This is a genomic window from Nonomuraea jiangxiensis (assembly GCF_900099965.1).
GTDB classification, from domain to species: domain Bacteria; phylum Actinomycetota; class Actinomycetes; order Streptosporangiales; family Streptosporangiaceae; genus Nonomuraea; species Nonomuraea jiangxiensis.
The window spans coordinates 205320-319123 of sequence record NZ_FNDJ01000006.1; the positions used below are offsets into that span (position 1 = coordinate 205320).

At 69.9% G+C, this 113804-nt stretch carries 109 protein-coding genes; 46 read left to right on the forward strand and 63 right to left on the reverse strand.

Going from position 1 to position 113804, the window contains the following annotated elements; all coding sequences use genetic code 11:
• Positions 1–52 precede the first annotated feature (52 nt).
• Positions 53–790: an SDR family NAD(P)-dependent oxidoreductase gene (locus tag BLS95_RS15340; protein WP_090931647.1), complete on the reverse strand. Its 738-nt coding sequence runs from the start codon at positions 788–790 to the stop codon at positions 53–55.
• A 136-nt stretch (positions 791–926) separates the two neighbouring features.
• Here BLS95_RS15340 and BLS95_RS15345 point away from each other — a divergent pair, with 136 nt between their 5' ends.
• Entirely contained in the window at positions 927–1574 is a 648-nt protein-coding gene (locus BLS95_RS15345; protein WP_090931648.1) for a TetR/AcrR family transcriptional regulator, read from the forward strand.
• A 54-nt stretch (positions 1575–1628) separates the two neighbouring features.
• Positions 1629–2036 carry a PPOX class F420-dependent oxidoreductase gene (locus BLS95_RS15350; RefSeq protein ID WP_090932042.1) on the forward strand — a complete coding sequence of 136 codons (408 nt, stop codon included), beginning with the start codon at positions 1629–1631 and terminating at the stop codon, positions 2034–2036.
• 28 nt (positions 2037–2064) lie between these two features.
• Here BLS95_RS15350 and BLS95_RS15355 read toward each other — a convergent pair whose 3' ends face one another.
• The 4 genes from BLS95_RS15355 to BLS95_RS15370 form a co-directional block, all read right to left on the reverse strand.
• A complete protein-coding gene (locus BLS95_RS15355) occupies positions 2065–3279 on the reverse strand; it encodes an endonuclease/exonuclease/phosphatase family protein (RefSeq protein WP_342742711.1) in 1215 nt (404 codons plus the stop codon).
• A complete protein-coding gene (locus BLS95_RS15360; protein WP_090931650.1) occupies positions 3206–4240 on the reverse strand; it encodes a TerC family protein in 1035 nt (344 codons plus the stop codon). The genes BLS95_RS15355 and BLS95_RS15360 overlap by 74 nt, the downstream gene beginning before the upstream one ends.
• 239 nt (positions 4241–4479) lie before the next feature.
• Entirely contained in the window at positions 4480–5142 is a 663-nt protein-coding gene (locus BLS95_RS15365) for a response regulator (RefSeq protein ID WP_090931651.1), read from the reverse strand.
• Entirely contained in the window at positions 5139–6266 is a 1128-nt protein-coding gene (locus tag BLS95_RS15370; RefSeq protein ID WP_090931652.1) for a sensor histidine kinase, read from the reverse strand. Before BLS95_RS15370 ends, BLS95_RS15365 begins: the two co-directional genes overlap by 4 nt.
• A 125-nt stretch (positions 6267–6391) precedes the next feature.
• Here BLS95_RS15370 and BLS95_RS57875 point away from each other — a divergent pair, with 125 nt between their 5' ends.
• Together BLS95_RS57875 and BLS95_RS15380 are read left to right on the forward strand one after the other, a co-directional pair.
• Complete coding sequence (locus tag BLS95_RS57875; RefSeq protein WP_281250004.1) at positions 6392–6502, forward strand: DUF6223 family protein; 111 nt, start codon at positions 6392–6394, stop codon at positions 6500–6502.
• A gap of 81 nt (positions 6503–6583) precedes the next feature.
• Positions 6584–6904 carry an Rv3488 family transcriptional regulator gene (locus tag BLS95_RS15380; protein ID WP_090931653.1) on the forward strand — a complete coding sequence of 107 codons (321 nt, stop codon included), beginning with the start codon at positions 6584–6586 and terminating at the stop codon, positions 6902–6904.
• Positions 6905–7045: 141 nt separating this feature from the next.
• On the opposite strand, the gene BLS95_RS15385 is transcribed toward BLS95_RS15380, so the two are convergent.
• The 8 genes from BLS95_RS15385 to BLS95_RS56830 all read right to left on the reverse strand — a co-directional run bounded on the left by BLS95_RS15385 (position 7046) and on the right by BLS95_RS56830 (position 13267).
• On the reverse strand, positions 7046–8311 hold the full coding sequence (locus BLS95_RS15385) for an APC family permease (protein WP_090931654.1): 1266 nt from the start codon (positions 8309–8311) through the stop codon (positions 7046–7048).
• Positions 8312–8557: 246 nt separating this feature from the next.
• A complete protein-coding gene (locus BLS95_RS15390; RefSeq protein WP_090931655.1) occupies positions 8558–8956 on the reverse strand; it encodes a VOC family protein in 399 nt (132 codons plus the stop codon).
• Positions 8953–9738, reverse strand: a complete 786-nt coding sequence (locus tag BLS95_RS15395) for a metalloregulator ArsR/SmtB family transcription factor (protein ID WP_090932043.1) — start codon at positions 9736–9738, stop codon at positions 8953–8955. The genes BLS95_RS15390 and BLS95_RS15395 overlap by 4 nt, the downstream gene beginning before the upstream one ends.
• A gap of 93 nt (positions 9739–9831) precedes the next feature.
• Entirely contained in the window at positions 9832–10203 is a 372-nt protein-coding gene (locus BLS95_RS15400) for a DoxX family protein (protein WP_090931656.1), read from the reverse strand.
• Position 10204: 1 nt separating this feature from the next.
• A complete protein-coding gene (locus BLS95_RS15405) occupies positions 10205–10648 on the reverse strand; it encodes an ester cyclase (protein WP_090931657.1) in 444 nt (147 codons plus the stop codon).
• Between the two features lie 112 nt (positions 10649–10760).
• Complete coding sequence (locus BLS95_RS15410; RefSeq protein WP_176993203.1) at positions 10761–11918, reverse strand: RNA polymerase sigma factor; 1158 nt, start codon at positions 11916–11918, stop codon at positions 10761–10763.
• 2 nt (positions 11919–11920) lie between these two features.
• Positions 11921–12259: a YciI family protein gene (locus BLS95_RS15415; protein WP_090931658.1), complete on the reverse strand. Its 339-nt coding sequence runs from the start codon at positions 12257–12259 to the stop codon at positions 11921–11923.
• Between the two features lie 147 nt (positions 12260–12406).
• Positions 12407–13267, reverse strand: coding sequence for a helix-turn-helix domain-containing protein (locus BLS95_RS56830; RefSeq protein ID WP_281249997.1), 861 nt, complete (start codon positions 13265–13267; stop codon positions 12407–12409).
• 313 nt (positions 13268–13580) lie between these two features.
• On the opposite strand from BLS95_RS56830, the gene BLS95_RS15425 reads away from it, so the two are divergent.
• Entirely contained in the window at positions 13581–13943 is a 363-nt protein-coding gene (locus BLS95_RS15425) for a metalloregulator ArsR/SmtB family transcription factor (RefSeq protein WP_090931659.1), read from the forward strand.
• A complete protein-coding gene (locus tag BLS95_RS15430) occupies positions 13940–14440 on the forward strand; it encodes an SRPBCC family protein (RefSeq protein WP_090931660.1) in 501 nt (166 codons plus the stop codon). Before BLS95_RS15425 ends, BLS95_RS15430 begins: the two co-directional genes overlap by 4 nt.
• Before the next feature lie 55 nt (positions 14441–14495).
• Here BLS95_RS15430 and BLS95_RS15435 read toward each other — a convergent pair whose 3' ends face one another.
• From BLS95_RS15435 to BLS95_RS15465, 7 genes are read right to left on the reverse strand one after another with little or no spacing between them, the layout of a single operon-like run.
• Complete coding sequence (locus tag BLS95_RS15435) at positions 14496–15407, reverse strand: succinylglutamate desuccinylase/aspartoacylase family protein (RefSeq protein WP_090931661.1); 912 nt, start codon at positions 15405–15407, stop codon at positions 14496–14498.
• A complete protein-coding gene (locus tag BLS95_RS15440) occupies positions 15404–16261 on the reverse strand; it encodes an alpha/beta fold hydrolase (protein WP_090932048.1) in 858 nt (285 codons plus the stop codon). Before BLS95_RS15440 ends, BLS95_RS15435 begins: the two co-directional genes overlap by 4 nt.
• 22 nt (positions 16262–16283) lie before the next feature.
• Positions 16284–18059 (reverse strand): DUF885 domain-containing protein, encoded by a 1776-nt coding sequence (locus BLS95_RS15445; RefSeq protein WP_176993204.1) that lies wholly within the window; start codon positions 18057–18059, stop codon positions 16284–16286.
• A 24-nt stretch (positions 18060–18083) separates the two neighbouring features.
• Entirely contained in the window at positions 18084–19274 is a 1191-nt protein-coding gene (locus BLS95_RS15450) for a dipeptidase (RefSeq protein WP_090931663.1), read from the reverse strand.
• Entirely contained in the window at positions 19274–20662 is a 1389-nt protein-coding gene (locus tag BLS95_RS15455) for a dipeptidase (RefSeq protein ID WP_090931664.1), read from the reverse strand. Before BLS95_RS15455 ends, BLS95_RS15450 begins: the two co-directional genes overlap by 1 nt.
• Complete coding sequence (locus BLS95_RS15460) at positions 20649–21407, reverse strand: SDR family NAD(P)-dependent oxidoreductase (RefSeq protein ID WP_218135778.1); 759 nt, start codon at positions 21405–21407, stop codon at positions 20649–20651. Before BLS95_RS15460 ends, BLS95_RS15455 begins: the two co-directional genes overlap by 14 nt.
• An 11-nt stretch (positions 21408–21418) precedes the next feature.
• Positions 21419–22132 (reverse strand): creatininase family protein, encoded by a 714-nt coding sequence (locus BLS95_RS15465; protein WP_090931666.1) that lies wholly within the window; start codon positions 22130–22132, stop codon positions 21419–21421.
• 234 nt (positions 22133–22366) lie between these two features.
• On the opposite strand from BLS95_RS15465, the gene BLS95_RS15470 reads away from it, so the two are divergent.
• Positions 22367–22936: an Lrp/AsnC family transcriptional regulator gene (locus BLS95_RS15470; RefSeq protein WP_176993205.1), complete on the forward strand. Its 570-nt coding sequence runs from the start codon at positions 22367–22369 to the stop codon at positions 22934–22936.
• Between the two features lie 21 nt (positions 22937–22957).
• Here the strand turns inward: BLS95_RS15470 and BLS95_RS15475 are convergent, their stop codons facing one another.
• From BLS95_RS15475 to BLS95_RS15520, 10 genes are read right to left on the reverse strand one after another with little or no spacing between them, the layout of a single operon-like run.
• Positions 22958–23455 (reverse strand): MaoC family dehydratase, encoded by a 498-nt coding sequence (locus BLS95_RS15475; protein ID WP_090931668.1) that lies wholly within the window; start codon positions 23453–23455, stop codon positions 22958–22960.
• The gene (locus tag BLS95_RS15480) at positions 23452–24681 is read right to left on the reverse strand and encodes a CaiB/BaiF CoA transferase family protein (protein WP_090931669.1); all 1230 of its coding nucleotides are present in this window, start codon (positions 24679–24681) and stop codon (positions 23452–23454) included. The genes BLS95_RS15475 and BLS95_RS15480 overlap by 4 nt, the downstream gene beginning before the upstream one ends.
• A complete protein-coding gene (locus tag BLS95_RS15485; protein WP_090931670.1) occupies positions 24678–25958 on the reverse strand; it encodes a methylaspartate ammonia-lyase in 1281 nt (426 codons plus the stop codon). The genes BLS95_RS15480 and BLS95_RS15485 overlap by 4 nt, the downstream gene beginning before the upstream one ends.
• The gene (locus BLS95_RS15490) at positions 25955–26779 is read right to left on the reverse strand and encodes a M55 family metallopeptidase (RefSeq protein WP_090931671.1); all 825 of its coding nucleotides are present in this window, start codon (positions 26777–26779) and stop codon (positions 25955–25957) included. Before BLS95_RS15490 ends, BLS95_RS15485 begins: the two co-directional genes overlap by 4 nt.
• Complete coding sequence (locus tag BLS95_RS15495; RefSeq protein ID WP_090931672.1) at positions 26776–27723, reverse strand: glycosylasparaginase; 948 nt, start codon at positions 27721–27723, stop codon at positions 26776–26778. The genes BLS95_RS15490 and BLS95_RS15495 overlap by 4 nt, the downstream gene beginning before the upstream one ends.
• Positions 27720–28766: an ATP-binding cassette domain-containing protein gene (locus BLS95_RS15500; RefSeq protein WP_090931673.1), complete on the reverse strand. Its 1047-nt coding sequence runs from the start codon at positions 28764–28766 to the stop codon at positions 27720–27722. The genes BLS95_RS15495 and BLS95_RS15500 overlap by 4 nt, the downstream gene beginning before the upstream one ends.
• Positions 28763–29791, reverse strand: a complete 1029-nt coding sequence (locus BLS95_RS15505; RefSeq protein ID WP_090931674.1) for an ABC transporter ATP-binding protein — start codon at positions 29789–29791, stop codon at positions 28763–28765. Before BLS95_RS15505 ends, BLS95_RS15500 begins: the two co-directional genes overlap by 4 nt.
• Positions 29788–30654, reverse strand: coding sequence for an ABC transporter permease (locus BLS95_RS15510; RefSeq protein WP_090931675.1), 867 nt, complete (start codon positions 30652–30654; stop codon positions 29788–29790). Before BLS95_RS15510 ends, BLS95_RS15505 begins: the two co-directional genes overlap by 4 nt.
• Positions 30651–31592 carry an ABC transporter permease gene (locus BLS95_RS15515; protein WP_090931676.1) on the reverse strand — a complete coding sequence of 314 codons (942 nt, stop codon included), beginning with the start codon at positions 31590–31592 and terminating at the stop codon, positions 30651–30653. The genes BLS95_RS15510 and BLS95_RS15515 overlap by 4 nt, the downstream gene beginning before the upstream one ends.
• Before the next feature lie 39 nt (positions 31593–31631).
• Positions 31632–33242: an ABC transporter substrate-binding protein gene (locus BLS95_RS15520; RefSeq protein ID WP_090931677.1), complete on the reverse strand. Its 1611-nt coding sequence runs from the start codon at positions 33240–33242 to the stop codon at positions 31632–31634.
• A gap of 268 nt (positions 33243–33510) precedes the next feature.
• Here BLS95_RS15520 and BLS95_RS15525 point away from each other — a divergent pair, with 268 nt between their 5' ends.
• The 6 genes from BLS95_RS15525 (at position 33511) to BLS95_RS15550 (ending at position 41934) form a co-directional block, all read left to right on the forward strand.
• Positions 33511–35655: an amidase family protein gene (locus tag BLS95_RS15525; protein WP_090931678.1), complete on the forward strand. Its 2145-nt coding sequence runs from the start codon at positions 33511–33513 to the stop codon at positions 35653–35655.
• Between the two features lie 40 nt (positions 35656–35695).
• Positions 35696–36748 carry a zinc-binding dehydrogenase gene (locus BLS95_RS15530; RefSeq protein WP_090931679.1) on the forward strand — a complete coding sequence of 351 codons (1053 nt, stop codon included), beginning with the start codon at positions 35696–35698 and terminating at the stop codon, positions 36746–36748.
• A 149-nt stretch (positions 36749–36897) separates the two neighbouring features.
• Positions 36898–37368: a formate dehydrogenase subunit gamma gene (locus BLS95_RS15535; RefSeq protein ID WP_090931680.1), complete on the forward strand. Its 471-nt coding sequence runs from the start codon at positions 36898–36900 to the stop codon at positions 37366–37368.
• Positions 37365–38912 carry a formate dehydrogenase beta subunit gene (locus BLS95_RS15540; RefSeq protein WP_090931681.1) on the forward strand — a complete coding sequence of 516 codons (1548 nt, stop codon included), beginning with the start codon at positions 37365–37367 and terminating at the stop codon, positions 38910–38912. Before BLS95_RS15535 ends, BLS95_RS15540 begins: the two co-directional genes overlap by 4 nt.
• On the forward strand, positions 38909–41695 hold the full coding sequence (fdhF, locus tag BLS95_RS15545) for a formate dehydrogenase subunit alpha (RefSeq protein WP_090931682.1): 2787 nt from the start codon (positions 38909–38911) through the stop codon (positions 41693–41695). Before BLS95_RS15540 ends, fdhF begins: the two co-directional genes overlap by 4 nt.
• Positions 41696–41700: 5 nt before the next feature.
• Positions 41701–41934 carry a formate dehydrogenase subunit delta gene (locus BLS95_RS15550; protein WP_218135779.1) on the forward strand — a complete coding sequence of 78 codons (234 nt, stop codon included), beginning with the start codon at positions 41701–41703 and terminating at the stop codon, positions 41932–41934.
• Between the two features lie 26 nt (positions 41935–41960).
• Here BLS95_RS15550 and BLS95_RS15555 read toward each other — a convergent pair whose 3' ends face one another.
• Positions 41961–42368, reverse strand: coding sequence for a MerR family transcriptional regulator (locus BLS95_RS15555; protein WP_218135780.1), 408 nt, complete (start codon positions 42366–42368; stop codon positions 41961–41963).
• A gap of 27 nt (positions 42369–42395) precedes the next feature.
• Between BLS95_RS15555 and BLS95_RS15560 the strand changes: the two genes are divergently transcribed.
• Positions 42396–43151: an MBL fold metallo-hydrolase gene (locus tag BLS95_RS15560; protein ID WP_090931684.1), complete on the forward strand. Its 756-nt coding sequence runs from the start codon at positions 42396–42398 to the stop codon at positions 43149–43151.
• Here the strand turns inward: BLS95_RS15560 and BLS95_RS15565 are convergent.
• The 7 genes from BLS95_RS15565 to BLS95_RS15595 form a co-directional block, all read right to left on the reverse strand.
• Positions 43140–43526 (reverse strand): luciferase domain-containing protein, encoded by a 387-nt coding sequence (locus tag BLS95_RS15565; RefSeq protein WP_218135781.1) that lies wholly within the window; start codon positions 43524–43526, stop codon positions 43140–43142. The two genes, BLS95_RS15560 and BLS95_RS15565, sit on opposite strands and share 12 nt — an antisense overlap.
• A 108-nt stretch (positions 43527–43634) precedes the next feature.
• Entirely contained in the window at positions 43635–45155 is a 1521-nt protein-coding gene (qcrB, locus tag BLS95_RS15570; protein ID WP_090931686.1) for a cytochrome bc1 complex cytochrome b subunit, read from the reverse strand.
• A gap of 101 nt (positions 45156–45256) precedes the next feature.
• A complete protein-coding gene (locus BLS95_RS15575) occupies positions 45257–46975 on the reverse strand; it encodes an HAD-IIB family hydrolase (protein ID WP_090931687.1) in 1719 nt (572 codons plus the stop codon).
• A gap of 88 nt (positions 46976–47063) precedes the next feature.
• Positions 47064–48356 (reverse strand): metallopeptidase domain-containing protein, encoded by a 1293-nt coding sequence (locus tag BLS95_RS15580; RefSeq protein ID WP_143043713.1) that lies wholly within the window; start codon positions 48354–48356, stop codon positions 47064–47066.
• Between the two features lie 25 nt (positions 48357–48381).
• Positions 48382–49674, reverse strand: a complete 1293-nt coding sequence (locus tag BLS95_RS15585) for a M6 family metalloprotease domain-containing protein (RefSeq protein WP_143043714.1) — start codon at positions 49672–49674, stop codon at positions 48382–48384.
• Between the two features lie 5 nt (positions 49675–49679).
• On the reverse strand, positions 49680–51803 hold the full coding sequence (locus BLS95_RS15590) for a Xaa-Pro dipeptidyl-peptidase (RefSeq protein ID WP_090931690.1): 2124 nt from the start codon (positions 51801–51803) through the stop codon (positions 49680–49682).
• Positions 51804–52082: 279 nt separating this feature from the next.
• The gene (locus BLS95_RS15595; RefSeq protein ID WP_090931691.1) at positions 52083–52640 is read right to left on the reverse strand and encodes a winged helix-turn-helix transcriptional regulator; all 558 of its coding nucleotides are present in this window, start codon (positions 52638–52640) and stop codon (positions 52083–52085) included.
• A gap of 109 nt (positions 52641–52749) precedes the next feature.
• Between BLS95_RS15595 and BLS95_RS15600 the strand changes: the two genes are divergently transcribed.
• The 6 genes from BLS95_RS15600 (at position 52750) to BLS95_RS15625 (ending at position 57420) form a co-directional block, all read left to right on the forward strand.
• Positions 52750–53058, forward strand: a complete 309-nt coding sequence (locus BLS95_RS15600) for a putative quinol monooxygenase (protein WP_245765066.1) — start codon at positions 52750–52752, stop codon at positions 53056–53058.
• A complete protein-coding gene (locus BLS95_RS15605) occupies positions 53055–54083 on the forward strand; it encodes an NADP-dependent oxidoreductase (RefSeq protein WP_090931693.1) in 1029 nt (342 codons plus the stop codon). Before BLS95_RS15600 ends, BLS95_RS15605 begins: the two co-directional genes overlap by 4 nt.
• A gap of 49 nt (positions 54084–54132) precedes the next feature.
• Complete coding sequence (locus BLS95_RS15610) at positions 54133–54891, forward strand: SDR family oxidoreductase (protein WP_218135782.1); 759 nt, start codon at positions 54133–54135, stop codon at positions 54889–54891.
• Positions 54892–54905: 14 nt separating this feature from the next.
• On the forward strand, positions 54906–55625 hold the full coding sequence (locus BLS95_RS15615; RefSeq protein ID WP_090931695.1) for a GNAT family N-acetyltransferase: 720 nt from the start codon (positions 54906–54908) through the stop codon (positions 55623–55625).
• A gap of 108 nt (positions 55626–55733) precedes the next feature.
• Complete coding sequence (locus tag BLS95_RS15620) at positions 55734–56684, forward strand: NmrA family NAD(P)-binding protein (RefSeq protein WP_090931696.1); 951 nt, start codon at positions 55734–55736, stop codon at positions 56682–56684.
• 88 nt (positions 56685–56772) lie between these two features.
• Positions 56773–57420, forward strand: coding sequence for a winged helix-turn-helix transcriptional regulator (locus tag BLS95_RS15625; protein ID WP_090931697.1), 648 nt, complete (start codon positions 56773–56775; stop codon positions 57418–57420).
• A gap of 24 nt (positions 57421–57444) precedes the next feature.
• Here the strand turns inward: BLS95_RS15625 and BLS95_RS15630 are convergent, their stop codons facing one another.
• From BLS95_RS15630 to BLS95_RS15640, 3 genes are read right to left on the reverse strand one after another with little or no spacing between them, the layout of a single operon-like run.
• Positions 57445–59013, reverse strand: coding sequence for an ABC transporter permease (locus BLS95_RS15630; protein ID WP_090931698.1), 1569 nt, complete (start codon positions 59011–59013; stop codon positions 57445–57447).
• Positions 59010–59900, reverse strand: a complete 891-nt coding sequence (locus BLS95_RS15635; protein ID WP_090931699.1) for an ABC transporter ATP-binding protein — start codon at positions 59898–59900, stop codon at positions 59010–59012. Before BLS95_RS15635 ends, BLS95_RS15630 begins: the two co-directional genes overlap by 4 nt.
• Positions 59897–60523 carry a TetR/AcrR family transcriptional regulator gene (locus BLS95_RS15640; RefSeq protein WP_143043715.1) on the reverse strand — a complete coding sequence of 209 codons (627 nt, stop codon included), beginning with the start codon at positions 60521–60523 and terminating at the stop codon, positions 59897–59899. The genes BLS95_RS15635 and BLS95_RS15640 overlap by 4 nt, the downstream gene beginning before the upstream one ends.
• A 293-nt stretch (positions 60524–60816) precedes the next feature.
• On the opposite strand from BLS95_RS15640, the gene BLS95_RS15645 reads away from it, so the two are divergent.
• The gene (locus BLS95_RS15645) at positions 60817–62217 is read left to right on the forward strand and encodes a HAMP domain-containing sensor histidine kinase (protein WP_176993206.1); all 1401 of its coding nucleotides are present in this window, start codon (positions 60817–60819) and stop codon (positions 62215–62217) included.
• A gap of 56 nt (positions 62218–62273) precedes the next feature.
• On the opposite strand, the gene BLS95_RS15650 is transcribed toward BLS95_RS15645, so the two are convergent.
• Both BLS95_RS15650 and BLS95_RS15655 read right to left on the reverse strand, forming a co-directional pair.
• Complete coding sequence (locus tag BLS95_RS15650) at positions 62274–63197, reverse strand: hypothetical protein (protein ID WP_143043717.1); 924 nt, start codon at positions 63195–63197, stop codon at positions 62274–62276.
• Between the two features lie 2 nt (positions 63198–63199).
• Complete coding sequence (locus tag BLS95_RS15655; RefSeq protein ID WP_090931705.1) at positions 63200–63655, reverse strand: sigma-70 family RNA polymerase sigma factor; 456 nt, start codon at positions 63653–63655, stop codon at positions 63200–63202.
• Between the two features lie 331 nt (positions 63656–63986).
• On the opposite strand from BLS95_RS15655, the gene BLS95_RS15660 reads away from it, so the two are divergent.
• On the forward strand, positions 63987–64757 hold the full coding sequence (locus BLS95_RS15660) for a DUF4097 family beta strand repeat-containing protein (protein ID WP_090931706.1): 771 nt from the start codon (positions 63987–63989) through the stop codon (positions 64755–64757).
• Positions 64758–64830: 73 nt separating this feature from the next.
• Here the strand turns inward: BLS95_RS15660 and BLS95_RS15665 are convergent, their stop codons facing one another.
• Both BLS95_RS15665 and BLS95_RS15670 read right to left on the reverse strand, forming a co-directional pair.
• Entirely contained in the window at positions 64831–67986 is a 3156-nt protein-coding gene (locus BLS95_RS15665) for an AfsR/SARP family transcriptional regulator (RefSeq protein ID WP_090931708.1), read from the reverse strand.
• Positions 67987–68176: 190 nt separating this feature from the next.
• Positions 68177–70453, reverse strand: a complete 2277-nt coding sequence (locus BLS95_RS15670) for a hypothetical protein (protein WP_090931710.1) — start codon at positions 70451–70453, stop codon at positions 68177–68179.
• Between BLS95_RS15670 and BLS95_RS54135 the strand changes: the two genes are divergently transcribed.
• The gene (locus BLS95_RS54135) at positions 70443–70757 is read left to right on the forward strand and encodes a hypothetical protein (RefSeq protein ID WP_143043718.1); all 315 of its coding nucleotides are present in this window, start codon (positions 70443–70445) and stop codon (positions 70755–70757) included. The genes BLS95_RS15670 and BLS95_RS54135 overlap by 11 nt on opposite strands.
• A 14-nt stretch (positions 70758–70771) precedes the next feature.
• On the opposite strand, the gene BLS95_RS15675 is transcribed toward BLS95_RS54135, so the two are convergent.
• Positions 70772–71197, reverse strand: a complete 426-nt coding sequence (locus tag BLS95_RS15675; protein WP_176993208.1) for a MerR family transcriptional regulator — start codon at positions 71195–71197, stop codon at positions 70772–70774.
• Positions 71198–71234: 37 nt separating this feature from the next.
• On the opposite strand from BLS95_RS15675, the gene BLS95_RS15680 reads away from it, so the two are divergent.
• The 3 genes from BLS95_RS15680 to BLS95_RS15690 are packed head-to-tail and all read left to right on the forward strand — an operon-like array spanning position 71235 to position 73430.
• The gene (locus tag BLS95_RS15680; protein WP_176993209.1) at positions 71235–72062 is read left to right on the forward strand and encodes an SDR family NAD(P)-dependent oxidoreductase; all 828 of its coding nucleotides are present in this window, start codon (positions 71235–71237) and stop codon (positions 72060–72062) included.
• A gap of 49 nt (positions 72063–72111) precedes the next feature.
• On the forward strand, positions 72112–72453 hold the full coding sequence (locus BLS95_RS15685; RefSeq protein WP_245765067.1) for a PadR family transcriptional regulator: 342 nt from the start codon (positions 72112–72114) through the stop codon (positions 72451–72453).
• Complete coding sequence (locus BLS95_RS15690) at positions 72450–73430, forward strand: hypothetical protein (RefSeq protein WP_090931716.1); 981 nt, start codon at positions 72450–72452, stop codon at positions 73428–73430. Before BLS95_RS15685 ends, BLS95_RS15690 begins: the two co-directional genes overlap by 4 nt.
• Before the next feature lie 176 nt (positions 73431–73606).
• Here BLS95_RS15690 and BLS95_RS15695 read toward each other — a convergent pair whose 3' ends face one another.
• The 3 genes from BLS95_RS15695 to BLS95_RS15705 form a co-directional block, all read right to left on the reverse strand.
• The gene (locus BLS95_RS15695; RefSeq protein WP_218135783.1) at positions 73607–74980 is read right to left on the reverse strand and encodes an MFS transporter; all 1374 of its coding nucleotides are present in this window, start codon (positions 74978–74980) and stop codon (positions 73607–73609) included.
• A 195-nt stretch (positions 74981–75175) separates the two neighbouring features.
• Complete coding sequence (locus tag BLS95_RS15700; protein ID WP_090931718.1) at positions 75176–75553, reverse strand: ArsR/SmtB family transcription factor; 378 nt, start codon at positions 75551–75553, stop codon at positions 75176–75178.
• Positions 75550–76017: an SRPBCC domain-containing protein gene (locus tag BLS95_RS15705; RefSeq protein ID WP_090931720.1), complete on the reverse strand. Its 468-nt coding sequence runs from the start codon at positions 76015–76017 to the stop codon at positions 75550–75552. The genes BLS95_RS15700 and BLS95_RS15705 overlap by 4 nt, the downstream gene beginning before the upstream one ends.
• A 256-nt stretch (positions 76018–76273) precedes the next feature.
• On the opposite strand from BLS95_RS15705, the gene BLS95_RS15710 reads away from it, so the two are divergent.
• Both BLS95_RS15710 and BLS95_RS15715 read left to right on the forward strand, forming a co-directional pair.
• A complete protein-coding gene (locus BLS95_RS15710; protein ID WP_090931722.1) occupies positions 76274–77236 on the forward strand; it encodes a sigma-70 family RNA polymerase sigma factor in 963 nt (320 codons plus the stop codon).
• A gap of 118 nt (positions 77237–77354) precedes the next feature.
• Positions 77355–78071: an SDR family NAD(P)-dependent oxidoreductase gene (locus tag BLS95_RS15715; protein WP_090931723.1), complete on the forward strand. Its 717-nt coding sequence runs from the start codon at positions 77355–77357 to the stop codon at positions 78069–78071.
• Positions 78072–78111: 40 nt separating this feature from the next.
• Here the strand turns inward: BLS95_RS15715 and BLS95_RS15720 are convergent, their stop codons facing one another.
• From BLS95_RS15720 to BLS95_RS59015, 4 genes are all read right to left on the reverse strand, one after another.
• Positions 78112–78903 (reverse strand): MBL fold metallo-hydrolase, encoded by a 792-nt coding sequence (locus tag BLS95_RS15720; protein WP_090932056.1) that lies wholly within the window; start codon positions 78901–78903, stop codon positions 78112–78114.
• Positions 78904–79076: 173 nt separating this feature from the next.
• Positions 79077–79871: an alpha/beta hydrolase gene (locus BLS95_RS15725; RefSeq protein WP_090931725.1), complete on the reverse strand. Its 795-nt coding sequence runs from the start codon at positions 79869–79871 to the stop codon at positions 79077–79079.
• An 11-nt stretch (positions 79872–79882) separates the two neighbouring features.
• The gene (locus BLS95_RS15730) at positions 79883–80713 is read right to left on the reverse strand and encodes an alpha/beta fold hydrolase (protein WP_090931727.1); all 831 of its coding nucleotides are present in this window, start codon (positions 80711–80713) and stop codon (positions 79883–79885) included.
• Between the two features lie 76 nt (positions 80714–80789).
• Positions 80790–83426 carry an AAA family ATPase gene (locus BLS95_RS59015; RefSeq protein ID WP_090931729.1) on the reverse strand — a complete coding sequence of 879 codons (2637 nt, stop codon included), beginning with the start codon at positions 83424–83426 and terminating at the stop codon, positions 80790–80792.
• 95 nt (positions 83427–83521) lie between these two features.
• On the opposite strand from BLS95_RS59015, the gene BLS95_RS15740 reads away from it, so the two are divergent.
• Positions 83522–84271 (forward strand): alpha/beta fold hydrolase, encoded by a 750-nt coding sequence (locus BLS95_RS15740; protein ID WP_218135784.1) that lies wholly within the window; start codon positions 83522–83524, stop codon positions 84269–84271.
• Positions 84272–84312: 41 nt separating this feature from the next.
• On the opposite strand, the gene BLS95_RS15745 is transcribed toward BLS95_RS15740, so the two are convergent.
• On the reverse strand, positions 84313–87039 hold the full coding sequence (locus BLS95_RS15745; RefSeq protein WP_090931733.1) for an ATP-binding protein: 2727 nt from the start codon (positions 87037–87039) through the stop codon (positions 84313–84315).
• Positions 87040–87201: 162 nt separating this feature from the next.
• On the opposite strand from BLS95_RS15745, the gene BLS95_RS15750 reads away from it, so the two are divergent.
• The 4 genes from BLS95_RS15750 (at position 87202) to BLS95_RS15765 (ending at position 92529) form a co-directional block, all read left to right on the forward strand.
• Complete coding sequence (locus tag BLS95_RS15750) at positions 87202–89499, forward strand: ATP-binding protein (protein ID WP_143043719.1); 2298 nt, start codon at positions 87202–87204, stop codon at positions 89497–89499.
• A 114-nt stretch (positions 89500–89613) separates the two neighbouring features.
• A complete protein-coding gene (locus BLS95_RS15755) occupies positions 89614–90189 on the forward strand; it encodes an alpha/beta fold hydrolase (protein WP_090931739.1) in 576 nt (191 codons plus the stop codon).
• 168 nt (positions 90190–90357) lie between these two features.
• Positions 90358–91641, forward strand: coding sequence for an MFS transporter (locus BLS95_RS15760; RefSeq protein ID WP_218135785.1), 1284 nt, complete (start codon positions 90358–90360; stop codon positions 91639–91641).
• A 66-nt stretch (positions 91642–91707) separates the two neighbouring features.
• Positions 91708–92529 carry an alpha/beta fold hydrolase gene (locus tag BLS95_RS15765; protein WP_090931743.1) on the forward strand — a complete coding sequence of 274 codons (822 nt, stop codon included), beginning with the start codon at positions 91708–91710 and terminating at the stop codon, positions 92527–92529.
• A 196-nt stretch (positions 92530–92725) separates the two neighbouring features.
• Here BLS95_RS15765 and BLS95_RS15770 read toward each other — a convergent pair whose 3' ends face one another.
• The 3 genes from BLS95_RS15770 to BLS95_RS15780 all read right to left on the reverse strand — a co-directional run bounded on the left by BLS95_RS15770 (position 92726) and on the right by BLS95_RS15780 (position 96128).
• Entirely contained in the window at positions 92726–93307 is a 582-nt protein-coding gene (locus BLS95_RS15770) for a dihydrofolate reductase family protein (protein WP_090931745.1), read from the reverse strand.
• A 1161-nt stretch (positions 93308–94468) separates the two neighbouring features.
• Positions 94469–95131, reverse strand: a complete 663-nt coding sequence (locus BLS95_RS15775; protein WP_090932058.1) for a DUF4097 family beta strand repeat-containing protein — start codon at positions 95129–95131, stop codon at positions 94469–94471.
• A gap of 499 nt (positions 95132–95630) precedes the next feature.
• On the reverse strand, positions 95631–96128 hold the full coding sequence (locus BLS95_RS15780; protein WP_176993210.1) for an Imm21 family immunity protein: 498 nt from the start codon (positions 96126–96128) through the stop codon (positions 95631–95633).
• Positions 96129–96277: 149 nt separating this feature from the next.
• Here BLS95_RS15780 and BLS95_RS15785 point away from each other — a divergent pair, with 149 nt between their 5' ends.
• Together BLS95_RS15785 and BLS95_RS15790 are read left to right on the forward strand one after the other, a co-directional pair.
• Complete coding sequence (locus BLS95_RS15785) at positions 96278–96637, forward strand: hypothetical protein (protein WP_218135786.1); 360 nt, start codon at positions 96278–96280, stop codon at positions 96635–96637.
• Positions 96638–96878: 241 nt separating this feature from the next.
• On the forward strand, positions 96879–97085 hold the full coding sequence (locus tag BLS95_RS15790; protein ID WP_090931749.1) for a hypothetical protein: 207 nt from the start codon (positions 96879–96881) through the stop codon (positions 97083–97085).
• Positions 97086–97267: 182 nt separating this feature from the next.
• On the opposite strand, the gene BLS95_RS15795 is transcribed toward BLS95_RS15790, so the two are convergent.
• Positions 97268–97822: a hypothetical protein gene (locus BLS95_RS15795; protein ID WP_090931751.1), complete on the reverse strand. Its 555-nt coding sequence runs from the start codon at positions 97820–97822 to the stop codon at positions 97268–97270.
• A 197-nt stretch (positions 97823–98019) separates the two neighbouring features.
• Here BLS95_RS15795 and BLS95_RS54145 point away from each other — a divergent pair, with 197 nt between their 5' ends.
• The 5 genes from BLS95_RS54145 (at position 98020) to BLS95_RS15815 (ending at position 101925) form a co-directional block, all read left to right on the forward strand.
• A complete protein-coding gene (locus tag BLS95_RS54145) occupies positions 98020–98547 on the forward strand; it encodes a hypothetical protein (protein WP_143043720.1) in 528 nt (175 codons plus the stop codon).
• A gap of 293 nt (positions 98548–98840) precedes the next feature.
• A complete protein-coding gene (locus tag BLS95_RS15800) occupies positions 98841–99404 on the forward strand; it encodes an integrase core domain-containing protein (RefSeq protein ID WP_090931753.1) in 564 nt (187 codons plus the stop codon).
• 20 nt (positions 99405–99424) lie between these two features.
• Positions 99425–99658, forward strand: coding sequence for a hypothetical protein (locus tag BLS95_RS15805; RefSeq protein ID WP_090931755.1), 234 nt, complete (start codon positions 99425–99427; stop codon positions 99656–99658).
• A 1071-nt stretch (positions 99659–100729) separates the two neighbouring features.
• Positions 100730–101386: a hypothetical protein gene (locus BLS95_RS15810; protein WP_143043721.1), complete on the forward strand. Its 657-nt coding sequence runs from the start codon at positions 100730–100732 to the stop codon at positions 101384–101386.
• A gap of 197 nt (positions 101387–101583) precedes the next feature.
• Entirely contained in the window at positions 101584–101925 is a 342-nt protein-coding gene (locus BLS95_RS15815) for a hypothetical protein (protein ID WP_143043722.1), read from the forward strand.
• A 673-nt stretch (positions 101926–102598) separates the two neighbouring features.
• On the opposite strand, the gene BLS95_RS15825 is transcribed toward BLS95_RS15815, so the two are convergent.
• The gene (locus tag BLS95_RS15825; protein WP_090931761.1) at positions 102599–103141 is read right to left on the reverse strand and encodes a hypothetical protein; all 543 of its coding nucleotides are present in this window, start codon (positions 103139–103141) and stop codon (positions 102599–102601) included.
• Between the two features lie 452 nt (positions 103142–103593).
• On the opposite strand from BLS95_RS15825, the gene BLS95_RS15830 reads away from it, so the two are divergent.
• The 6 genes from BLS95_RS15830 (at position 103594) to BLS95_RS15855 (ending at position 110761) form a co-directional block, all read left to right on the forward strand.
• Positions 103594–104136: a MaoC family dehydratase gene (locus tag BLS95_RS15830; RefSeq protein ID WP_090932063.1), complete on the forward strand. Its 543-nt coding sequence runs from the start codon at positions 103594–103596 to the stop codon at positions 104134–104136.
• On the forward strand, positions 104133–104918 hold the full coding sequence (locus BLS95_RS15835; protein ID WP_090931763.1) for an HpcH/HpaI aldolase/citrate lyase family protein: 786 nt from the start codon (positions 104133–104135) through the stop codon (positions 104916–104918). The genes BLS95_RS15830 and BLS95_RS15835 overlap by 4 nt, the downstream gene beginning before the upstream one ends.
• Positions 104919–104943: 25 nt before the next feature.
• Complete coding sequence (locus tag BLS95_RS15840; protein WP_090931765.1) at positions 104944–106203, forward strand: acetyl-CoA hydrolase/transferase family protein; 1260 nt, start codon at positions 104944–104946, stop codon at positions 106201–106203.
• A gap of 16 nt (positions 106204–106219) precedes the next feature.
• Positions 106220–107407, forward strand: a complete 1188-nt coding sequence (locus BLS95_RS15845; RefSeq protein WP_090931767.1) for an acyl-CoA dehydrogenase family protein — start codon at positions 106220–106222, stop codon at positions 107405–107407.
• A gap of 64 nt (positions 107408–107471) precedes the next feature.
• Positions 107472–109214 carry a pyruvate dehydrogenase gene (locus BLS95_RS15850; RefSeq protein ID WP_090931769.1) on the forward strand — a complete coding sequence of 581 codons (1743 nt, stop codon included), beginning with the start codon at positions 107472–107474 and terminating at the stop codon, positions 109212–109214.
• A gap of 713 nt (positions 109215–109927) precedes the next feature.
• A complete protein-coding gene (locus BLS95_RS15855; protein ID WP_218135787.1) occupies positions 109928–110761 on the forward strand; it encodes an alpha/beta hydrolase in 834 nt (277 codons plus the stop codon).
• Between the two features lie 315 nt (positions 110762–111076).
• Here BLS95_RS15855 and BLS95_RS55685 read toward each other — a convergent pair whose 3' ends face one another.
• The 4 genes from BLS95_RS55685 to BLS95_RS59815 all read right to left on the reverse strand — a co-directional run bounded on the left by BLS95_RS55685 (position 111077) and on the right by BLS95_RS59815 (position 112802).
• Entirely contained in the window at positions 111077–111214 is a 138-nt protein-coding gene (locus BLS95_RS55685) for a hypothetical protein (RefSeq protein WP_176993211.1), read from the reverse strand.
• Between the two features lie 370 nt (positions 111215–111584).
• The gene (locus tag BLS95_RS15860; protein ID WP_090931773.1) at positions 111585–111797 is read right to left on the reverse strand and encodes a hypothetical protein; all 213 of its coding nucleotides are present in this window, start codon (positions 111795–111797) and stop codon (positions 111585–111587) included.
• 144 nt (positions 111798–111941) lie between these two features.
• Positions 111942–112259 (reverse strand): hypothetical protein, encoded by a 318-nt coding sequence (locus tag BLS95_RS15865; protein WP_090931775.1) that lies wholly within the window; start codon positions 112257–112259, stop codon positions 111942–111944.
• Between the two features lie 108 nt (positions 112260–112367).
• Positions 112368–112802 carry a helix-turn-helix domain-containing protein gene (locus BLS95_RS59815; protein ID WP_090931777.1) on the reverse strand — a complete coding sequence of 145 codons (435 nt, stop codon included), beginning with the start codon at positions 112800–112802 and terminating at the stop codon, positions 112368–112370.
• Positions 112803–113804: the final 1002 nt, after the last annotated feature.

A 113804-nucleotide genomic window follows, 5' to 3' on the forward strand; every position in this document is an offset into this window, starting at 1 on the left:
CCTGGGCGACTGCGGGTCCGACCCGCGCGTTTGGATGGGGGGTGTGGGTGGGTTAGGGGGTTTGGTCGGTGGGGCGGATGAGGATTTCGTTGACCGCGACGTGCTGGGGCTGGGTCACCGCGTACACGACGGCGTTGGCGATGTCCTCGGGCTGCAACGTGCGCATGGAGGCGGCCATCTCCTGTGCGGCGGCCCGGGTCGGGGGGTCCGTGATGTGGTCGGCCAGTTCGGTGGCGACGAAGCCGGGCTCGATGACCACGACGCGTACGCCCTGGGCGGTGACCTCCTGCCGCAGCGACTCGGAGAAGGCGGTCACGCCGAACTTCGTCGCCGCGTAGACGCCGCCGTAGGCCGAGGCGAACCGGCCCGAGGTCGAGGAGACCTGGAGGACGGTGCCCTTGCGCTCCAGCAGGTACGGCAGTGCCGCGTGGACCGTGTACATCGAGCCGAGCAGGTTGGTCTCGACCATGCGCGTCCATTCCGTGGTGTCCGCGCCCGCGATCGGGCCGGTGAGCATCACGCCGGCGTTGTTCACCAGGATGTCCAGGGCGCCGAAGCGCTCGACGGTCTTCGCCACCGCGGCCCGGACCGAGTCCTGGTCGGTCACGTCCAGGTCGAGGGCCAGCAGTTCGCCGGGCGCCTTGTGCACCAGGGACTCCAACCGGTCGACTCGCCGGGCCCCGGCCGCGACCAGGGCTCCCTCCGCCGAGAGGGCCAGCGCGGTGGCCTCGCCGATGCCCGACGACGCTCCGGTGACGAGGACGACCTTTCCCTCCAACGTGTTGCCCATCTGACTTTTCCCTTCGTACCGCTCACAACTTCCGGCCCGCACAGCTAAGCGGACCAGCTGGTCACCTTCAGCATAAACCCGAAACGGACCGGTCGGTCACGTTGGGGAGTAGACTGATGGCCGGAAGGGAGACGGCATGACTGGAGCGACGTCCGGCGCCCCGTCGCGCAGTGACGCGGTGCGCAACCGCCGGCTGTTGCTGGACGCCGCGGCCAAGACGTTCGCCGAACGCGGGGTCGAGGTTTCCATCGCGGAGATCGCGCAATGTGCCGGGGTGGGAAAGGGCACGGTCTTCCGCCACTTCTCCTCAAAGGAGGAGCTGCTGGCGGCCATCATGCTCGGCATGCTCGACGAGCTCATGGACACCGCCACCGAGCTGCTCACGGCTGACGATCCCGGCCTGGCGCTGCGCGAGTTCATGGCCGCCGGCGTGCAGCTCCTCGTCAGGGATCGGGCGTTCTGCGAGGTCGTCGGGCGCCCGTCCCTGCAGAACCCGCAGGTGCGTGCCGCGATCGACCGCCTTTGCGACGCTGGGGAAGCGCTCACCGCCCGCGCCCGCGAGCGGGGCGTCGTCCGCCCGGATCTCACCGGCACCGATGTCGTCCTGCTGCTGGCGGGCATCCAGCACACGGCGGCGCCGCTGCTGAGCACCGAGCCGCAGGCGTGGCGCCGCTACCTGGAGCTGGCCCTTGACGGCATCACCGCGCGCACCGGGCGGGAGCTTCCCCATCCGCCGCCACGCCGTCTGCCGCTGGCCTCCCCGCACCCCGACAGCGGATGCTGATTTCGTGCCGGGAGCGCTGGGCGGGTGGTGGGTGGGCACTCTATGCTGCCGATCATGAGCGCCATCCTCAGCGACTCCGCCCGGAAGATCCTCAACGCTCCCAACATCGGCGTCCTCGCCACCCTCAACCCCGACGGCAGTCCGCAGACCTCGGTCGTCTGGGTCGGCATCGACGGCGATGACGTGGTCATCTCCTCCCAGGCCGGCCGGCGCAAGGTCCTGAACCTGGAACGGGACCCGCGGGCCAGCCTCAGCGTGTTCGACCTCTCCGACCCCGAGCAGTACGTCGAGGTCCGAGGGGTGGCGACGGTCACCGAGGACGCGGGGAGGCGGCTGGCGGTGCTGCTGGCAGAAAAGTACGACGGAGAGGGAGCCGGCGAGGAGTACCTCCGGCTCCCCCCGAGCGCGGTACGGGTCGTGATCCGGATCTCCCCGCAGCGGGTGGTGGGCAACGCGGCGTGACCTCACCACCCGCAATACGGGCGAAGGGTCAGGACACCGTGAAGACCCTGGAATCGGCCACCGACACCAGCCCGTCGTCCGGCAGCAGGCGCACCACGTACCTGCCGGGCGGCAGCGGCCAGGAGTCCGCCGCGCCGATCGAGCGCGGCCCGATCGTGCCGTGGCCCTCGATCCGCGAGCCGGTGTAGGTGTAGACGAGGTAGCCGGAGGTGGGCTCGCACCCGTCCTTCGGGCAGGCGAAGACCGAGATCCAGTCCAGTCCCATGCCGGGGGCGTTCGACCAGGAGACGTCGATCGGCTCGCCCACCCGGTACCGGTTCCTGCCCACCGACACCCGGGCCGGCTCGCCCTTGGGATAGAGCCACACCGGGGCCTTCGACAGCGTCCTGCCACCGGAGGTGGAGAGGACGACGTCGTACGCGCCCTCGCGCATCCCCTTCGTCGGCAACGTGACCGTGCCGTCCACGGCCTTGCCCGTCGGCTGCTCCGCCACGGTCCGGCCCCGCCGGTCCAGCAGCGCCACGCGCTCACCCCGCTCGCCGGAGCCGTGGAAGGTGACCGGGAGCGCCCTGCCGACCGTGACCGCGCGGGTGGCGGGGGCGGCCAGGACCGGCGGCACCGCCGGTTCGACGTCCAGCGTGGACACCACTCCCCGGTGGTCGGTCGGGTAGGGGGACAAACCCACCCCGACGTTCGCGCCGCCGGTCTCGCCGACGACGGTGCTGTCGATCGTGCGGGAGGGCCCGGCACGCAGCACCCAGTCGATCCGGTCGTACACCTCGTGCGCGTCGGTCTCCGGGCCGCCCGGCGTCCAGGTGAAGCCGGCGACGGCGACCGGGTCGGAGTGCGCCTCGCGGTAGGTGTCGTGCAGCCCGGCCTTCGCCAGTGCGGCGCTGACCGGCCAGTTCACCGCGAAGGGCACGTCCTCCCGCGCGTCCGCGACGGCCCGGGTCCAGTCGAGGTGCGACGGGCTGTTGAAGTCGCCGGTCAGTACGACCGGGATGCCCTCGCGGGCGAGCTCGGGCAGCACGTCGATCTGGTCCCGCACGGCGGGAAGCCGCCGTCTCCCCCTCCCTCTGTACGTCAAGCGAATCGATCCTGAACCGCAAGGACCGCAAGGGCTCGCCGCCGGGCGCGCAGCGGCCACGGCGGCGAGCCTGCCCCCACGGTCAGTTGCGCGCCGGGTCGGCGGGCTCGGTTTCGGGCTCGGGCTCGGGCGGCTGGACGCCCTGGCGCTCGTCACGCCTGGACTTGAGCAGGCTGAGCACTGTCGTGATGCCGAGCACGGTCACGATGACGCCCAGCGAGACCCAGTTGTTGATCTCGGGGACCCAGGTGACGTGCTCGCCGCCGTTGATGAACGGCAGTTCGTTCTCGTGCAGGGCGTGCAGGACGAGTTTCACGCCGATGAAGCCGAGGATGACCGCCAGGCCGTAGGCGAGGTAGACGAGTTTCTCCACCAGCCCGCCGAGCAGGAAGTACAGCTGTCTCAGCCCCATCAGCGCGAACGCGTTGGCCGCGAAGACCAGGTAGGCGTCCTGGGTGATGCCGAAGATGGCGGGGATCGAGTCGACCGCGAAGACCAGGTCCGCGCCGCCGATGGCGATCATGACGATGAACATCGGGGTCAGCCAGCGGCGGCCGTCCCGCTTGATGGTCAGCCGCGAGCCGTGGTACTCGTCGGTGACCGGGAACAGCTTGCGCACCAGCCGTACGACGCCGCCGTTGGGGTCGTACTCCTCTTCCTCTTTGTTGTTGAACGCGAACTTCCACGCGGTGTAGATGAGGATGCCGCCGAAGAGCCAGAAGATCCAACTGAAACGTTGTACGGCCTGCGCGCCCACGCCGATGAAGATGCCCCGCATGACCAGCGCCATCATGATCCCGATGAGGAGCACGCGGTGCTGGTGGATGGCGGGCACGGCGAAGCTCCCCATGATCATCATGAAGATGAACAGGTTGTCGACGCTCAGCGAGTACTCGGTGATGTAGCCGGTCAGGTACGAGGCCGCCTGTTCGTCGCCACCGAAGATCCACACTCCTGCGCCGAAAACGACGGCACAGCCGATGTAGAAGGCGATCCAGCGCGTCGCCTCGGAGATTGTGACCTTGTGGGGCCGCCGGTTGACGATGATCAGGTCGACCAGGATGAGTCCGAGTAACGTGGCGATGGTGGCCACCCACAGCCAGGCGGGCACGGACATAGGTGGGGGCATAAGCGCTCCTCCGACTTGGCGTTGACACGTCCGTCGGAGGTCTTCTCCGCCCGCATCGTCGCGGACCGACCGCGCCGGGCCCCGAAGGCGGGTCCGTGATGACGACGCGGCCGCGAAGGAGTACTCCCCTCCACTTTGCTGCGATTTTACATACGGAATGCAGTATCCGAAATACCCTCATACCGATGTACGGCTCGCGGCACACCCGATGCTATTAGGCGCATACATCAGATGTTTCGCGGGGACACCAGGCCCGACTCGTAGGCGAGGACCACGAGCTGGGCGCGATCCCGCGCGCGGAGCTTGGCCATGGCCCGGTTGACGTGGGTCTTCGCGGTCACCGCGCTGATCCCCATGCGGCCGGCGATCTCGTCGTTGGACAGGCCCTGCGCGACCAGGGCGACGGCCTCGCGTTCGCGGTTGGTCAGCTCCTCCAGCCCCGCGCCGGTACCGGTGCGGAGCGGCTGGGCGACGTACCGGTTGATCAGTTTGCGGGTGATGGACGGGGCGAGCAGGGCGTCGCCACGCGCGGCGACGCGTACGGCGTGCAGGAAGTCCTCCGGCACGATGTCCTTGACGAGGAACCCGGCCGCCCCGGCGCGCAGCGCGTCGAAGACGTACTCGTCCAGGCCGTAGTTGGTCAGGATGACGACGTGCACCCCGGCCAGGGCCGGGTCCGCCGCGATGCGCCGGGTCGCCTCGATGCCGTCGACGACCGGCATCTGGATGTCGATGAGCGCGACGTCGGGCAGGTGCTTCTTGACCAGGGCGAGGCCCTCCTGTCCGTCGGCGGCCTCGGCCACCACCTCGATGTCGTCCTCAAGGTCGAGCAGCGCGCGGAACCCGCTGCGGAGGAGCGGCTGGTCATCGATCAGCAGGACCCGGATCATGGCGTCCGGTCCACCGGCAGCTCGGCCTGGACGGTGAAGCCGCCCTCGCCACGCGGCGCCGCGCGCAGGCGTCCACCGAGGGCGGTGACCCGTTCGCGCATGCCGAGCAGCCCGACGCCGGGCACCGGGGTGCTGTCCGGGGTGGCCGTGCCGTCGTCGTCGATGCGGATCGCCAGCGCGTCCGGAAGATAGTCGATCCGGACCGAGGCCGTCGCCGCGGCGGCGTGCCGGGTGATGTTGGTGAGGGACTCCTGGACGATCCGATAGACGGTCCGGTCCACCGCCGTCGGAACGTCGTGCCGCCGGCCCTCGATCGTCAGCGTCGCGTCCAGGCCGGTCGTCCTGGCCCGCTCCACCAGCTCCGCGACGTGGTCGAGCCCGCGCGGCGGGGTCGTGTCGTCGTCGCGTAGCGCCTCCAGGGTCGCGCGCAGCTCCCTGGCCGCCTCGCGCCCGGCCTCCTGGATCGCGAGCAGAGTCTCCGGCACGTGCTCGCCGCGTCTCCTGGCCACGTGCACGGCGACCTCGGCCTGCACCTTGATGATCGAGATCTGGTGGGTGAGCGAATCGTGCAGCTCACGCGCGATGTGCAGCCGCTCCTCGTCGGCGCGGCGCCGCGCGGTCTCCTCCCGGGTGCGTTCGGCCTCGTCCGCCCGCCGCTCGGCCTGCCGCAGCGCTTCGCCGGCGGCCCCGGCGGCGATCAGCCAGGCCAGTTCGAGGGCACCGCGGGCCTGCGCGAACGCCTCGCCCGTGTCGTGCAGGCCCGACGCCATTGCCGCCAGGGGCAGCACGGCCAGCATGATCACGCTCGCCACCACCGTGACGGTACGGTGTCCCGCCCGTACGGCCGCGTACACCGCGAACAGGTACGCCACCGCCGGCACGTCGAACCCGGCCGCCTGGTAACCGGCCGCGCAGACCCCGGTGACGGCCAGCACGAGAACCGGCGCCCGGCGGCGCGCGACCAGCGCCAGTCCGCCGGCCGTCAGCAGCGCGTGGCCGACCAGGTCGAGATAGGTGCCGGCGTGCTGCCCGGACAGCCCGGTGACCAGCAGCGCCGCCGCCACGCCCACGGCGATCACCCAGTCCGTGACGCCTGCCGGGACGCCGAACCGTCCTGTGCTCATGGGCGCACCATAACCGGATGTACGCGCGGGCGAATCGTGCGCGCGGATGACCAGCCGACTACCGCACCCGCAGTACCCCCGCGACCACCCCGGCGACCGCGCAGGACCCCGTCAGTGCCTACGCCCTGACCACCGGGCGCCTCTGGTCCGTGGTGGCCGCGCTGCTGGGGCTGGCCGGCGTGGTGACCGGCGGGCTCGCCCTGGCCCGCTCCCGCCGCTCCCACCGCGTCGGCTGACTCGGGACGGCTCGACCTCGGGGGCCGATATCGGTTTCGTCATATGCTGGAGGGCGTGCCGAGTCGGGACGGTGGGCGAGGATGAGGGAGTTCCAGCGCGGGGCGGTGCGGCTGCACATCCTGCACCACGCTGCCGAGCAGGACGTTCACGGGGCGTGGATGACCGAGGAGCTCAAACGGCACGGTTATGCGATCAGCCCCGGCACGCTCTATCCGACGTTGCACCGGCTGGAGGCCGACGGGCTGCTGTCCTCGCGGCAGGAGGTCGTGGAGGGCCGGGTGCGGCGGATCTACCGGGCCACCGAGGCGGGCGTGGCGGCGTTGGCGGAGGACCGCAGGGCGCTGCTGGAGCTGGCGCGCGAGGTGCTGCCCGAGGCCGACCGGCCGCCGGGGACGGCTTGAGCCTCCACGTGCTGCCGCCCACCCGTCTAGGGCATCACGATGAGCGGGTAATGATTCTCCGGCGCAGGCCGTCACGGTGAGCGGGTGGTGATCGCGGCGCAGGCCGTCACGGTGAGCGGGTGGTGATCGCGGCGCAGGCCGTCACGGTGAGCGGGTGGTGATCGCCCGGCGCAGGCCGTACGCGGCGACGCCGGCGGCCAGCACCGCCGCCCCGGCGATCACCGAGGACAGCGGCAGCGAGAAGGCGAGGACCAGGCACCCGGCCAGCCCGACGACGGGGATCAGCCGGGCCGGGCGGCCCTCCTCCGGAGTGAGGGTCCAGGCGCTCGCGTTGGCGATGGCGTAGTAGACCAGCACGCCGAACGAGGAGAAGCCGATCGCGCCGCGCAGGTCCGCCGTGCCGGCCAGGATCGCCACGATCGCGCCGATGACCAGCTCCGCGCGGTGCGGGACCTTGAAGCGGGGGTGGACGGCGGCCAGCACGTGCGGCAGGTGCCGGTCGCGGGCCATGGCCAGCGTGGTACGGGAGACGCCCAGGATCAGCGCCAGCAGCGAGCCGATCGCGGCCACCGCGGCGCCCGCGCCGACCAGCGGCACCAGGGCGGGCAACCCGGCGGCGCGAACGGCCTCGGCCAGCGGGGCGCCCGCCCGGCCCAGGCCCACGCTGCCCAGCACGGCCAGCGCCGCCACCGCGACCACCGCGTAGACCACCAGGGTCAGGCCGAGCGCGAGCGGGATCGCCCGGGGGATGACGCGGGCCGGGTCGCGGACCTCCTCCCCCAGCGTGGCGATGCGGGCATAACCGGCGAAGGCGAAGAACAGCAGACCCGCCGCCTGGAGTACCCCGGTGACGGTGGCGTCGGAGGTGACGTCCAGTCGGGCGGCGTCCGCGGTGCCGGTGGTGAGGCAGACCACCGCCACCGCGGCCAGTACGGCCACCACCACGGCGACGATCCCCCTGGTCAGCCAGACCGTCTTGTGCATCCCGGCGTAGTTGACCGCGGTGAGCGCCACCACGGCGGCCACGGCGACCGCGTGTGCCTGCTCCGGCCACAGGTAGGAGCCCACGGTCAGGGCCATCGCCGCGCACGAGGCGGTCTTGCCGACCACGAACGCCCACCCGGCCAGGTAGCCCCAGAACTCACCCAGGCGCTCCCGCCCGTACACGTAGGTGCCGCCGGAGGCGGGGTAGCGGGCGGCCAGCCGGGCCGAGGACGTCGCGTTGCAGTAGGCGACCACCGCGGCCAGCGCCAGCCCGAGCAGCAGCCCCGAGCCGGCCGCGCGTGACGCCGGCGCGAAGGCGGCGAAGACGCCGGCGCCGATCATCGAGCCCAGCCCGATGACGACCGCGTCGGTCAGGCCCAGGCGGCGTTCCAGCAGCCCTGGACCCGTGGGCGTGCCCGCCACGTGCGACCTCCTGTCGAAACGGATCCCGATATCGGAACACGATACTGCGTGGCAGGTAAATGGAGACCGCCCGGGGCCGGAACTCTCAGTGACGCCCGGCCGCCCTGGGGTCGGGGGCGGAACTCTCAGTGGCGTTCGGCCATGCCAGGGAGGGGCCGGAGCTCTCAGCGGCGCAGCGCCGTGCCGGGGACGGGGCCGGGGCCGGACTCTCAGTGGTGCCCGGTCGCGCCGGGGACAGGACCGGACTCAGCGGCGCTGCGCTGTGCCGGGGGCGGGCTGGAACAGTTCGATCAGGTTGCCGGCGGGGTCCGTCAGCAGGATCTGGCGTCCGCCGGGCCCGGTGACCAGGTCGCTGCTGAACGGCAGGCCGGCGGCGCGTAGCCGGGCGACCTCGGCGTCCAGGTCCGCGACGATCAGGTGGATGCGGTTGCGGCCCGCGCCGGCGGCCTCGTGCGGGGTGGCGCGGGCGCCGGAGCTGGTGGGGCCGGACAGCAGCAGGCGCAGCGGCCCGCGCACCACGTCGGCGAAGGCGGGCGCGGCGCTGAAGTTGACGGTGAAGCCGAGGTGTGTGGTGTAGAAGTCGACGGCCGCTTGAACGTCGTCGACGATGTAACGGACGCTGGCGACCTGGTCGGTTGCTGTCATGGCCGGACCTCCCGGGGCGGGACGGGGACGAGGACGGGGAACAGGACGGGTTGCAGATGCCGGATGCGGGTGTCGATCTCCGCGGCGGTGCGGTCGAACACGGGGTAGCCGCCCTCGCCGGCATCGGCGATGGCGGCCGGGTCGGGGATGCTCCAGTGCACGCGTCGCGGGTGGCCGTCGAAGTCGGGGCAGACCTCACGGACCTTGTCGCACAGGCTGATCACGTAGTCGAAGCGGCGGCCGATCAGCGTGTCCAGGTGCCGGGGGCGCCACCCGGCGAGGTCGATGCCGTATCGCCGGCGCAGCACCTGTGCGGCGTGAGGGTGCAGGCGGGCCCTGGGATGGCTGCCGGCGCTGGTCACCTCGGCGTGACCGCCGACGCGATGGCGCAGCAGAGCCTCGGCGATGGGTGAGCGGGCGCTGTTACCGGTGCACATGAACAGCACGGAGGGCGCCGCGGAGGTCACCGGCTCCCCGGGGGGCACGCGGAGCGCCGGATGCAGGGCGGCACCGGCGTCGGCCAGTGCGTGCGCGCAGCGCTCCAGGTCCAGGTGGTAGTAGCTGTCGCGGCCGTCGAAGCTGCTGCGGCGGGCGCTGACCAGCCCCGCCGAGCGCAGCAGCCGCAGGTGGTAGGAGACCAGGTTTTGCGGCTCGCCGACCAGGGTGACGAGCTCCCGCACGCGCAGGTCGCCGCGCGCCAGCTCGCTCAGCAGCCGCCAGCGCACCGGGTGGGCGGCCAGGCGGACGAACGGCGGTGGAGCGGATTCGCCGGACGGTGCCATGATCGACACAATACATCAAACTGGTTTGATGCAATAGCCGTCACCGCGCCTCAACGGCCGGCCCGGTCACCCCGGGGCCGGCCAAGGAGGCGGTTACCAGCCGTAGGGACCGAAGCGGCCCCAGGCCACGAACACCGCGATGACGAACAAAACCGCGTTGACCACCACTCCGGAGGGCTCCTTGCGGCGGATGTGCGTCCCGGCCGCCAGCACCATGAGGACCGCCAGCCCGGTCGCGGCCGCCGGTGTCAGGACGGCGGCGATCCCGGTCGCGGCCGGTACGACCAGCCCGATCGCGCCGAGCACCTCCATCACGCCGATGAACCGCACGGTGGCCTGGGAGTGGTCCTCCACCCACGGATACCTGCCGGCCAGCCGGTCCTTCGGCTGCAGGACCTTCACCAGGCCGGACAGGCCGAACAACAGAGCGAGGATCGCCTGCACGATCCACAGGAAGACGTTCATCTCAGAGGGTGCCCTCGGGGATCAGGCCGAGCTGCCGCAGCTGCGCGTGAACGTCGACGACCCCCCAGATCTCGGCCACCCGGCCCTCGGCCACGCGGACGATGAAAATCTCGTCGTACGCGACGGACCTGCCGGTCGGCGCGAGGCCCCTGAACTCGCCCTGGTGGGTCCCGGTGACCCGGTTCCGGTAGACGACCTTGTCCCCCTCGGTGATCACGTCCTCGACCGCCACGTGGATGTCGGGGAACGCGCGCAGGAGCACCCTCCACACCTGCTTGAGCGCCTCGGTCCCCGCCGTTTCCATCGGCACGGGCGCGTGGAACACCAGGTCAGGCGCGATGACCTCGTCGATCGTCTTGGCGATGAGCTCCGCGTCGCCGCTGTTGACGGCCTCGTGGAGGCGCAGGAACGTCTCGTGGACCCCGGTGGACTGGACTGCCGACATGTGACTTCTCCTCGGATCGGGATGATCGTGCGTGGCGACCCCACGTCCGGTTGTCGCTCACATGCAGGCGACGAACGAGCATCCGCCCGGGGGACGGGCCGGGCCGGGGAAATCAGAGCCCTTCGAGCCGCCGGGCCAGGAACCGCCGCTCGGGGGTCGTGGTGGCCAGTTCGAGCGCCCGGCGGTAGGCGTCCCGGGCCTCGGCGTCCCGGCCCAGCCGGCGCAGCAGCTCGCCGCGGGTCGAGTGGAAGTAGAGGTAGCCGTCCAGGTCGAGGCGGTCGACGGCGCGCAACGCCGCGGCCGGGTCGCCGGCCTGGGCCAGCGCCACCGCGCGGTTGAGCTCGACCACCGGCGAGCCGGTCAGCTCGACCAGCCGCCGGTACAGCTCCGCGACCTGCGGCCAGTCGATCCGCTCGCGCGTCTGCAGCGACGCGATCGCGGCCTGGACGACGTAGGCGCCGCGCCCGCCCAGCGCCAGCGCTCGATCCAGCACCGCCCGCCCCTCCGCGAGCTGGCCCACGTCCCACAACGACCGGTCCTGGTCCTCCAGCAGCACGAGGTCCTCCCCGGAGAACCGGGCCCGCCGCCGGGCGTGGTGGATCATCATCAGCGCCAGCAGCCCGTACGCCTCCGGCTCCGCCGGCATGAGCGCGGCGAGCAGCCGCCCCAGGCGGATGGCCTCGGCACCGAGGTCGACCCGGCCCCGGTAGCCCTCGTTGTAGATCAGGTAGATCACGGCCAGCACCGCGTCGAGACGATCGGGCAGCAGCCGGGCGCCGGGAACCGCGAACGGGATCCCGGCCAGCTTGATCTTGGCCTTCGCGCGGGTCAGGCGCCGCTTCATGGTCTCCTCGGAGACCAGGAACGCCCGGGCGATCTCGGCGGTCTCCAGCCCCCCGACGGCCCGCAGCGTGAGCGCCACCTGCCCCTCCAGCGCCAGCGCCGGATGGCAGCAGGTGAAGATCAGTTCCAGCCGTTCGTCCTTGATCACGGTGTCGTCGAACTCGTCCATGATGACCTCCGGCACCGGCAGCAGGTGGATCTTCTCGGCCAGGGTGCGCTCCCGGCGGAGCCGGTCGATGGCCCGGTTGCGGGCCGTCGTCACCAGCCACGCGCCCGGGTTGTCCGGCACGCCCGAGGCGGGCCAGTGCCGCGCCGCGATCGCGAACGCCTCCTGCGCGGCCTCCTCGGCCAGGTCGAAGTCACGCAGGAACCCGACCAGCGAGGCCACCACCCGGCCCCACTCGTCCCTGAAGACCTCCTCCAGCACGCTCAGCGCCGCACCACCGGCCTGACCTCCACCGTGCCGCCGAGCCGGGCGGCCGGGACGCGCGCGGCCAGCTCGATCGCCTCGTCCAGATCGGCCGCCTCGATCAGGCAGAGGCCGCCGAGCACCTCCTTGGTGTCCGCGAACGGGCCGTCGGTCATCAGCGTCCGGCCGCCGGACACCCGCACGGTGGTCGCCGTCTCGGTGGGCTGCAACTGCCCGCCGGCGACGTACCGCTCGTCGTCGGTGAAGGCGAGGAACTCGGCCAGCGCCGCCTCGCGTTCGGCCTCCGGCAGCGAGTCCGCGTAGCCGGGCGGGGTGTAGATCAGCAAGGCGTACTGCATCGCGAACCTCCAGGGCAGTGGGCTCTCACCTGCGCGACGAACGAGCGACCCAGCAGGGGACAACTCCGGGACCTCATTTTCCGGACAGCCGAGACGTTAGTCGCCGTCCCGGCTCCGGCGCGCACCGAGCCCCCTGGCCCGCGCGGTTCACGTGCAGACGGGGAGCTTCGGGTTGTCGTGGGTGCGTACGGCGGGCAGCCACCCGTAGCCGCCCGGCACGTCGTCGAGCAGCACCCGGAACCAGCGGGTCGTGCCCACCCCGGTCTCGTCCTCGACGCGGTCGCCGTCGTACAGGACGCAGTCGGTCCGCAGCACGTCGCCGTGCCAGACGCGGTGTGCCACCACGTTGCCCGCGGCGTACTTGAGGCGCGGATCGCGGGCCAGGCCCATGCTGCAGGCGGGTATGCGCTCGGCACGGGTCCGGCAACCCTGCTCGACGTTGTAGACCCGTACGGTGGACACGGGCAGGGCGCCCGGACTGCTTTCCGAGATCGTCGGGGCATTGTCCCCGGAGGCCGTGTTGAACACGACGAAGGCGGCGACACCCGCGACGACCAGGACGGTGGCGGCCACGGCGGCCACCGGGACGCGCCGGCCACCCGCCCGGAGCGGCCACCCGCGCCGGCCCGCGACCCCGTCGGGAAGCCCCTTCCCCGTCCTGCCGTCCGCGGGCCGCATCGGCTCCCCGCCCGCGGCCGGATCGGTCTCGGGCCCGGCGGCCTCGGGCGACCCGCTGTCGGCCTCGTCCCAGGGGGCGGCCTGGTCGGACCGCGCGGAGTCTGCCAGCGCCCACAGCCGGTGCAAGTCACGCAGTTCGTCGCTGGTGGCGCCGCACGCCTTGGCGAAAGCGTGCACCGGCCCGTAGGCCGTCGGCACCTTGGCCCCCGAACAGTAGCGGTGCAGGCTCGATCGGCTGACGCCGGTCTGCCTGGACAGCTCTTCGAAACTCGCCCCCGCGCGTTCTTTGAGCATCCGTAACCGTGCGGCGAATCGCTGAGCGTCAGTCATCTGCGTCAAGACCCGGATCGCCTTTCAGCCGTGAGCTGCGCGCCGTCCCACGCATCCCACCGACGTCCCAGCAGCTCAGCCGAACGCGCAGCTCGCAATGGAGAGTGTCGTCCCAGCATCCCATCTCGAGCCGATTCCTTGCCAGCGATCAGGGCGTCTTGCCATGGTCGTCCCGTTCATGCCGGCACCGCCACGGGGGCAGGTGCCGGCAGGCCCGCGCCGCGGCCGCACCCGCCGGCGAAGGGTCCGCCATGAGATCCGCCGAGTGATCGCCGCCTCGACAAAAGCGTAACCAGTGGGTTACGCTTTTCGGGTGGATGAGGTGGCAGGGGCGATCGCGGACCCGGTGCGCCGGGAGATCCTGGTCATGCTGCGCGGCGGCAGGCTCGCGGCAGGGCAGATCGCCGGGCACTTCCAGATCAGCAGGCCGGCCGTGAGCCGCCACCTGCGCGTGCTCCGGCAGAGCGGGCTGGTGCGTGACGAGCTCGTCGGCAGGCAGCGGCTCTACGAGCTCGACCCCGGGCCGTTCACCGAGCTCGTCGCCTGGCTCGCCCAGTTCGCCCGGCCCGCCGGCTGGGAGCACCGCCTCGACGCGCTGGAGACAGAGGTTTACCGGACCCGCCGCGAACGTCGCGCCCAGGGGTCGGCCGATCAAGCAGAGGAGAGCACCGCATGAACCGTCTGCCCACCGGTGAGCTGTTCCGTACCGACGCAGGAAGCGATCTCGTGCTGACCCGATCGTTCCGCGCGCCGGTCGAGGACGTGTGGGCCAGCGTCACCGAGCCCGACCGCACGGCTCGCTGGTTCGGGCCGTGGGAGGGCGACGCCGCGCCAGGCCACATGATCAAGGTACGGATGCTGTTCGAGGACCAGGAGCCGTGGATCGAGATGCGCGTCGACGCGTGCGAGCCGCCCCGGCGACTGGCCCTGTCCTCGACCGACGAGTTCGGCAGCTGGCACGTCGAGCTGCTGCTGTCCGAGGCCGGCGGGGAGACCCTGCTGCGGTTCGTGCAGCACCTCGACGACGAGGACCAGATCGGCGAGGTCGGCCCCGGCTGGGATTACTACCTGGACATGCTGGTGGCCGCGCGCGACGGCTCTCCGACGCCGGACTTCGACACCTATTACCCCGCGATGAAGCCCTACTACGTGGAGCTGTCCACCCGGAAGTGACGCCACCTCCGGAAAATGCCACGGGGTCGTGCTCCGGAGCACGGCCCCATGGCGTTCAGTCGCGGGCGAGGCCGAGCAGCAGGCCGTCGGCGGAGACGGCCGGGCTGCTCGTCAGGAACAGGGGCGTGCCCGCCTCGGGCGCCCGCACCTCGGCGAACACCTCGCCCCACACGTCGGCCACGGTCCCGAGCAGCCCGCCGGCCGGCACGGACTCCCCCACCGACACCGCGGGCTCCCACCAGCCGGCCCGCTCGGTGCGCAGCCAGTGCCAGCCCTCGTGACGGCGGGCCCCGCGGAGCGGCCACGGCTCGCCGTCCAGCACGCCGATCGACCTGGCGAGGTTGGTCAGCCCGGCCAGGTGGCGGTCGATCGCCGCCCGGTCGAGCAGGCCGTTCTGGCCCGACTCGGCGATGATCGCCGGGATGCCGGCGTCGGCCGCCGCCGCGCACGTGCTGCCCGCCACGGTCCGCGCCGCCGCCGCCTGCCGGACGATGTGCCCGAGCCCGAAGGCCGTGGCGAGCTCCAGCGAGGCGGCCTCGACCGGCGACTCCTCGAAGATGGTGAACGGTTCGAGCGCCTCCGGCACGTCGCCCGCGTGCATGTCCACCAGGTAGTCGGAGCCGAGGACGAACCTCTCGAACACGTGATGGGCGAGCACCCGCGTGTAGGTGCCGGCCGGGTCGCCGGGGAAGCTGCGGTTCAGGTTCTCGCCGTCGGGCGGGACCACGAACGGCACCCTGGCCCAGAAGCCCGGCACGTTCACCACCGGGACGAGGACGATCCGCCCCTTGACGGCGCTCGCGTCGAGGCCGCGGACGAACTCGCGGACGGCGGCTATCGACGCGTACTCGGCGCCATGGACGCCGGAGAGCACGGTGAGCCGCGGCCCGTCCTCGCGGCCCTGGACGTCGAAGTAGGGGATGGCGAGGTCGAGCTGAGGGATTTCCAGAGTACGCCGGCTGATCATCGCCCCACCGCCGCGATCTCGGGCAGCGCCTCGGCCAGGAAGTCGCGCATCGTTTGCTGGAACAGCTCGGCCTCCTCGATCTGCGGCGAGTGGCCGGACTTCTCGAAGACGACCAGCTTCGCGTTCGGGATGAGCGAGGCGATCGTCTCCGACGACGACACCGGGGTCACCCAGTCGGTGCGTCCGACGGTGACCAGGGTGGGGCAGGTGACCGACGGCAGTTGCGGCTTGACGTCGTAGATCGGCGCGTTGTGCTGGAAGCACCAGTTGTGCGCCTCGTGGCGGTAGATACCGGCCTCGACCCGGGCGGCTGCGGCCACCGGGTCGTACTCGAAGTCGTACAGCGGGATCAGCTCGGCCCAGCAGGACTTCAGGTCCTCGTCGTCGCGGATGTTGCCGCTCCAGTAACGCTCGTAGTTCTCCCAGTTGATCGTCACGCGGGTCTGCTTGCGCGCGTTCTCGGTGGCGAGGGCCAGGTTGGTACGGTCCGGCGAGGTGTCGCGCAGGATCATCGCGCTCACCCGGTCGGGATACGCGATCGCGTACTCCATGGCGATGAACCCGCCGTAGGACCCCCCGGCGACCACGATCTTCTCCGCGCCGGCCCACTCGCGCAGCGCGTCGACGTCGGCGGCCCACTGGGCGTGCGAGTACGGCGGCACGCCCTCGCTCAGCCCGCAGCCGCGGGCGTCGAACACCACGACGCGGAACAGGTCGGACAGCGGCCCGAAGGTGGACCTGGGCTCGGCGAGCGAGCCGATGCCACCGCCGCCGTGATGGGCGATCAGAACCGGCGCGCCCTCCTCGCCGAGCACCTCGACATTGAGGCGCGCTCCGTTGATGTCTACGAACACGGACACTCCTTCAGCAGAAAATTCAGGCGGCCTGGCGGTCGATCCAGCCGGACACGATCTGGTCGAGCACGCCGAGCGGGACCGCGCCGTTGCCGAGCACCGTGCCGTGGAAGGCCCGGATGTCGAACCTGGCGCCGAGCCGCCGCCGGGCGAGGTCGCGCAGGCGGCGGATCTCGCGGCGGCCGATCATGTAGGCGAGCGCCTGTCCCGGCCAGGAGATGTAGCGGTCGATCTCGTTGCGGACGTTGGCGCGGGTGGTCGCGGTGTTGTCCCACATGAACCGCATGGCCTGCTCCCGCGACCAGCCGAGGTGGTGCATGCCGGTGTCGACGACGAGGCGGCAGGCCCGCAGCGCGTCGAAGGACAACATGCCGAGGCGGGACAGGTCGGAGGTGTAGAGGCCCATCTCGTCGGCCAGCCGCTCGCTGTACAGGCCCCAGCCCTCGACGTAGCCGCACACCTCCGCGTCCAGGAAGCGCCGGTACTCGGGCAGGTCCGTCAGGGTCTGCGCGGAGGCGATCTGCAGATGGTGCCCCGGCGTGCTCTCGTGGAAGGCCAGCGCCTCGTACTCGTACACGAACCGCTCCTGCGGATCGGTCGTGAGCACGCAGTGGGCGCCCGGCCGCGACCCGTCGCCGGCCGGCGGCCGGTAGTGGGCGAGCGCGGCGTTGCCCGCCTCGATCGGGTTGATCTCCTCGATGACGCAGTCGGCGATGTCGTACGCCGGGAACCACTCGCCGCGGGCCTCCTCCGCACGGCGCAGCGCCTCGGTGACCGTGTCGACGATCTGCGCGCCGTCGGTGAAGCGCAGCGAGCGGTCGTCGCGCAGCCGGGCATGGATCTCGGCCACGTCGGTCGTGCCGAGCACCCGGCCGCCCAGCTCGGACCACTCGGCCTGCAGCTCCGCCAGACAGTCGAGCCCGATCCGGTGGATCTCCTCCGGGGACAGGTCGGTGGTGGTGTGCCGCCGTACCGCGTCGCGGTAGCCCTCCTCGCCGCCCGGGACGAACCGGATGCCGACCTGGTCGTCGGGGCGGGCCACCGGCAGCAGCTCGTCGCGCAGGCCGGCCAGCAGGCGGCGCATGGCGGGCCGGACGGAGCCCTCGACGATCTCCGCCGCCCGGGCCCTGACCTGGTCGCGGTCCACGTCGTCCGGCAGCCGCGGGCTGAGCAGCGTGTCGTCCGCCAGGCTCAGCGCGAGGTGGCCGGTGAGCTGGTCGATGGCCTGGCCGACGCCCACGCGGGTGGGGATGCGGCCTTCGTCCTTGGCCGTACGGTAACGGTCGAGTACGGCGTCGAGGAACGCGGGCAGGCCGCCGAGCCGCCGGAGATACTGCTCGGCCGCCGCCGCGTCGGTGACGGACGCGGCCGGGACCGACATGAACATCATCGCCTGCGGCGCGGAGTAGCCGTCGGCCGAGGCCCCGGACTCCCACAGGCCGTGCTCCAGGTCCGACCGGGTCGCCCAGGTCAGGCGGCCGAGCACCGCGTGGTTGACCTGGTCGGCCGGGTTCAGGCCGGCCGGGTCGAGGGCCGCCAGCCCTCGCTCGATGCCGGCCAGCTCGGCGGCCACGGCCGCCGAGCCCTCGCGGCTGGGGTCGGGCACCAGGCCGTCGAAGCCGGAGACCCCGAGCAACGTGGCGCTGAACGGGTCGGCGGCATGCTTGATCTGGAAGAACTCCGCGCTCAGCCGGGCCAGCTCGGCGTTCGGCGGCACATCGGAGGTGCGGGCTTCGGAGGTTCGGACTTCGGAGGTTCGGGCTTCGGGGGTGCGGGCTTCGGGGGTGTGGTCAGCCACCACTCACTCCTGGTTGCGAAGAGGTCACGACAGGGTCCAGACACGGTCGAGGGCCCTGAGGATGTTGCCGCCCAGCACGGCGGCGATCTCGTCGTCGGAGAACCCGTCGCTTACCAGCCGGCCGCAGATGTTGGCGAAGTTCTCGGTCGGGTTCTCCAGGCCGTCCACGTAGGCCACCTTCGGGAAGGAGGGACCGCCGGGGGCGGCGGCCCCGATCCTGAGCAGGTGGCCGAACACGGTGTGCAGGCCGACGTGGTCGCCGTAGAGGGTGTCGGGCCCGAACGCGACGTGCTCGATGCCGACCAGGTCCACGCAGTACTTGAAGTGGTCCATCACCGACAGGATGGTGTGCCGGGGATGCGCCTCGGACAGCGTCGTGTGCGGCGCCGCGGACATCCCGATGACGCCGCCGGTCTCGGCCACGGCGCGCAGGACGTCGTCAGGTTTCATCCGCGGCGTGTCCCAGACCGCGCGGGCCCCGGCGTGCGTCATGAACACCGGGCGTTGGCTGGCGGCGCAGACGTCGAGGCCGGTCCGGTCGGAGGAGTGCGAGATGTCGATGGCCAGGCCGAGCCGGTTCATCCTGGCGACCGCCCGCCGGCCGAAGTCGGTCAGGCCGCCGTCGACGGTCTCGTTGAGGCCGCTGCCGAGCGCGTTCGCCTCGGAGTAGGCGATGCCGATCTGCCGCAGGCCGAGGCCGTACAGCACGTCGAGCCGGTCGATCTCGTTCTCGATCGGGGTGGCCGCCTCCAGGCCGAACAGCAGGCCCACCTTGCCGGTGCGGTGGGCGTACTCGATGTCGGCCAGGTTCCTGACCACGATGACGTCGTCCTGGTGGGCGAGGTCGGCCTGGCGCATGCCGAGGTCGGTGATGACGTCGAGCCAGCGCCACGGCGCGTTGCCGGTGACGCAGGCGGTGCCGTCCATCATGTTGTCGAACACGACGGTCATGCCGGAGGCGCGGAGCCCCGCGAACGCGGTGTGCTGGCGCCCGGTGCGGTTGTACTCCGGGGTCTGGCGCATGTCGGCCGGGAAGCGCACCGGGTGGTCGTGCAGGCTGATCACGATGTTGTCGCGCAGGAGCCGCTCGGCCCGCGACCGCTCCGCCGCCGCCAGCCCGTCCTCGTACGGCGGGACCCGGCCGAACTCGGGCGCCAGCTCGAACTCGGGGAAGTCCTCGCCGGGAGTGAGGTAACCGTAGGACCGGTAGCTCATCACGCGGACCGCTCGCGCGAGCCGGGACCGGCGACCGGGGCCAGCCGGTGCGGCCCGTCGGCGAGCAGCCGCCACAGCTGTTCCCAGGCGCGCATGCCCTCGCGCAGCCGCGGGATCCGCAGGAACTCGTTCGGGGCGTGCAGGTTCTCGTCCGCGGTGGAGAAGGAGAAGAACAGCGTCTTCGCGCCGAGCACCTCCTCGAACAGCGCCGTGGCGGGCAGCGTGCCGGCGATGACGGCCAGCAGCACGTCCTGGCCCGGGTAGACGTGCTCCAGCGCGGCGCGGGCGGCCCGGATGGCCGGGTGATCGGGCGCGATCGTGTACGCGGGCACGCCCCCCTCGTCGGGGTGGACCGCGACGCGCACACCGGTGAGCTTGTGGTCGAGCACGTGGTCGGTGATGGCCCGCAGCACGGCGTCCGGCCGCTGGCCGGGCACCAGCCGGCAGGAGATGTGGGCCCGCGCGGTGTGCGGAATGACCGTGTACTTCCCGCCGCCGGTGACCCCGTTGACCTCCAGCGTGGGCCGCTCCCACAGGCGTTCGAGCGTGCTGTAGCCGGCCTCGCCGAAGACGCTGCCGAGCCCGAGGCCGTCCCGGTAACCGTCCTCGTCGAAGGGCACCGCCGCGATGGCCGCGCGGCGCTCGTCGCTCAGCTCGGGGATGCCGTCGTAGAAGCCCTCGACCGCGACCCGGCCGTCGGGCGTGTGCAGCCCGGCCAGGATCTCCGACAGCGCGTGCAGCGGGTTGGCCACGGTGCCGCCGAACCGGCCGGAGTGCAGGTCGGCGTTGGCGCCGGTGACCTCGATGTCCAGGGTCACGAGGCCCTTGGAGGCGATCGACAGCGACGGCTCGGTGGGCCGCCACATGGCGCCGTCGGCGGAGATGACCAGGTCGGCCGCCAGCTCGTCGGCGTGCTCGCGAAGGTAGGCCGGCAGGTGCGGGCTGCCGATCTCCTCCTCGCCCTCGAAGAGGAACTTGACGTTCAGCGGGAGCGCGCCCTCCTGGGCGATGAACGCCTGGGCCACCTTGAGCACGATGAACACCGGGCCCTTGTCGTCGGTGACCCCGCGCCCGCGGATCACGTCGCCGTCCACGGTGAGCTCGAACGGCGGCGTGCGCCATTCGGCCTCCGAGCCGGTGGGCTGCACGTCGTAGTGGCCGTAGACCAGGATGGTGGGCGCCCCGGGAGCGCCCAGCCACTCGCCCCGCACCACCGGGTGGCCGGAGGTGGCGACGACGCGGCCGCCGGCGAAGGAGAGCTGGTCCGCCAGCCACTCCGCGGCCGTGCGCATGGTCTCCTCGGTGGCGTCGCGGCTCACGCTGGGCACGGCGACGTAGGCGGCGAGCTCGTCGAGGTATTCGGCGTCGGTGGAGTTAAAAGAGAGCATGTCCGCCGTCAATCGAGATGGTCTGACCGGTGATCCAGGACGAGGCTTCGGAGACGAAGAACCGCACCCCGTGCGCGATGTCCTCGGGCGAGCCCAGCCGGCGTACGGCGATGCCCTCGACGAGCTCCCGCTGGCCCGCGTCCCCGTAGCTCTCCCACTGCTTGATCGTGGTGGGGTTCGACAGGACGAATCCGGGGGCGATGCAGTTGACCGTGATGCCGTACCGGCCCAGCTCGTGGGCCATCTGGCGGGTGAAGCCGATCTGCCCGGCCTTGGCGCTGGCGTAGGCCTGGATGCCGGTCAGGCTGACGCTGCGGCCGGCGCCGGAGGAGATGTTGACGACGCGGCCCCACCCGCGCCGCTTCATGCCCGGCGCCACCGCCCGGGTGCACAGGAAGGTGCTGGTCAGGTTGGCCGCGACCACGGCCGACCAGTCGTCGTCGGAGATCTCCTCGATCGGGTGGTGCACCTGGCCGACGACCCCGCCCGCGTTGTTGACCAGGATGTCGACGTCGCCGAGTTCGGCGAAGAACGCGTTGACCGCGGCCGAGTCGGTCACGTCCACCGTGTCCTTGTCGATGCCGTGCACCCGGACGCCGTCGGCTTCGAGCGCGGCGGCGATGGCCGCGCCGATCCCGTGCGCCGTGCCGGTGACGACGGCGATCCTGCCGCTGTCCGAGGTCTGCGGGCCTGATGTCGCGGCACCTGATGTCGCCGCGCCCGATGTCGCCGCGTCCGATCTCACTGGGCCTGATGTCACTGGTCGAGCCATCCCTTCTCCAGCAGCTCGCGGACCTCGGCCACGCCGGCGTCCCAGACGAGCTGCATGTCCTCGTCACTTCGCTGGTAGGCGCCGCCGAGACTGCCGTCCGGCGACTGCGCCCTCATCTCCTCGGCCGTCAGGTTGCCGGCCTTCGCCCGGTCGATGACGGGGGCGGCGCCGCCGGGGATCTCGACGCCGGCCACCCTGGTCCAGGCGAAGTTCTCCAGCCACGAGCCGTGGTACTGGTCCTCGTCGAACCGGCTCGCCGCCGCTGCCGTCTTCGGCGCGTTGTACCAGCTGTGGAACAGCACCTGGACCCGGTCGGCGCCGGGCCGGTTGATCCACTCGCGGATGAGCCCGGCGACGGGGGCGTTGCCGCCGTGCCCGTTGATCACCGCGATCCGCCGGAAGCCCTGACCTGCCAGGCAGTCCAGCAGGTCGCGCACCACCTCGATGTAGGTGCTCATGCGCAGGCTCATGGTGCCGGGGTAGGCGGTGAAGTACGGGGCCATGCCGAACGGCAGAACCGGCAGCACCGGCACGCCGAGCGGCTCGGCCGCCTCCACCGACACGCGCTCGGCCAGCAGCGCGTCGGTGCCGAGTGAGAGGTACCCGTGCTGCTCGGTCGAGCCGACCGGGAGCACGACGCGATCGTCACGTTCGAGGTAGTCGGCGATCTGCATCCAGTTGCTGTCGAAGACCCGCACCGGTCCTCACACTCCGTTCTCGGGGGTCACGCACCGCTCGGTCCGACGGTTTGCGAAGTGAAATCCATGTCGGCCTGCAAGGTGGTCATCTGTAAGGAGATTAGAGCCAATACTAACCATTCGTCCCTCAATTACCAGTCCGTCCCCCTTCAGATGCATAAGATCGGTCAAGTCGTACGATCGACTTCGGGGGAACCGTGGTTCGCATACGAACGGCGAGGTAGCCTTCCCGCCATGCCCCCTCGACGCCGCGCTGTCGCCAGCGCCACTCCCGCCCCGCTACGAGACCTGCCCGCCGGGCCGGCGCCGGCGCCGGCGGTGCCGCTCGACGACGTTGACAAGCAGATACTCGTGCTGCTCAGCAAGGATTCCCGGCGCTCCCAACGGGCGCTGGCCCGCGAGCTGGGCATGTCCGCGCCCGCGGTCGGAGAGCGCATCGCGCGTCTGGAGCGCCTCGGCGTCATCCGCGGCTACAGCGTCTGCGTCGACTGGAACGCCGCGGGGTTCCCGATGACGGTCTACCTGACCATCACCGCCGTACAGGGCTATCAGCAGAAAGAGCTCATCGAGAAGCTCTCCCTGATTCCCGAGCTCGAAGGGCTCGATGTCGTGACCGGTGCGATCGACCTGCTCGCCCGGCTCCGCGTACGCGACCACCTGCACCTGCGGCACCTGCTCATGGAGCGCATCTGGCAGATCGAGGGCGTGCAGCGTACGGAGACCTCGCTGAGCATCATGGAGATCGAGCCGAAGAACCTGGTGGCCGAACTGTTGTCGGACTCACCGGCGGAGGAGGACGCCTGAGGGGCGCCGGATGGCCGATGGTCATCCCGGCGCCCCAGGCCCGTGTACGGGGCCGAATCCGCGCCGGTAGACCATCACCGTCCGGTTGAAGGTGATGACGACCGTACCGTGCTGGTTGGTGCCCGTGGTCCGCACGGTCACGATGCCGACCTCCGGCCGCGACCGCGACTCGCGCACGGCCAGCACCTCGGACGAGGAATAGACGGTGTCGCCCTCGAACAGCGGGTTCGGCAGCCGCACCTCGTCCCAGCCCAGGTTGGCCATGACGTTGTAGGACACGTCGTTGACCGACTGCCCGGTGACGAGCGCGATGGTGAAGGCCGAGTTGACCAGCGGCCGGCCGAACTCGGTCTGCGCGGCGTAGTGGGCGTCGAAGTGCACCCTGGCGGTGTTCTGGGTGAGCAGGGTGAACCAGACGTTGTCCGCCTGGGTCACCGTGCGGCCCAGCCCGTGCTCGTACACGTCGCCGACCTCGAAGTCCTCGAAATAGCGGCCCTGCCATCCGGCGCGTACGGTCATGACTCCCCTTCCGGCCGGGCCGCGCGCAGCCGCTCGACCCGCTCGGCGTCGTACTTGAGCAGTTCGGTGTAGATGTAGTCGGCGTCCTCGTCGCGGCGCGGGGCCCGCCGGTGCGCGCGCTCCCCCGGCTCCTCCAGGCCGCCCTGCCGCACCCGCATCGGGCTCCCGACCTGCCGGATCGTGCCGAAGTAGGGATGCTCGGTCTCCACCACCATGCCGCGGGCGAGCGTGTGCGGATCCGCCAGCGCCTGCGCCACGGAGTTCACCGGGCCGCAGGGCACGCCCGCCGCCCTGAGCAGGTCCAGCCAGTGGTCGCTGGGCCTAGTGGTGAACACCTGCTCCAGCTCGGCCAGCAGGGTCTCCGCGTGCTCCCTGCGGGCCGCGAAGTTCGCGTAGCGGGGGTCGTCCGGCCACTCCGGATGCCCGACGACCTCGGCGAGCCTGCGGAAGAACTTCTCCTTCGGGCAGGCCACCACGAGCCAGCCGTCGGCCGTGGGGAACGCCTGGAACGGCACCAGCGACGGGTGGGCCGAGTGGTGGGTGCGCCGGGGTACGAAGTCGCCGTTGAGCTGCCAGGCGGCCGGATAGGTCAGCATCGAGACCGCGGTGTCGAACAGGCTCAGGTCGCAGTCTGCGCCCACCCCGTCGCGCCGGGCGGCGTGCAGCGCGGCCAGGATCGAGCCGGCCGCGACCAGGCCGCCCGCGTAGTCGACGAGGGAGAGCCCCGACTTCGTGGGCGGCCCGTCGGGCTCGCCGGTGAGGTCCATCCAGCCGGCGATGCCCTGCAGCACGTAGTCGTAGCCGGGCTCCTTGCTGCGTGGCCCGGTCATGCCGAAACCGCTGAGCGAGCTGCACACGATCGCCGGGTTGAGGTGCTTGAGGTCGTCGTAGCGGATGCGCAGCTTGGCCGGCACGTCGCCGCGCAGGTTCGAGTGCACCACGTCGCTGACCCTGACCAGGTCCTCGAACACGGCCCGGCCCTGCGGGGTGGTGAGGTCCAGGCCCAGGCTGCGCTTGTTGCGGTTGAAGGTCTCGAAGAACAGGCTGTCCTCGCCGTGCTGCTCGGGCACCACGTAGCGCCCGACGTCGCCGCCGGACGACGGGTCCTCGATCTTGATGACCTCCGCGCCCAGGTCGGCCAGATGGACGCTGCCGAAGGGGCCGGCGCCGTACTGCTCGATCGCGATCACCCTGACGTCCGACAGCGGCAACCTCGGCTCGGTCATGACAGCGCCTCCCGACCGACCGTAGCCGCGCCGCCCGACCGGCGGGCCGCGGCGAGCGCCGCCACCCGCGCCATCTCATTGCCCACGATCATCAACCCTTCGTCCACTCCCATACCCGGCTTGGCCAGCACCTGCCCGGCGTCGCAGGCCATCGCGACGTGGGCGCAGACCTGCGCCGAGCGGTCGGTCTCGTTGCAGGTGCCGCCGCAGTAGGCCACCAGGCCGTGCTCGCGCACCAGCAGCAGCGCCTCGATGGTGTTGCCGATGCCGCCGAGGTCGGGCGTCTTGACGTGGATGACGTCGGCCGCGCCCGCCTCGACGAACAGCCGGATGTCCTCCAGCGTGTTGCACCACTCGTCCACGGCGATCTTGACCGGCGAACCGCGGCGGCGCAGGGCCGCCCGCAGGCGCACGTACGTCTCGATCTGCGCCTCCCGGCCGCCGGCGTCGATCGGATGCTCGACGACCAGCTCGTACGGCGCGGCCAGGTCGCCGAGGTGGGCCAGGTAGCCGGCCACCGCCTCGACGTCGCCGCCGAAGGCCAGGCCCACGGTGCCGTAGGTGTCGAAGTGCAGCCTCGGCTCGTAGGCGGCGTCGGGGCGCAGACCGGCGATCCGGTCGACCAGCCAGCCGATGTACTTCTCCAGCAGCTCCCCGTGTCGGCCCAGCTTGGTGTCGACGTTGTTGATCAGGCCGTGCGGCAGGACGTCGACCCGCTTGAGGATCATCTTGTCCGCGTTGTCGTACCGGTCGTCGCCGGTCTGGGCGAACATCGGCACCGGCGCCAGGTCCACGCCGGTGGCGTACTCGTCGCGTACGACCTCGGCCATGGTGAGCTGGCGGCTGCACGCGACCGCGTCGAGCAGCGCCTGGGAGACGCCGTAGCGCACGGCCGTGTGCAGCGGGCCCGCGGCGGTGCGGCAGTCTTCCACCCGGCCGGCCAGCTCGCGGAACGAACCGAGCTCCGCCCCCTTCAGCAACGGCGTGAGGTGCTCCTCGACGTCGCGGCGGGCGTCCGCCGCGCTGAAGACCGGGTCGCGGCCCCCGGCGCCGCTGTACTGCACGGCGGCGCAGTCGCCGTGGGCGACCGAGCCGTCCTCCAGCAGCAACATCACCGAGAGCGCCTCGCCGGCCTGCCTGATCCCCGTGAAGCCCGGCGTGAGCGGTTCGCCCGTGTAGGTGAAGCCGTCGTGCCCCGCGCCGGCCCTGATGGCCGCCTGGTCGTCCGCGAAGAACCCGGCGCGGACCGGCTGGGTGAGAATGTCGACGATCTTCACTCGACGAGACCCCGGCACAGCAGTACGACGGTGATGAAGGTCTGGTAGATCCGCAGCGGGTCGTCGCCGACGATGGTCGCCGACAGGTCACCCGTCCGTTCGACCCCGGCGATCCTGGCGGCCAGCTCGCAGTAGTCGCTGCTGCGGAACGAGATGCCGAGGGTGACGGGCAGGGCGATGTCCGGCGGCCCGGCCTCCTTCAGCCCCTCGACCGCCGCCCTGGCCCGGTCGCGGATCAGGTCCCTGGCCGCCGCGGGGTGCAGCGACTCGGCGGCGAAGCGTGAGACCGACTTCTTCACCACCGCCGTCTCGATGCGCGGGCAGAACCGCAGGGTCTCCTCGGCGGTCGTGGCGTCGCCGGTGACCAGGACGATCGGCACCCGGTACGCCGCGGCCACCAGCGCGTTGATGCCCGCCTCGCCGGCGACGACGCCGTTGACGGTGACCTCCGCGAAGGCCGTCGGGAAATAGGTGTGCGACAGCACCGAGCCCCTGCTGCCCATCGAGCCGTGGTAGGACACCATGAAGACCGCGTCGAAGCTCTCGTCGAGCCCCTGCATCATGTACATCGGCTTGTAGCGGCCCGACAGATAGCCCGCCCGCCCGGCGAGCGCGTCCGGCTTCAGGTTGGCCATCTTCGAGTGCGCGTCGTTCACCAGGAACTCGGTGGCGCCGGCCTGCGCCGCGCCCTCGATGGCGGCGTTGATCTCGCCGGTCAGCAGGTCGGTGTAGTAGGGGTACTGCGACCCGCCGATGACGCACTGGTCCCAGTCGACGACACCGGCCGTGCCTTCCATGTCGGACGAGATGAAGATCTTCACAGCACGCTCCTGGGGTGCAGCTCGGGTTCTGTCGAGGTCTCGGTCATCACCGCGTAGACGGAACCGCTCTGACCGGCGGCGGCGCCGTGCCGGCCGTCCGGGGTGAGCGCCAGGCAGCGCAGCTCGGCGCGGTAGTCGTCGGGCAGGGTCGCCGCGTCGGCCAGCATCGCGAGGCACGCGGCCGACGGGTCGAGCCCGCGTGCGAGGTCGGCGACGATGCCGCGGGCGCCGAGCGCACGCATGCTCAGCTCGCCGCGGCCGGTGCAGGCGGCGCCGCCGTAGCGCACGTCGGCGTAGTTGCCGGCGCCGGGCAGGGCCGAGTCGCCGACCCGTCCCGGATACTTCCAGGGGTAGCCGCTGGTGGACACGCCCACGACCAGCTCGCCTGAGGAGTCGAGCGCGATGATGTTGATGGTCCCCCACGGCCCGTCGTGCGGGGCGAAGCGGTTGACCAGCTCCAGCGCGGTCCGCCGGTAGAGCTCGTCACCGGCCTGGGCCTCGGTCCGCTCGCCCTCGACCGACTCGCCGGACGGCCGCAGCGCCAACCGGAACAGCTTCTTCGACTCCTCGGTCAGCAGCTCCGCCCGGGTGAACCCGTTCTCCTCCGCGAACAGCTCCGCGCCGGCGCCGACGAGCAGGCTGTGCTGCGGCAGCCGCTCCAGCACGGCCCGGGCGATCGAGATGGGATTGGGGAATCCCCTGACCGCGCCGACCGCGCCGAAGGCCCTGGTCGAGCCGACCATGAGCGACGCGTCCAGCTCCACCACGCCCTGGGCGTTCGGCAGCCCGCCGGTGCCCACGTAATGGTCGTCCAGGTTGTCCTCGCAGCGGCGCAGCCCGGCCTCCACGGCGTCGAGCGCGGAGCCGCCGCGGGCGAGGATCTCCATCGCCGCGGGGAGGCCCGCCTCGCTGCGTTCACTGCCGATGACGATGGGGGAAATCACTCACTCACTCTTTCCGCGCGTTCTGTTACGTGGACGCAGGCCGCGGCCCGGCGGCTGTCCCGTGGATCGACGATCAGGGGTGGCTCTGTGGCGCAGGCGGCGACGACGGCCGGGCAGCTTCCGGCGTAGCGGCACGGGGTGGTGCCGTCGCGGGCCGCCGAGAGCGTGACCTCCTCGGCGGCGGCCGGGTCGGCCACCGCAACCCCGTCCACGTCGGTGGGCTCGGCCTGCTCGCCCTCGGTCTCCGCCAGCCGGGGCACCGAGCCGATGAGCAGCTTGGTGTAGGGGTGGACCGGGTCGTCGAACAGGGTGTCGGTGTGGCCGGTCTCGACGATGCGCCCGCGGTACATCACCGCGATCCGGTCGCTCACCTGCCGGACGACCGCCATGTTGTGGGAGACGAAGATGACCGAGAGGTGCAGCGTCTCCTTCAGGTCGGTGAGCAGGTTGATGATGTTGGCCTGCACCGAGACGTCGAGGGCCGAGACCGGCTCGTCGGCGATCAGCACGGTGGGCTCCAGCGCGAGCGCGCGGGCGATCCCCACGCGCTGCCGCTGGCCGCCGGAGAACTGCCGCGGCCGCTGCTTCAGCGCCCGCTCGGGCAGCCCGACCAGGTGCATCAGCTCGCGGTTGCGCTCGCCGACCTTGTTGCTCGGCACGATCTTGTGAAACTTCAGCAGCTCGGACAGCGTCTGCTCGACCGTCATCCGGGGGTTGAGCGAGCTGTAGGGGTCCTGGAACACCATCTGGATGGCCCGCTGCTGTGCCCGTGGCCGCTTGGCGGGCACGGGCTCGCCGTCGTAGCGGATCGTGCCGGCGGTGGGGCGATAGAGGCCCACGATGGTGCGCGCGAGCGTCGACTTGCCGCAGCCCGACTCGCCCACCAGGCCCAGCGTCTCCCCCTTGCGCAGGACCAGGTCCACGCCGTCCACGGCGTGGTTCACCGTCGGCTTCTTGCCGAAGATGCGGTCGGTGACCGACGTGGGCGACGTGAAGTGCCGGGCCAGGCCCTCGACCGAGAGGATCTCGTTTCCCGCAGTCACTGCTTGCTCACCGCTTCCTCCGCGACCATCTCGCTCCAGCGCTCCGCGGTGTCCACTCGCAGGCACGCGCTCCTGCGTTCGACGCCGGCGGCGCCGGCCGGCTCCAGTGCCGGCTCCTGGTGGTGGCAGGCGTCCACGGCGAACGGGCACCTCGGCGCGAACGAGCACCCCGAGATCGCCTGGCTGAGGTCGGGCGGCTGGCCGGGGATGGTCAGCAGCCGGTCCACGCGGTGGTCGGGGTCCGGCACCGAGCGCAGCAGCGAGAACGTGTAGGGATGCCGGGGCTCGGCGATCAGGTCGAGCAGCGCGCCCGACTCGACGACCTTTCCGGCGTACATCACGTAGAGCCGCGAGCAGGTCTGGCTGACCACCGCGAGGTCGTGGCTGACCAGCAGCAGGCTGACGTGCTCCTCCTGCTTGAGCTGGCGCAGCACGCGCAGCACCTGGGCCTGGATCGTCACGTCGAGCGCGGTGGTCGGCTCGTCGGCGAGAATCAGCCGCGGCTTGGTGGACAGCGCGATCGCGATGCAGATGCGCTGCCGCATGCCGCCCGAGAGCTCGTGGGGGTAGAGCTCGTAGCGCCGCTCCGGGTCGGCGATGCCCACCTTGTTCATGAGGTCGATCGCGATGGCCCTGGCCTCGCCGCGCGACTTGCCCAGCCTGCGCAGCGGGGCCTCGGCGATCTGCTCGCCGACGCGCATGACGGGGTTCAGCGCCGTCAGGGAGTCCTGGAAGACCATGCTCATCGTGTCGGTCAGCCGGCGGTGCAGCCGCTTGGCGGGCAGGCCGGTGACGTCCTCGCCGTCGATGAGGATGGTGCCGGACACGATGCGGGCCGGGCGGGGCAGCAGGCCGAGCAGCGCGCGCAGGGTCAGGCTCTTGCCCGAGCCGGACTCGCCGACGAGCCCGACCGACTCGGCGACGCCGACCGACAGCGACACCCCGCGGACCGCGTGCAGCCGGCCGTGCGACAGGGGGATGTCCACGTGCAGGTCGCGGACCTCCAGCAACGGTTCGGTCGTCATCGGTTCGCCTTCTCCACGATGCCGTCCGCGATCAGCGCCAGGGCCAGGCCGGTGAGGACGACCGCCAGACCCGGGATCGTGGACATGTACCACTTGTCCAGGATGAACTGCTGGCCCTCCTGGATCATCGTCCCCCAGTCGGGCGTGGGCGGCGGCACGCCGAGGCCGAGGAAGCCCAAGGTGACGATGGCCAGCAGGGTGAGCACGATGTCGCTCATCGTGAAGACGACCGCCTGGAGCAGCACGTTCGGCAGCAGGTGCCGGATCAGGATGCGCCACGTCGGCAGGCCGCTGGCCCGCGCCGCCATGGCGTACTCCTGCTCCTTGGCGACCAGCACCTGGCCGCGCACGATGCGGCAGTACGCCACCCAGCCGACGAGCGTGATCGCCGTGTAGATGCTGGTCGTGCCGGGACCCATCGCGAACACCAGCGCGATGACCAGCACCAGGAACGGGAAGGCGATCACCATGTCGACGACGCGCCCGACGATGGCGTCGAGCCAGCCGCCGAACCAGCCGGCGATCAGCCCGATCAGGCTGCCGATCACGAACGGCGAGATGACGGCGAGCACGCCGACCTGGAGGTCCACCCGCGCGCCGTAGAGCAGCCTGGCGAGCACGTCGCGGCCGAGCGAGTCGGTGCCGAGCAGGTGCCCCTTCGAGCCGGGTTCGAGGAACGCGTTCGTGAGGTCCTGCTTGATCGGGTCGTAGCTCGTCAGCAGGGGCGCGCAGAGCGCGCACAGGACGATGAGCCCGAACAGGATCAGCCCGGCCACGAGAGGGGCGTTCCACCGCCCGCGGCTGCGGCGGCGCGCACCCGGTACGGCCGGGACGACGGGACCCACGCTGGTCGCCGCGCTCATGAGAGCTTGACCCGCGGGTCGAGGGCGGCGTGCGTCACGTCGGTCAGCAGGTTGACGACCACGACCATGATCGCGAATATCAGGGTGATTCCCTGCACGGTGGGGAAGTCCCTTCCGAGAATGGAATTGATCATCTGCTGTCCGATGCCGGGCAGCGAGAAGACGCGTTCGACCACGAGCGTCGATCCGGTGAGGTAGGCGATGTTCACGCCGAGGACCGTCACGGAGGACACGGCCGCGTTGCGCAGGGCGTGGCCGAGCACCACCCGTGAGGTGCTGATGCCCTTGGCGTGCGCCGTCACGATGTAGTCGCTGCTCAGCACGTCGATCATGCTGGCGCGCAGGCTGCGGATCAGGATCGGCGCGAGCGTCAGGGCGATCGTGATGCCCGGCAGGATGATGCCGTGGATGTGCGCGCCCAGCGTGTCACCGAACCCGGCCACCGGGAACAACTTCAGCTTCAGCCCGAAGACCAGGATCAGCATGATGCCGAGCCAGAACGCCGGCAGTCCCAGCCCCGCGATCGGCACGGTCCTGATGATGTTGTCCAGGATCCCGTTGCGCCGGGCCGCGGCCAGCACGGCCAGCGGCACGGCGATCAGCAGCGTGAACACGGTGCCCGAGACCAGCAGCCAGATCGTCACCGGCAGGCTGGCGCCGATCAGGCCGCCGACCGGGCTGTCGTACACGTAGGAGAAGCCGAGATCACCGGTCAGCAGGTGGCCCAGGAAGGTCAGGTACTGGCTCCACAACGGTTGGTTCAGGCCCAGCTGGTTGCGGAGTTCCCGGACGGCGTCCGGGGTGGCGTGGGAGCCGAGCAGCGTGGCCGCCGGATCGCCCGGTATCAGGCGGATCAGGAAGAACACGATGAACGAGATCCCGAGCAGGACCGGGATCAGCGAGACCAGCCGCTTGAGTATGTAGACCAGGTACTTCATCGACTCCGTTGCTCCGTGTGTGCGATCGGCTAGCCCGGATCAGAGCGAGACGTCTTCCAGGTGGTAGGAGCCGGTGGGCAGCACCTTGAAGCCCTGCACCTTGGAGCTCTGGGAGTACGGGAACGGCGTGTAGAAGAGGAAGGCGAGGAAGGCCGAGTCGGCGGCCTGCTTCTGGATCTCGGTGTAGAGCGCCTGCCGCTTGGTCTTGTCGAACTCCTTCTGGGCTTCGTGGACCAGCTTGATCAGGTCCTTGTTGTCGTAGCCGGTGTTGAAGGAGTGGCCGCCGGAGGTCGGGTCGAGCGCGTACTGCACCAGCTCGTCGGGGTCGGCGAGGTCCATCGTCCAGTAGGAGTGGGCGATCTCGTACTGCAGCTTGGTGGTCATGTCGTGCTGCGCGCTCGCGTCGACGTTCTGGATGTTCATGGTGATGCCGAGCTCCTTCAGCGACGCCTGGAGCACCTGGGCGATGGCCGAGTCGACCGAGTCTCCGGACATCGCGAGGAAGGTCGTCTTGAACCCGTCGGGCACGCTGGACAACTTCATCTCCGCGCGGGCCTTGTCCATGTCGTACTGCAGGCCCGGGGTGTCCTTGTCGTAGTAGGGGGTCGAGGGCATCATGAACGAGTTCGCCACGGCGCCGTTGCCGAACAGGATGTTCTTGACCAGCGCCTGGCGGTCGATCGCGTACGAGATGGCCCGGCGCACGTGCACGTCCGAGTACGGCGCCTTGGTCTGGTTCATCAGGATGTAGTCGGTCCTGGTGGACGGGAAGAGGTCGACCTTGACGTTGGGGGTGTTCTTCAGCTGCGCGAGGCTGGAGAACGGCGGGTTCTCGTTGATGTGGGCCTGGCCGCCCTGCAGCTGGATCGCGCGGGCGTTGTCGTCGGGGACGACCTTCCAGGTGACCGTGTCGAGCGCGGGCTTGCCGGGCTGCCAGTACGACGGGTTCTTCTTCAGCTGGATGGAGTCGCCCTTCTTCCAGGTGCCCCACATGAAGGCCCCGGTGCCGATGGGGGCGGCGTAGAACTCCTTGGCCGACTTCCCTGCGTAGTCCTTGGGGATGATGCCGTTGTTCGGGCAGCTCAGGTCGGCGAGCAGCGGCGCCCACGGATATTTGGTGGTCACCACGACGGTGAGGTCGTCGGGGGTGGTGACCTCCTTGATCGCCGAGTTGATGAACTCCCAGCCGCCCTTGGTCTTGGTCGACTCGTCGATCGAGAACTTCACGTCGGCCGAGGTCAGTGGCTGGCCGTTGTGGAACTTGATGCCCTTCCTCAGCTTCAGGGTGCACGAGAGGTTGTCGTCGGACATCTCGTAGCTCTCGGCCAGCCACGGCTTGACGCCCTGGCCGTCGTCGGTCATCGCCACCAGGCACTCGAACATCTGCTGGTAGACCCAGATCGAGGCGTTGCTGAACACCATGGTCTTGTCCATGTCCACCGAGTCGTTCGCGCGGACGATGACCAGATCGCCTCCCTTGGAGCCACCCGCCGCGCTCTGCGGCGTGGTGGAGCCGCAGGCGGCCAGCAGCGGCGAGGCGGTGAAGGCTCCGACGCCGAGGGCGCTCAGCTGCAGCAGCCGGCGCCGGCTGATCACGGGGACGCGGAGGCCGGCGGGCAACTCCGAGGCCGAGGGGTTGAGGTCAGACATGACTATCCTTCATGGGTTTCGCGGGGGGCTCCAGCGGGCGCGGTATGGCAGAGCGGCCCCGGAGAGACCCGGGGGGATCCGATAGGAGTCGCTGACCGGTCGGGCCCGCAGCGAATCTACGTTTCGCAAGGGATAAGCATGAAGCGGCTGTCATACGTAAGGTCGCCGTCCCGAACTCATCAGCAGATGCAGACTAGAGCATTCAAATCGGTTCAGGTAGTGTCCGACGGCAAAGGACCCAAGAACTACCAAATCAGGCGGACCTCTGATGCAACTGACGATCATCGGTGCCGGCGCGATCGGCGGCACGATCGGCGCGCACATGATCCGCGCCGGCCACGACGTGCTGCTCTGCGACGCCGACGCGGCGCACGTCGAGGCGATCAACCGGGATGGGCTGTCCATCGAGGGACCGGTCGGAAGTTTCACGGTGGCGGCGCGGGCCGTCACGCCCGACGAGTTGCCCGACCGCCTGCGCCACGTTGCGATCGCCGTCAAGAGCCACCACACCGTCTCGGCCGCCGAGCTCGTACGCGACCGCCTCGACCCGGACGGCTACCTGGTCAGCTTCCAGAACGGCCTGACCGCCGACGCGCTCACGGCCGTGGTCGGCCCTGACCGGCTGCTGGTGAGCTTCGTGAACTTCGGCGCCGACGTGCTGGGCCCCGGCCGGATCATGCAGGGCAACATCGGCACGTTCCGGGTCGGCGAGCCGACCGGCGGGGAGATCACTCCCCGGGTGCGCGAGCTCGTCGAGGCCCTCCCGTACGCCGAGGCCACCGGCAACATCATGGGCTTCCTGTGGGGCAAGGAGGCGTACGGCGCGATGCTCTACGCCGGCGCCGTCTCCGATCTGTCCATCGCCGACTCCCTCGAAGCGCCCGAGTGGCGGCCGCTGATGCTCGCCATCGCGCGGGAGGTGCTCGCGCAGTCGCCGGTCAAGCCCGAGGGGTTCGACGGCTTCGAGCCGGACGACCTGGAAGGCTCGCTGGCCCGGCTGGTCGCCTTCAACCGCGGCAGCGCCAAGTCGCACAGCGGCATCTACCGCGACCTGATGGTCCGCAAGCGCAAGACCGAGGTCGACGACCTGCTGCACGACCTGGCGGGCCCGCTGACGACCTACACCGGCGAGATCATCAAGGCGATCGAGCGCGGGGAGCGCACCTGCGAGGTGGCCAACCTCGAACTGCTGGCCGCGTACGAGCGGGCCGAGCGGCTCGGCCGCCCGCTGAACGCCGTGGTCGAGCTCTTCCACGCGCCGCTTCGCACCCCGGGCGGCCCGCTGCACGGCGTGCAGGTCGGGGTCAAGGACATCATCGACATCGCCGGGCACCCGCGCGGCAACGGCAACCCGCATGCCATGCGCGCCGAGCCGGCCACCGCCGACGCCCCGGTCGTCACGGCGCTGCGCGCGGCCGGCGCGGACGTCTTCGCGGCCACCTCCCTGCTGGAGTACGCGGCGGGCGCGAACCACCCGGACGTGCCCGAGGCGATGAACCCCTTCAACCCCGCGCGGACCACCGGCGGCTCCAGCGGCGGGTCGGCCGCGCTCGTCGGGGCGGGCGTCTGCGCGGTGGCGCTGGGCACCGACACCGGCGGCTCCATCCGCATCCCGGCCCACTACTGCGCGACGGTCGGGTTCAAGCCGAGCCACGGCGCGCTGCCGCTCGACGGCGTCGAGCCGCTCGCGCCCACCCTCGACCACGTCGGACTGCTCGCCCGCGACGTCGCGACCACGACCACGGTCTTCGCCGCGCTGACCGGCGGCGAGCCCGCCCCGCGGGACGCCGGCGCGCTGCGCGTCGGCGTGGTGCCCGGCCAGCTCGACCGGCCCGAGATGGAGCCGGACGTGACCGCCGCGATCCGGGCGTCGATCGACGCCCTCCAGGCCGCCGGCTGCTCGATCGTCGAGGTGGACGGCTCGCCCTTCGACGCGCTCGACAAGACCTTCTCCGCGATCCTGCTGTTCGAGGCCTGGCGGGCGCACGGCACCCGGGCGAGCACCGATCCCGGCCACTACGGCCCCGAGACGCTGCGGCTGCTGCGCTCGGGCGCGGAGGTGAGCGAGGACGACTACCGCGCCGCGCTGGCCGAGCGGGAGCGGCTGCTGCCCGCCGTCGCCGAGGTCTACGCCGGCATCGACGTGCTGCTGACCCCGGCCGCGCCCTTCGTCGCGCCGGTCACGACGCCGCCGGTCGACACTCCCGAGGGCGCCGCCGAGGGCCTGTTCACCGCGGTCCACAATCTCACCGGCGCCCCGGCGCTGGTGCTGCCCTGCGGCTGGAGCGCCGACGGCCTGCCCATCGGGCTCCAGCTGTCGTCGCCGCGGGGCACCGACCTGCGGCTGCTGGCCATGGCCGGGTATGTGGAGTCGGCGCTGGCCGTCGAGTCCCGCACTCCCGCCGTCCACTGACCGAACCCCACCGTCCGCCCAGAACGAAGGCGATACCCCCATGCGCGCCACCCTGTACCTGTCCGCCGGCAACGTGGTCGTCGACGACGTGCCCGACGCCTCGATCTCGGAGCCGACCGACGCCGTGGTGCGCGTCGTACGCGCCGCCGTCTGCGGTTCGGACCTGTGGTCCTACCGCGGGATCATCAACCGCGCGGAGCGGTCCCGGCTGGGCCACGAGTTCATCGGGATCGTGGCGGAGGTGGGCGACGAGGTCCGCACCGTACGGCCGGGCGATCTGGTCGTCGCGCCCTTCCAGTGGTCGGACAACACCTGCCCGGCCTGCCTGGACGGCATCCAGACGTCGTGCGAGCGCGGCGGCACCTTCGGCGCGGCGGGCACCGACGGCGGCCAGGGCGAGGCCGTACGGGTGCCGTACGCCGACGGGACCCTCGTGGCCGTGCCCGGCGGCATGGACGGCACCGGCGAGTCGCTCTACCCCGCCCTGCTGGCGGCCTCCGACGTGATGGGCACCGGCCTGCACGGAGCCGTGCTGGCCGGCGTCACCGAGGGCTCGACGGTGGCCGTCATCGGTGACGGGGCCGTCGGTTTGTGCGCGGTGCTGGGCGCGAGGAGCATACTCGGGGCCGAGCGGGTCATCCTGATGAGCCGGCACGCCGATCGCACGGCGGTCGGCAAGCTCTTCGGGGCGACGGACGTCATCGCCGAGCGCGGTGACGAGGGCATCGCGGCCGTTCGCGAGCTGACCGGCGGTCTCGGCGTGCGGCACGTGGTCGAGGCGGTCGGCACTCCCGAGTCGTGGTCGATGGCCGTCGGCATGGCCCGCGAGGGCGGCTCGATCGGTGCCGTCGGCGTGCCGCACACCGCGCCCACGCTGCCGCTGTTCCCGCCGCTCATCCACCACCTCAGCCTGAACCTGGGCATCGCCCCCGTGCGCCGGTATCTTCCCGACCTGATCTCCTGCATCACGGCCGGCACCCTCGACCCGGGACCGGTCTTCGACACCGTCCTCCCGCTGGAGGACGTGGCCCGGGGTTACGCGGCGATGGCCGCCCGCGAGTCCATCAAGGCCATGCTCACGATGCAGCCGTAGCGTAACGGTATGGTGTATACCGAAGTGCCTCACCCGGCCTGACCAGCGTCGATAGTCGCCGGCTCTCAACCGATCGAAGAGAACGATTGGACGCTCGCGCCCACGATGAGTGATCGTGCAAGTGCGAGCCCCCGATCGAAAGGCTGGTCATGTCGTCGCCAGCACAGTCTCTTGAAGATCGAGTACGCTCGGTCGTCGCTCGGCACCGCGACGACCGAGGTGCTCTGCTCCCGATCCTGCACGATCTCATGGAGGATCTGGGCCATGTCGATCCCGCGGCGATCCCGATCCTGGCCGACGAGCTGAACCTGTCGAAGGCCGACGTGCACGGCGTCGTCACCTTCTACCACGACTTCCGCCAGAGCGCGCCGGGCCGTACGACGGTCCGGATCTGCCGGGCGGAGGCGTGCCAGTCGGTGGGCGCGGCCGGGCTGGTCGAGCAGGCGAAGAACCGGCTCGGCGTCGGCCTCGGGGAGACCACGCCGGACGGATCGGTCACCCTGGAGCAGGTCTTCTGCCTCGGCAACTGCGCGATCGGCCCGTCCGTCCAGGTCGGCGACCGGCTGTACGGCAGGGTCGGGCCGCAGGAGCTCGACCGTCTTCTGGAGGTCACCGCGTGACCGAGGTGACCGTCTACGTCCCGCGCGACTCCGCGGCCCGTTCGGTGGGGGCCGACCAGGTCGCCGAGCGGATCGCTGCGGCGGCCGGCCCCAGGGCCCGCGTCGTGCGCAACGGCTCCCGCGGCCTGCTGTGGCTCGAACCGCTGGTCGAGGTGGAGACGCCGGCCGGCCGGGTGGCGTACGGGCCGGTGACCCCGGACGACGTCGAGGACCTGCTCGACGCGGGACTGCTCGATGGCGCCGGGCACCGCCTGTGCCTCGGCCCGACCGAGGAGATCGCCTGGCTGCGCGACCAGACGCGGGTGACCTTCGCCCGGGTCGGCGTGATCGACCCGCTCTCCCCCGACGACTACACCGCCCACGGCGGGCTCGCCGGGCTGAGGCGCGCCCTGTCCCTCGCCCCCGAGCAGGTCGTGGCCGAGGTCACCGACTCCGGGCTGCGCGGGCGCGGCGGCGCGGGCTTCCCCGCGGGCATCAAGTGGAAGACCGTGCTCGGCGCCGAGTCGGACCTGAAGTTCGTCTGCTGCAACGCCGACGAGGGCGACAGCGGCACCTTCGCCGACCGGATGCTGATGGAGGGCGACCCGTTCACCCTCATCGAGGGGATGGCGATCGCCGCCTGGGCGACCGGCGCGAGCGAGGGCTACATCTACATCCGCTCCGAGTATCCGGACGCCGTGGCCACGATGCGCGCGGCGATCGACGCCGCCTATGCGCGGGGCTGGCTCGGCAAGCGGGTCCTCGACCAGGACTTCACCTTCGACCTGTTCGTCCGGGTCGGCGGCGGGGCCTACATCTGCGGCGAGGAGACCTCCATGCTGGAGAGCCTGGAGGGCAAGCGCGGCACGGTGCGCGCCAAGCCGCCGATCCCGGCTCTGGAGGGCCTGTTCGGCAGGCCCACCGTGGTGAACAACGTACTCACCCTGGGCTCGGTGCCGATGATCATGGCCGACGGCGCGGAGGCGTTCGCCGGGCTCGGGGTGGGCCGCTCGCGCGGCACCCAGGTCTTCCAGCTGGGCGGCAACATCGCCCGCGGCGGCATCGTGGAGACCGCCTTCGGCATCACCCTCGGCGAGCTGGTCGAGGGCTACGGCGGCGGCACCCGCTCGGGCCGGCCGGTACGGGCCGTCCAGGTCGGCGGGCCGCTCGGCGCCTACCTGCCGACGTCCCGGTTCGACCTGCCGATGGACTACGAGGCGTTCGCCGCGGCGGGCGCGATGGTGGGCCACGGCGGCGTGGTGGTGTTCGACGACACCGTGGACATGGCGGGGCAGGCCAGGTTCGCCATGGAGTTCTGCGCCGCCGAGTCGTGCGGCAAGTGCACCCCGTGCCGGATCGGCGCGGTACGCGGCGTCGAGGTCATCGACCGTATCGTCGCGGGCGAGAACCGGAGCGCCAACCTGAAGGTGCTCAACGATCTGTGTCACCTGATGACAGAGGGTTCCCTCTGCGCGATGGGCGGCCTGACACCGATGCCGGTGCGGAGCGCCCTCACCCACTTCCCCGGCGACTTCGGAGCGACCTCGGAGGAGGAACGGCGATGACCCTGATCAAGGAGCAGGACTACGGCACTCCGGCGCGCTCGGGCGAGGCCACCGTGTCCGTGGAGATCGACGGCAAGACGGTGCTGGTTCCGGAGGGGACCTCGGTGATGCGGGCCGCCGCCGAGTGCGGCATCGACATCCCGAAGCTGTGCGCCACCGACAACCTCGAACCCTTCGGCTCGTGCCGCCTCTGCCTGGTGGACATCGACGGCCGCAAGGGCTCCCCGGCGTCGTGCACCACCCCGGTGGCCGACGGGATGAAGGTACGCACCCAGACGCCCGAGCTGGCCGAGCTGCGCCGCGGCGTCATGGAGCTGTACATCTCCGACCACCCGCTGGACTGCCTGACCTGTCCGGCCAACGGCGGCTGCGAGCTGCAGGACATGGCGGGCGTGGTCGGCCTGCGGGAGGTCCGCTACGGCTTCGACGGCGAGAACCACCTCGACCTGCCGACCGACAGCACCAACCCCTACTTCGACTTCGACGCCAGCAAGTGCATCGCCTGCTCGCGCTGCGTGCGCGCCTGCGGTGAGGTGCAGGGCACCTTCGCCCTGACCATCGAGGGCCGCGGGTTCGACTCGAAGGTGGCCGCCGGTGCCGGTGGCACGTTCATGGAGTCCGAGTGCGTCTCCTGTGGCGCCTGCGTACAGGCCTGCCCGACGTCCACGCTGCAGGAGCGGTCCGTGGTCCAGCTCGGCATGCCGACCCGCAGTGTCATCACCACCTGCGCCTACTGCGGCGTGGGCTGCTCGTTCAAGGCCGAGCTGCGTGGCGACGAGGTCGTCCGCATGGTGCCGTACAAGGACGGCAAGGCCAACGAGGGACACTCCTGCGTCAAGGGCCGCTTCGCCTTCGGCTACGCCTCGCACCCCGATCGGCAGCTCAAGCCGATGGTGCGCGAGCGGATCACCGACCCCTGGCGCGAGGTGGAGTGGGAGGAGGCCATCGGCTACGTCGGCAGCCGCATGCTGGACATCCAGGCCAGGCACGGCGCCGGCGCGATCGGCGGCATCAGCTCCTCCCGGTGCACCAACGAGGAGGTGTACGTCGTCCAGAAGATGGTGCGCGCCGCCTTCGGCAACAACAACGTCGACACCTGCGCCCGCGTCTGCCACTCCCCGACCGGCTACGGCCTCAAGCAGACCTACGGCACCTCGGCCGGCACCCAGGACTTCAAGTCCGTGGACAAGGCCGACGTCATCCTGATCATCGGGGCCAACCCGACCGACGCCCACCCGGTGTTCGGCTCGCGGATCAAGCGCCGGCTGCGCCAGGGCGCCAAGCTCATCGTCGCCGACCCGCGCAAGATCGACCTCGTACGCTCCCCGCACATCCAGGCCGAGCACCACCTGCCGGTACGGCCCGGCACCAACGTGGCGCTGATCAACGCGATGAGCCACGTGGTGGTGACCGAGGGCCTGGTGGACCGGGAGTTCGTCGAGGAGCGCTGCGAGGACTTCGCCGAGTGGGAGCGGTTCATCTCCGCCCCCGAGCACAGCCCCGAGGCGGTCGAGTCGATCACCGGCATCCCCGCGGCCGAGCTGCGCGCCGCCACCCGTCTGTACGCGAGCGCGCGCAACGCCACCATCATGTACGGCCTCGGCGTCACCGAGCACAGCCAGGGCTCGACCATGGTGATGGGCATGGCCAACCTGGCCATGGCCACCGGCAACATCGGCCGCGAGGGCGTTGGGGTGAACCCGCTGCGCGGGCAGAACAACGTGCAGGGTTCGTGCGACATGGGCTCCTTCCCGCACGAGCTGCCCGGCTACCGGCACGTCTCCGACGAGGTCGTACGCGGCACGTTCGAGACGCTGTGGGGCCGGGTGCTGGACCCCGAGCCGGGCCTGCGCATCCCCAACATGTTCGACGCCGCGATCGACGGCACGTTCCGGGGCCTGTTCGTGCAAGGTGAGGACATCGTCCAGTCGGACCCGAACACCCAGCACGTCACCGCCGCCCTGTCGTCGATGGAGCTGGTGGTCGTGCAGGACCTGTTCCTCAACGAGACCTCGAAGTACGCGCACGTCTTCCTGCCGGGCACCTCGTTCCTGGAGAAGAACGGCACGTTCACCAACGCCGAGCGCCGGATCAACCGGGTCCGCCCGGTGATGGCGCCGCGGACCGGCAAGCACGAGTGGGAGATCGTCTGCGAGATCGCGCAGGCGATGGGCTACCCGATGAAGTACGACGACTCCGCGCAGATCATGGACGAGATCGCGTTCACCACGCCGACCTTCTCCGGGGTGTCGTTCGCCAAGCTCGACCAGGTCGGCAGCGTCCAGTGGCCGTGCAACGACGCGGCGCCCGAGGGCACCCCGATCATGCACATCGACGGGTTCGTACGCGGCAGGGGCCGGTTCGTGCAGACCGACTACGTCCCGACCCAGGAACGCAGCACCCGCAAGTTCCCGCTGATCCTGACGACCGGACGCATCCTGTCGCAGTACAACGTGGGCGCCCAGACCCGGCGTACCGGGAACAGCGCCTGGCATCCGGAGGACATGCTGGAGATGCACCCGCACGACGCCGAGGTGCGCGGCATCCGCGACGGTGACACCGTGGCGCTGGCCAGCCGGGTCGGCGAGACCACCCTGCGGGTGAAGATCGCCGAGCGCATGCCGGTCGGGGTGGTCTACACGACCTTCCACCACCCGGTGACCGGCGCCAACGTGGTGACCACGGAGAACTCCGACTGGGCGACCAACTGCCCCGAGTACAAGGTGACCGCGGTCCAGGTGTCCCTGAAGCACCCGACCCCGGCCGCCGCCGTGGTGAGGTGATCAACGTGACCGCTACCCACACGCCCCCGCACATCCGCATGTCGAACGAGATCGCGGTGCAGTTCCGCAACCGGGACCCGGCCTGGGCGGCCGAGCAGATCGCCGCCCACATCCACTCCTTCTGGGACCCCCGGATGCGGGCCAGGCTGCTCGCCGACGTGACCGCCGACGACGACCGCCTGGACCCGCTCATCGTGGCCGCCGCCGCCCTGCTGCCCCCGGCCAGGGCGAACGGCTGACCTGGGTCAGGCCGGCCGGGGAGGGCTCAGCGCTCCCCGGCCGAGGGGATGCGGGCGGTGATCTGCTCGCGGGCGTGCTCGCACTCGGCGAAGCTGTACGGGCAGTCGAGGGCGTGCTCGATCAGCTCCTTGGCCGCCCGCGCCCGCGAGATGCGCCGTTCCAGCTCCTCCACGTGGTGGCGCAGCACATCACGGTGCTCCATGGGACTGGGAGCGGAGAGCAGCACGCTCAACTCCCGCAGCGTGAAGCCCGCCTCCTTGCCCATCAGGATCAGCGCCACCCGCTCCAGATCGGCCTGCCCGTACGCGCGCTGACCGCCCGCCCGCCGGCCGGGATCCAGCAGGCCCATGCTCTCCCAGTGGCGCAGCACGTGTGTGGCCAGGCCGAACCGCTCGGCCAGCTCGCCGATGGCCATCCCGTCGCTTGACTTCATGTGTACATTAACCGGCACGGTAACGGCATGATCAAGCCAACCATCGCGATCACGCGCGTGGTCAACTCCTGCGTCCTGCTGGAACTGGACGGCCATGCCGTCCTCACCGACCCCTGGTTCACCGAACGGTGGTGGCTGCGCCGAGGAGAGCCGCTGGGCCTGCGCATCGCCGACCTGCCCCCGCTCGGCGCCATCGTCGTCACCAACCTGGCCACCAACCACTGGGACCTGCGCGGGCTGCGCCACCTGCCGGCCAAGGAATCCACCCCGCTCTACGTGCCCACGCGAGGCATGGCCCGCCGGGCCCGCGCCGTGGGCTTCCACCAGGCGCAGTGCCTGACGTGGGGGCAGACCCGCGACCTGGCGCCCGGCCTGTCCTTGCGGGTCGTGCCGTCCGGGCGCACCCTGCTGTGGCCCAACAACGCCTACGTCTTCACGACGGCGAGCGGGCGTGTCTTCTTCGGAGGGGAGATGGGCGAGGTCGAGCCGCTGGAGCGGTACCGGGCCGGCCACCCGGAGGTGGATCTGGCCCTGCTGCCCGTGAACGGGCTGCGCCCGGTGTTCGGCCCCCGCCTGGTGATGGGGCCGAGCCAGGCCGTCGCGGGCTCGTCCGCGCTCGGGGCCAAGGTGCTGATCCCGGTGCACGACGCCCACGGGCACGACCCGCTCTCCCGGCTGTTCCGCACCTCCGGCACCGCCTCGGACGCCGCGGCACTGGCCGGCCCGGACCTGCGGGTCATGGATCTGCCGACGGGTGAACGCCGGCAGCTCTCACCCTCGTGAGGTCATCCCGTCCGTGACGGTCTCCTCTGCCGGGGGTTCGGCATTGGCCTTGATCGCCACACTGACCAGGGCCAGGAGGGCGTGGAGATCCATGGAGTCCTCAAGGCTGATGACCACCCAGCCCGGCTCGGTGGCGAGGCCCAGGTGGACGGACTTGGCCAGCACGTCCATCAGCCGGTCGAGCACCGGCCGGGTCAGGTGCAGGTGAGCGGTGCCACGGCCGTTGAACCGGACGATCTCCCGGTCCTCGGCGGTGAACACGACACCGTTGTCGTGGTGGGCCGGGGCGAGCGCCGGCCAGGAACGCAGGGAATCGATCGCTTGGGCAGCGTACGGGAATGCGGGCTCCCGCACGGCGGGATGACGCCGCGTCACACGTCCCATGCTCGCTGTCAGGAACCATGTTGCGCTACCTACTGTTTCCCAACCGTTATCCCGCCGTTCCAGAAGTCGATCTCCACGGGGTGTCCACCATGCTAGAGGTCAGCGGTCCCAGGAGCGCTGCAGCGCGTCACGGACCCGGCGTTCGACCGGCGGCGGGACGTCACCGGCCGGCCGTGGCAGCGACGGTGACGCGGAGGAGGCGGGCGGCACCAGGACGGCCGTCTCCTCGTCCGTCACCGGCCGCTCGATCTCGGTGAAGCCGCCCTCGTACCCGCGTACGATCACCCCGGTCTCGACGCCGTGGGCGACGGTGTGCCGGTCCCGGGCCGCCAGTCCCATGCAGATCCGCCGGGTGACGACGAACCCCAGCACCGGCCCGGCGACGATCAGGACACGGAATATCCAGGTCGTCGCGTTCAGCGAGATGTGGAAGTTCGAGGCGATCACGTCGTTGCCGCCCGCCAGCCACAGCACCCCGTAGTACGCGGTCCCCGCGACCCCGAGCGCCGTCCGGGTCGGCACGTCGCGCGGCCGGTCCAGCAGGTGGTGCACGGCCCGGTCACGGGTGACCCACCGCTCCACGAACGGGTAGACGGCCAGCCCGGCGAACAGCAGGCCCGGCGCCCCCAGCGCGGGGATCAGCACGCTCATCGCCACCGTGTGCCCGAAGGCCGTGAACTCCCACGGCGGCATGATCCGCAGCGCCCCCTCCAGGAACCCCATGTACCAGTCGGGCTGGGAGCCCGCGCTGACCGCGCTCGGCACGTACGGCCCGTACAGCCAGACGGGGTTGACCTGGAAGACGGTGGCCAGCAGCGCCGCCACCCCCGTCACCCACAGGAAGTACACCGTCGTCTTGGCCATGAACGCGGGGAAGAACGGCACCCCTGTCACCACCCGGTCGCTCAGCCCCTTGGCCCGGAACTGCGTGTGCGTCTGCCGCCACGTCAGCACCACCGCGTGCAGCGGGATCAGGAGGAGCAGCAGCGCGGGAATGAGCAGCACGTGCAGGCTGTAGAGCCGGGGGACGATGTCGCCGCCGGGGAACTCCCCGCCGAACAGGAACATCGCGAGATACGTGCCCACCAGCGGCACCGACACCGTGACCCCGTGCAGGATGCGCAGCCCGGCCCCGGACAGCAGGTCGTCGGGCAGCGAGTAGCCGAACAGCCCGTTGAGCATGACCAGCCCGAACAGCGCCACGCCGATCAGCCAGTTCAGCTCGCGCGGCTTGCGGAAGGCGCCGGTGAAGAAGTGGCGCAGCAGGTGCGCCGCGATGCCGGCCAGGAAGATCAGCGTGGCCCAGTGGTGCATCTGCCGGATCAGCAGGCCGCCGCGCACCTCGAAGCTGATCTCCAGCGTGGACGCGTACGCCTGGCTCATCGTGACACCGCGCAGCGGCACGTAGGCGCCGTTGTAGACGACCTCCTGCATGGACGGCTTGAAGAAGAACGTCAGGAAGACGCCGGTGACCAGGACGACCACGAAGGCGTACAGGGCGACCTCCCCCAGCAGGAAGGTCCAGTGATCGGGGAAGACCTTCCTCATGGCCTTCTTCAGGAAGCCCGCCCCGCCGAGCCGGTCGTCGAGTGCTCGCGCCAGTGAGTTCGCTCTCATCATCACCCCGCCCTTGCCGTGATTCGCCCGTCGCTACCAAGACGAAACAGGCCGGACAAATGTGATGATCGTCCGGGAAAATCCGTGAAAGGGCCTGACGGTGGTCAGTCGTGGTCGGGGTCGAAGTCGGTCGGCTCGGCGGGCAGGGTGTACCGCTCGGCGATGAGGTCGGCCACGCGCCGCCTGCCGTCCTCGGGGCCCTCGGGGTTCTCCTCCACCTCCCCGATGCGATCGGCCAGCTCCGCGTCGCCCAGGACGTCGCGGATCCAGGCCGAGTAGTCGCCCCGGCGCAGGTGGTGGGTCCAGGTGCCGTCGTCCACGCCTTCGGCCAGCTCGACGAAGGTGTGCAGGTTGCGGGCCCGTAGCCGCATCCGGTCGTCGGGGCCGGTGAAGTAGAAGCTCTTGTCCTTGGACATGGTGCCGGCCGCGTATTTGCGCCGGTGCCGCGTACGCTCGACGGTGGGCGGCGCCGGCGTGACCCGGTGGGCCGTGGCGGTCCCGGTCCGCCAGAGCGCCAGGTCACCCTCCGTGGGCTCCAGCCGGGGCGCGTCGTGCCCGGCCGCCCGGGCGAAGGCGGCCAGCGTGGCCTCCGGCTCCTTGCCGACGGCCAGCGTGTGGGTCATCAGGTGCAGCGCGGCCGGGCTGACCGCGTCGGGATGCACGGTGATCATCAGCAGCGAGCCGACGTCGCCCGCCTCGCGCAGCGGTACGGTACGCAACTCGGCGGGCATCAGGTGGTGCACCTCGTCCACGACCAGCCAGTGCGGGTGCCCGAGCGCGGCACGCAGGCTGGCCAGCCGGGGCAGCAGCTCGGCGAAATATCCCGGCCGGTCACGCAGTTGCAGGCCGATCAGGTTGACCACCACGCTCTGCCCGGGCTGGCGCAGCACGCGCAGCACCTCCTCGACCCCCGGCACCCGGTCCGGGTCGCCGAGCACGGTGACGTCGGGGAACTCGGCGTAGTCGCCCTCCGGATCGACGACCACGCATTGGTAACCGGTGCCGGCGAGCCGTTCCAGCAGTGCCGTGGTCACCGTCGACTTGCCGCTGCCCGACGGGCCCGCCACCATCAGCCCCACCCCGTACGGCGGCAGCCGTACCTCGTCGTCACCCCGATGGCCGAGCAGGACGGCGCGGCGCGGCACCTCGATGGCGTCCAGTTCGCCGGACATGAGCATCTCGGCCAGCTCCGACACGCCGGCCCCGTTCTCGCCCGCCAGCCGCAGGTCACTGGCCTCCCGCAGCGCGGGCAGCGCATTGGCGACGGCGGCTCCGCACTCGGCGGCGGTCAGGAACGCGTGGTCGTTCTCCGCGTCGCCGACCCCGACCACGCTGTGCGGGGACAGGTTCAGCCGGTCGAGGGCGGCGGCGAGGCCGGAGGCCTTGTTCACGCCCGCGGGCAGCACCATCACCGCGCCCTTGTTGTAGATCACCTGCAGTTCCAGGCCGAGCTCGCGAATCGCCTCCAGCACCTGCACGTCGTGCGGTTCCCTGGTGGCGATCAGCACCCGGCCGACGCCCAGCGGGCTGACACCTTCGCGGCGCAGCCGCTCCGCCAGCTCGGGCGGCGGCGGCTCCGCCAGCGGTTCGGTCTCGCGCCGGCCGGGGTCGTACAGCAGGCCTCCGTTCTCGGCCACGACCGCGTCGAACACCTCCACCTGGGGGAAGACGGCCATCAGGTCGTCCAGCTCGCGGCCGGTGACCAGCAGCAGCTTGATCCCCGCCCGGGACAGCCGCTCCAGCGCCTCGATCGTCTCGGGGGCGACAATGCCGCCCTTGGCCAGGGTCTCGTCGTAGTCGCACGCCAGTACGTGATATCGCATGCCCGCCCACTACCCCACCGGACGCGATCATCCGCCCGCCGGGTGCCGGGTACGCGACGGGGTCGCCGTCGCGTACCCGGTGCCGCGCCTACGCCTTGGTCACCCGGACCACGGCGCTCCCCGCGGACTCCTGCACGACCTCGATGGTCACGCCCGTCGCCGGGTCGCTGAACACCGGGGTCTCCCCCGTCCCGAGGCCGAGCGTCCCGATGTCGAGCTCGGTGCACGGCCCCTGCCGTCCCGAGTTCGGCTTCGCGTCGTGGACCTTGATCGAGCCGTCGCCGTTCGGGATGGAGGCGTCGACTCGATAGACGAGCACGCCGGGGTCACAGATCGTGGATTCGTCGTTGACCAGGCTCTGTCGCAGCTCCGCCACCCAGGCCGTGTAGGTGCCGGTGCGCACGACGACCATCTTCGGCGACTTCCCTGGTGGGCCGCCCACCTCGATCGGGGTCAGCTTGTGCTCGGTCACGCCGCCGCGGGTGACGCAACCGACCTGCGGCGGACGTAGCCAGCCCAGTTTCCACTTGTTCCAGGCCATCAGCTCCGGAGCCCGGCCGGAGATGTTGCCCATCATGTCCCAGCCGCCGACGTAGCTGTGCGTACCGCCGACTCCCGACGCGTTGTAGGACTCGGGCAGCGAGAGCGCGTGGCCGGTCTCGTGGTTGAGGATCTTGTATCCCCAGCTCCACATGTCCTGGCCGAAGGTCGCCCCGTTCTTCAGCACCGTGCCGTCCGCGACGATCGCCCGCGTGTAGTCGTTGAACTCCGGGGAGAAGGCGACGTTGCGCGCGTTCCTCGACGGCACGATGTAGAGCAGCTGGTATCCCGAGAAGTCGACCTCGGCGTCGGCCAGCTCCACCACCTCGCGGACGTACGCGAGCTGGTTCTCGACGGTGAAGGTGTTCCGCGCCATGCCGTACTCGATGTCCGGCTTGGGCAGGTGGAACCACTTCCGCACGGGCGTGATCCGCAGTTCGAACCGGCCGTACGACGAACGTTCGAACCAGTCGACGGCCGGCGTCAGGAAGTCGTGGTAGGCGTCGACGCCGTCGTACGGGGCCGTGTTGGTCTCGGCGGTCGCGTTCGGGAAGTCCACGAAGAGCATGATCGCGGGAACCTTGCCCGCCGGCTTGACGTGCAGATCCCAGTCGCTGTCGATCCCGCTGTGCAGGTTCGTGTCGAAACCCGCGCTGGTCCCGTCCGGCCACCCCTCGGGCGGCTTCCTGATCTCGCAGGCGCGGGCGGGCTCGGGTCCGCCCCGCGTCGCCGCCGCCGGGTCCGTGCCGGCCGCTGCCGCGGTGCCGGCCGGGGCTGCCGCGAGGACGACCGCCGCGATCGTGCCGAGCACGGCCGCCAGAGCTGTCGATGGTTTCCTCAAGATCCCTCCTTCCGATGAGCGGGCACTACTGCCGCTTGGTCACGACGACGGTGTCGGACTTGTCGGACTGGCGGATGACCTCGACGGTCGTCCCGTCCGGCAGGGTCAGTGCCGGGACGGCGCCGGTCTCCAGGGTCGCGAGGTCGAGGTCGTGGCAGGCGGCGGTCGGGGTGGATCCCGGGGACCCGTCGATGATCCGGACCGGCGCCTGTCCGGAGCGCGACGTCGAGTCGATGGAGTAGACCAGGACCCCCGAGCTGCACGCCTCGGTGTCATGACCGATCGCCCGGCGGCTCTCGATCACGTACGCGCTCGTCTCGCCGGTGCGTACGACCACCGCCTTGCCCCCGCCGGCGCGCTCCACCGGCCGGATGCGGTGCCGGGTCGTGCCGGGCTTCGTCACGCAGTCGATCTGGCCGTCGCGCAGCCAGCCGAGCTTCAGCTTGTGCCAGGCCAGGAAGTCCGGTTGCCGCCCGCCGATGTTGCCCATCAGGTCCCAGCCCCGGACGGCGGCGTGGGTCTCGCCGGGCTCGAAATACAGATCCGGGAGGCCGAACGTGTGGCCGGTCTCGTGGACCATGATCTTGAAGCCCCAGCTCCACATGTCACGCCCGAATGACACGCCGTGGTTCACCCACGTACCGTCGGCGGTGATGCGGTCGTCGCTCAGGTTGACGTACGCGGGCGACAGCGCGATGTTGACCGCGTTGCGCGACGGCACGACGTAGACCAGGTCGTAGTCGGAGAAGTCGACGTCCGCGTCCGCGAGTTCGACGGCCTGGCGGATGTAGCGCGTCTGGGTCCGCAACGGCATGGTCCGCGCGATCCCGTACTCGCTGTCCGCCAGCGGCATGCGGTACCACTTCGGCGCCGCGTCGATCCGCAGGTCGAGCTTTCCGGACGAGGAGGTCCGGAACCAGTCGGCGGCCGGCGCCAGGAAGTCCTGATAGGCCGCCGTGGTGTCGTACGGCGCCGCGTTGTCCTCGGCGCGGGCGTTCGGGAAGTCCACGAACAACATGACCGCCCGGACCTTCCCCGCCGGTCGCACGAACCGCTCCCAGTCGGTCTCGCGGCCCTCGTCGCCCCACCATCCCTTCCGGTGGTCGTCGGCCGGCACGCCGCCCACGCCGGGCAACGCACACCCCCGCGCCGGCCCGCCGGCGGCGACCGCCGCCCCTGTCGAGGCAGCTGCCTGCTCTGTCGAGGCCAGCGCCGTCGTCGCCGGCACGGTGGCGACGCCGGCTGCCAGGAGCAGCGCCCCGAGCAGCGAGCCGAGTCTCCGCAGGTCCGGCCTCCCGATCCGGCGACGGATGGTCACGGGCTTCACTTGCCGACCTCCGACCGGGCGGCGGCGCGGACGAGGGCGGACCGGTCGCGGGCGCTGATCACGTCCGCCGTGACGAGCCGGTCGGCGACCTCGGTCACGTGCCGGACGAACTGGCCGTGGTTCGGCCACTCCTCCGTGTCGAGGATGTGGTCGTTGACCGTGCAGGTGCCGGTCAGCGCCCGGTTCGGCACCCCGCTGTCGACCCCGCCGACCACCACCGTCGGCCGGGTGTCCGGCTCGGCGCAGACCGGCATCGCGAGCGGCCCGCCGACGACGGGCAGCTCGACCGACGTCCTGGCCAGGTCCACGGTGAGTACGGTGCCCGGCGCGGGATGCAGGGTGAACTCATGGTCGGTCGAGAAGACCATCAGCCCGATCCGGGACCCGGCGGGAATGACCTGGTCGTCCGGCTGCAACGGCACGGTCAGCTCGACGAACTTGCCGGGCTTGAGCGGCTCGCTGTGCCGCAGCGAACGGGTGTTCTGCGGGTCGGCCCAGCCCCGGGTGATGATGCTGGTCGTCGAGCCGCGGGTGCTGGACTCGCAGTCCGCGCCGCTGGTCCACGGCAACCGGACCAGCGCGAGCGACAGGTTCGCCGCCGGCTTGCTCGCGGCCAGCCGGATCCGGACCTGCGCGGTGCCGGAGATGTGCACCGGCGCGCTGAGCTCCGGAGTGACGTAGAGCAGCCGGTGCTCCGACACCTGGGTGGCCAGGGTGCCCGCGCCGCAGGCCAGGTTGCCGGCGTCCACGAGTTGCTCGGTGCCGCTGTCCGCCCGGGCCAGCGAGGTCAGCCCGCCGGTGGTGTTCCCGCCACTCTGCAACGTCAGGGTGACCGGCGACGCCGCCGGGTTCGGATAGTCGGCGTACGGCGTGAGCTGGTTCTGTCCCGACTCGTTGCGTACGATCCAGGCCCGAGCGTCCTGCTCGACGCCGTTGCGTACTCCGTAGAGGTAGCGGGTGAACCACCGGTTACGCATGTCCAGCGGCGGCGCACCGCCGTGCCCGCCCTGGTGGAAGTAGGACTGCACCGGTGTGCCCTGCTTCTTCAGCGCGTCGATGATCCGGACGCTGTGCTCCGGCACCACGTTCCAGTCGTTGAACGCGTGCGCCATCAGCGTGGCCGCCCGGACCCCGCGCACCGCGTTGAGGAGGTCCCGCCCCTCCCAGAAGTCGTTGTAGTCGCCGGTCGTCCGGTCCTGGAAACGGTTCATCACATCGACCCGGACGTGCTGGGCGCAGTATTCCCGGCGGTCCGGATAGCCACTGCTGATGTAGTCGAAGAGGTAGTCGATGTCCTCGCCCGGCCAGCCGCCCGGGTTCCTGACCAGCCCGTTCGAGCGGTAGTAGTGGTAGTAGGAGGTGTTCGGCGCGATCGGGATGATCGCCTCCAGCCCCCTGACCCCGGTCGTCGCCGCCGCGAGCGGAAGCGTCCCGTTGTACGACGTACCGGTCATCCCGACCTTGCCGGTGGACCAGTCGGTCGCCGAGACCCGCTCACCGCCCTCGACGCTGGTGTAGCCCTTCGCCCGGCCGTTCAGCCAGTCGACGACCGCCTTCGGTGCCAGCGACTCGTTGGCCCCGCCCACCGTCGGGCAACCCTCGGACAGTCCGGTGCCGGGCGAGTCCGAGTGCACCACCGCGAAACCGCGCGGCACCCAGGTGCTGACCTCGCTGGTGGACACGGCGGTGCGGTCCGGCCTGTGCGCGATCGGCGGCGGCGAGGTCCTGGGCGGAGGCTCCTGGCCGACCTCGGTGTTGACGTTCCAGAAGTACTGCCGCTGGGTCGAGGCCGTTCCGGCGTAGTACGGGCTGCTCTCGTAGACCACCGGCACCTTCAGCCCGCCGGCGGTCGGCCCCGGCCTGGTGACGTCCACGTGCATGCGGTCACGACGGCCGTCGCCGTCGGAGTCGAACTCGGTCTCGACCCATAACCGCTCCCGGATCCAGGTGCTGGGATCGGCGAACTCGGGCACTATCTGGGCCTGCCCGTCAACGAAGACCGGCCCTGGAAGTGGGTCGGCGGTGGCCGGCCCGGCGGTCCCCGCGGCGGCGGTCAGCGCCACCAGAGCCGGGACGACCAGCAGCGTGGAGATCCGCAGGCGCGGCCTTCCTCGCGTCATCGAATTTCACCCCATGTCAGCGCGCGACTGACGGAGCACCTGGTCCGACGGCATCGAAAAGGGCGCAGCACTGCCACCCGCGGTGCACATCGTGACCGGGTCGATTCTCCGTCTGGTCAGCCGACCGTATCCGGCGCGCCGATGCCGATCACCCGACACCTGACGGAACTTCGGCGGGCTCGCTTCGACCCCCGTAGCGACGGGGCGACGCGGGCCCCGCCACCCGCCACCGCCTGCGAAAACACACCGATCGGACAGCCCGCGGCGCCCGGTGCGGGCTCAGCTCAGCTCGCCACGGCCGGCCGGAATCGGGCGCGGCGCCGTGATCGGTTGGAGGAGTCGCCGTGGCGTGTTGATCGCGCTGGAGACGGCATCTCCCTCGGGGCCTTCCGGCTCGAATCCGGGTCCGGGTTCGAGCCGGATCTGCGGGACCGGGACCGTCGAACCGCAATCCTGGCAGCGTCCCTCGTGGTCGAGCAGCCCTCCGTCCTCGTCGTGACGGAAGGCGCGCTTGGCCCCGGCCGGAGAGTAGAACGTGTCACCCCAGCTCATCAGGGCACGCAGGACCGGCCACAGTGCCTCGCCCTTGGCGGTCAGTCGGTATTCGACACCTCCGCTCGCGTCATCCTCACGTACGAGCACGCCCTCCTGCACCAGGGACTTCAGCCGGCTGGTCAGGACGGCGCGGGGGATCTTGAGCTGCGCGACGAAGTCCCCGAACCGGCGCACTCCGAAGAACGCGTCGCGGATGATCAGGAGCGTCCACCGCTCTCCGACGACCTCCAACGTCCGCGCGAGTGAGCAGTTGCGGTCCGCGTAGGTGCTGGGGAGTGTCATGCTGCGATTCTACCCTCCCGGTTCACTCAGCGAACTACTACGTGCTACGGTCTCCACCAGCAGTAGTTCAGTCACTGAACCAGACATGTCGAGCGTGAGAGGCGGCCTCGTGTACCAGTTCCTTGTCTCCTTCACCGTCAGGCCGGAGCATCGCGACGATTTCGTCCGCGCGGCCAGGAGGACCGCGCGTGACTCCCTCGCGAACGAGCCCGGCTCCCACCGGTTCGAGGTCATCGCGGACGAGGAGAACCCGGACCTCCTCTACCTGAACGAGGTCTACACGGACGTCGAGGCGTTCAACACGCACGCCGCCGGCCCCTACTTCAGCGCGTTCTTCGCCGAGGCCGGCGCCTACGCCGAAGGCCCGACGTGGCTCATGAGAGGAACCCTCGTCGGCGACGGCCCCGCCGAGCCATGACCGGCCCCAAGGGTCAGCGGACCCGCCGGTACGTGCTCGCGCAGCGCCCCGCCACATCCACCGGGCCGCTGGAGGAAGGCGTCCTGCGTTACGAGGAGGACGTACCCGTACCGTCGCCGCAAGCGGGACAGGTCCTGGTGAAGGTCGAGTGGATGTCGCTCGACCCCGCCACCCGGAGCTGGATGAACGGCACCCCCGGCTCCCTGCCCCCGTCACCGCTGGGCGAGACCATGCGAGCCCTCGGCGCCGGCACGGTGAGCGCGTCGGAGCACCCCGACTACGCGGCCGGGGACCGGGTCTGCGGATTGCTGGGCTGGCAGGAGGATGCCGTGGTGCACGGCGCGACCCTGCGGCGCGTACCCGAAGGCGTGCCGCTGAACGCCTCCCTGAACGTCCTGGGCATCGCCGGCCAGACCGCCTGGCTCGGGTTGCACGACATCGGGCGGCCGCGCGAGGGTGACACGGTCGTCGTCACCGCGGCGGCCGGCAGCGTCGGCTCCATCGCCGTCCAGTTGGCGGTCGCCGCCGGCGCGCGGGTGATCGGCGTCGCCGGGACGCCGGCCAAGTGCGCATGGGTGCGGGAGATCGGCGCCGACGAGTGCGTCGACTACCGCCAGGAGAACGTGTCAGCGGCCTGCTCCTGGTTGTGCCCCGACGGAATCGACGTCGTCTTCGACAACGTCGGCGGGGCGATGCTCGATGCGCTTCTCCCGCACGTGGCGCCCAACGCCCGGGTCGTCCTGTGCGGCGCCATCTCCCGGTACGAGGGCGGACACGGCCCCGCTCCTCTGCACAACTGGTTCCACCTGCTGTTCAAGAGGGTCCGGATGGAGGGCTTCATCTATCTGGACCACCAGGCTCGCTTCGACGAGATCGAGGCCGATCTCCTGCCCCGGCTGCGCAACGGCGAGCTGCGCAGCCGGGAGCACGTGGTCGAGGGGCTGACCGCCGCCCCGGAGGCGCTGGGCATGCTCTTCGACGGCACGAACACCGGCAAGCTCCTCGTGCGAATCGGTCATTCCTGACCGGCGTTCGCCGCAAGGTCACCAAGGGGGAAGATCCATCATGTCGTCCGTGCTCATCACCGGAGCCTCCAAAGGCATCGGCCGAGCCATCGCCATCGAGCTGTCAGCCCGGGGCCACCGGGTGATCGCCACCGCCCGGCGCCCGGAAACGCTGGCCGACCTGCCTGTCGACCAGCGCCTTCGCCTTGACGTCACCGTTCAGGAAAGCGTCGACCAGGCCATCCGGGAAGCCGGCGACATCGACGTGGTGGTCAGCAATGCCGGCGAGACGGTACGCGCGCCTTTGGAGAGCGTCCCGCTCTCGGAGGTCGAACGGCTCTTCCAGCTCAACACCGTGGGTGCGCTGCGGGTGGCGCAGGGCGTGCTTCCGGCGATGCGTGAGAGGGGGGCGGGCCGCCTCGTCTTCGTCTCCAGCATCCAGGGGCGGATGGTGCTGCCGATGATCGGCCCCTACGGCGCCAGCAAGTGGGCACTGGAGGCGCTCGCGGAGACGCTCGCCATCGAGACCCGTCGCTTCGGCATCAAGGTGAGCGTGGTGCAGCCAGGCGCGGTCTCCTCGGGTGGCGGCGAGCGCGCCAAGGTGTTCCTGAAGGAGAACGACCCGTACACGCCGCTGTACGAGGCGCTCAGTGTCCTCCGTGGCGAGATTGTCACCCCGGAGGAGGTGGCCGCCACGGTGGCCGACACGATCGAGCGGCCTGACCCTCCGCTGCGCGTACCGGCCGGCGCCCCCGCCGCTCGAGTCCTGCGTGCCCGCAAGGAGGCCCCGGAGAGCGAGCCCTTCCTACCGGCCGAAATCGATTGGTGACCGAGCGACCAGCCATGACACGAGACAATCTCGACTCGGGACGGCCCCATCCGCTGGACAATTCCGTCCACTCGGCGCTGACCGGGCCGCACGCCCACTTCGCGCTGCGACGTGGGAACGTCCTGCGCTACCCGTCGGACGTGTCACCGTTCATGGCGTTGCCGGACTCCCCCGACGACGCCGACTGGGCGGACGTCGCGGCACTCGCCGGTCCCGGCGGGGTGGCCGGGCTGACCGGTCGCACGGTCGAGCCACCGGACGGCTGGGAGGTCGTGACCCGAGCCGCCCTGCTGCAACTCGTGGACGACGGGGTCGCCGCCGCGCCGGACGAGGAGGCCGTACGCCTGACCTCGGCGGACGTCCCGGAGATGCTCGCCCTGGCCGAACGCACCAAGCCGGGGCCGTTCCTGCCGCGCACGATCGAGATGGGCGCCTACCTGGGCATCCGCCACAGCGGGCGCCTGGTGGCGATGGCCGGCGAACGACTGCGCCTCCCGGGCTGGACGGAGATCAGCGGAGTCTGCACTGACGCGGGGTGGCGCGGACGGGGGCTGGGGACCCGGCTGGTGCTGGCTGTCGCGGCCGGCATCCGGGAGCGCGGCGAGCGGCCGTTCCTGCATGTGCTGGCGTCCAACACGAACGCCGTCCGGCTGTACGAGTCCCTGGGATTCCGGCTCCACCGCACCACGACCCTCGTGCTCACCCGGCCCCCGGCGGAACCACCGAGCCGCTAACCGGCCCGCGAGGCCATGACTCCCCAATCAGTTCACTGACTGAACTGCCCGTGCTACCGTGGTCACTGAAGCAGTTCAGTCAGTGAACTATGCAGGTCAGGAGCTCAGATGACCCACGACGACAGGCTGTTCCTGGTCACCGCCGCGACCGGCAAGACCGGAGGCGGCACGATCGACCTGCTGCTGCGACGCGGTCACCGCGTCCGGGCGATGGTGCACCGCGTGGACGAGCGCTCCCGTTCGCTGGCCGAGGCCGGCGCCGAGGTCGTCGTCGCGGACTTTCACGACCTGGACGGCGTGACGGCGGCGCTGGAGGGCGTCGCCGGCGCCTACCTGTGCCACCCGATCTCCCCCGGCCTCATCGAGGCGACCACCTACTTCGCCCAGGCGGCGACCGAGGCCGGCGTGCGGGCCGTGGTCAACATGTCGCAGATCTCCGCCCGCCGCGACGCGAGCAGCAACGCCGCCCGGCAGCACTGGCTGTGCGAGCGCCTGCTCGACCGGACCGACCTGCTCGTCACGCACCTGCGGCCGACGTTCTTCGCCGAGTGGCTGAAGTTGTGGTGGGAACTGCGGGACGGCGAGGGGTACCTGCGGCTCCCGTTCGGCGAGGGCCGGCACGCGCCGATCGCCTCGGTCGACCAGGCCCACGTGATCGCCGCGGTGCTGCTCGACCCCAAGCCGCACGACCGCGCGGTCTACACCCTGCACGGCCCGGTCGAGCTGAACCACCATGAGATCGCCCGGGCCATGTCCGGCACGCTCGGCATCCCGGTGCACTACGAGCCGATCAGCGTCGAGGAGTTCGCCTCGGCCATGGCCGAACGCGGCATGCCCGCGCACCGCATCCAGCACTTGAGCAACGTCGCCGTCGATTACCGGAACGGCGTGTTCGCCGGCACGAACGACAACGTCGAGAAGATCGGCCATCGTGCCCCGCTGTCAGTCGAACAGTTCGTCCTGGAGTACAGGTCCGACTTCGACACCAGCGGCCCGTACTTCGTCCCCGCTCCGCGCCCTTCGGCCGGCGGGATGCGAGAGCCGGGTACAGGACGGTGACGGTCGTTGTCACATCTACTTCATTTATACAAGTAAGCTTGTGTTGGCAGATCAGATAGCGAAGACGAGAGTTTGCTATAGTCGGCGCATGAGACGTCGTGATTACGGACAGTATTGCGGCCTGGCCCGAGCGCTGGAGCTCGTGGGCGAGCGATGGGCGCTGCTGATCGTGCGCGATCTCGCGGTGCGTCCGCATCGCTACACCGACCTGCTCGAAGGGCTGCCGGGCATTCCCACCAACGTGCTCTCCACGCGGCTCAAGGAGCTGGAGCAGTCGGGCATCATCGAACGCCGCATCGCGCCGGCACCGCAACGCGGCGTCCTCTACGCGCTGACCCCCGCCGGCCACGAGCTCGAACCGGCCATCTTCGCCCTCGGACGCTGGGGAGCCGTCCACATGGGCGAGCCGCGGCCGGGCGAGATCGTCACCCCCGATTCGCTGATCATGAACCTGCGGGCCATCTTCAACGCCGAAGCCGCGGCCGAACTGACCGCGAGCTGGGAGATCCACGCACCCGACCTGGTGGTGCACCTCGCTGTGACCGACGGAAAGCTCGAAGCCGACGTGGGCCCGGCCCCCGGCAAGCCCGATCTCGTGATCACCTTCCGGCCCGACGAGCTGCCCTCCTACCAGGAGCTCATCCAGGCGGCCAAGTGCGGCCTGGTCGAGCTGTCCGGCCGCCGCGATCTGCTGGAGACCTTCCTACGCCTGTTCACCCTCCCCCAGCCGGCCTGACTCACGTCGCCTGTCGTACCGGTTTCAGGCGGAGGGCATCAGGTCGCGGCGGCGCAGGAACGCCAGCCCCACCGTGGCGAGGGCGACGGCCATCACGGTCAGCCCCAGCAGCGCCGCCGATGACGAGGCGCCGCCCAGCAAGAGCGCCGGCACGTGCACGAACGGCGAAAGGTCCAGGATGATCCCCGTGGCCAGCTTGAACTCCGCCAGCAGATCCACGGCCAGGAAGAGTCCGAGCATGGTCCAGCTCAGGGCCGCCGCCAAGCGTGGCAGCATGCCGAACATCAGCGTCGCGATCCCGACCACGGTCCAGACCGCGGGCAGGTAGGCCAGCGTGGCCACGGTGACGCGGGCCACGTCGCCGTCGTAGGCGAGCCCCGCCGCCGCACCCAGCGCGCCCAGCAGCAGCACCGGGCTCACGATGGCGAACACCAGGTGGCTCAGCGCCCAGCGCAGCCGGCCGACCGGGGTGGAAAGCAGCAGCTCGGCCCGGCCCGCCGCCTCCTCACCACGGGCACCCAGCGCCGACACCAGCGCCGCCCCCGCGACGAGCTGACTGAGCACGTACATCACGAACGTGAAGAACACGTCCGAGATACGGGCGTCGGCACCGCCGATGGTCGCGGCCAGCTCCCGGAACTGCGGCGTGTCCAACTGCGTGTCCAGCCCGCGCGCCGCCACCCCGAGCAGGGCGCCCATCAGGCCGAACCCGATCGCGAAGCCCGCGAGCGTGTCCCGGTGCAGGCGAGCGGCCAGGCCGAATGGGCCCGTGAGCGTCCCGGCCGCGGGTCCGGGGCGGGCGGGCACCAGGCCGCCGGCCACGTCACGCCGCGTGGACAGCGCGAACGCGGCCGCCGCCAGGACGGCGACGAACACCGCGACCAGCCCCAGCACCCACCACTGGTCACCGGCGTAGGGTTTGGTCAGCCGAACCCAGCCGAACGGCGACAACCACGCCAGCCAGCCGATGCCGCCGGCGTCGGCCAGCGCGCGCAGCGCGAACAGCAGCCCGCCGACACCGATGGCCAGCTCGCGCGCCGTGCCGGAGGCGGCGGTGAGCTGCGCGGTGACGGCGGCCACGGCCGCGAACACCCAGCCGCCCGTGGCGGCGGACAGCCCGAACAGCAGCGACGACCCCGCGGGCAGGCCATTCGCGACCAGGGCGGGCACCGACAGCAGACCCAGCAGCAGGTTGGCGGCCAGCACGACCGCGAGCGCGCCGGCCAGCGGGGCGTGGCGGCCGATGACACCCGAGGACAGCAGCTCGCGCCGACCGGTCTCTTCCTCGACCCGGGTGTGCCTGATCACCAGCAGGATGCTGACCAGCCCGCCGATCAGCGCGAGGGACGAGCCGAGCGTCCAGGCGGTCAGGCCGCCGACGCTCGCGTCGTAGATCGGGCCGCGCATGGCCAACTGCGCGGGGTTGCTCGCCGAGGCCGTCGCGAAGGAGTCGCGGGCGGCCTGGTCGGCGTACAGGTCGGCGGTGGCCGAGGCGATGCCGGCCGGCAGCAGCGCGGTGATCGCGATCCACACCGGCAGCAGCACGCGGTCCCTGCGCACAATGAGCCTGATCAGGGCCCAGGTGCCGGTCATCTGGCGGCTCCCTCGTAGTGGCGCAGGAACAGCTCCTCCAGCGTTGGCGGCTGCGTGGTCAAGGTGCGTACGCCCGCCCTGGCCAGCTCGGCGAGCACCGCCGTGAGCGCGTCGCCGTCCACCTGGCAGCGCAGCCTTGCGCCGTCGACGGTCAGGTCGTGCACGCCGGGCAGGGCGGCCAGGCCGAGTGCCGGCCCGATCAGCTCGGCGGTCACCGACGTGCGGGTGAGGTGGCGCAGGTCGGCCAGGCTGCCGGACTCGACCGTACGGCCGGCGCGGATGATGCTGACGCGGTCGCACAGCGTCTCCACCTCCGACAGGATGTGGCTGGACAGCAGCACGGTGCGGCCGTCGCGCTTTTCCCGCAGGACGCACTCGTTGAAGACCGCCTCCATGAGCGGGTCCAGGCCCGCGGTGGGCTCGTCGAGAATCAGCAGTTCCACATCGGAGGCGAAGGCGGCCACCAGCGCCACCTTCTGACGGTTGCCTTTGGAGTAGGTGCGGCACTTCTTGCGCGGGTCGAGCTCGAAGCGCTCCAGCAGCTCGGCGCGCCGCCTGGGGTCCAGGCCGCCGCGTACCCTGCCCAGCAGGTCGATGACCTCGCCGCCGGTGAGCGAGGGCCACAGGGTGACGTCGCCGGGCACGTAGGTGAGCCTTCGATGCAGTTCGGTGGCCTCGTGCCACGGGTCGCCGCCGAGTAACGAGATCCGGCCGCCGTCGGCGCGCATCTGGCCCAGCAGAATTCGGATCGTGGTGGTCTTGCCCGCGCCGTTGGGGCCGAGGAAGCCGTGCACCTCGCCCGTCTTGACGGTGAGGTCGAGCCCGTCCAGGGCCTTGGTCTGGCCGAAGGTCTTGACCAGGCCGTCGGCGTGGACCGCGGCGTTCATTGGTGTCCCTCGAATTTCTCCAGGCCGGTCCGCGCCTGGTCGAACAGCTCGCGGCCGAGGAATTCCGGCCTGATCAGGTCGAGCTGCGCCTTGCCGACGCGCAGCACGCCCTGCGAGGCGTAAAGGTCCGTGCCCAGCGCGCGGGAGACGTGCTCGTGCAGCACCGTGATGCCCAGCTTCATCGCTGTCAGCACGGTCGCGCGGGCGCGGTGGTCCACCTCGGCGTGGTCGTCGCCGGCGAGATGCTCCTCCGTCACGCTGACGAGTTCGTCGAACATCGCGGCGGCCGCGGGGGAGCCGTCCACGAGCGCGCGGCCGAGGTATTTCATCAAGGGCGGCGCGGTCCGGTGCACGTTTTCGATGAATTCGGGCTTTTCCAGGTTGTGGTCGGTGATGCCCAGGTGGACCTGCTCGCGCAGGTAGCTGAGGACGTACTCGTCACACGCCTGTCTCAGCGCTTCCTTGCTGCCGAAGTGGTGCTGCACCAGGCCGGGCGAGACTTTGGCGGCCTCGGCGATCCCCCGGATGGTGGTGGCCTTGACCCCTTGCTCGGCGAACAGCGCCATCGCGGCGTCGCGGATGCGTGCGCGGGTCGTCAGATCCGCTTCAGTGATTGGTCGCACGTCCAACAGTCTATACAGACGTATTGCCCACCATGCAAGTGTTCAATGCATCGGCGTCGGAAGGGCATGTGAGGGCGGCGGCTCGCGAGCGCGCGCTCAATCAGGGACGCCGCCGCTGGTCAGATCTTGGGGACGCCGGGCGCAATGGCCTCTACCTGGACCGGCCCGCGCCGGCCACGGCCGCCGGATACGTGCTGATTTTGCCCATTTTTGGTCGTTATTCTTCCCGTGCTGGCAAGGACTTCGGCAAAGGGAACTCGCGGGGGCATCTGATCACGAGGGGTGATCAGAGAGTGAGCCGGTGGCATCACTGTTCGATCCGGACCCGCCTGGCCGTGATGGCCGGCGCGGTCATGGCGTTGCTGTGCACCGCTGTGGCGGTGTTCGTCGCGGTATCGGTACGCCACACCGAGGTCGAGTACCGGACGCAGCAGCTTCTCGCCTACGCGGTGGTCCTGGCCAAGCAGCTCCGCGAGCACACCGTGCCCGCCCGGCTGGCGACGGCCGGACCTGACACGGCGATTCAGGTGTTCAACCCGGCCGACACCATGGTCGCCGCCACCCCCGGCACGGCGGGCAAGCCGCCGATGACGAGCATGCGACCCGACGTCGACGCGTTCGCCACCACCACCTCGTGCGACACGCCGCAGTTCCCCGGCCGGTGCGCCATCGTCCTCGCCTATCCCTTCCACCGCTCCGACGGCGTCTATCAGCTCGACATGGCCGTTCCCGACGTCCCGTGGTACGTCGGCCCCGAGCTGCTGATCCCGATCACCCTCGGCTGGCTGTTGCTGGTGGGGGTCAGTGCCATGGGCAGCCGCCGGATCGTGGGCAAGACCCTGGAGCCGGTGAGCGCCATCAGCGGCAAGCTCGCCCAGATCACCGCCAGCGACCTCGGCCATCGGGTACCCGTGCCCAAGTACCGCGACGAGCTGCGGGATCTCGCCGAGACCGCGAACCGGACCCTGGATCGGGCCCAGTCGGCGATCGAGCAGCAGCTCCGCTTCGCCTCCGACGCCTCCCACGACCTACGCAGCCCGTTGACCGCCATGCGGGCCCAGATCGAGGAGGCGCTGATCTACCCGGGGGCGACCGAGTGGCCACAGGCCGCGGACGCGCTGCTGGAGAGCGTGGAGCGCATGCAGGCCCTGGTAACCGATCTGCTGCAGGTCGCCCGGCTGGACGCGGGCGTCACCAGCCGCCGCGAGGTCATCAGCCTGAGCGGCCTGGTACGGGCCGAGCTGGAGCGGCGCCGGGCCAAGACCACCCTGCGGCAGCACCGCCTCACCCCGGGGGTGATCGTGGACGGGTCGCGGACCGAGCTGACCCGGCTGCTGAACAACCTGCTGGACAACGCCGAACGGCACGCCACCTCCTCCGTCGCCGTCACCCTCGCGCTTGAGGCGGGCACCGCCGTGCTGGAGGTGTGCGACGACGGCGACGGCGTCGCCCACGAGCAGCGGGAGGTCATCTTCCAGCGGTTCACGCGGTTGGAGGCCTCCCGCGCCAGGGACGCCGGCGGCACCGGGCTCGGCCTGCCGATCGCCCGGCAGATCGCCGAGGCACACGGCGGCACCCTGACCATCGAGGACAGCCCCTTCGGCGCGCGGTTCGTGCTCCGCCTGCCCGTCCAGACGTCGCCCGACGCCGGTTCGACCAACACCAGGACGGAACCTCCCACCAACGAGCCCTGACCTCCCCGCCGGAGGCATCAGCGAGTGACGCCACGGCGGCCTCGCCCGAGGCCGATCTAGGGGCTGGGCCGGTCCAGGTCGAACGTCACGCCGGCCAGGCGGATCGTGCGCACCCGCGGGTCCTTGAGCAGCTCCCGCAGCTCGCGGACCGAGCTGAGCTGATCCACATAGCCGTAGGCGAGCCCGGCCTCGGCCGCCTTGCGCAGCCGGTTCAGAGACAGGTCGAAGGAGCGCAGGTTGGCGTCGTCGTGGTCACGCAGCAGGCCGACCCAGTCGCGGAACTGCGGCAGGCTGCCACCGCACGTTTCTTCGGTCATGTCGCCGCTCATGCCGCGGTCCAGCGGGTTGGTCCAGTCGCCGAAGCCCCAGGTGATCGGGAGGGAGCCGGGTCTGCGCTCGTACACGACCCGTTCGGCGCAGGAGCCGTACTGCTTCACGAACGCCTTCAGACCGGCCTCGCCGAGCGGCTGCTCGAACTCCACCACTGCCAGCGTGCTGAGGTCGGCGGGCAACCGGCCGAGCACCGCACGCACGTCGGCCTTGGCCGCCAGTCTGGTGCCGACGTCGAACAGGGACTGGGAAAGCCGGGTGTTGGCGGTGTGGCCCAGCGGCAGGCGTCCCACGCGGCCGAAGAAGTCCTGACTGATCGTGTACGACTCTCTCCCGACCGGCCAGGCTCCGACGGGTCCCATGGGATACACGGCCACCTCGAACGACATCGACACGGGACTGGTCTGGCAGCAGGATTCGCTCGCCACCGTATAGGCCGGGTTGTAGATCTTGAAGGCGGTGCCGAGCACGTCCTGCATGCGGCGTTCCCGGTCGCCGCGGGTCTGCACCAGGGACGAGCCCTCGGTCGCGGCCACCGCGAGCAGCGCCAGCACGGCCAGGACGATGGCGACCGTTCTGAACAGTCCCCGCCGGACCGCACGCCGGGTGCGCTTGGGGTCGAAGTCCGGCAGGTCTGGCATCTCAGGCATGTTCATTGGTTCTTCCCGTAGAGGTCGGCGAAGGCGGCCCTCGCCCGCCACACCGCAGTCTTGATCGAGTTGTGCGACCTGCCGGTCATCGCGGCCACCTCCACCATGGAGAAGCCCTCGAAGTAGACCAGCGTGAGCAGCCGGCACTGCTGCTCGGGCAGCCGCTCCAGCGCGTCGCGCACATCCAGCGATTCCACGTGCAGCGGCGGCACACCCAGCTCGTCGGGGTTCGGGAGGACCAGCTCGCGGCGGCTCCTGCGTACGTGATCCACCAGGACGTTGCGCGCGATCGTGAGCAGCCACGCCGCCGCGTTCTCCCCCCGCCAGCCGAGCAGTGCCCTGGTCGCCTTGACGAACGTCTCCTGCGCCAGGTCCTCGGCGAGATGCGGATCACGGGTCCTGCGCAGGAGGAACCCGCACACGAGCGGCCAGTGCTCGCGGTACAGCTCCTCGATGATGTCGCCCCCCGAACGGTTCCGATTGTCACGTCACATGCAGACGCCGCCGCGGCCGGAATGGTCACACGGCTTGCCGGTTGAGGTGTCGCACGGGTCGGCCCAGCAGGGCTGAGCCATGTCGCCCAGGCCAGGAAGAGCACGTGTCAGAGGCCGCGACAGGACGGTGACTGCCCACTGACAGGGCGGCGGGCGATCGTGGTCGCACTGACACAACGACCCGCTGACCTCGGAGGCAAGCCATGTCGCGGAACCTGAAGATCTCTGTCACCGACACCCAAGGCCCGGCCACCGCAGCCCTCGACGCCGCGTGACGGACCGCTGCAGTCACACCATGCCGACATTCGACACCCCCGAGCCGATCTCGGCGACGGTCGACATCGTCTTCGGGGACATCTGGTTCATCGCCGGCGACCGCGCCGACACCGTGGTCGAGGTCCGCCCGGTCGACCCGTCCCGGGAGGTGGACGTCGAGGCCGCCGAACAGGCCACCATCGAGTTCGCCGACGGAAGGCTGCTGGTCGCGCACCCGAAGCTGCGCACTGCGTTCACCACCAAGTACGGCTCGGTGAAGGTGCTGGTGGAGTTGCCGACCGGTTCGGACGTGCAGGGTGACACCGAGGAGGGCGAGTACCTCATCAAGGGCGCGGTCGGCTCCTGCCGACTGAGGAACGCCATCGGGGACATCCGGGTCGGGCAGGCCACCGGCGTACGGTTACGGACCGCCGGCGGCAAGGTGATCGTGGACCACGTGACCGGCCAGGCCGACGTCAGCGGGAACGGGGACATCCGGATACGCCGGATCGACGGCGGCGCGGTGGTCGAGAACGCCGGCGGCGACAGCTGGATCGGCGAGGTCGCCGGCGACCTGCTGGCGACCTCGACCGAGGGTGACATCACCGTCGAGGTGGCACATGCCGCGATCAGCGCCGGCACCGCCAACGGTCACGTCCGCGTGGGCGAGATCGGCAGCGGCACGGCCGACCTGTACGCCGCCATCGGCAAGCTGGAGGTCGGCATCCCGCAGGACACCGACATCCGGCTGGACGCGCCCACCTCGCCCGGCTACGGGCGGGCTCATCCAACGTTCACGAGACGAGCGTGACCTCGGCCGGCTCGCGCCAGTCCCAGGTTCAGGGAGCGAGCGTGACCTCGGCCGGCCCCCGCCAGTCCCGGGTTCACGAGGCGAGCGTGACCTCGGCCAGTTCGCGCCAGTCCCGGCGGCGGCCGTCGCGGGTCGCCTCGGCGAACACGGTTTCGCCGAGGCGATTCCGCGTTTCCTCGCTGATCCTGGAGGCGGCCGGCAGCGAGCGGTCCGGCGTGCCGCGCACGCCGTCGCTCGCCGCGAGCAGTCGCGCCGCCTGCTCGTCCTGCCCCTGCCGCAGCGCGAGATCCGCGATTCCGGTCAGCACCTGCGCGATCATCGGCCGGTCCCCCACCTGTACCGCGGCGTGGAACGCCTCGGTCCGATGCGCGCGGGCCGAGTCGAGATCCTCGGCGAGGTAGCCGTACAGATCCTGGGCCAGGGCGTGAAGCCCGAGCGTCTCGGTGTCGCCGGGCCTCGTCCGGATCGTGGTCAGGTGTTCGCGTGCCCGGTCCCGCTCGCCACGCCAGCACGCCAGCTGCGCCCTTGAAAGCGCCAGCTCGGCGAGCGCGTCCGGCCAGGTGATCCGGTCCGCGCACCGCTGCGCTTCGGCCATGGCGGAGGTGCTGGACCGCTCGTCGCCGAGCAGCCAGTAGAGCTGCGCCTGCCGTGCCCGCCAGCCGACCACGTCCTCGATCGCGCCCACCTCGGTCACCGCCGCGATGGCCTCCTCGAAGTGCTCACACGCTTGGGCGAACTCGCCTCGCGTGCCGAGCCGATCGGCCAGGAAGGTCAGCGCCAGCGAGATCCCCCACCGGTCACCCAGCGCGCGGAACTCGGCGAGGGCGATCTCGGTGTCCGTGTCCACGTCGGTCTCGTCGCCGCCGAGCGTGAGCCGCAACCGGCCACGGCTGAGCCTGGCCTGCGCGCGTACCCACGGATCGTCGTCGGCGATGAGCGGCTCGTAGGCGGCCAGGAACTCCGTCGGCCCCCGCAGCATCGCCTCCAGCGGCCCGACGAAGCCGAGCGCCGGGTGGCCACGCCGACCCGGCTCACAGAACCGGTACGCCTCGTGGATCCACTCCTGCGCCAGATACTGATCCCCGTACCCGGAGGTCACCAGCAGTGCCACGATGGCGTAGGCCAACGCCCGTACCTCGTCGGGCGCCTCACCTTCCAGCGAGGCCGCCGCGATGCCCAGCTCGGTGCCCTCGGCCTTACGCCCGCTGAGGAACCAGTACCAGCCCACGGCCCCGACCAGGCGCATCGCCTCCTGGGCCCACCCTTCGGCGATCGCCCCGCGTAGTGCCGTACCGATGTTGTCGTGCTCGGCCGTGAGCCTGGCCAGCCACTCCAGCTGCTCGGCCCGGCGCAGGTGCGGATCGGCGGTCTCGGCCAGCTCGGTGAAGTAGGCCAGATGCGCCCGGCGCGCCGCCTCCACCTCCCCGGCCTCGGCGAGCCGCTGCGCCGCGTACTCCCTGATCGTGTCCAGCATCCGGTAACGCGGCGTGCCCTCGCCGTCGGCCAGCAGCAGCGACTTCTCCATCAACGCGGTCAGCAGGTCGAGCACCTGCTCCCCGGCGAACCCCGCGTCCCCCACGTCCACCTGGTCCCCGCACACCCGCTCGGCCGCCTCCAGGCTCACCCCACCCGAGAACACCGACAGCCGCCGCAACACGCCACGTTCGGCCTCGCTCAACAGATCCCAGCTCCAGTCCACCACGGCCCGCAGCGTCCGATGCCGGGCAAGCGCCGTACGGCTGCCACCCGTCAGCAGCCGGAACCGGTCATCGAGCCGGTCCGCCAGCTGGTCGACCGACATCGTCCGCAGCCGGGCCGCGGCCAGCTCGATCGCCAGCGGCACCCCGTCGAGCGCCCGGCAGATCCGCGCCATCGTGGCCAAAGTGTGCGCGTCCGCGCCGATGTTCCTGCGCACCGCGCCGGCCCGCTCCCGCAGCAGCAGCACCGCCGGCGAGGACCCGATCTCCGCCGGATCCGCGCCTTCCGCGGGCAGGGCGAGCGGCTCGACCGGCCAGAGCACCTCCCCGGTGATGCCGAGCGGTTCCCTGCTCGTGGCCACGATCCGCAGCCTCCGGCACTCTCCCAGCAGCCGGTCCGCGAACACCGAGACCGCCTCGATCACGTGCTCGCAGTTGTCCAGGACCAGCAACATCACGCGCTCCCGGACCGCCGCGACCAGCCGGTCCACCGCATCCCCACCCGGGGCCCCGCCGGCCAGTGCCTGGTCACGCAGGCCGAGCGCGGTCAGCGTGGCCTGCGCCAGCTCACCGCCCGCCCGCAGCGGGGCCAGCTCGACCAGCCACGCCCCGTCCGGCAGCTCGCCCAGCATCGTCCGCGCGACCTCCGTGGCCAGCCTCGTCTTCCCCGAACCACCCGCTCCGGTCAAAGTGACCAGCCGATGCCCGGCGGCCAGCTCGGCGACCGCGGCGACGTCGTCGTCCTTGCCCACGAAACTGCTCAGCTCGGCACGCAGGTTCGTCCTGCGGTTCTCCGCCCGGCCACCCAGCTCCCCCCGCAACAACGCGGTGTGCAACGCCGACAACTCGGCCGACGGATCGGTGCCCAGCTCCTCGGCCAGCCGCTCACGCAACCGCTGATACACCGTCAACGCCTCCGCGCCCCGGCCCGCCTCGGCGAGCGCTCGCATCAACGCCGCGACGAACCCCTCCCGCAGCGGATACCGCCCCACCAGCTCGGTCAGCTCGGAGACCAACTCCGCACCACGGCCCAGGCGCACCTCCGCGTCCACCCGATCCCCGAGCACGGCGAGGTAGCGCTCACCCAGCCCCGTGACCGCGGCGTCGAACGCCTCGCTGCCTTGCAGCTCGATGCCCTCCATGGCGGTCCCGCGCCACAGGTCCAACGCCGAGCGCAGCAGATCCACCCGTACGTGGTCCTCGGCGGCACGCGCCTGAGCGACGAGACGCTCGAACCGGCTCACATCCACGGCCTCGGGGTCCACAACGAGCCGGTATCCACCGGACTTGGCCTCCACCGACCCCTCCGGCAACACCTTGCGCAGCCTGGACACCAGGACCTGCAGGGCGTTCACCGCGTCCGCGGGCGACTGCTCCCCCCAGATCCAGTCCACCAGCCTCGCACGCGGGACGATCCGACCGGGTTCGAGCGCGAGCGCCGCCAGCAACGCGCGCAACCGGGCGCCCGGCACCTCCACTGCGACCCCGTCGCTGACCTGGACGTCGAATGACCCGAGAATCCCAATTCGCACCTGGGTAATCTAGCCGCATCGAGTCCCGGCTCATCGACGCGGCAATGCGCACGCGCAGGGCCGATGAGCGAGAAGCCCCGGTAGACGGCGCTTCCTGCCCGCACCCGTTTCGCATACCGCGTCACGCCGACCGACGCTCGCCCTGGCCGGCGAATGCCGGGCCAGGGCGAGCGCAGGGGTCACCTGGTCATCAGTGGTCGGTGTCCTTCGTCTTCACCTTGCAGCTGGCGGTGGCCGCCTTCCCCGGATTGCTCACGGAGGTCGCGGTCAGCTGGATCGTGGTGGAGCCGGCGCTGACCGGCGTACGGGTCACGAAGACCGGAACGTCGACGGACTTGCCGAACGCGGCCGTGGTCAGGTTGTTGGGCAGTTGCGCCGCCCAGCCCGAGCTCGACGCCGAAGCCGACAGCCGGTAGACGTCGTTGCGCAGCTGGGCCCGCTCGTCCTGCGGGTGCAGCGCCGGGTCGGTGGCCGCGTCCTTGCCGGTGTTGGTCAACCGGAAGGAGCAGTAGGTGGCGAGTTCGGGGGCCTTGCCGCCCACCGTGCCCTTCTCCAGCGCCACGCCGCGCTTCTGCGGCCCGGCACCCGCCGGGTTCTGCACGCCGAGGACGTAGTGCAGGAAGCCCTTGTCATCCTCGTACTTGTCGAGGATGTAGAAGTGCAGGCCGTTCGAGGCGTCGACGTACTCGTTCTTCGAGCCGGAGTTCGTGCCGGCGTGGAAGAGCGCGTCGTTGAGCTGCCGGTAGTCACCGATGGTGCGCATGACCTTGGTGCCGTCAGGCCGCACGTAGTCGAGCTGGTCGATGTCCTCGGGATGCGCGTCCACGACCCACGTGAAGCAGTTGTAGCCGCAGGTCGACCCTTCCTTGCCCCGCTGTCCGGGCTCGTAGGGCTTGTTCTTGGCGATCAGCACGCCGTTGTCCGGCTGGAAGGAGCCGTACCCGATCCGCTGCACCGTCTCCAGGGTGTAGTTGCTCCAGCCGCCGGCCGGGCCGCCGCCGTCGCACAGCGGGTTGGTGTTGACGTCACAGGCCGGCGAACGGTCGGCCGGCGCGTTGCCGTCCAGCAGCACCTGCAGGCCCGCCCGCGAGCCCACCGGCAGCGGGCTGGTGTTCACGGCCCTGGCGATCACGTCCACGACGGCGAGGCCGGACTTGGCCAGCCCGTCACGGTTGAACCGCGCCACCGAGGAGTAGGGGACGAAGCCCATTCCGATCTTGTTCCGCAGCGTCTGCTCGGCGCCCATCGAGGCGCCCTGCTGTGCGGGAACCTGCCAGCGGTTGTGCGGACCGCCCGGCCCGTTGAACGAGCCGCGGTCCATCATGTCCCACGTCCCCGACCCCGCCCGGTGGTACGGCTGCGCGTACGGATTGTTGTTGTTGTCACCGATGCTGAAGAAGAAGTGGCTCAGCTCGTGCGTGATCGTGCCCGAGCTCTCACCCTGCCGGACGGTCGACTGGCCCCACAGTTGCGAGCCGGCCAGCCAGGAGGTCCAGGGGACATAGCGGCTGCGCACGGCGGTGGGCTGTTCCGGGTTCGGGTTGCCCCAGACCTCCCGCGGCACGTCCTCCGGCGAGTTGAACTTCATCTCGCCGAACTCCTGCCACACCGAGGTCTCGTCGTAGCCGGCGTAGATCCGCAGGACCACGTCGTAGCCGCAGTTGCCGGTGCAGTTCGCGTCCGCGTGCCAGAGCGCGTCGGCGTCGGTCTCCAGCCGGGTTCCGGCACAGTTGTTGATGCCGGCGCCGTCGGTGACCGTGACCGTCCCGTCGAGCGTGAGGTGGGTGCTGTCCGGGATGCCGGTGACGACCCTGCGCCCGGACGGGGACACCCCCGTGATCGTGATGACGTCGCCGACCTTGAGGAACTTGGTCGACTTCACCTCGATGGTGGTCACGGCGGACTGGTTCCCGGTCACCGTGGTCTGGCTGGGGCAGCCCTGCTGTTGTTCCTGGCCGATGTCGTTGAGGCCGTACTGGAAGGAGTCCTTCGGCAGCTCGTACGGCCCGTAGGCGGTGATCTCGGGGATACCGATCTTCCCGCCGCTCTGCTCCATCCAGTACCCGTTGATGGTCTGGAAGTTGTTCACCGGACTCGGCTTGTTGAAGAAGTCGGCGTAGAACTGCGGGACCTTGTCCCGGGTGATGGGCTCGATCTGCGGGTTGCCGAAGGGGTCGGACTTCTTCGGCTGGGTGATCACGAACGGCTGGTTGGGGAAGTCCACAGCCACGAGCGCCACCCGCAGCGCGCGATCGGTCGGGATCGCGCCGTTGGTGGCCCAGCTCACTCCGGGAATCGGCTTGTAGTCCTGCCAGGTCATGTCCTGCTGGTCCTGCACGCGCTGCGGGTCGATCGGCTGCAGTGCGGGAGGGTTGAACGCCATGGTGGCGGCCTGGCCGGTCTGCGCTGTGCTCAGCGATACGCCGAGCACCAGGGTACCGAACACCGCCAGGGACTTGATCGACAATCGTTGGGTTAAACGGCGGCCGGGGTTCAAGATCACAACAAACACCTTCCTCGACGAACCTGCCGCACCCTACGGCTCGCGGGCGAGCCTCGTCACGGTGCAGATGCCGAAGTACGCGGCCACCCACCCCGACGTCTGTCGGAAGCCCTCGGTCAGATCGCCGGGTATCCGGCCCTATCCGGCCAATGACGGGCTACCCGTTTCGACTTCCGTCGGAATGATGGCGGCCGTCGCGACAGACGCCGACCGCATGCGGCGGCTCGTCGCGGCCGCCAAGGCGGACGGTTTCGAGTTCGGCGACTGACTCGGCAGACGACGTCAAAGGGGAGCGTGCTGCGCGGCCGTCGCGAGAGCCCTGGCGTGTGCCCGGAGGATGCGATGGTGCACCGGACAGTCGTCGAGGCGATCGCGCTCACTGTCGAGGGCATGCCGAAGGGCCTGCTGCGCCCGCTGAATCCGCTGAACGCGATCGTCGAGCTCACGCAGTTTCGCCGCCACCACGGCACGCCAGTCCGGTGCCGAGCGGCCGCTCGGCCCGACGAGCGCCGCGATCTCCGACAGCGTGAAGCCGGCCTGCTTGAGCAGGTCGATGAGGGCGATCTGTTCGACGGCGGCCTCGTCGTAGACACGTTTGCCGCCCGCGCGCCTGGCGGGGTGGAGCAGGCCCTTGCGCTCGTAGAAGCGCAACGCGGACGCCGCCACCCCGGTGCGGGCCCGCAGTTCGGATATCGACAGCTCGCTCATTGACTTGAACCATAGTTCAACCTGAATCATGACCGGCATGACATCTCGGACCACGAAACAGCGGCACCGGTTGGAGGACGACGCGGTGACGACATCGCACGGGACGCGCATCGCCGTGGTGACCGGAGCAGGCCGCGGGATCGGGCTGGCGATCGTGCGCGCCCTGGTCGAGGACGGGTTCGCGGTCGTCGCCGGCAGCCGTACGGTCACCGCCGCCCTGCGGGACGCGACCCCGGACGCGCTGGCGGTCGACCTGTCCACCGGCGACGGCCCCGGCCACCTCGTACGGCACGCGATCGAGCGGTTCGGCGGGATCGACCTCCTCGTCAACAACGTCGCGGGCACCTCGACCCCGGCCGGTGGATTCCTCGAACTCGACGACGACGCCTGGCGTCACACGGTCGATCTGACGTTGATGTCGGCGGTGCGCGCGACGCGTGCGGCGTTGCCGAGTCTCCTGGAACGCCGCGGCGCGGTCGTCAACATCAGTTCGGTCAACGCCCGGATGCCGCAGCCCCGCCTGGTCGCCCAGTCGGCGGCCAAGGCGGCGCTGTCGAACCTCGGCAAGGCGCTGGCCGAGGAGTTCGGCGGCCGTGGGCTGCGGGTGAACACGATCTCTCCTGGTCCGGTCTGGACGGATGTGTGGACGTCGCCGGGTGGGCCCGGGGACGTGCTCGCCCAGCGCGCGGGCATCGCGCCGGAGAGCTTGGCCGACGAGCTTCCGAAGGTCGTCGGCCTGTCGACCGGCAGGTTCGCCGAGCCGGAGGAGGTCGCGGCGCTCGTGGTGTTCCTCGCCTCCGGCCAGGTGGCCAACATGAGCGGCTCGGAACTGGTGATCGACGGCGGGTTGCTCAAGACGGTCTGAGCGCCCGCCGCGTCTTCCGATGTACCGGTTATCGGTATATAACGATCCTGTGGCTAAGTTACGCGCCTTACAGGAGCCTTCGTTCCTCATCCTGACCTCGCTGGCGCATGAGCCCCAGCACGGCTACGGCATCATCACCGACGTCGAGCGCATCTCCCAGGGTGAGATCCGGCTGAGGGCCGGCACCCTGTACGCCGCCCTGGACCGGTTGCAGGCCGAGGGTTTGATCGCGGAAGAGCGGGAGGAGATCGTCGACGGGCGACTTCGCCGCTACTACCGGCTCACCGAGGAAGGCGGCCGGCGCCTGGCCGCGGAGGCGGAGCGGCTGCAGCGCAACGCACGAACGGCGGTCACCCGGCTGCGTGCCCACCGGATCGGAGGGCCCGCGTGAGCGACCTGGAACACCGCTACCGCAGGTTGCTCCGCCTCTATCCGCGCGATCACCGAGCCAGGCACGAGGAGGAGATGCTCGGCGTGCTCATGGCAGGTGCGGAGCCCGGCCGTCGGCGGCCGCATCCGCGAGACGCGGCCAATCTGATCGGTGGAGCGGCCGCCATTCGCTTACGCCGGCCCGTCAGCCCGCACTCACTGGTGTGGTGGCGCGATGCGGCCCGCGTCGCCGCCGTCCTCGGACCGCTGGTCCTGCTGATCCACCAGTTCCCCTCGACCGTCCAAGAGTTGGCGATGTACGTCCAGCGAGGACCGGACCCAGGGGTGGTGTCGACGGGCAGTGTCGTCGAGCAGGCACTCGAGCTACTGGCCTACGTCGCGGTCACGGTGCTCGCCTGGCGTGATCACCGGTGGCTCGCGGCCGGCCTGGCCTGGGCAGGGACCATCTGGCTCGCCGTGGACACGATCCTCCCGAGTTCGTACGACTGGCGTTTCAGTCAGCTTGTCCCCCTCGGGCTGCTCCTGCTTCCGTACGTCGCCGTGGCCGTGCTGCTGACGGGCACCGCCCATCCACGGCGCGGAGTGGGACTGGTCGGCCGACGCAAGATCCTGATCTGGTCCGCCGTCCTCATGGGAGCCACCGCGACCATACGGCTGTGGGCGGTCACATCAGGATCGGCACTCCTGTTGTGGGAGTGGGTTCCGCTGGGTCTGACGGCGATCATCTGCGGGATGGCCGCACGATCGCCGCTGGGACGCAGGAGCATCATGCTGCTCGCCCCCGTCTTCCTCCCCGTCGTGCTGACCGCCGTGGTCTTCGTAGCGATGTGGTCGTGGTTGGCGGAGGGATCCATTACCGGCGTCATGCAGGCGATCGTCGTGATGTGCGCAGCCCTGGCCGTCTTCGGGATCACCGCCTACCTCACCGGCAGACGCCGACCCGCCGACGCACCGCCACCCGAAGCGGCCCGACCTTGACGCAGCCGCGAAGAAGCCGTCGCCGAGACGGACGGCTCGCCGCACCGATGCCGGCGACTGACGGTCGCCGGAGACGGCGCGGCCGTCGAGCGGTTGTTCGCGGCCGTGCCGGGCGCGGAGTGAGGGGGGTCCCGCTCTGACGGGCGGGGCTTCTTTCCACTGTGTCCGCGCTCTGCTCAGCGGCGGGGCCGCAGACCGATCCAGACGAGCGCGACGCTGACGAGCACGACGATCACGTTCACGGTCAGCGCCAGATGGATGCCGTTCAGTTCCGACACCTGGGTGGCGGCGATCGCGCTCAGGATCGGGATGCCGATCGTGATGGCGACGTTCTGGGTCATCGTCGTGAGGCCGGTGGCCAGGCCCTGCTCCTCGTTCGGCAAGCCGGACGTGCCGGTGACCGTGTACGCCACGATGGCCGTCACGTGCCCGAAGAAGCTGATCAGCAGCATCGGGATCAGAACGGCCAGTCCCAGCCGGCCGGAGCCGATGAAGATCATCGGGACCACGGCGAGCCCCTGCGTGGCCAGGCCCGCCGACAGGACCCTGCGGTAGCCGTAACGGCCGATGAGCCGACCGGCCACCGGTCCCGCGAACACCGCCGCCAGCCCCGGGACACCGAAGATCAGGCCGGTGACGAGCGGGCCGAACGCGAGGACCTTCTGCAGGTACAGCGTCATCATGAAGATCATCGACGTCTCCATGCTGAACAGCGCCAGACCGGCGTAGTTGCCCCACTTGACCGTCGGCCGCCTGAGGATGCGGACCGGGGCGAGCGGCGCGGCCGTGCGCAGCTCGATCACCCAGAACGCGGCCAGCAGCACGATGCCGAGGACACCCACGAGGATGCTCCGCTCGATGATCGCGTAGACGAAGGCCAGCAGACCGCCGGTCACGGTGATCGCGCCCGGCACGTCCAGCCTGACCCGGTCCGGCACCCTGCTCTCGCTGATCAGGAACGGCGTGAGCACGAGAATGATCACGGCCACCGGTACGTTGATGAAGAACGCCGAGCGCCAGCTCAGCAAGCCGACCAGGGCGCCGCCGACGAGCGCGCCGACGGTGAAGCCGCCCGACAGCAAGGCGCCGTTGAGGCCCAGCACGCGGTCACGGGTCGTGCCCTCCTCGAACGTGGTGGTGAGCAGGGACAGCGAGGACGGGATGGACAGGGCGGTGGACAGTCCCTGGAGCGCGCGGGCGGTCAGCAGCATCTCGGGATTGGTGGCGAAGCCGCCGAGCAGTGAGGCGGCGGTCAGCAGGACCATGCCCGCCATGAACAGCCGGCGGCGGCCGAACAGGTCGCCCAGCCGCCCGAACAGGAGGGTGAAGCCCGCCGCGGGCAGGGCATAGGCGGAGGCGATCCAGGGGAGCGCCGTCAGATCCAGCCCGGCGCCCTCCCCCACCTCCGGCAGTGCGACGTTCAGGATGGAGAAATCGACGGACAGCATGAACCCGGCGCCGAGCAGGATCAGCAGGATCAACCGCTGCCGGCGGGTGAACCGGGGCGGCGAGATGGTTCCGGCGGGCGTCGAGGTGATGGCAGTGGTCAAGGATGGTTCCCTTCTCAAGAATCCGGGGGCGGTCGGCGTCGGCACGGCACGTCGTGGGCCGTACGCCCGCTTCACCCGGTTCCAGGCATGCCAGGGACACCCCGCGTGATACGGGGTGTGCCGTGAGCCTGGTTCGGCGGATCTGCCTTCGGGGCCCCGCGCGGCGGTGGCCCCGGTGGGGGGAAGAAATAAGTGTTACTGAGCAGGCGGTCGGGACTGGCCTGCTTGTTGTTCAGCCGCCTCGGCGACGCGCTTGATCGTCGCCAGTCGCCTGTCCCAATCCGCCGCGACAGAGGCCATCCATCGTGCCGTCGCATCCAGCGGCGCGGGGCGCAGCGCGTACCGGACCTCCCGGCCTACGCGGGTGCAGGACACGAGCCCGGCGGCGTCCAGGACGGCGAGATGCTTGACGATCGCCTGCCGCGAGATGGGGAGCCCTTCGGCGAGCGTCGTCGCGCTGACCTCGCCCCGCGCGGCGAGCAGATCGAGCAGTTTACGTCGCGTGGGGTCGGCCAGGGCCACCAGGACGCCGGCGACCTCGTCGGCGGCGCCGGGACTCTCCGCTGCGGTCACCCGGCCTGCTCGGCGCGGTTCTTGACCGCGTCGAACACCTGCGACCAGCCGTCGGTGTTGAACCGCACCGCCTTCTCGCGCCGTTCCTCGGAGGTGCTCAGCGCCGCGAATCCGCTCTCGACGACGCGCAGGCGGGTCTGGTCGCCCTCCTGGGTCAGCGTGAACTCCACGAGAGTGCTGTTGTCGTCGCGGATCTCCTCGCCGGGAAATTCGCTGGCCCACCGATACGCGACGTACGTTGGCGGCTCAACCTTCTCCACGCGCACCGACACCTCACCGACATTGGGGTTCTTCGCCACCATCGACTCGCCCTCCCTGGCCACCGTGCCGGCCAGTCGCGCCTCATCCCCCGCCCAGATGCTCGCCTCGCCCGACACCCAGAACGCGGGCTCGGCCACCAGCGACCAGACCCGCTCCACCGGTGCCGCAATCAGCGTGTCCCGTTCAATGCGATCTTCGCTCATCGGAGAGCCTCCTTCACTATCGAATCTTTGATGCAACTCGATGGTTGCACAACCTCTCTGTTACGTGCAACCCTCTAGTTGCTTCAGCGGAGCCTCCGAGTTCGTGAAGCACCTCACATCCCCTTTTTCGGCTGCGGCGACGGGTTTCGGGCCGGCGGCCGGTCTTCATAGCGACTGAAACCCGACCACCACCCTGGAGTGCCCCGATGCCTGACCCCTTCCCCCTGCCGTGAACCCCGCCACAGGAGAACCCGCGATGCCGACGGATGCCGAGTTCGCCGCCCTGACCGAGCCGTTCCGGCGGGAGCTGCTCGCACACTGCTACCGGATTCTCGGCTCGATCCATGACGCCGAGGACCTGGTGCAGGAGACCTATGTGCGAGCATGGCGCGCGTTCGGCCGGTTCGAGGGCCGCTCCTCCGTGCGGCAGTGGCTCTACAAGATCGCTACCAGGGCCTGCATGACAGCGTTGGAAACCCGCTCCCGCCGACCGCTTCCCTCGGGACTGGGAGCGCCCTCGGACGATCACCACGTGACCCTGGCACTCGGCGAACCGTCGGTGGCGTGGCTCCAGCCGGCGCCCGACACGCTGCTCGGCACCGGCGACCCGGCGGCGATCGTGGCGGGCAGGACCGGAGTGCGGCTGGCCTTCATCGCCGCGCTCCAGCTCCTGCCCGCCCGGCAGCGGGCTGTGCTGACGTTGCGTGACGTGCTGGCCTTCCGTACGGCCGAGGTCGCCGCGATGCTGGACACGACCACCACCGCCGTCGACAGCGCGCTGCGCCGCGCCCGGTCCCGCCTGGCCGAGGCCGGGCCGGTCGAGGACGACCTGGCCGAGCCGGATGAGGAAACCCGGCGAGCCCTCCTCGACGGCTATGTCGACGCGTTCACCCGGGCCGACGCCGGCGCGCTGGTGACCCTGTTGCGGGCTGACATCGAGCTGGAGATGCCGCCGATCCCGACCTGGTTCACCGGTCGGCAGGCCGTCGCCGGGTTCCTGACCGAACAGGTCCTGGGCAGGGACCTGTGGCGGATGGAGCCCACCCGCGCCAACGGGCAGCCGGCCGCCGTCGTCTACCAGCGCGTGGACGACGGCCGTTACGAGGCGTACGGAATCCAGGTCCTGACCCTGATCGGGGCCCGGATCAGCCGCATCACGACCTTCATCGACCCGAGCCTGGTGCCGACGTTCGGTCTCGCACCCGCGCTCGCCACCTGAGCCGGGCGGCCAGGCCCGCGCAGGGGCCTGGCGCCCTCTGCCGTCAGGCCGGTCGCGTCCGGACCACACCGGCGATCCCGGCCTGCGCCATCACACAAGAAGAAGGGAGATCGCCATCATGGCGAGCATCACCGACAAGACGGTTCTGATCACCGGGTCCAACCGCGGCCTCGGCAAGGCGCTGGTCGAGGAGGCCATGAGGAGGGGCGCCAAGCGGGTGTACGCCGCCACGCGCCGGCCCCTGCCCGACTCGGACGCGCGCGTCACGCCGCTGGCCCTGGACGTGACCGACGCGGCGCAGATCCGGGCGGCCGTCGATGAGGTCGAATCTCTCGATGTCCTCGTCAACAACGCCGGCCTGGCGCTTTACGGTGACATCAGCGATCGTTCCGCACTCGAGCGGCTCCTCACCGTCAACCTCTTCGGAACCTACGACGTCACCCAGGCGTTCCTGCCGCTGCTGGCCCGCTCCCGGGGAGCCCTCGTCAACATCTCGTCCCTGTCGGCCATCGCGGCGGTGCCGGTCCAGCCGGCCTACGCGATCTCGAAGGCGGCCGCGTTCTCCCTGACCCAGGCGCTGCGTGCTCTGCTGGCCGCACAGGGCATCGGGGTCCATGCCGTCCTGGCCGGCCCCCTGGACACCGACATGTCCCGAAATCTCGACATACCGAAGGCCGCTCCGGAGTCCGTCGCACGAGCCATCTTCGACGGGGTGGAGAAAGACGAGGAGGACATCTTCCCCGACCCGGTCTCCGCGACCATCGCCGAGAGCTGGCGTGGCGGTGTGGCCAAGACGTTGGAACGACAGTTCGCGGCGTTCGTACCGGCTGCCTAGCAGGATCAACCAGGCGACAGGGCGCGTACGGCGGCTTCGGTCACACGGCGACGTCCACCGGGCTGCCCCTGGGAAGCCAGCGGAGGCTCTCGCGCAGCGTGGACGAGCCGCCGGCGATCTCCCGCTCGATGCCTTCGCGGTTTTCCCGGAAGTGCTGCCAGCCCTCGTAGTGGACGGGCAGGACGGTGCGCGGTGCGATCGCCTCGTGAAGGCGGGTGGCCTGCCTGGTGGTCATCGTGTAGCGCAGTGGCCCGGTGCTCGGGAAGCCGACGCCGCCCAGGTGGAGCAGGATGGTCCCCGGCCGCAGGCGGGTCGCCGCCTCGCGAAGCGCGCGGTGGTAGACGGTGTCTCCGGTGATCCAGAGTGGTCCGTGGGCCTGCCCTGGCCAGGTGAGGGCGAAGCCGATGACCTCGCCCACGACCGGCCTGCTGAACGGGGGGCCGTGCCGGCAGGGGGTGGCGGCAATGTCGATGGGCGGGCGCCCGGGGGCTTCCAGCCGGGTCGCCTGCCCCGCTCGCAGGCCGCGGGCCGGATACGGCAGGGAGCGGGCGCCCGAGGAGGTCGTCACGATGGTTCCGGCGGCCGGCAGCAGGGCCCGGCCGGCGTCGTCGAGGTTGTCGCCGTGGTGGACGTGCGTGAGCAGGATCGCGTCGATGGGCGGCAGGTCGGTGGGGGCGATGGCGGGACCGGTGAGTTTGCGGGAGGAGGTTCCCCAGCCGAAGGCGTAGGTCCGGCCGGGGGGATCGAAGGTCGGGTCTGTCAGCAGGCGCCAGCCGTCGAAGTCGATGAGCACGGTCGGCCCGCCGATGTGGGTGAAGTGGACCTTCGTCATGTGAACGCTTCCTTCCGTGATGTCCTCGTCGCCGGTCGGCAGATCGTGGCGTACTCCAGCCGGCGCCTGCGCGGCGGCGATCGGGCGCCGTGGTCGCCCGCCATGGTTCCCGCGGACGTCCCGCGAGGTGCCGCGGTCCGGCATGGCCGGGTGGCCATGCCGGACCGCGCTCCTCAGCCGGCGTGCCTGAGTGCCCAGTCGAGGGCGTGGTCGGCGATCTCCTCCCAGCCCTTCTCGGCGGGCATCAGGTGGGCCCGGCCGGGGTATTCGACGACCTCGGTGACGGTGTTGGACGTGTAGTGCTTGGCGTTGGAGCGCTGGACCTTGGGCGGCATCAGGTTGTCGTTCTCCCCCGAGACGAACAGCAGCGGCTTGCGCTGGTCGTTGCGGTAGTTCACCCAGTTGTCGTCCTTGCCCGGGTGGATGTTGGCCAGCGCGCTGCCCCAGAACACGTGGCCGGAGGCGGGGATGTGGTAACGCTCGTACGTGGCCCGCGCCTCGTCCTCGGGGAAGGTGTTGGTGAAGGCGTACCGCCACTGCTCGTAGGTGAAGCCGACGGCCTTGTGCCGGTTGGCCGGGTTCTTCAGCACCGGGAAGGTGGCGCGGATCTGCGACAGCGGCACCACCTGGACGCCCTCGGTGGGGGCCGAGTTGATCGCCACCCCGGCGGCGCCGAACCCGTGGTCGAGCAGGATCTGGGTGAACACGCCGCCCGCCGAGTGGCCCATGATGATCGGCGGCGACTCCAGGCCGCGGATCAGCGTCTCCAGCGACTCGATGATCTGCGGTACGGTCACCCGCTCGATCGGGCTGGGATCGGCGTTGAGCGCCTCCACCTCGACCTCGAAGCCGGGGTAGGCGGGGGCTAGGACCTTGAAGCCCCTGGCCTGATAGTGCGTGATCCAGTGCTCCCAGCTCCGGGGCGTCACCCAGAAGCCGTGGATCAGGACGATGGTGTCGGGTTTCATGGTCGGCTCCTTCAGCGCGTGGCGTTGTAGGCGGACTGGACCACCGCGGTCGCGGCGTCCGGGTGGGAGGTCATGACGACGTGGGAGGAGCGGATCTCACGGACCTTGCTACCGGCGCGCTGGGCCATGAACCGCTGGGCGGCCGGCGGGATGACGTTGTCCCGGGTGGGGATCAGGTACCAGGACGGGATGGTCTTCCAGGCCGGGTCGCCGCTGCCGCCGCTCAGGCCGAGCACGCTGCCGGGCCGCTGGGTGGCCGCCAGCTGCCGGGCCTCGGCGGCGGGCAGGTCCGCGGCGAACACGTCGCGGAACTTGTCGGGCATGACGTAGCCGTCGATCCCGCCGGGCGTGCCGTCGGGCAACGGGTAGGCCCGGGTCTGCAGCGCGTCGCCGAGCTTGCTGCCGGGGAACTGCTGGGCCAGTTGCAGCGCGCTCTCGCCCTTGTCGGGTGCGAAGGCGCCCAGGTAGACCAGGGCCTTGACGTTGTCGTGACCACGGGCGGCGTTGGTGATGACGATGCCGCCGTAGGAGTGGCCGACCAGGATGACCGGGCCGGTGATGGTGTCCAGGACGCTGGAGACGTACGCGGCGTCGCCGGCCACGTCGCGCAGCGGGTTGGCCGGCGCGATCACCGGAAAACCGGCCCGCTGCAACTGGTCGATCATGTCGTGGAAACCGGAGGCGTCCGCGAACGCGCCGTGCACGAGCACCACGGTCGGTTTCGCGGTGGTGCTCGTGGACTGCGCCGCCGAGGCGGGGGCGACGGCGGCGGTCAGGCCGAGTGCCAGGGTCAGGGTGGCGAGGGTGAGGCGCAATCCGGGGCGAGGCTGGGTGCGGGACATGGCGGGGTTTCTCCTTGGATGCTCGTGCTGTCGTCGCAGCACGAGCATCCGGGGTCCGCCGGGCGGCATGAATCGGTCAGTTGACTGCATCTGAGATCACGCCTTCGAGCGCGTCACGCAGTGCGGCCCGCGAGGTGATGCCGAGCTTGGGGAACAGCCGGTACAGGTGGGCGCTCACGGTGCGGGACGACAGGAACAGCCGCTCACCGATCTCCTTGTTGCTCAGTCCGGCGGCGGCCAGCCTCGCCACCTCCAGTTGCTGGGCGGTCAGTCCGTGCGCGGCGTTGGGCCGCTGGGTCACCGCCATGCCCGTGGCCCGCAGCTCCTGCTCGGCCCGTTGCCGCCAGGCGGTCGCACCGACGCCGGCGAACAGGTCGGCGGCCCGGCGCAGCTCCGGCCTGGCCTCACCGGGTCGCAGCCGGCGGCGTTGCAACTCGCCCAGGGCCAGCCGTACCCGGGCATGGTCGAACGGCCAGCGTTCGGTCCTGGGCAGCGCGAGCGCGGCCCGGAACAGCGCGACCGCCTCGTCGGGCGGCGCCACCAGCGCCTGTGCGGCCCTGACGTGCAGGCGCAGCCGGGGTGCCCGCTCGACCAGGCTCTCGGCCGCGGCGGCGTGCGCCCTGGCCTCCTCGACCCGGCCGGTACGCATTGCCGACTCCACCAGCTCGAACACCGCCCACGGCGCGTAGGCGACATATGGCGGGATGGCACCTGGCGGGCTGATACTCGTCCAGTACGCGTAGGCGCTGTCGTAGTCACCGTGCGCCATCGCGGCGAGCGCGAGATTGCGGGCTGACAGGGACAAGTGCAGGCCGCTCCCGCGCGGCGCGGCCCACTGCTCGACGGTCCTGCTGTACTCCTTGGCGCTGTCGGCGTCCCCCCGCGCGGCGGCGAGCCAGCCGAGGCTGCAGCGCAGGTCGTGGGCCAGGAGGTCCAGGTCGTGGCGTACGCACAGGTCGAGTCCCGCGTTGGCCGCGCTCTCTGCGTCCTCCCATCGACCGGCCAGGAAATGGTCGTGCGCGGCGAGCCAGTAACCGCTGGCGGCGTGTGTCACCGCACCCCGCCCGGTCTCGCCGTCGATCAGGCCACGGATGCGGTCCCGGCAGTCCGGCAGCAGGTCCATCCAGGTGGCCGCCCGGCACAGCGCGGCCACGCGCCCCGGCGGGGCGTCGGCGGGCAGCGCGTCGAGGGCGGTACGCACGAGCGCCGCCGAACCCCGGCCCAGGAACACGTCGTGCAGCAGGCGGACGAGGTCGTCGTCGCAGCCGTCGACCACGCCGGTGACTTCCGCCCATTCCTGCGGATCCTGGGTGTACGAGGCGGCCATCACCCTGACCAGGGGACCCGCCTGCGGCGTACCCCGCAGCAGGCGGCGGGCCGCGTCGAGATCGCCGTCGCGCAGCATGAGGATCTGCGCCCTGGTGGCCAGGGCCCTCGCCGGGTCGTCGAGGTGGCGGCGCGCCTGGTCCAGCAGGTTCTGGGCCAGGTCGAGCTGCCCGGACTCGCTCGCCAGCTCGGCGGCGTGCTCCAGCCTCGCGGCGCGGGCCGGCGGGTCGGGAGTGAGGTCGGCTGCCCGCTGCAGCGCCTTGACCGCCAGCCCGGTGCCGCCCTTGAGGCTCACCGCGCGGGCGGCCTTCTCGATCTCGGCGGCCACCTGCTCGTCCGGCTCCACCGTGGCCGCCGCCAGGTGCCACATGCACAGCTCGGGATCGTCCTTGTGCTGCTCGGCCAGCACGGCGTGCGCGTTGCGCGTCTCCTCCGGCGAGGCCGTCCTGATGATCGCCGATCTGACCAGCGGGTGGCGGAACCGCAGGCCCGACGCGGTCGAGTCACGGGTGACCAGGCCCGCCCGCTCGGCCTCCAGCAGCTCGTACGGCGACAGCTCGGCCCGATGTTCCAGCCGGTCGCCGTCCAGGGCGGCCACCAGCAACGTCGTACGGATCCGCGGCGACAGCTCCAGCAGCCGGCCCGCGAAGCCGGTCTCCAGCCGGGTGCGCAGGGACGCGCCGCTGGGCAGCAGGTCCACACCCGCGGAGGTCTGCGGCAGCTCGTTGATCGCCAGGGGATTGCCCGCGGCCTCGGCGAGCACGCGCTCGCGCGCCGAGGGCGGCAGGCCCGGATGGAGCAGGTCCAGCAGCTGCCCGGCCGCCTCGTCGTCGAGCGGCCCCACCTCCAGCATGTGGATGCCGGGCGTGACGCGCTCGGTGGCCGTCAGAGGCCGGCGGGCGAAGACGGCCCGCACGTCGTACGGCTGCAGCCGTAACAGGATGAACATCATCACCTCCCGGGTGGGATGGTCCACCCAGTGCGCGTCCTCCACGGCGATCAGCACCGGCCCGTCCTCGGCCACGGCCGCCAGTACGGCCAGGGACGCCACCGAGATCGCCAGCCGGTCGGGCACCGGTCCGTCCCGCAACCCCAGCGCCCGGCGCAAGGTGTCCCGGTGGAAGGGCTCCACCCGGTCCAGGTACTCCATCACCGGTGCGAACAACTGGTGCAGCCCGGCGAAGGCCAGCTGCGCCTCCGATTCGAAGCCGCTGCCGCCCAGCACCCTGACGCCCTGCTCCCTGGCGTAGGCGACCGCGGCCCGCAACAGCACGGACTTCCCCACGCCCGGGTCTCCGTGCAGCACGACGTTGGGCAGGATGCCGGGGGCACGGTCGATCGTCTGCCGCAACACGGCCTGCTCTCTGTCCCGTCCGATGATGTCCACGCGGTTCGTCTCCTCGGTGCAGTCAGTTGACCGATTGCCGTGCTTCCGGGCCGCGGCATGCTGGGCGGGTGCCGCGACTACAGGTGGGACCAGACGTGAGCCTCTTCTACGAGGACGTGGGTGACGGGCCGTCCGTGGTCCTGGTGCACGGCTGGCCCCTGTCGTGCCGGTTCTGGGAGCTCCAGATCGGCCCGCTCGTCGAGGCCGGCCACCGGGTGATCTGCTACGACCGGCGTGGCTTCGGACGCTCCAGCCGGCCCTGGCACGGCTACGACCTCGACACCTTCACCGCCGACCTGGCGGGCCTGATCGAGGGCCTCGACCTGACCGGGCTGACGTTGGTGGGCTTCTCCACCGGCTGCGCCGAGTCCGTCGCCTACGCCGCCGCGTCCGGACGGGTGGCCCGGCTGGTGCTGGGCAGTCCGGTGCTGTACGCGAACCCGCTCGCCCACGAGCTGCGGACCGCCTCGAAGCGGCACCGCATCCCCATGCTGGACGATCTGCTCTTCAGGTTCTTCGCCGTCGACGGGCACAGCGCCCTGGACGAGCCGACGCGCCAGTACCTGCTGCGGCAGGCCGCGGAGGCCTCCCCCAAGGGGACCGCCGACTCGCTGGCGGCATGGGCCGCCGCCGACCCCCGCCCCGAGCTGGCCCGCGTCACGGTACCCACGCTGATCATCCAGGGCGAGGGGGACGCGTTCGTGCCCCCGGAGGACAGCGGGACGCGCGTCGCGCGGGCGGTCGCCGGCAGCTCGCTCGTGACCATTCCCGCCGCACCGCACGGTGCTCCGCTCACCCACTTCGAGCAGTGGAATGAGCTCATGCTGGAGTTCCTGGCGAGTTGACGGCACACAGCGACGGTATGTTCCGCGTGACGGACCCGGTATCAGTCGCGTGACGTATCTGCCAGTGCGTCACGCAGTTGCGCGCGCGAGGTGATGCCGAGCTTGGGGAAGGCCCTGTACAGGTGGGTGCTGACGGTGCGGTGCGACAGGTAGAGCTGCTGGCCGATCTCGCGGTTGGACAGCCCGGCGGCGGCCAGCCGGGCGATGTGCAGTTCCTGCGAGGTGAGCAGTTCGGCGACCGGCGCGACGCGCAGGTGGCTCGCCTCGCCCGCGGCCCGCAACTCCTGGCGGGCCTTCTCGCCCCAGGCGAGCAGCCCCAGCACGTCGAAGGCGTCGCGGGAGGCCCGCAGCGGCACACGTGCTTCCTGGATCCGCCGCCGTCGGCGCAACCACATGCCGTGAGCGAGCAGGAGACGCGCCCTGGCGGTGGGCCAGCGCGACAGGTCGGCGCCCAACGCGTCCTGGTAGAGCGCCTCGGCGCCGGCGTCGTCGGCCAGCAACGCACGGGCGTGCCGGAGTCCCACGTGCAGCAACGGGGACGGGGTCCGGGCGGCCACCTGCTCCAACTCGGCCACCGCCCGCCTGGCGGGCTCCGGCCGGCCGGCCGCGACGGCGGCCTCGGTCAGCTCGCTGATCACCCACTGCCGCCAGGTCATGTGGTGGGCGGTGTCGCCCGGGTCGAACAGCCGCCACAGGTGCCCGAACGCGTCGTCGTACCGCCCGGCGCACAACGCGATCATGCCCCTGGCATGCTGGAGCAGCGCGACAACCGAGGTGATGGCGACGGTGCCGAGCACCCGCTCGCCTTCGGCGGCCAGCGCCAGGCCGCGCTCCTCCTCGCCGCGGAGTCCGGCCAGCAGCGCCAGCATCCCCAGGGCGGTGGCCTGTCGTCGCGGCTGCGCGGTCTCGCGGGCCAGGCGTTCGGCCTCCTCCGCGACCAGCAGTGCTCCGGCCCAGTCGCCGCAGAAGATCTGCCGCCACACCTGCGTGCTGAGCGCCCGCGTGAGCAGGCCCAGCCTGCCCTGGGTGCGCAGGTCGGCGATCGAGATCTCCATGAAGTCGCCGACCAGGTCGAAGGCGCCGACCGTGCTCGCCGCGAGGCCGAGCAGCCTGGTCACGCCCCCGTCCAGCCGGGTGTCGCGCATCTTGGTCAGGCGCTCGATGACCTCCGCCCCGCGTTCCACCGCCCCAGCCGTGGCCAGGGTGACGAGCAGTTCCGGATCGTCGTCGCCAGCCGCGAGCCGTTCGGCCAGGGCGATGACGCGGCTGCGCTGCTCCCAGCCGGGATCGCTCCACCAGCAGCGGATGGCCGCCGCACGGACGAAGCTGAGCGCGAGCTCGCGGTCGCCCGCCGCCTCCGCCACCTCGGCCGTCATGACCAGCCGGCGGATCCGCGCGGGGCCGTCGTTGCGCCCCTCGCCGAGCACTTCGCTCAGCCAGACGCCCCTGGCGCGCGGCAGCTCGCCGACGAAATACGGCTCGGCCAGCGCGAGCAGTTCGGCGGCCTGGTCGCCACGTCCGAGCTCGAAGGTCAGCTCGGCGGCGGCCAGCAGGCGGTGGGCGCCGGCTGCCGGTTCCTCGCTGATCTCCGCCGCCCGGCGCAAGGCGGTCACCGCCACCGGGATCGCGCCGCGCTGCCGGGCCCGTGCCGCCACCCCCTCCAGTTCGGCGGCGACGGACTCGTCTCGATGAGGGATCGCCGCGGCGCGGTGCCAGGCCCTGCGGTCCGGATCGTGGCCGTGCACCAGGGCCAGCGCGGTGTGGGCCGCCAGGCGATCGGTGCGGCCGGCCTTGTGGTAGATCGCCGAGCGCACCAGCGGGTGGCGGAAGCTGAGGGTCTGCTCGTGCAGCTCGACCAGGCCCGCGTCCACGGCCGGGGCCAGCGCCTCGGCGGTCAGCTCGGTGCCCGTCATCATCCCCCCGCCCGCGCAGACGGAGGCCAGATCGTGTCCGTCGTTGGCCGCGGCCACCAGCAGCAGTCCTCTGGTGTGCGGCGGCAGCTCGGCCAGCCGTACGGCGAAGGCCTGCTCCAGGCGCGCGGTGAGCGGCAGGACCCCCCTCTCGTCCGTGATCGCCCCGGCATCCAGCGCGAGCGGCAGCTCGACCAGGGCGAGCGGGTTTCCGGCCGCCTCGCTGAGCACGCGCCGGCGCATGCCGCCGCTGAGCCCGGTGGTCTGGGCGTCCAGCAGCGCCTCGGCCGCGGCGGGCTCCAGGCCGGTCAGCCGCAGCTCGGGGACATCACTGGCGTCCAGGCTGGTGGGATAGCCGTCGCGCAGGGCCATCAGCAGCACGATCGGATCCGATCGCACGCGCCTCGCCACGAACCCCAGCACCTCGGTGGTGGGCCCGTCCAGCCACTGGACGTCGTCCACCACGATCAGCAGGGGCCGGTGGGTCGCCGCGTCACCCAGCAGGTTGAGGACGGCCAGCGCGACCAGGAAGGGCTCGGGGTCGCCGGCCTCGGCCATCCCGAAGGCGCCGAGCAGGGCCTCGCGCTGGCGGGTGGGTAGCTGACCGGCGCCTGCGAGCATCGGCCGCAGCAACTGGTGGAGCCCGGCGAAGGGCAGATGCGTCTCGCTCTGCACCCCGGACACGGTGGACACCAGCAGATCCCGGGCCTCGGCCCGCTCGGTGGCGATGGCCAGCAGAGCCGACTTGCCGATCCCCGGCGCTCCGCGTACGACCAGAGCGTCGCCGCACTCGCGAACACGGTCGACGAGCCCGGCGAGTTTCGCGACCTCGCGCTCGCGCCCGAAAAGCGTGATCACGCCACCCCTCCCGCCAGAGCCCCGCGATCGAATGGTCGCACAAGTACGTCACGCTACGAATGCCCGGACAACAGGAAGCAGCCACGACAGGCGCTGTTGAACCGCCGGGACCGTTGAAGGACTATTGAACCGCCCGAACGGCACCGGCCTTCCACGCAGGCCTTGTGTGATCTCCACCAGATCGCGGAGAAGGAGCACTCGATCACCACCCCATCCAGCTTCGCGGAGGTGCTGCGTCGCCACCGGCACGCCGCACGCCTGACGTTGGAGCAGCTCGCCGAAGCCTCGGGAGTCAGCGCCCGGACGCTGTCGGACATGGAACGCGGACGCAGCAAGGGCCCCCAGCACCGGACCGTCACCGCGCTGACCGACGCCCTCGGCCTGACGGGCGCCGACCGCAAACAGCTTGTCGAGCTGGCCCGCGAGGGCCGCCTGCGCGACCGCTGGACCCGCCCGACGGGGCTGTGCGAGCTGCCTCGCTCCGTCGACGACTTCACCGGTCGAGCCGCGGAGCTGGCCTGGACCAACGAGCTGGTACGTGCCGCGGACGCGCCGGGCGCCGCGGGCGTGGGACTCATCACCGGCTCTGCCGGGCTGGGCAAGACCACGTTGACCGTCCGCGCCGCCCACACCCTGCGGCCGGACTTCCCCGGCGGGGTGTTCTTCCTCGACCTGTTCGGCATGTCTCCGCAGCCCCTGCCGCCGACCGAGGCCCTGAGCATGCTGCTTCGCGCCCTCGGCATCGCGGATCAGCAGATCCCGGGCGACGTCGCCGGGCGCGCGTCCCTGTACCGGTCCCTGCTGCGCGACCGGCGCGCGCTGATCGTGCTCGACAACGCCGCCTCCGAGGAGCAGGTCCGGCCGCTGCTGCCGGGCGGCGGCGCGGGCAAGGCCCTGGTGACCAGCCGACGCCTGCTGGCCGGGCTCGAAGGAGTGCGCAGACTCAGCCTCGGGCCACTGCCCCTGCTGGAGGCCACCGAACTGCTGACCGGAATCCTGAAGGACCGCGGCGCCTCGGACGAAGGATCGGCTCTCTGGCAGCTCGCGCAGATGTGCGGTGGCCTGCCCCTCGCGCTCCGGATCGCCGGAAATCGGTTGGTCAGCCGGCCCGGCTGGAACGCCGCCGACCTCGCCGCCCGGCTGACGAACGAGGAACGCCGCCTGGACCAGCTCAGCGCCGGCGATCTGAAGATCGCCACCGCGTTCGGGTTGTCCTACGAGCAGCTGGCCGACTCGACCCGGCGGGTCTTCCGCCGGCTCGCCCTGGTGCCGGGTCGCAACTTCGACGCAGCTCTCGCCGCCGTGGTGGGCGGCACGTCGATCGAGGGGGCATGGGACGCCCTCGACGAACTCGTCGACCTGGGTCTGTTGCAGGACAGCATGTCGGGACGCTACCGCTTCCACGACCTGGTCCGGCTGTTCGCCCGCGACCGGCTCCGGGACGAGGAACCCGCGGTCGAGCGCGACGCGCTCACCCTGACGATGACGTCGTGGTTGCTGCGGATGGCCACCACCGCCGGGCGGTGGTTCGAGCCCGGGTACGGCCGTCCCAACCGGCCCGACCCCGACCTCGCCGACCTGTCCTCCGAGGAGGAGGCCGACCACTGGCTCCGCGTGAACGTGGACAGCTGGCTGGGCGCGTTACGCCACCTGGCGAGCGTCGGCCGGTACGCCGCCGTCCTCGACTGCGCCGAGTCGATGCACTGGTTCTCCGACCGGTGGATGCACGCGCCGCACTGGCAGGAGGTCTTCACTCTCGCCGCCGAGGCCGCCGAGGCCCTGGGCGACCCGGCCCGGCAGGCCGGGCAACTGAACCTGCTGGCCTGGGTCCATCTGGTGCCGCGAGAGGACCTGGAGACCACCCTGCGCTACACCGCCCAGGCGATGGACCTGGCCACCCGCAGTGGTGCGACGGCGCAGATCGCCATGGCGCACCACACCGCGGCAGGCGCGCTCCGACGGCTCGGGCGGCTCGACGAGGCCATCGCGTCGGAAATCCAGGCGGCGAAGATGTTCAGGGCCGACGGCGACATCGATCGGTACTGCCAGTGTCTCGGCGCCCTCGGCACCTGCCTTCGCGATGCCGGACACTACGCCGAGGCGCTGGAGCAGTACCTCGACCTGTTGGCCCTGCTGGACGACGACCGGTCGGGGCTGACGCCGAGCACCGTGGCGTTCACCCGGCCGATCGCGCTGGCCCGCGTCGGCGAGTGCCTGGGACTGCTCGGACAACGCCCTGAGGCGATCAGCAAGCTCACCGAGGCGATCAGCCTCATGGAGCAGGCCCAGTTGGCCGCCCCGCAGGCCCGCGCCCTGGAGACGCTGGCGGCCCTGCTGGCCGAGGCGGGCCGTACCGGCGAAAGCTGCCATACCTATGCGCGCGCGGCCGAGGTGTACGAGGCCATCGGCGACACCGAGGCGAGCGGCCGCTGCCGCGACCTGGCGAACCCCGCGCCCTGACGGTTCGGGAACCACTTCTGCGTCCGGTTCTGCGTGGCCGGAGCGCGTGCGCGCGACTTGGATGGAGTGCGCAGGGACAGGCCTCGGGCCTTTCCATCCAGGTCAGGAGCGGCCATGACTCCAATCAGGAACATCGTGCTCGTACACGGTGGCTTCGTGGACGGAGCCGGCTGGCAGGACGTCCGCGACGAGCTGACCAGGGACGGACTCCGCGTCCACATCGTGCCCATCCCGACGCTGTCGCTGGCGGATGACGCCGCGATGACCCGCCGGGTCCTGGACGGCCTCGACGGCCCGGCCCTCCTGATCGGCCACTCCTACGGCGGGGTCGTGATCAGCGAGGCCGGCACCCACCCCAACGTCGCGTCACTGGTGTACATCGCGGCATTCGCCCCCGACAGGGGTGAATCGATCAACACCCTCATCACCGACCCGCCTGCGTTCATGGCCGACGTGCGGGTCCCCTGGGGCGTGGACGCCCTCGCCGGGGCGGTCACCGAACCGGCCTGGCAGCACAGGCCCAGCTGGTACCTCGTCGCGACCCAGGACCGGATGATCCCGCCCCCCGCCCAGCGGGCCATGGCCGAACGCGCCGGATCGATCGTCGTCGAGGTCATCGCCGGCCACGCCGTGTACGTCTCCCAGCCCGCCGCGGTCGCCGACCTCATCCGCCAGGCCGCCGCCGCCTGACGACGTCCGCCCTCGCGCGCCCGGATACCGGGCTGCCGCCGTGCGCTACCAGGAGTCATCCACAGATCTCGCACGCTCAACGCCCTGCGCGGCGATGGATCAGGCCGGACGCCTTCTCACGCGGGCGCTCGGCCCCGACAACAGGAGGCAGAAATGACAAGGAGACCGGTGACCAAGGCCGCTGTCATCGGCACGGCCCTCGAGTTCTACGACCATGCCCTCTTCGGGCTGGGAGCGGCGATCGTCTTCGACAGACAGTTCTTCCCGGCCGACCAGCCTCTCGCGGGCACTCTGGGCTCCTTCGCCGCGTTCGCGGTCGGATTCCTGGCCCGCCCCATCGGCGGGGTCGTGTTCGGCCACTTCGGCGACCGCGTCGGACGTAAGCCCATGCTGGTCATGACGCTGCTGCTGATGGGACTGTCCACGGTCGGCATCGGGCTGCTGCCCACCTACGATCAGGTGGGCCAGGCGGCGCCCGTCCTGCTGACGCTGCTCCGGCTGGCGCAGGGCTTCGGCGCGGGAGCCGAATACGCGGGCGCCCTGGTCATGGTGGCCGAGACCAGCGATCCCCGCCGGCGGGGCCTGTGGGCCTCGCTTCCCGGCGCGGGCGTCCAGATCGGCATCCTGACCGCCACGCTCGCCTTCACCGCGGTCACGGCGCTGCCGTCGTTCGAGACCTGGGGCTGGCGGTTGCCGTTCCTGCTCAGCCTCGTGGGCGTGGGGGTGGGACTGTTCCTGCGGTTCCGGGTGCCGGAGTCGGAGCTCTTCGAGCGCGAGCGTGCGCGGGGTTTGAGCCGCTTCCCGGCGCTGGAGGTCCTCAGGAGGCAGCCGCGGATCCTGCTGATCGCCTTCGCGGCCAACGCCCCCTTCGGCGCGATCGCCTACATCCTGAACGTCTTCATGTTGTCGTACGTGACCAGGACGCTCGGCCTGCCTGCCACGGTGGGCCTGGTCGCCAAACTGCTCTCCGCGGCGGTGGCGATCGCCGTCACGCCGCTGTTCGGGCTGCTGGCCGACCGCGTCGGCCGCCGTCCCGTCTTCCTCAGCACCGCGCTCCTGCTCGGTGTGTTCGCCTTCCCGATGTTCTGGCTGGTCGACACCGGTCACCCCGGGTTGGTTATCCTCGCGATCACCGTGGGTTACGGCGTCTGCGTCGCCGGGATGTTCGCCGTACTGGCCTCGCTGTTGACCGAGCTGTTCGCCACCCGCCACCGCTACAGCGGCGTCGCGATCGCCCGCGAGTGGACGGCCGCGCTGACCAGCGGCCCCGCCCCGCTCGTGGCGGCCACTCTGGTGGCGGCCGCCGGTGGCGCGTCGTGGCCCATCGCCGTACTGCTGATGGTGTGCGCGGCGATCACCTTCACCGCCGTCCTGTTCGCCCCGGAAACCCGCCATCGGAACCTGACCGAAGTCGTCAGCGAACCGGCGATCCGTACGGGTGCAGTCATCTGACCGATTGCCGCCGGGCGCCGCGGATCTAGCGTCGAGCCCATCGACACCCATCGGAAGGGACCTGAGATGCCCTACGTCAGCGCCGCCGACGGCACGCGGATCTTCTACAAGGACTGGGGCGGTGGTCGGCCCGTCGTGTTCAGCCACGGCTGGCCGCTGAACGCCGACTCGTGGGACAACCAACTCCATCTGGTCGCCTCCCACGGCATGCGCGCCATCGCTCACGACCGCCGCGGCCACGGCCGCTCGGACCAGCCGTGGCACGGTAACGACATGGACACCTACGCCGACGACCTGGCCGCCCTGCTGGACACGCTCGACCTGCACGACGTCGTGCTGGTCGGGCACTCCACCGGCGGCGGCGAGGTGACCCGTTATCTCGGCAGGCACGGCAGCGCCCGGGTGGCCAAGGCCGTACTGCTGGGTGCGGTGCCGCCGCTGATGCTCAAGACCGACGCCCACCCTCACGGTCTGCCGCTCGAGGTGTTCGACGGTATCCGGGCCGGAGTCGCAGCCGACCGGTCCCAGTTCTACAAGGAGCTGGCCGTCCCGTTCTACGGCTACAACCGGACGGGCGCGCAACAGTCGCAGGGTGTCATCGACGCCTTCTGGCTCTGGAGCATGCAGGTGGGCGTCAAAGGCGCGCTCGACTGCATCAGGGCCTTCTCCGAGACCGACTTCACCGAGGACCTCAAGCGCTTCGACGTCCCCACGCTGATCGTGCACGGGGACGACGACCAGATCGTGCCTGTCGTCGCCTCCGCGCTGGAAACCGCCCAGCTCGTCAAGGACGCCACCCTGAAGATCTACGAGGGCGCCCCGCACGGCCTGGCCGGTGCCTTCGAACGCGACTTCAACGACGACCTGATGTCGTTCATCACCCGATAGAGGCCCTACCGCGGGGCCCACGCACAGCATGCCGCCGGCCGGCGCTCGCCCCCGAGCACCGGCCGAACGCGAGCACCACCCCCGAGACAGCACACGTAGCTCGCGGCTCCCACGGCGACGCCGGCCCTGGTCAGCCTGCTGCCCGCCCCCGACGGCCACCGGAGATCCCGAAGTCGATGAACGCGGCACCGGAGCGTCAAGGAAGTCCGGGCTTCAGGACGCTGTAGCGCAGGTGGGTCACGGACCCCGCGACGGGTTTCCCCTCCGGCACCAGCTCGGCCCGCTCCCCGGCGAACAGCGGCGTGCCCTCGCCCATCAGCACGGGGACCAGGTGGATGTACACCTCGTCGAGCAGGTCCGCCCTGAGCAGATGCCGGGCGACGTCCGCGCCCAGCACCAGGACGTCCTTGTCCCCCGCGGCCTCCTTGGCGCGCCGGGCCGCAGCCTCCAGCCCGTCGAAGGCGAACGTCCCGCCGTTGTCGCCGAGCAGGTCCTCCCTGGTCCGGTGGGTGACCACGAAGCTCGGCACGCCGGGCCATGGCGTGCCACCCCACGGGCCCAGACCGAGGTCGAACGTACGCCGTCCGATGAGGACGGCCCCCACCGCCGCATCCACCTGCTGGCGGACACCGATGTCGACCCCGCCGTCCGGCCCTTTCCCGGCCATCCATTCGTGCAGCCGTTCCCCGCCGTCCCCCATCGGCTCCGCCTCCCGGACGTTGGGTCCGGCCGTGAACCCGTCCAGGGACACCGACACATCCAGCACGATCTTGCCCATCACGAGCCTCCTTCGCTCCATCAGCGCCGCCGCGACACCTGCTCCCGAGTTCGGGAAATGAACGGTGTCTCTAGAACACTCTCGCCCGGTGGGATCGACCCGCTGGTCATCGCTCACGGCAAATTAGATCCGTCGTTCCGACGTCCGACACGCGCGGACGATCGCGCGTCCGGAAAGCTGGGATTCTTGTCCGCTTCCGGCGGGGGTGCGCTTCGGTGTCGGTCCGATGGCTTTCGGAGGCGGCGATCAGTAGGAGCCGGCCGCAGCGTCACATCGACTCGGCGGCGTCCAAGGCGAGCACGGCGAACGTGGCAATGAACGCCGACAAGCCACCCGCGATCACCTGCGATCACCTGCGATCACCTGCGACAGAGCGGCCCTCGGCTGCCCTCGGCGGCCCCTCGGCGGCAGCGGTGAGCCGCGGACGCCGCCCGTCGCCCGTAGGGAGCGCGGCGGCGATGGCCCGCAAGGCCGCCGCGGCGGCGATGGCCCGCAAGGCCGCCGCGGCGGCTGAGCGCCCGCTCGATCAGGCGCCCGATCTGCGGATCGCGATCGCAGCCGCGATGGCGTCGTGGAAGACCACGGGCAGCACCACCGTCGTCAGCGGTACCCCTTCCGGCGGCGTGGTCGCGACCAGTCGCACCGCCTGCCACAACGGATTGACACCGGAGCCGTCAAACGACTCGAGTCCGGTGAGCCCTTCATGCGCCGGCGCCGGTCAGCGGTGCAGAGGTCCACGGAGGCACTCGGCGGCACTCGGAGGCACTCGGAGGCACTCGGCGGCACTCGGAGGCACTCGGAGGCACTCGGCACCCTCGGCTCCGCCGAACACGATCTGCTGACCTTGATCGTCGTGTTCGCGAATGTGCAGGGAGCGATCATCTTTGGTCCGCCGGTGTCAGCCGATGGGTCAGACCCTGGCGGGAAGCGCTCATCCACATCATCACTGCCAACCATGGACAGCCGGGCGCAACAACACGAGAGGCCCGCCACCGCGTTTCCGCTGGCGACGGGCCTCTTCCCGCTGATGTGGCAGGCGCAAGGTGCGAACTTGCGTAGGGTGAGCCGACGGTTCACAGTCCCGTCGCGATCACTTCCTGACCGGCGATCCCTCTCACGACCGCCGCGTACTGACCGCGTACCGGCCACGCCCCGGCCGGGTCACAGGCTGCGAGCGGTGATGTCGCCGTTGGACGTGGTGGCCTGGATGTCGAGTTCTACGGTGCCGTCGTTCTTGAGGGCGTTGGTGATGCGGCCGTGGCTGGTGCCGGCGTCCAAGGCAGCCGAGACTCCGGCGGCAGCGGCGATCGAGATGTCGCCGAACTGGGTACGGAGCACGACCTTGCCACCCGTGGCCTCGGCGATCCGGATGTCACCCCGTGCGGTGCTGATCTCCGCGGGCCCGCCCAGGCGGCCGACCTCAACGTCGCCGTCGGTCGCGGTGAGACGCAGGCTCGCGGTCTCGTCAAGCTTGATCTCCCGGTACGCACCTTCGAACGCGACGTCGCCGAGGCGGCCGACGGTCCGGAGTTCGGCGCTGGCCGTCTTACCCTCGACCCGGGAACCGGCGGGCAGCTCGACCGTCACCTCGATGGATCCGGACGGGCCGAGATACTGGTTCTTCACCGGAGTCTCGATCCGCAGGACGCCATCGGCGTACTCGACCGTCGTCTGCTCGGCCGCCGTCACGTCGCGGCTCTTCGAGGCGTTCGCGGGCCGAACCTCGACCACGGTGTCGCCCCGGTCGGCTGCGATGAACTTAACGCGCCCCGCCGGAATGTCCAGGACGGCGGAGATCGGGGCGGGGGTATCGAACTTCTGCATCATGCTCTCCTGCGACTAGTTGCTTCTGACACCCGTCCCGTCGCGTCGCTCATGGGCTTCCATAAGCGACGCACGAGGGTCGGGAGTGAGCTCGGTGGCCCAGTTCGCAGCCCCGAGGCCGCATCCCTGAACCGCTCATGGCATTAACCCTCGCCGACCGCTCTGATACCGGCCTGTCACCGCCCTGACGCCGCCCCTGACATACGACGGGAAGCAGCCGGTTACAGTCCGTCCTCGCTTTTCACGGATACCTGCGTAGTGAATTCACACGTTGAGAGGCACACACCGCCCGCCCGATGTCGGATAGTTCGGAGCGCATTGCTACACCCCGGCCCCCTCAGAACCGGACGTGCCCGTTGCCGAGCATCCAGCTCAAGCAAGCCGCAAGAGCGTGCGGGCGACCGAGAGCCACCACCGGTGCCATCGGCCGATCAGCCGACAGCAAGTGTTCCCCGGTGTTCCCCGCAGAGCGGTGCTGCCTGTCCAGCGGGGGCTTGACCTAGGAAACCGCTACCAGGCGATAGCAGCGAAAGCACGTGCGTTCGTCCGGCCTGGTCTCACCAGAATCCACCCGATACCGACCCGGCTCGATCTCCACGCTGATCGCTTCCCCGTCCATGGCGCCCCGCACCTGGTTGATCTGTATCTCCCCTCCAGGCGCCGCAGCATCCAGAAGCACCATCGGCCCACCAACGTCCATGGTCGGCCCCTGCTCCCAAGCAACATCGCCCAGCCAGGACACAGCCTGCTCGACGTCACAACTGGGATCGGCATAGACCCACTGCACAAAGATCCTCAGCCCCTGGAAGTACGTGGTGCGCGCAGGTTCGTCCCAGAGCACCAAGCCCTGCTCGCCTGTGCCGAACCGGATCACTCCCAGATCGTCAACCGTACATGCCGAGTCGTAGTCGTCACCGTCCGCACCGGTCCACTCGTTCAGCGCCTTCTCCGCCACGAGCACCAGCGGCCCACCCGAGGACTCCACCCAGACCTGCATAACCCACCCCTTCACCCGCATGAGTGCGGCAATGAGATCCCACACCCACCGCGCTCAAGCCGACGCAGGGAGATCCCGAACGAGCCTGAGGCACTTCACCGATCAGTCGACGTGAACAACCTTCCCAAAGCCCGGAGTACTCTGCCCCTGTGTGCACATACGCGATGGTCACCTACAAGGTCCACTACGTATGCGTCTCCTGCCGTCAGAGCCACAAACTGCCGCGGGACGGCGCAGAGCACCTGTGCACGCGCTGCCGGCAACCGATGCTCTTCGCCGGCCACGACTTCGCCGCACCGCGCAAGACCAATGACCGCGAGTGGGCGGCCGTCGCAGCTGTGCTGGGAGCGGGGCTCCGGTACGAGGGCTTCGAGCCCTGCGGCTGTGGGAGGGACCCGAAATACCGTCCGCACACGAGCGCGCAGGTGCGGGCTCGGCGCAGGATCGCAGCACGCCGGGGACTGACCGACGCCGAAGCACTCGCCCTACGCGACCCTGCCGACGCATAGCTCCTCACTGATCATCCCGAAGGCTCCCAGAGAACGGCTGCTCGTACAGGGTGGAGCACCGTGCGTACGCTGCCTTCGTGGATAGAGAGATGCTCGCTCAACTTCTCCCCACCACGGGGGAAGCCGGCCACGCCTGCCGTCGGGCATTAGCGGCCGGTGCGCACTTCGAGATATGGCCGGAACTGACCGAGACGATAGCCCTGACCAGGACTTACCAGCGTCGCGCCGTCTCACCCGCCGAATGAACGTCCCATCTCTAGGCTTCGATGAGGCGGTCACGCAACTCGACACCTGCGAACTGCAGCACCTCATTCTCGGCATGGTCAAAAGCACCGAGCCGGCCTATCACTTCCAGCTCTTCCTATCTCCCGACGCATCACGCGTGGTGGCTTGCCTCGGCGTCAGCCGCAACCAATGGGAGCACGTCGCGCGCACCACCCCTACCTGACACTGAGGACATCCCGTCCGCCGTGGAAATCGGCGCCAAGGGCCACGGCGCAAGTGTGGAGCGTGGAGCGCCTCACTGGACAGACGACCCTTGCCCCATGGCCCTTGGTCTGCACGGCTTGTCCCGAGACGACGACGGCTACCCGGACATTAACTTCTGTAGCCGTGAAACGTGATCTTCGGCTAGTGGATGCTCAGTCCCATTCTCTGCTGCCCAATTTGAGGAGCGGTCCCGGTCTCGGTTCCACAAACGTTGCAGGGCAGCTCGTACATGTCGGTGAGGTGCCACGACTCCCAATCCCATGCATCCAGGACCGCCTGGAGCTGCTCGGAGAGCTCTTCAGCATAGGGATATTCAGTGACCCGTTCAGAATCCAGCACACAGGGGCGCGCCAGATAGATCTCCTGGCCGAGCTCGGCCACCCGGAGTGTCGAAATCGCCGTCCGGCGTGGCGTGGTCCCGCATGGGCGTTCCGCAAGGACCTCAGCCAGATCTCCGGTACGGCGCCAGAACAGTAGCGGGATGGGCGCCCACCTGTCGTCTAACTGGTGTCCGTTGGGACACCACAGCAACTGGAGCAGATCCGTGCCCTCAGAGAGGGAAATCTGAGGAACAACCATGGACACCGGGCTCTCAGGGATACGCCCCTGCATCGTCCCCCAGCCGTACTGGTCGAAAGATGGGCCAGATACCAGCACCGTCCGGTCCAGCGGCTTGCGGCAGCGTAGCACCGACATCGCGAAGCAGAGCCTGCGGATTAGAGAAGTCGATTACATCAAGGTCCAGGGCTGTGACCTGGGGACGCGGTGTCTGTGGACGTCCGTCGAATTCCGCCGTCGTCCGCCCTCTTGGCCGTAGCGGTGACTGTACAGCCAAGAAACTGTCAGCTCTGGAATCGCGGATCTTGTCACCGACGGAGCCTATGCTTTCCCCCGTGACCGCAGATGAGACTCCTGTTCCTGTTGTGCATGTCCTTCAGCTGGACGTGCTGGTGGATTACCACCAGACATATCTCGTGGATGAGGGATGTAGCGCGGGCTGGATTGATGGCGCGTCGAGCCATCCTGTCGGGATCGTCCAAGTGGCGGAAGGCACCGCCCTCCTGACTGTGGGCCTTCAGTGGGGAAGGATGGGGTTCACGGTAGCTGTCGCCGATCAAGATCCTCGTGCTGACTTCGACGGCTACGAAGACATCGTCGAGATCAGCTATGAGTCCCCATCGGGCCGGGTTTTTCTGGAGGAGTGGGGAGGGGGAACGACACATGCTCTTCCGCCGCTGCCCGCCGGTCCCGGAACGTACCGTTTGCGATACCACGCCAGAGGTATGGACGAGGAAAGCTGGGATGAAATAGACGAGCACTACCTTCTGCAGATCTGGCCTCAGCCGCAGAGTGATCCCGCTGTCCTCAAATCAACAAGTCGGCTCTTTGAATACTGGCTGAGCTCTGAACGATCTCGTTAAGCTGGTGTGGAATACTACGTCCTTCGACCGGTCGAAGACATCGCCCTACGCAGGGAGGACTGCGACCTCCGGTGTAGGGTTCGGGACAGCTTCTCATTGATGTCTCCCCCCCGAGGTCAAAGTCCCATGGACGAACAACGGCGACGCCCACGAGCAACGCGGGCTCAAGCATCGCGGACGGGCCTTTAGCGTTTCAGGGCGGCATCGTCCCGCGCTCATCCCGGATCGCGGGCGTCTATCTGGGGAGAAACGCCCCATGATCCATCCCGGCGCGGCGTTCGCCGAGGCGATGGGTGCCGCTGGAGGTGCCGACCGACAACGGCAAGCAGTGCACAGGCCGGTTCGGCGGGCCGAAGGCGGGCGAGGTGCTGTTCGAGCGCGTCCGCCGCGAGAACGGCATCAAGTCGCGTCACAGCGCGCCGCGCACTATGACGACGATGGGCAAGATCGAGCAGTTCCATCAGAGCGTGCGCCGCAAGCTGCTGACCGAGGCGCTGCCGTTCGCCTCGTTCGAGACTACTCAAACTGAGATCGACGCGTTCGCGGACCATTACAACACCGCTCGCCCGCATCCGGCGCTGGACATGGCTTCCCCCCGGAGGCCGGTCACCCGCCTTCGACGCCCCCGACCACTGCGGCCCGCCCACGGCCCTGCATCATCGGCCCTGACCCTAATTTCCGGCACGCCCCTGTTTGCCCTCACACCGCTGACGGCTGACATCTCCCCCGGAAGAACAATCTTCCTACCAGGAGAAAGAACCACACCCCGGTCGCAGCCGAGGACTGTCGCCGGCATCACCCGTCTGCCACCGTGCTCAACGTCAGACCCGAGCCGCACCACCAGCGCCGGGGGCTAGCTTCGCAAAGGTAGGAATGCATGAACGCAGAAGCACAGATCATCGACCTCATGACGCGTATCCGGGCACTCGAAACCCACACCGCTCAGGTGATAGCCGACCTCACCGACTTGCGAGCCGAGATGAGACAAGACGTTGCCGCGCTCAACGACGAGCTAGCCGGCCTGCGACGGCACATGGACGAGCACTTCACCTGCATCCGGTCCGAACTGCTACACCGATTCCGCGTCATCCAAGGCGAAGTGATCGCCTAACCCACGGTGCCTGCGACCGCCGGACAACGCCAAGGCCCCGGGATGAGTTCCGTGCCGTACACGAGGACTCATCCCGACCCGATGCTTCTGAACAGGCCCTAGCCGAGGCGAACGCCGTCGAGGTCGACCGGCTGGTCAGCTCGATCGGCACCATAACTCTCGCCAACCGTGCCACGTCGACCGGGTGGTTCTGATGGTCGATCCGGTTGATCGGGGCGTGTAACGAGCATCGAAGGGCTTGGGTCTGGAGTTCATATCGCCCGATGCGGCCCCGCAAGCTCGAGCCGCGCGCCTGCGCCTGCGCCGCCGCCTTGATTGAAGGTGCACCGTACCGACCTTGTCGTGATCGCTTGCCTATGCTTATGTGTTCGGGGTGAGTCGTGATTCCGATATAGGCGGACGTCTCCAACCTGTTCCGGCGAAGGTGAACCCGGCAGGCGGGAGGCTGAACCACATCACACTGCTCCTTGCCCTGGGAGCGGTGCCCCTTTTGCTCGCCAATTGGTTCATCGTTGCCGTGATCATTGGACGCAACTGCGCTCTAATATATGAGGGCGGCAACATAACGGAATGTGTTGGCGGACTTTCAGAGGAAGAGATGACCGCCGCATCGGCAGTGATCGCGCTGGTGCTACTTGTCATCCAGATAGGTCTGATCGTCCCAATGCGCCGGCGCGCCCGCGGCGCTTAGCGGATTTTCTGAACGGCTGTGGAGCGCCTCGTATTGCAGCCCGAGCCGCAACCCTGGAGGCTCGCCGATCGCTTCTATATCGGGATCGCTCGTTCGTGATCAACGACGGAATGTCCATCTTGCCGCGACGGTCTCGGCGGGGTGGTCCTTATGCGGGGTCGTTAGATCGAGCCGCCGAAAAGCGTGATCACGATGAGATCTGCTGCTGCGAGGATCCCTAGCTTATGAGGCAAAGAATGGCCGTGGTGGTTCTCCTGGTGGCTGCATCCACGGTTACCGCAGGGCCAGCCGTACGGGCCGATGCCGTGATGGATCCGGCCGACGCTATTCAGCGCCAGCTCGTACCGAACCATGGGGTCAAGATCGTCCAGCGTAACCGGATGAACTGGCTCGGCAGTTGGTCTTCCCACAAGCCGGTGCGCGGCATCGTGGGGTTCGGCAAGGGCAAGATCGTGGCCACAGACCTGACGAACTTCAACGTGGGACGCCACGGGACCCGCAACATCTGCATCGGAAAGCGGGGCTACCAGTTGTACACCAAGACCGACCCCGACTGGCCGCTGCCGCCGGGCAAGAGTTGGGTCACGTACGAGTGGCCGTGCCAGCTCGTTCTGAAGTCCGGCCACCATGTCAGCCTCAGCGACCCGGCCACGCTAAGAGCCGTGTTGGCCACCACCGCGCGCAAGCGGCCCGCCGGAGTTTACGACGGTGTGCGGACCACCCTCTACGAGGGCACCATCACCTTCGCGCAACTCCACAAGGTGAACCCGGCCATGCGCATCGGCCTCCGCAGCAAGCCCACCGGCAAGTACGCCTCCTGGAAGGTGTCCTGGCGGTTGTGGATCGGCCGTGACCAGCTCGTCCGCAGAGCATGGAGCGCTTGGCGCGACCCGAACGACAGCCCCGACAAGTCCGCCAGAGACGACCCGTACTACGCCTTCGAGGAGGATCTCCGGTTGTCGGACTGGGGGATGAAGGTGGACATCCAGCCCCCGCCCGCGGATGAGACGATTTCGTCGGAGGAGTTGTATGACTGACCCGAACGCCTCGCCGACCTGATCACCCGTCTGCCATCGACCCGCCCGAAGGGGAGGCTGATCTGGTCCGGGTCGATGGTGAGCGGGATGATCAGGATTCACCTCAGCCGCCTGCAGACCTGGACCTCGCGAGTGATGATCATCCGGGAGCCGGAGAGCCCCTGCCGGAGGCATAGAGCATTGTTACCTTGTGCGCCATGAGTTCAACGGCGCGGGCGTTCAATGAACGCGGCGATTCTGTGGAGAACCCGAGTTCAGACGACCTGCATGCCCTGCTGCGCGGATTGACCATGTCCAACCGTTTCCTCGTGGTCGAGCGCCTGGACGCAGAAAATGATGAGTACTACATGCAGGCTTACCTACGGGATGACGGGGCCTACTGGCTGGAGTATCGCGACGGCAGCATGGACGCACACTTCCGCGCTTCCAGCCGGACACTGCCGATTCTGGCGCAGATCTTCACCATGTGGTTCTACCGGTTGCCTGGGTGGCGGGAGACGCTGACTTGGACTGCTTGGCCGGACGAGTCCGAAGACTAGCGCGTCGGTGTGCCGATGGTCGGCGCGTTGGGTGAGTACGCCGTGGAACTGGAGGAGCTTTCGGCAAATCCTCTGCACCGGATCAAGTGGAAGCCCCCCAAGACCACCGAGACGGTAGATCCTCGGATCGTGGTCAACCCTCGTCAGGCGCAAGAGCTGCTGACCGTGGTGACCTACGTGGGCCGGCGAGGCGTGGTCGGCGGCTCAGGGGCCTCGTTCACGTGCATGTACTACGCCGCTCTCCGGCCTGCCGAGGCCATCGCCCTGCGCCGGGAAGACTGCAACCTCCCGAAGACAGGCTGGGGATGCCTCATCGACGTCTCGGCCCGAGGTCAACACCCAGTGGACGGACACCAGCGACGCCCACGAGGAACACGGACTCAAGCACCGCGGACGGGATGACGTCCGGCCCGTGCCCATCCCGCCCACCCCGGTCATGATCCTCCGTGACCACTGGCCGGGCGTCTCAGCCCCGGATGTGACCGAACGAGCGGGCCACGGCGTCAATGTCCTCCTGAGGTCTGCGCCAAGTGCATCGACGGCCAACAGGAGATCGCCAACCAGTGGATCGGCGACGCCCTCGCCGCATGATCGTCCAGCACTACATCGGAGGGTCCCGGAACCTCGCCTGGGACCGTTCCGGGCTTGTCGCGCTGCCCATCGACGGCGAAGGCTACGGCAAGGTTCCCTTGAGCGCGGGACTACAGCCCGTCTCCTCACGACGAATCAGCGCCAAGAACGTAACCAGCACTGCGCCCGCCAAATAGTGCAGGATCGGCCCGGACTCGACGATGTCCCAACCACCGAAACGGAGCGTGTCCGTACAGCCGTCCGAGATGATCTCAACGGCGTATGGGATGGTGAACACCCCGGCGATGACCAGGAACAGCGCCGCCGTCAGCCACGCGGCGGCTATGCCCCACCTGCCCCGAAGAGCGAGAGTCGCACATAACCCGAGCGCCATCACGGCGGTGGGCCAGCCGTTCAACTCCGCAGAGATGGTCTGCCAGTTGATCTCTATCAGCCAGCCGACATCCGTAAAAACTATCGGCTCGGAACTTAAGGGGCAGACAAAGCCTTGCGTTGAGTAGGTCGGCCCTTCGGGGAAGTACAACGAGAAAGTACGCAAGGCGGGAGCCGCCAGAGCCGCCACGGTCAACAAGGGCACCCCACAGCGCGGTGGAATCGCCGATAACGGAAGCAAGATCGCCGCCATGTGGTCGTAGATGGGGGCGCCCAGCCTAGATCATCTCTCGCACGCACGTCAGCCTCGCCGCATGATCACCCAGCCCACCCCGAAGGGTCCCGGGGAAACGCCCTGTGATCCTTTCCGGGCATATTCCGGGACCTGCGACATCGGGCCGCTCACAGCGGCATCCGGCTGCACACCCCTGAAACGCAGAAGAGGCCGCGAGCCCGAGGCCGCGGCCTGGATCGAGCACGCACTGCCCCTACATCGTCGGGTCTCAGCCTACGCCAGATGCCGGTCCCCACTCACGTGGGGTGATCCGGCGCTTCGATGTTCGACCGCATATGGATGGTCGGCGCATGTTGACCGGTACCTAACCCTCAGCGGGAAGAAACTTCGCGGTGTGAAAAGACTTTCGAGAATGAAAACTGCGCCGTGAGTGGCAGAGTACGTTGGAGGCGACCGAAAAGGTGGTCGACATGAGGACCGAATCGGAGCGCGTCTCGTGGTCGGGCCGATACTTCGAGGACTTCTCGGTGGGTGAGGTGTATCGGCACCCGCTGGGACGTACGGTGACCGCCACAGACAACGTCTGGCAGGCCCTGCTCACGCAGAACACCATGCCGGTGCACTTCGACGCCCACTACGCCGCCCAGACCGAGTTCGGGCGACGCCTGGTGGACTCGACGTTCACGCTGGCGCTGGTCACGGGCCAGAGCGTGACGGATGTCTCGCAGCACGTGATGGCCAACCTGGGCTGGGATCAGGTGCGGCTGCCGAACCCGGTGTTCGAGGGCGACACGATCTACTCGCAGTCGGAGGTGCTGTCGGTCCGGGAGTCGCGGTCGCGGCCCGACGTGGGGATCGTGACGGTCCGTACGGTCGGCTTCAACCACCGCGGTGAGGTCGTCATCGTGTTCGAGCGCACCATGATGATCTACCGCCGGGGCCACGGCCCGGACGTGACCGCCGTACGGCCGGTGTGGGACGAGCGGGCACGGCGGGCGGTGCAGCCGCCATGAGGGCCAGATCGTGGCTGTTCACGCCCGGTGACCGTCCCGATCGGTTCGGCAAGGCGGCGGCCGCCGGGGCGGATGTCGCGATCCTCGACCTCGAGGACGCCGTCGCGCCCGAGGCCAAGGCCGGTGCCCGCGACGCCGTCGCCGCGGCGCTGGGCGAACTGCAGGCGTACGTGCGCGTCAACGGGGCGGAAACCCCGTGGCACGAGGAGGACCTGCGCGCGGTCGCCGGCCGACCGGGCCTGCTGGGCGTGATGCTGCCCAAGGCCGAGACACCCGACGTGCTCGACGGCCTCGGCGTGCCGGTGGTCGCGCTCGTGGAGACAGCCCTGGGGGTGGAGAACGCCGCCCTCATCGCCGCCCGGCCGGATGTCGTCCGGCTCGCGTTCGGCAGCGTGGACTTCGCGCTCGACATCGGCGCGACGGAGGACGACTTCCTCTACGCGCGCTCCCGTCTGGTCGTGGTCTCCCGTGCGTGCAGGATCGGCGCGCCGGTGGACGGGGTCACCACCGACCTCGACGACCCCGACCGCACCATGGCGGACGCTCGGCGGGCCCGGGCCCTGGGCTTCGCCGGCAAGATGTGCCTGCATCCTCGCCAGGTCGGCCTGGTCAACCGCGCGTTCTCCCCCTCGGAGGCGGAGCTCGCGTGGGCCAGGCAGGTGGTGGCGGCCGCGGGCGGGGGCGGCGCCGTTCGCGTCGGCGGGCAGATGATCGACAAGCCGCGGCTGGAGTCGGCCCGCCGGCTGCTGGAGCAGGAGGACCCGGAGGCCGGGCCGCCGTAGCGACCGCGGTCCACCAGGAGGTGTCATGAACGCGCCGACCGACGTGCTGGGCCTGATCAGCGACGGTTCGGACCTGATCGTGCCGATCCACCACGGCGAACCGCACACCGTCATCGACGCCCTGGAGGAACACGCCAAGCGATTCACCGGGGTGCGGATCCACCAGATGGACCCGGCCCGCGAGCACCCCTACATCGCCGGGAAGTTCCCGGGGCACCTGACCCACGTCAGTTACTACCTCGGGCCCGGATGCCGGCAGGCGTACTGGAACGGCACCTGCGAGCTCGTCCCCGCGCACTTCAGCGAGGTGCCACGGCTCCTGCGCGAGCGCACCCGGCACTCCCTGGTACTGGCCGCTGCGACCATGCCCGACGAGCACGGCTACTTCAGTCTGGGCACCAACGCGGACTACGTGTCCGCCTTCATCGGCGAGGTGCCGTTCTTCCTGGAGGCCAACCCGCGCATGCCGCGCACGTACGGGGAGAACCAGATCCACGTCAGCCAGGTCGCCGGCTGGTGCGCCGCCGACTACCCGCTGGAGGAGACCCAGCCGGCCGTACCGGACGACCGGGACCGGCGTATCGCCGAGCTGGTGGCCGAACGTGTCCCGGACGGGGCGTGCCTGCAGATCGGCGTCGGCCGCATCCCCAACGCGCTGCTGTCCGCGCTGGCCGGCCACCGTGATCTGGGCGTGCACACCGAGGCCATGTCCGACGGCGTCATGCACCTGGCCGAACGGGGCGTCATCACCGGCACCAGGAAGCAGCAGCATCGCAACAAGCACGTCGCCACGTTCTGCATCGGCACCCGGCGCTTCTTCGACTGGCTCGACGGCAACGCCTCGGTGGCGATGCTGCCGGTCGACTGGGTCAACGACCCCCGCGTCGTGGCCCGCGAACCCGCCATGATGTCGATCAACGCCACCAGCGAGGTCGACCTCATGGGCCAGGCGGCCAGCGAGACCATCGCGGGCCGTTACTGGTCGGGATCGGGCGGGCAGGCCGACTTCGCCCGCGGCGCCATGTACTCCGCCGGCGGCCGCGCCTTCCTGGTGACCCACGCGGCCACCGGCGACGGCACAAGCCGCATCAAGGCCCAGCTCGGCCCGGCCACCCCGGTCACCACCCTGAAGAACACCATCGACCACGTCGTCACCGAGTACGGCGTCGCGGAACTCCGCGGCCGCAGCCTCTCCCAGCGGGCCACGGCGCTGATCGCCATCGCCCATCCCGACCACCGCGACCGGCTCGCCTTCGAGGCCCGCCGCGCCGGCCTGCTGCACTGAGACGAGGGACCAGGTCATGACCGACATCGCCATCCACGACACCGACACCGCCCACCAGCGGCTCCGCGTGCAGGTACGCGAGCTGTGCGACCGCTTCGGCGGCGACTACTGGCGCGCCCGCGATCGTGAACGGGCCTACCCGGAGGAGTTCGTCCGTGCCCTCACCGAGGCCGGTTACCTGTCGGTGCTCATCCCGAAGGAGTACGGCGGGCTGGGGATGGGCGTCACCGAGGGCGGCATCATCCTCCAGGAGATCAACCGCTCGGGCGGGCATGCGGCCGCCTGTCACGCGCAGATGTACACGATGGCCGCGCTGCTGCGGCACGGCAGCGACGAGCAGCGGCGGCGCTACCTGCCCGAGATCGCCCGCGGCCGGCTGCGGCTGCAGGCCTTCTCCATCACCGAACCCGAGGCCGGCTCCAACACCCCGGAGATCCGCACCACCGCCGTGCCCGACGGCGCCGGCTATGTGGTGACCGGCCACAAGAACTGGACCAGCCGCATCGTGCAGTCCGACCTGCTGATGCTGCTGGCCCGCACCCAGCCGCTGCCCGAGGACCCGGCAGAACGAGCCGAGGGCATCAGCCTGTTCCTCGTCGACCTGCGCAAGGTCCGCGATGAACAGCCGGACACGCTGGTCGTCGAGCCGGTGCGCACCATGTTCAACTACGCCACCAACCAGGTCTGGTACAAGGGCATGCGGATCCCCGCCGACAGCCTGATCGGCACGGAGGGTGAGGGCTTCCGCTACGTGATCGACGGCTGGAACGCCGAACGCATCCTGCTCGCCTCCGAGGCCATCGGCGACGGCTACTGGTTCCTGGACCGGGCGATCGACTACGCCAACCGGCGTTCCGTCTTCGGCCATCCCATCGGCGCCGACCAGGGCGTGCAGTTCCCGCTGGCCCGCGCCTACACCCAGGTCGCCGCCGCCGACCAGATGCGCACCCGTGCGGCGGCCCTGTTCGACAGCGGGCAGCACTGCGGCGCCGAGGCGAACACGGCCAAGTTCCTGGCCAGCGAGGCCAGCTGGCAGGCGGCCAACGTCTGCCTGGACACCCACGGCGGCAACGGGTTCGTCGACAGCTGGGACGTCGAACGCAAGTTCCGCGAGACCCGCGTGTACGAGGTCGCCCCGGTCAACAACAACCTGATCCTGGCCTTCCTCGGGCAGCACGTGCTCGGACTGCCCCGCTCGTACTGACGGTTCATGATCATCACGCGGCCGGATCGGTCGCCGACACCGACAAACGAGGAAGGTTCGGAAAATGGCCAAGCAGAGCGTTGCCGAACAGTTCATCGACATTCTCGTACGGGCCGGCGTCAAGCGACTGTACGGCGTGGTCGGCGACAGCCTCAATCCCGTCACCGACGCCGTACGCCGCAACAGCGGCATCGAGTGGGTGCAGGTGCGGCACGAGGAGGCCGGGGCGTTCGCGGCCGGGGCGGAAGCGCAGATCACCGGACAGATGTGCGCCTGCGCCGGCAGCTGCGGCCCCGGCCACGTGCATCTGATCAACGGATTGTTCGACGCCCATCGGAGCATGGCGCCGGTGCTCGCGCTGGCCGCGCACATCCCCAGCGCCGAGGTCGGCACCTCCTACTTCCAGGAGACCCATCCGGACCGGTTGTTCGCCGAGTGCAGCCATTACTCGGAGCTCATCTCCCATCCGGAGCAGATGCCCCGAATCCTGCAGACCGCCGTCCAGCATGCCGTCGGCCGCTCAGGCGTCGCCGTGGTGAGCATGTCGGGAGACATCGCCGGGCAGGACGCGCCCCAGCCGGCGGCCGAACTGGCGATGCTCAACCGCGCCCCCACCATACGCCCCGGACCGGACGAGATCGCCGACCTGGCCCGCATGGTCGACGCGGCCGATGCGGTCACGCTGTTCTGCGGCAGCGGGATCGCCGGCGCCCACGACGAGGTCATGGCCTTCGCCCAGCGGGTCAAGGCACCGGTCGGGCACGCGCTGCGCGGGAAGGAATGGATCCAGTACGACAACCCGTTCGATGTCGGCATGTCCGGGCTGCTCGGCTACGGCGCCGCCTACGACGCGATGCACGAGGCCGACCTGCTCATCCTGCTCGGAACAGACTTCCCCTACACCGCGTTCCTGCCCGACCACGTACGTATCGTCCAGGTCGACGTCCGCCCCGAACATCTGGGCCGCCGCTCCAAACTCGATCTCGCCGTCTGGGGTGATGCCCGCGAGACCCTCCGCGCGTTGACGCCGCAGGTCAGGGAGAAGACCGACCGCCGCTTCCTGAACCGGATGCTCACCAAGCATGCCGACGCACTGGAGGGTGTCGTCGCGGCCTACACCCGCGGCGTCGAACGCCACCGGCCTATCCACCCCGAGTACGTCGCCTCGATCCTGGACGAGGAGGCCGCCGACGACGCGATCTTCACCGTGGACACCGGCATGTGCACCGTATGGGCGGCCCGCTACCTGTCCCCGAACGGCCGGCGCCGCCTGATCGGCTCGTTCAGCCACGGTTCCATGGCCAACGCCCTGCCCCAGGCCATCGGCGCACAGCTGGCCGACCGCTCCCGGCAGGTGGTCTCCCTGTCAGGCGACGGCGGGTTCTCGATGCTGATGGGCGACTTCCTCACGCTGGTCCACTACGACCTGCCGGTCAAGGTCGTGCTCTTCGACAACTCCTCGCTCGCCATGGTCGATCTGGAGATGATGGTCGGCGGCTTCCCGCCGTACGGCACGTCCTATCCCCGGACCGACTACGCGGCCATCGCCCGCGCGGCCGGAGCTCACGGTGTCCGGGTCGAAGATCCTCAGCAGGTACGAGACTCGATACGCCAGACGCTGGCTCATGACGGCCCGGCCCTCCTGGACGTGGTCACCGATCCCAACGCGCTGGCCATCCCCCCGCGCATCACCGGCCGCCAACTGGCCGGCTTCGCCACGACCACCAGCAAGCTCGTGCTCACCGGCGGGGTGGGACACATGATCCAAATCGCCCGATCGAACCTGCGCAACATCCCGATCCCGTGACCGAGCTACACAAAGCGAGAGGCCCGTCACCGCGTTTCCGCTGGTGACGGACCTCCTCTCGCTGGTCTGGCAGGCGCAAGGGGCGAAAAAAAGTCAACCGTGGCCGGCCATGTTCTCCGGTAGTCCGAGGGCTGAGGAACGAAGTCCCCAACCGTCGATCGCCCCCAGCCCCTGAACGGAGATTAGCCACCGGCGGTCGTGAGGGCGGTAGTCCACCGGGTTAGATCTGTCGGCCCTCCACATTTTCGATCGCTCGTAACGCCGACCACCTGATATGGTGCCGATCATGGTCTACATGTTCATCCGTCTTCGGACTGTCTGAGACGGTGTCCCGCCGGTCGCTCAGCGATCAGCGGCAGTTGAGGCGATCCCGCTAGAAGCGTTGCGGTCTAGATTCCGCGTGCCGCCTTTCGCCCGACCCGACCCGACCCGTCGACGTCACACAGCCGCCCGTTGGTGCCTATAGCTGCGTTCCGTCCTTTGCGGTCTGCCATGGGCTGGCCAGCGCTGCCACCGCGTCCACGGTCGCCTGTGTCATCGCCGAACTTCGGCGAGCTCACTAGACGCCCACCATCTCATCGCCGGCTCAACGCGCCAGCACTCGGCATCACGCGCGTTCGCCGCACCTCAATCCGATCGGACTGATCTACGTGCCATCTATCTCAACCAACCCCTCGAACCCTCGACCCGCGGCCGATGCCACTCCCACATTCGTGCTGGTCCACGGCTCCGGCTCCAGTTCGTTCATGTGGGCCCCCATCCAGCGCGAACTCGCGCTGCTCGGCCACCGCAGCTTCGCCGTCGATCTGCCGGGGCATGGCCTCGACGCGCAATACCCGGTCGCCTACCAGGCCCCGCAAGACCTTGATGCATGGGCGATCGAGCCGTCGACGTTGGCCGGGATCACCCTGCAGGACAACGTCGACATGGTCGTTGACGTCGTCCGCCGCGTGGCCGAGTACGGGCCGGTGGTGCTGGTGGGCGCCAGCCTCGGAGGGGCGACCATCACCGGGGTGGCAAACACGATTCCCAAGCTGGTGAATCGGCTCGTGTACATCTCCGCGTGGTCGTGCGTGCAACGGTCGAACCCCATCGAATACATGCAGGAGCCCGAGTACGGAGCCAGCCTGATGCCCCACCTAGCCGCGTTCAATGTCGGAGACCCGGCTCAACTTGGTGTCGGCCGGGCCAACTACCGCACCGCCGACCCGACGCTGCTCGCCGACCTCAAGGCGGCGACCATGGCCGACGTCACCGATGAACAGTTCCGGGCCTTCCTCAACATCCTGCAGCCGGACGAGTCAATCGCGGTCATGATGGCCGACGCCCGTGTCCACGCCGACACCTGGGGCACGATCGCCCGCACCTACATTCGCCTCACCGGCGACCGATCCATTCCGGTGGCCATGCAGGACAGGCTGATCGCCGAAGCAGACGCACTGACTCCCGACAATCCCTACGATGTTCACACCCTGGACACAACACATGCAGGGTTCGTGTTCAGAGCAGCGGAGGTGGCAGCCATCCTCGACAAGTCAGCTCTCTAGCGACAACTCAGATCTGCCTCGTGTCCAAGCCATCAGAGCTTGGACACGAGGGTTCGCGCGCAGAAAGCTCGCTGCCCATACCAATTCGCCAAGGCCCCCGCGGCTGAACACTCTCGACCATTCCGCGGCCTCGTCCTCGCGTCCATCCCGGAGTCGAGCACCCCCGCCGGAGGCGGCTTTACAGCGGGCCACAGATCTGGGCTTCGATTGTGCCGCTGAGCTGGCACCACAGCCCTGGCCGTGGTTTCTCTCTACGGCACCATCCCGTGTATATCCCGGATCTTGATCGTGCTTCCGCGTACTGGTGACCTGTACTCAGAGATAGTCCCGCCAGAACGGGACCGTGGCGTGCGGCTGCCATTCCTCGTCGCGTTCGGGGCGTGGTTCCTGGAACTCCTGGTTGATGTAGTCGGCCAGGTCCGTGCCGTAGTAGATAGTGTCCCAACCCCGCATGGACAGGACGGGATGTCCGTAAGTTCCGCGGCCGGCCGGTAGGAACCGGTGCGCATAGAGTGGGGCCATGCTGGGTGCGTCCGCCAGCCGGAGCCGGGCTGTTTCGACGGCTTCCAACAGATCGCTCGGCCGCTCGCCCCAACTCGATCGCCAGTGGCCGTGCTCGACATCCCACAGGAGACAATCGACCGGCCTAGCAGCTCTGCCAGTTCGCAGAGCCTCCACAAGATGGCCGGTGAAGATCGAAGGCTCGGGTCCCTTGCCGGTGTGGCCGGCGAAGGAGTCCTCGCCCGCACCGGACGAGGCCATGATGTAAGCACCGCGGCTGGTCAATGGGGCGCTGAGAGATTTTCCTTTCGCCGCGTATTCGTCACGCGTCCGCCAGCCGACTGCGAAGCCACCGCTTTGGCAGCAATTCAGGACGAATGTAGAGCAGCGCCAAGTCGTCTTCGCTGAGCGACTCCAGGTACTGCGCGATGCGGGCGCGCATCTCATCAGCCGTGCGCTCTGTGTCGGCATCCACGCTGGGGAACGCACCGATCGCGTGATGCTCCAGCACCTGACGCATCTGCTCGACGTCCACGCCGCAAGAGGGGAGGGGCCGCGAAGCGACCGTCACGGTAAACTTCTGTTCCCAAGAGCAGGGCGGTACGTCGCGGAGGGCTGCTCAACTGCGTTGCTCCTCATGTCCAGTTCCGTCTTGCGGGAACCTCTGCATAAGGCGCTCCTAGGCTTCGTCCGGACGGACAGTTATCTCGATGCTCCGCTCGCCCTCGGTTAGACGAACCTTCCGGTTGCGCTCAATGGCGGACCACTCTTTGATGGCGGTTAACAGGAGTTGCAGCGCAGGACGGGCGGCGCCCAACAGGGTGACCGCGAGGATCACGTGAGTTGCTGCGCCGCTTTTACGGGCATCGGTGGATATCTCCTCACTATCAGGATAATCCACCGAGATGCCATCAACATCCAGCAGAGCGTGATGAAGAGATCTAGTCAGGCGCTCCTGCCGAAGCCGATCGCCGCCCGCCAGGACTTCGATGTCCATCCGCGCCGCCCTCTCCAGGCTGTCTAGATATCGATCATTCGACCCGTCTCAACAATGCGCCCATATCGAACATTTGCTCGATACCAAATAGCGGATGTGACGCTCGAACTAATGAACCGACGACTGGAGCACCACCAGGTTTGTCCATTCATCTGGTGAGAGCTGATACGCATTGCTAAGGCCGGTGATGTCCTCCGGCGTGGGAACCAGCAAGCCTGTCTCTATGTCGGAAACCTCTTTGGCGGACACGCCAGCACGTCTACCCGCGTCTTCGAGCGAGAGTCCGGAATGATGCCGCGCAACTCGCAGGGCTTCCATCAACTGCGCATGCGCAGGACTCACGGGACTGCGGGTCACGGTTGCCTGCGGCTGCTGCGCATCACTACTAACTGAGTTCGAAATTGCCCCCCACAGGAACAGTCCGATGGCGAGAAGGACCAAGCCCCCGGCCCCTCCCGCGACTGCCGTGCCACGGTAATGTGCTCGTACCCAACTTAGCGTGCCATTAGCGTTGCGACGCCAGTGTCCCCTGACGTGGGTCATGGCTGGACCCTACGAAGCTGACAGATGGGAGTCCATAAGCAAAAGGCAAGAGTCATCTTCCGTCTTCAATACAGGCCTCATAAAGGCTAGCCGAATTGCGCATTCGACCAGAGCCAGGAGAGCGTGGAGTGACGGAGGGGATTTCTGATATCAATCGAGTTGAAGAGTCACTCAGGATTTTTGTTACAGGAGTAGCCCACGCGAGCGACGCAGAGCACAACCACGCTCACGGCGACGACCAGCTGTCGTCGCCGTCGAATCCCAGGGTCGCGATGCTGACCACATCAACATCCAGAGCACCTCCAAAGAGCACATGCGATTGGGGCCGAATCCGCGACAATCGGTCGCCCAATGTTCCGCATCAGCGACGCGGACAGGTGACTGGCCGCAGGACCTCTGACCGCCCCTGGTCGAAGCCGAAGCCATCAGGCCGAGATCACCGCAGGCTCGCTGACGGAATGACATCGCTGCCCCCAGGCTCTCATCAGTGCGGCGGCACTACGATCACGATGCCGGTTGGAAACTTGGCCGCGTATTGGCCGTGAGAGGCCGTAGGAGGCCGGTGATCGCCGTACACGGCCGGACACAACGCGAGAGGCCCGTCACCGCGTTTCCGCTGGTGACGGCCCGCTTCCTGCTGGTGTGGCAGGTGCAAGGTTCGAGCTTGCGTAGGCTGAGCCGACGGTTTACAGCGCGTGACCGTTAGGGCGAAACCGTGCTTCCTAACTGCGGATAGGCGCACGATACTCTTCGACCGACCTTGATCATTACACGTATATTGCACGGCCTCCCGAGAACCGCCTCTCCACCCGCGCACATCGTGAGGAAGGCGAACTAATCCTGAGAAGGAGTCGCCCAGATGCAGCCAGCAGCTTGAAGTGACCAGTGTCCTGGCACGAGGAGAGTGCGCTGTCCTCGGAGCTCGCTCCCAACACTGGCAGCCGGCTCCATCTGAGCGCCCGTGATCAGGAGCCTGAAGCCATCTCGACGCCGAAGTTCAAG

Excerpts from the sequence above, each read along its gene's own strand:
- BLS95_RS15340 (WP_090931647.1), bottom strand. The coding sequence starts at position 790 with ATGGGCAACACGTTGGAGGGAAAGGTCGTCCTCGTCACCGGAGCGTCG.
- BLS95_RS15345 (WP_090931648.1), top strand. The coding sequence starts at position 927 with ATGACTGGAGCGACGTCCGGCGCCCCGTCGCGCAGTGACGCGGTGCGC.
- BLS95_RS15350 (WP_090932042.1), top strand. The coding sequence starts at position 1,629 with ATGAGCGCCATCCTCAGCGACTCCGCCCGGAAGATCCTCAACGCTCCC.
- BLS95_RS15360 (WP_090931650.1), bottom strand. The coding sequence starts at position 4,240 with ATGTCCGTGCCCGCCTGGCTGTGGGTGGCCACCATCGCCACGTTACTC.
- BLS95_RS15365 (WP_090931651.1), bottom strand. The coding sequence starts at position 5,142 with ATGATCCGGGTCCTGCTGATCGATGACCAGCCGCTCCTCCGCAGCGGG.
- BLS95_RS15370 (WP_090931652.1), bottom strand. The coding sequence starts at position 6,266 with ATGAGCACAGGACGGTTCGGCGTCCCGGCAGGCGTCACGGACTGGGTG.
- BLS95_RS15380 (WP_090931653.1), top strand. The coding sequence starts at position 6,584 with ATGAGGGAGTTCCAGCGCGGGGCGGTGCGGCTGCACATCCTGCACCAC.
- BLS95_RS15390 (WP_090931655.1), bottom strand. The coding sequence starts at position 8,956 with ATGACAGCAACCGACCAGGTCGCCAGCGTCCGTTACATCGTCGACGAC.
- BLS95_RS15395 (WP_090932043.1), bottom strand. The coding sequence starts at position 9,738 with ATGGCACCGTCCGGCGAATCCGCTCCACCGCCGTTCGTCCGCCTGGCC.
- BLS95_RS15400 (WP_090931656.1), bottom strand. The coding sequence starts at position 10,203 with ATGAACGTCTTCCTGTGGATCGTGCAGGCGATCCTCGCTCTGTTGTTC.
- BLS95_RS15405 (WP_090931657.1), bottom strand. The coding sequence starts at position 10,648 with ATGTCGGCAGTCCAGTCCACCGGGGTCCACGAGACGTTCCTGCGCCTC.
- BLS95_RS15415 (WP_090931658.1), bottom strand. The coding sequence starts at position 12,259 with ATGCAGTACGCCTTGCTGATCTACACCCCGCCCGGCTACGCGGACTCG.
- BLS95_RS56830 (WP_281249997.1), bottom strand. The coding sequence starts at position 13,267 with ATGACTGACGCTCAGCGATTCGCCGCACGGTTACGGATGCTCAAAGAA.
- BLS95_RS15430 (WP_090931660.1), top strand. The coding sequence starts at position 13,940 with ATGAACCGTCTGCCCACCGGTGAGCTGTTCCGTACCGACGCAGGAAGC.
- BLS95_RS15435 (WP_090931661.1), bottom strand. The coding sequence starts at position 15,407 with ATGATCAGCCGGCGTACTCTGGAAATCCCTCAGCTCGACCTCGCCATC.
- BLS95_RS15450 (WP_090931663.1), bottom strand. The coding sequence starts at position 19,274 with ATGAGCTACCGGTCCTACGGTTACCTCACTCCCGGCGAGGACTTCCCC.
- BLS95_RS15455 (WP_090931664.1), bottom strand. The coding sequence starts at position 20,662 with ATGCTCTCTTTTAACTCCACCGACGCCGAATACCTCGACGAGCTCGCC.
- BLS95_RS15470 (WP_176993205.1), top strand. The coding sequence starts at position 22,367 with ATGCCCCCTCGACGCCGCGCTGTCGCCAGCGCCACTCCCGCCCCGCTA.
- BLS95_RS15475 (WP_090931668.1), bottom strand. The coding sequence starts at position 23,455 with ATGACCGTACGCGCCGGATGGCAGGGCCGCTATTTCGAGGACTTCGAG.
- BLS95_RS15480 (WP_090931669.1), bottom strand. The coding sequence starts at position 24,681 with ATGACCGAGCCGAGGTTGCCGCTGTCGGACGTCAGGGTGATCGCGATC.
- BLS95_RS15505 (WP_090931674.1), bottom strand. The coding sequence starts at position 29,791 with ATGACGACCGAACCGTTGCTGGAGGTCCGCGACCTGCACGTGGACATC.
- BLS95_RS15510 (WP_090931675.1), bottom strand. The coding sequence starts at position 30,654 with ATGAGCGCGGCGACCAGCGTGGGTCCCGTCGTCCCGGCCGTACCGGGT.
- BLS95_RS15515 (WP_090931676.1), bottom strand. The coding sequence starts at position 31,592 with ATGAAGTACCTGGTCTACATACTCAAGCGGCTGGTCTCGCTGATCCCG.
- BLS95_RS15520 (WP_090931677.1), bottom strand. The coding sequence starts at position 33,242 with ATGTCTGACCTCAACCCCTCGGCCTCGGAGTTGCCCGCCGGCCTCCGC.
- BLS95_RS15525 (WP_090931678.1), top strand. The coding sequence starts at position 33,511 with ATGCAACTGACGATCATCGGTGCCGGCGCGATCGGCGGCACGATCGGC.
- BLS95_RS15530 (WP_090931679.1), top strand. The coding sequence starts at position 35,696 with ATGCGCGCCACCCTGTACCTGTCCGCCGGCAACGTGGTCGTCGACGAC.
- BLS95_RS15535 (WP_090931680.1), top strand. The coding sequence starts at position 36,898 with ATGTCGTCGCCAGCACAGTCTCTTGAAGATCGAGTACGCTCGGTCGTC.
- fdhF (WP_090931682.1), top strand. The coding sequence starts at position 38,909 with ATGACCCTGATCAAGGAGCAGGACTACGGCACTCCGGCGCGCTCGGGC.
- BLS95_RS15555 (WP_218135780.1), bottom strand. The coding sequence starts at position 42,368 with ATGAAGTCAAGCGACGGGATGGCCATCGGCGAGCTGGCCGAGCGGTTC.
- BLS95_RS15560 (WP_090931684.1), top strand. The coding sequence starts at position 42,396 with ATGATCAAGCCAACCATCGCGATCACGCGCGTGGTCAACTCCTGCGTC.
- qcrB (WP_090931686.1), bottom strand. The coding sequence starts at position 45,155 with ATGATGAGAGCGAACTCACTGGCGCGAGCACTCGACGACCGGCTCGGC.
- BLS95_RS15575 (WP_090931687.1), bottom strand. The coding sequence starts at position 46,975 with ATGCGATATCACGTACTGGCGTGCGACTACGACGAGACCCTGGCCAAG.
- BLS95_RS15590 (WP_090931690.1), bottom strand. The coding sequence starts at position 51,803 with ATGACGCGAGGAAGGCCGCGCCTGCGGATCTCCACGCTGCTGGTCGTC.
- BLS95_RS15595 (WP_090931691.1), bottom strand. The coding sequence starts at position 52,640 with ATGACACTCCCCAGCACCTACGCGGACCGCAACTGCTCACTCGCGCGG.
- BLS95_RS15605 (WP_090931693.1), top strand. The coding sequence starts at position 53,055 with ATGACCGGCCCCAAGGGTCAGCGGACCCGCCGGTACGTGCTCGCGCAG.
- BLS95_RS15615 (WP_090931695.1), top strand. The coding sequence starts at position 54,906 with ATGACACGAGACAATCTCGACTCGGGACGGCCCCATCCGCTGGACAAT.
- BLS95_RS15620 (WP_090931696.1), top strand. The coding sequence starts at position 55,734 with ATGACCCACGACGACAGGCTGTTCCTGGTCACCGCCGCGACCGGCAAG.
- BLS95_RS15625 (WP_090931697.1), top strand. The coding sequence starts at position 56,773 with ATGAGACGTCGTGATTACGGACAGTATTGCGGCCTGGCCCGAGCGCTG.
- BLS95_RS15630 (WP_090931698.1), bottom strand. The coding sequence starts at position 59,013 with ATGACCGGCACCTGGGCCCTGATCAGGCTCATTGTGCGCAGGGACCGC.
- BLS95_RS15635 (WP_090931699.1), bottom strand. The coding sequence starts at position 59,900 with ATGAACGCCGCGGTCCACGCCGACGGCCTGGTCAAGACCTTCGGCCAG.
- BLS95_RS15650 (WP_143043717.1), bottom strand. The coding sequence starts at position 63,197 with ATGCCTGAGATGCCAGACCTGCCGGACTTCGACCCCAAGCGCACCCGG.
- BLS95_RS15660 (WP_090931706.1), top strand. The coding sequence starts at position 63,987 with ATGCCGACATTCGACACCCCCGAGCCGATCTCGGCGACGGTCGACATC.
- BLS95_RS15675 (WP_176993208.1), bottom strand. The coding sequence starts at position 71,197 with ATGAGCGAGCTGTCGATATCCGAACTGCGGGCCCGCACCGGGGTGGCG.
- BLS95_RS15680 (WP_176993209.1), top strand. The coding sequence starts at position 71,235 with ATGACATCTCGGACCACGAAACAGCGGCACCGGTTGGAGGACGACGCG.
- BLS95_RS15705 (WP_090931720.1), bottom strand. The coding sequence starts at position 76,017 with ATGAGCGAAGATCGCATTGAACGGGACACGCTGATTGCGGCACCGGTG.
- BLS95_RS15710 (WP_090931722.1), top strand. The coding sequence starts at position 76,274 with ATGCCGACGGATGCCGAGTTCGCCGCCCTGACCGAGCCGTTCCGGCGG.
- BLS95_RS15715 (WP_090931723.1), top strand. The coding sequence starts at position 77,355 with ATGGCGAGCATCACCGACAAGACGGTTCTGATCACCGGGTCCAACCGC.
- BLS95_RS15720 (WP_090932056.1), bottom strand. The coding sequence starts at position 78,903 with ATGACGAAGGTCCACTTCACCCACATCGGCGGGCCGACCGTGCTCATC.
- BLS95_RS15725 (WP_090931725.1), bottom strand. The coding sequence starts at position 79,871 with ATGAAACCCGACACCATCGTCCTGATCCACGGCTTCTGGGTGACGCCC.
- BLS95_RS15730 (WP_090931727.1), bottom strand. The coding sequence starts at position 80,713 with ATGTCCCGCACCCAGCCTCGCCCCGGATTGCGCCTCACCCTCGCCACC.
- BLS95_RS15755 (WP_090931739.1), top strand. The coding sequence starts at position 89,614 with ATGACTCCAATCAGGAACATCGTGCTCGTACACGGTGGCTTCGTGGAC.
- BLS95_RS15765 (WP_090931743.1), top strand. The coding sequence starts at position 91,708 with ATGCCCTACGTCAGCGCCGCCGACGGCACGCGGATCTTCTACAAGGAC.
- BLS95_RS15770 (WP_090931745.1), bottom strand. The coding sequence starts at position 93,307 with ATGGGCAAGATCGTGCTGGATGTGTCGGTGTCCCTGGACGGGTTCACG.
- BLS95_RS15775 (WP_090932058.1), bottom strand. The coding sequence starts at position 95,131 with ATGCAGAAGTTCGATACCCCCGCCCCGATCTCCGCCGTCCTGGACATT.
- BLS95_RS15780 (WP_176993210.1), bottom strand. The coding sequence starts at position 96,128 with ATGCAGGTCTGGGTGGAGTCCTCGGGTGGGCCGCTGGTGCTCGTGGCG.
- BLS95_RS15790 (WP_090931749.1), top strand. The coding sequence starts at position 96,879 with ATGAACGTCCCATCTCTAGGCTTCGATGAGGCGGTCACGCAACTCGAC.
- BLS95_RS15795 (WP_090931751.1), bottom strand. The coding sequence starts at position 97,822 with ATGTCGGTGCTACGCTGCCGCAAGCCGCTGGACCGGACGGTGCTGGTA.
- BLS95_RS15805 (WP_090931755.1), top strand. The coding sequence starts at position 99,425 with ATGAACGCAGAAGCACAGATCATCGACCTCATGACGCGTATCCGGGCA.
- BLS95_RS15810 (WP_143043721.1), top strand. The coding sequence starts at position 100,730 with ATGAACTGGCTCGGCAGTTGGTCTTCCCACAAGCCGGTGCGCGGCATC.
- BLS95_RS15815 (WP_143043722.1), top strand. The coding sequence starts at position 101,584 with ATGAGTTCAACGGCGCGGGCGTTCAATGAACGCGGCGATTCTGTGGAG.
- BLS95_RS15825 (WP_090931761.1), bottom strand. The coding sequence starts at position 103,141 with ATGGCGGCGATCTTGCTTCCGTTATCGGCGATTCCACCGCGCTGTGGG.
- BLS95_RS15830 (WP_090932063.1), top strand. The coding sequence starts at position 103,594 with ATGAGGACCGAATCGGAGCGCGTCTCGTGGTCGGGCCGATACTTCGAG.
- BLS95_RS15835 (WP_090931763.1), top strand. The coding sequence starts at position 104,133 with ATGAGGGCCAGATCGTGGCTGTTCACGCCCGGTGACCGTCCCGATCGG.
- BLS95_RS15840 (WP_090931765.1), top strand. The coding sequence starts at position 104,944 with ATGAACGCGCCGACCGACGTGCTGGGCCTGATCAGCGACGGTTCGGAC.
- BLS95_RS15845 (WP_090931767.1), top strand. The coding sequence starts at position 106,220 with ATGACCGACATCGCCATCCACGACACCGACACCGCCCACCAGCGGCTC.
- BLS95_RS15850 (WP_090931769.1), top strand. The coding sequence starts at position 107,472 with ATGGCCAAGCAGAGCGTTGCCGAACAGTTCATCGACATTCTCGTACGG.
- BLS95_RS55685 (WP_176993211.1), bottom strand. The coding sequence starts at position 111,214 with ATGCGGGGTTGGGACACTATCTACTACGGCACGGACCTGGCCGACTAC.
- BLS95_RS15865 (WP_090931775.1), bottom strand. The coding sequence starts at position 112,259 with ATGGACATCGAAGTCCTGGCGGGCGGCGATCGGCTTCGGCAGGAGCGC.
- BLS95_RS59815 (WP_090931777.1), bottom strand. The coding sequence starts at position 112,802 with ATGACCCACGTCAGGGGACACTGGCGTCGCAACGCTAATGGCACGCTA.